The 113,939-nt window shown below is 62.2% G+C and carries 105 protein-coding genes, 1 pseudogene and 1 riboswitch (2 of these 107 only partly in view); of the genes and pseudogenes, 35 read left to right on the top strand and 71 right to left on the bottom strand.

What is annotated here, in order from left to right; genetic code table 11:
* From modC to OCK01_RS12170, 4 genes are all read right to left on the bottom strand, one after another.
* Positions 1 to 698 carry the 5' portion of a molybdenum ABC transporter ATP-binding protein gene (gene modC / locus OCK01_RS12185; protein WP_263824138.1) on the bottom strand. The gene continues 382 nt to the left of window position 1, outside the view, so the window shows 698 of its 1,080 coding nt (coding positions 1–698); the start codon lies at positions 696 to 698; its stop codon lies off the left edge, out of view.
* Positions 695 to 1,387 carry a molybdate ABC transporter permease subunit gene (gene modB / locus OCK01_RS12180; protein ID WP_263824137.1) on the bottom strand — a complete coding sequence of 231 codons (693 nt, stop codon included), beginning with the start codon at positions 1,385 to 1,387 and terminating at the stop codon, positions 695 to 697. Before modB ends, modC begins: the two co-directional genes overlap by 4 nt.
* Positions 1,388 to 1,394: 7 nt before the next feature.
* Positions 1,395 to 2,180, bottom strand: a complete 786-nt coding sequence (gene modA / locus OCK01_RS12175) for a molybdate ABC transporter substrate-binding protein (protein ID WP_263824136.1) — start codon at positions 2,178 to 2,180, stop codon at positions 1,395 to 1,397.
* Positions 2,181 to 2,276: 96 nt separating this feature from the next.
* A complete protein-coding gene (locus OCK01_RS12170) occupies positions 2,277 to 4,481 on the bottom strand; it encodes a DUF1217 domain-containing protein (RefSeq protein ID WP_263824135.1) in 2,205 nt (734 codons plus the stop codon).
* A gap of 298 nt (positions 4,482 to 4,779) precedes the next feature.
* Between OCK01_RS12170 and OCK01_RS12165 the strand changes: the two genes are divergently transcribed.
* Positions 4,780 to 5,346 carry a DUF6101 family protein gene (locus OCK01_RS12165; protein WP_263824134.1) on the top strand — a complete coding sequence of 189 codons (567 nt, stop codon included), beginning with the start codon at positions 4,780 to 4,782 and terminating at the stop codon, positions 5,344 to 5,346.
* Between the two features lie 50 nt (positions 5,347 to 5,396).
* On the opposite strand, the gene OCK01_RS12160 is transcribed toward OCK01_RS12165, so the two are convergent.
* From OCK01_RS12160 to OCK01_RS12150, 3 genes are all read right to left on the bottom strand, one after another.
* Positions 5,397 to 8,564, bottom strand: a complete 3,168-nt coding sequence (locus tag OCK01_RS12160; RefSeq protein WP_263824133.1) for a calcium-binding protein — start codon at positions 8,562 to 8,564, stop codon at positions 5,397 to 5,399.
* A 146-nt stretch (positions 8,565 to 8,710) separates the two neighbouring features.
* Entirely contained in the window at positions 8,711 to 9,664 is a 954-nt protein-coding gene (gene ubiA / locus OCK01_RS12155) for a 4-hydroxybenzoate octaprenyltransferase (RefSeq protein WP_263824132.1), read from the bottom strand.
* A gap of 51 nt (positions 9,665 to 9,715) precedes the next feature.
* Complete coding sequence (locus tag OCK01_RS12150; protein WP_263824131.1) at positions 9,716 to 10,522, bottom strand: MipA/OmpV family protein; 807 nt, start codon at positions 10,520 to 10,522, stop codon at positions 9,716 to 9,718.
* A gap of 188 nt (positions 10,523 to 10,710) precedes the next feature.
* Between OCK01_RS12150 and purD the strand changes: the two genes are divergently transcribed.
* Positions 10,711 to 11,982, top strand: a complete 1,272-nt coding sequence (gene purD / locus OCK01_RS12145; RefSeq protein WP_263824130.1) for a phosphoribosylamine--glycine ligase — start codon at positions 10,711 to 10,713, stop codon at positions 11,980 to 11,982.
* An 80-nt stretch (positions 11,983 to 12,062) separates the two neighbouring features.
* Positions 12,063 to 12,530 (top strand): plant virulence effector HPE1-like domain-containing protein, encoded by a 468-nt coding sequence (locus OCK01_RS12140; RefSeq protein WP_263824129.1) that lies wholly within the window; start codon positions 12,063 to 12,065, stop codon positions 12,528 to 12,530.
* On the opposite strand, the gene OCK01_RS12135 is transcribed toward OCK01_RS12140, so the two are convergent.
* The 5 genes and pseudogenes from OCK01_RS12135 to OCK01_RS12115 form a co-directional block, all read right to left on the bottom strand.
* Positions 12,531 to 13,019: a DUF523 domain-containing protein gene (locus tag OCK01_RS12135; protein ID WP_263824128.1), complete on the bottom strand. Its 489-nt coding sequence runs from the start codon at positions 13,017 to 13,019 to the stop codon at positions 12,531 to 12,533.
* Positions 13,012 to 13,560, bottom strand: a complete 549-nt coding sequence (gene moaB, locus OCK01_RS12130) for a molybdenum cofactor biosynthesis protein B (protein WP_263824127.1) — start codon at positions 13,558 to 13,560, stop codon at positions 13,012 to 13,014. The genes OCK01_RS12135 and moaB overlap by 8 nt, the downstream gene beginning before the upstream one ends.
* Position 13,561: 1 nt before the next feature.
* Positions 13,562 to 14,434: a 4-(cytidine 5'-diphospho)-2-C-methyl-D-erythritol kinase gene (locus OCK01_RS12125; RefSeq protein WP_263824126.1), complete on the bottom strand. Its 873-nt coding sequence runs from the start codon at positions 14,432 to 14,434 to the stop codon at positions 13,562 to 13,564.
* A 364-nt stretch (positions 14,435 to 14,798) separates the two neighbouring features.
* A pseudogene (locus tag OCK01_RS12120) lies at positions 14,799 to 16,658 on the bottom strand (tetratricopeptide repeat protein); the annotation flags it as partial.
* A 177-nt stretch (positions 16,659 to 16,835) separates the two neighbouring features.
* Positions 16,836 to 17,852 (bottom strand): polyprenyl synthetase family protein, encoded by a 1,017-nt coding sequence (locus OCK01_RS12115; protein ID WP_263824124.1) that lies wholly within the window; start codon positions 17,850 to 17,852, stop codon positions 16,836 to 16,838.
* Between the two features lie 130 nt (positions 17,853 to 17,982).
* Between OCK01_RS12115 and OCK01_RS12110 the strand changes: the two genes are divergently transcribed.
* The 4 genes from OCK01_RS12110 to OCK01_RS12095 all read left to right on the top strand — a co-directional run bounded on the left by OCK01_RS12110 (position 17,983) and on the right by OCK01_RS12095 (position 20,154).
* Positions 17,983 to 18,189 carry a DUF2007 domain-containing protein gene (locus OCK01_RS12110; RefSeq protein WP_210275519.1) on the top strand — a complete coding sequence of 69 codons (207 nt, stop codon included), beginning with the start codon at positions 17,983 to 17,985 and terminating at the stop codon, positions 18,187 to 18,189.
* Positions 18,186 to 19,010, top strand: coding sequence for a tRNA1(Val) (adenine(37)-N6)-methyltransferase (locus tag OCK01_RS12105; RefSeq protein ID WP_263824123.1), 825 nt, complete (start codon positions 18,186 to 18,188; stop codon positions 19,008 to 19,010). The genes OCK01_RS12110 and OCK01_RS12105 overlap by 4 nt, the downstream gene beginning before the upstream one ends.
* A 70-nt stretch (positions 19,011 to 19,080) precedes the next feature.
* The gene (locus tag OCK01_RS12100; RefSeq protein WP_263824122.1) at positions 19,081 to 19,944 is read left to right on the top strand and encodes a S49 family peptidase; all 864 of its coding nucleotides are present in this window, start codon (positions 19,081 to 19,083) and stop codon (positions 19,942 to 19,944) included.
* Positions 19,945 to 19,953: 9 nt separating this feature from the next.
* Complete coding sequence (locus tag OCK01_RS12095) at positions 19,954 to 20,154, top strand: hypothetical protein (RefSeq protein ID WP_182829471.1); 201 nt, start codon at positions 19,954 to 19,956, stop codon at positions 20,152 to 20,154.
* Here OCK01_RS12095 and OCK01_RS12090 read toward each other — a convergent pair.
* Together OCK01_RS12090 and OCK01_RS12085 are read right to left on the bottom strand one after the other, a co-directional pair.
* On the bottom strand, positions 20,151 to 20,471 hold the full coding sequence (locus OCK01_RS12090) for a type II toxin-antitoxin system RelE/ParE family toxin (protein WP_263824121.1): 321 nt from the start codon (positions 20,469 to 20,471) through the stop codon (positions 20,151 to 20,153). The genes OCK01_RS12095 and OCK01_RS12090 overlap by 4 nt on opposite strands.
* Before the next feature lies 1 nt (position 20,472).
* Positions 20,473 to 20,766 (bottom strand): type II toxin-antitoxin system ParD family antitoxin, encoded by a 294-nt coding sequence (locus OCK01_RS12085; RefSeq protein WP_263824120.1) that lies wholly within the window; start codon positions 20,764 to 20,766, stop codon positions 20,473 to 20,475.
* A gap of 122 nt (positions 20,767 to 20,888) precedes the next feature.
* On the opposite strand from OCK01_RS12085, the gene OCK01_RS12080 reads away from it, so the two are divergent.
* From OCK01_RS12080 to OCK01_RS12065, 4 genes are all read left to right on the top strand, one after another.
* A complete protein-coding gene (locus OCK01_RS12080; protein WP_263824119.1) occupies positions 20,889 to 21,272 on the top strand; it encodes a VOC family protein in 384 nt (127 codons plus the stop codon).
* Between the two features lie 95 nt (positions 21,273 to 21,367).
* Positions 21,368 to 22,315 (top strand): glycine--tRNA ligase subunit alpha, encoded by a 948-nt coding sequence (locus OCK01_RS12075; RefSeq protein ID WP_263824118.1) that lies wholly within the window; start codon positions 21,368 to 21,370, stop codon positions 22,313 to 22,315.
* Positions 22,316 to 22,403: 88 nt separating this feature from the next.
* Positions 22,404 to 23,660, top strand: coding sequence for a 3-phosphoshikimate 1-carboxyvinyltransferase (locus OCK01_RS12070; RefSeq protein ID WP_263824117.1), 1,257 nt, complete (start codon positions 22,404 to 22,406; stop codon positions 23,658 to 23,660).
* 83 nt (positions 23,661 to 23,743) lie between these two features.
* Positions 23,744 to 24,409, top strand: coding sequence for a hypothetical protein (locus tag OCK01_RS12065; protein ID WP_263824116.1), 666 nt, complete (start codon positions 23,744 to 23,746; stop codon positions 24,407 to 24,409).
* Here OCK01_RS12065 and OCK01_RS12060 read toward each other — a convergent pair.
* Both OCK01_RS12060 and OCK01_RS12055 read right to left on the bottom strand, forming a co-directional pair.
* Entirely contained in the window at positions 24,406 to 24,807 is a 402-nt protein-coding gene (locus OCK01_RS12060) for a response regulator transcription factor (protein ID WP_263824115.1), read from the bottom strand. The two genes, OCK01_RS12065 and OCK01_RS12060, sit on opposite strands and share 4 nt — an antisense overlap.
* The gene (locus OCK01_RS12055; protein ID WP_263824114.1) at positions 24,804 to 26,855 is read right to left on the bottom strand and encodes a sensor histidine kinase; all 2,052 of its coding nucleotides are present in this window, start codon (positions 26,853 to 26,855) and stop codon (positions 24,804 to 24,806) included. The genes OCK01_RS12060 and OCK01_RS12055 overlap by 4 nt, the downstream gene beginning before the upstream one ends.
* Before the next feature lie 209 nt (positions 26,856 to 27,064).
* On the opposite strand from OCK01_RS12055, the gene glyS reads away from it, so the two are divergent.
* The gene (glyS, locus tag OCK01_RS12050; protein WP_263824113.1) at positions 27,065 to 29,179 is read left to right on the top strand and encodes a glycine--tRNA ligase subunit beta; all 2,115 of its coding nucleotides are present in this window, start codon (positions 27,065 to 27,067) and stop codon (positions 29,177 to 29,179) included.
* 66 nt (positions 29,180 to 29,245) lie between these two features.
* On the opposite strand, the gene OCK01_RS12045 is transcribed toward glyS, so the two are convergent.
* Entirely contained in the window at positions 29,246 to 31,057 is a 1,812-nt protein-coding gene (locus tag OCK01_RS12045; RefSeq protein WP_263824112.1) for a methyl-accepting chemotaxis protein, read from the bottom strand.
* Positions 31,058 to 31,185: 128 nt separating this feature from the next.
* The gene (locus tag OCK01_RS12040) at positions 31,186 to 31,716 is read right to left on the bottom strand and encodes a glycosyl transferase (RefSeq protein ID WP_263824111.1); all 531 of its coding nucleotides are present in this window, start codon (positions 31,714 to 31,716) and stop codon (positions 31,186 to 31,188) included.
* Between the two features lie 120 nt (positions 31,717 to 31,836).
* Here OCK01_RS12040 and OCK01_RS12035 point away from each other — a divergent pair, with 120 nt between their 5' ends.
* The 3 genes from OCK01_RS12035 (at position 31,837) to bluB (ending at position 34,801) form a co-directional block, all read left to right on the top strand.
* Positions 31,837 to 32,994 (top strand): PA0069 family radical SAM protein, encoded by a 1,158-nt coding sequence (locus tag OCK01_RS12035; protein ID WP_182827214.1) that lies wholly within the window; start codon positions 31,837 to 31,839, stop codon positions 32,992 to 32,994.
* A 165-nt stretch (positions 32,995 to 33,159) separates the two neighbouring features.
* Positions 33,160 to 33,804, top strand: a complete 645-nt coding sequence (locus tag OCK01_RS12030) for a ribonuclease HII (RefSeq protein WP_263824110.1) — start codon at positions 33,160 to 33,162, stop codon at positions 33,802 to 33,804.
* A gap of 40 nt (positions 33,805 to 33,844) precedes the next feature.
* Positions 33,845 to 34,021, top strand: a riboswitch (cobalamin riboswitch).
* Between the two features lie 42 nt (positions 34,022 to 34,063).
* Positions 34,064 to 34,801 carry a 5,6-dimethylbenzimidazole synthase gene (bluB, locus tag OCK01_RS12025; protein WP_263824109.1) on the top strand — a complete coding sequence of 246 codons (738 nt, stop codon included), beginning with the start codon at positions 34,064 to 34,066 and terminating at the stop codon, positions 34,799 to 34,801.
* 66 nt (positions 34,802 to 34,867) lie between these two features.
* Here bluB and OCK01_RS12020 read toward each other — a convergent pair whose 3' ends face one another.
* The 10 genes from OCK01_RS12020 to OCK01_RS11975 form a co-directional block, all read right to left on the bottom strand.
* A complete protein-coding gene (locus tag OCK01_RS12020) occupies positions 34,868 to 35,359 on the bottom strand; it encodes a F0F1 ATP synthase subunit B (protein ID WP_263824108.1) in 492 nt (163 codons plus the stop codon).
* A gap of 11 nt (positions 35,360 to 35,370) precedes the next feature.
* Positions 35,371 to 35,973, bottom strand: a complete 603-nt coding sequence (locus OCK01_RS12015) for a F0F1 ATP synthase subunit B (RefSeq protein ID WP_182827216.1) — start codon at positions 35,971 to 35,973, stop codon at positions 35,371 to 35,373.
* Positions 35,974 to 36,055: 82 nt separating this feature from the next.
* The gene (locus tag OCK01_RS12010) at positions 36,056 to 36,280 is read right to left on the bottom strand and encodes a F0F1 ATP synthase subunit C (protein WP_137156613.1); all 225 of its coding nucleotides are present in this window, start codon (positions 36,278 to 36,280) and stop codon (positions 36,056 to 36,058) included.
* An 87-nt stretch (positions 36,281 to 36,367) separates the two neighbouring features.
* Entirely contained in the window at positions 36,368 to 37,126 is a 759-nt protein-coding gene (locus OCK01_RS12005; RefSeq protein ID WP_182827217.1) for a F0F1 ATP synthase subunit A, read from the bottom strand.
* 34 nt (positions 37,127 to 37,160) lie between these two features.
* On the bottom strand, positions 37,161 to 37,523 hold the full coding sequence (locus OCK01_RS12000) for an AtpZ/AtpI family protein (protein WP_263824107.1): 363 nt from the start codon (positions 37,521 to 37,523) through the stop codon (positions 37,161 to 37,163).
* 245 nt (positions 37,524 to 37,768) lie between these two features.
* On the bottom strand, positions 37,769 to 38,938 hold the full coding sequence (locus OCK01_RS11995; RefSeq protein ID WP_263824106.1) for a cell wall hydrolase: 1,170 nt from the start codon (positions 38,936 to 38,938) through the stop codon (positions 37,769 to 37,771).
* Positions 38,939 to 39,113: 175 nt separating this feature from the next.
* The gene (locus tag OCK01_RS11990) at positions 39,114 to 41,024 is read right to left on the bottom strand and encodes a potassium transporter Kup (RefSeq protein ID WP_412179004.1); all 1,911 of its coding nucleotides are present in this window, start codon (positions 41,022 to 41,024) and stop codon (positions 39,114 to 39,116) included.
* 14 nt (positions 41,025 to 41,038) lie between these two features.
* On the bottom strand, positions 41,039 to 42,019 hold the full coding sequence (locus OCK01_RS11985) for a magnesium transporter CorA family protein (protein WP_263824105.1): 981 nt from the start codon (positions 42,017 to 42,019) through the stop codon (positions 41,039 to 41,041).
* Between the two features lie 214 nt (positions 42,020 to 42,233).
* Positions 42,234 to 43,379 (bottom strand): iron-sulfur cluster carrier protein ApbC, encoded by a 1,146-nt coding sequence (gene apbC, locus OCK01_RS11980; protein WP_263824104.1) that lies wholly within the window; start codon positions 43,377 to 43,379, stop codon positions 42,234 to 42,236.
* 624 nt (positions 43,380 to 44,003) lie between these two features.
* Complete coding sequence (locus OCK01_RS11975; protein ID WP_182827221.1) at positions 44,004 to 44,741, bottom strand: helix-turn-helix transcriptional regulator; 738 nt, start codon at positions 44,739 to 44,741, stop codon at positions 44,004 to 44,006.
* A gap of 412 nt (positions 44,742 to 45,153) precedes the next feature.
* Between OCK01_RS11975 and OCK01_RS11970 the strand changes: the two genes are divergently transcribed.
* The 6 genes from OCK01_RS11970 (at position 45,154) to OCK01_RS11945 (ending at position 51,463) form a co-directional block, all read left to right on the top strand.
* Positions 45,154 to 45,918, top strand: a complete 765-nt coding sequence (locus OCK01_RS11970; RefSeq protein ID WP_263824103.1) for an SDR family NAD(P)-dependent oxidoreductase — start codon at positions 45,154 to 45,156, stop codon at positions 45,916 to 45,918.
* Positions 45,918 to 46,835, top strand: coding sequence for a 2-dehydro-3-deoxygalactonokinase (locus OCK01_RS11965; RefSeq protein ID WP_182827222.1), 918 nt, complete (start codon positions 45,918 to 45,920; stop codon positions 46,833 to 46,835). The genes OCK01_RS11970 and OCK01_RS11965 overlap by 1 nt, the downstream gene beginning before the upstream one ends.
* 12 nt (positions 46,836 to 46,847) lie before the next feature.
* Positions 46,848 to 47,480: a 2-dehydro-3-deoxy-6-phosphogalactonate aldolase gene (locus OCK01_RS11960; RefSeq protein WP_263824102.1), complete on the top strand. Its 633-nt coding sequence runs from the start codon at positions 46,848 to 46,850 to the stop codon at positions 47,478 to 47,480.
* Positions 47,481 to 47,482: 2 nt separating this feature from the next.
* Positions 47,483 to 48,376: an SMP-30/gluconolactonase/LRE family protein gene (locus OCK01_RS11955; protein ID WP_263824101.1), complete on the top strand. Its 894-nt coding sequence runs from the start codon at positions 47,483 to 47,485 to the stop codon at positions 48,374 to 48,376.
* A gap of 160 nt (positions 48,377 to 48,536) precedes the next feature.
* Positions 48,537 to 49,868, top strand: a complete 1,332-nt coding sequence (locus tag OCK01_RS11950; protein ID WP_263824100.1) for a vanadium-dependent haloperoxidase — start codon at positions 48,537 to 48,539, stop codon at positions 49,866 to 49,868.
* Positions 49,865 to 51,463, top strand: a complete 1,599-nt coding sequence (locus OCK01_RS11945) for a CRTAC1 family protein (protein ID WP_263824099.1) — start codon at positions 49,865 to 49,867, stop codon at positions 51,461 to 51,463. The genes OCK01_RS11950 and OCK01_RS11945 overlap by 4 nt, the downstream gene beginning before the upstream one ends.
* 15 nt (positions 51,464 to 51,478) lie before the next feature.
* Here OCK01_RS11945 and OCK01_RS26455 read toward each other — a convergent pair whose 3' ends face one another.
* The 5 genes from OCK01_RS26455 to OCK01_RS11915 form a co-directional block, all read right to left on the bottom strand.
* Positions 51,479 to 52,537, bottom strand: coding sequence for a calcium-binding protein (locus tag OCK01_RS26455; RefSeq protein WP_318530239.1), 1,059 nt, complete (start codon positions 52,535 to 52,537; stop codon positions 51,479 to 51,481).
* A gap of 123 nt (positions 52,538 to 52,660) precedes the next feature.
* Positions 52,661 to 53,476 (bottom strand): transglutaminase-like domain-containing protein, encoded by an 816-nt coding sequence (locus OCK01_RS11930; protein ID WP_263824098.1) that lies wholly within the window; start codon positions 53,474 to 53,476, stop codon positions 52,661 to 52,663.
* Between the two features lie 111 nt (positions 53,477 to 53,587).
* A complete protein-coding gene (locus tag OCK01_RS11925) occupies positions 53,588 to 53,728 on the bottom strand; it encodes a hypothetical protein (protein WP_182827227.1) in 141 nt (46 codons plus the stop codon).
* Between the two features lie 21 nt (positions 53,729 to 53,749).
* Positions 53,750 to 54,013: a hypothetical protein gene (locus OCK01_RS11920; RefSeq protein WP_263824097.1), complete on the bottom strand. Its 264-nt coding sequence runs from the start codon at positions 54,011 to 54,013 to the stop codon at positions 53,750 to 53,752.
* A gap of 298 nt (positions 54,014 to 54,311) precedes the next feature.
* Positions 54,312 to 56,264, bottom strand: coding sequence for an acetoacetate--CoA ligase (locus tag OCK01_RS11915; RefSeq protein ID WP_263824096.1), 1,953 nt, complete (start codon positions 56,262 to 56,264; stop codon positions 54,312 to 54,314).
* 172 nt (positions 56,265 to 56,436) lie between these two features.
* On the opposite strand from OCK01_RS11915, the gene OCK01_RS11910 reads away from it, so the two are divergent.
* Entirely contained in the window at positions 56,437 to 56,691 is a 255-nt protein-coding gene (locus OCK01_RS11910) for a hypothetical protein (protein ID WP_263824095.1), read from the top strand.
* 14 nt (positions 56,692 to 56,705) lie between these two features.
* Here the strand turns inward: OCK01_RS11910 and OCK01_RS11905 are convergent, their stop codons facing one another.
* The 5 genes from OCK01_RS11905 to OCK01_RS11885 form a co-directional block, all read right to left on the bottom strand.
* On the bottom strand, positions 56,706 to 57,521 hold the full coding sequence (locus OCK01_RS11905; RefSeq protein ID WP_182827231.1) for an ABC transporter permease: 816 nt from the start codon (positions 57,519 to 57,521) through the stop codon (positions 56,706 to 56,708).
* A 10-nt stretch (positions 57,522 to 57,531) separates the two neighbouring features.
* Positions 57,532 to 58,437 carry an ABC transporter permease subunit gene (locus OCK01_RS11900; protein WP_263824094.1) on the bottom strand — a complete coding sequence of 302 codons (906 nt, stop codon included), beginning with the start codon at positions 58,435 to 58,437 and terminating at the stop codon, positions 57,532 to 57,534.
* Positions 58,438 to 58,448: 11 nt separating this feature from the next.
* Entirely contained in the window at positions 58,449 to 59,609 is a 1,161-nt protein-coding gene (locus tag OCK01_RS11895) for an ABC transporter ATP-binding protein (RefSeq protein WP_263824093.1), read from the bottom strand.
* Positions 59,610 to 59,729: 120 nt separating this feature from the next.
* Positions 59,730 to 60,782 carry a polyamine ABC transporter substrate-binding protein gene (locus tag OCK01_RS11890; RefSeq protein ID WP_263824472.1) on the bottom strand — a complete coding sequence of 351 codons (1,053 nt, stop codon included), beginning with the start codon at positions 60,780 to 60,782 and terminating at the stop codon, positions 59,730 to 59,732.
* 199 nt (positions 60,783 to 60,981) lie between these two features.
* Entirely contained in the window at positions 60,982 to 62,391 is a 1,410-nt protein-coding gene (locus OCK01_RS11885) for a helix-turn-helix domain-containing protein (protein ID WP_263824092.1), read from the bottom strand.
* 219 nt (positions 62,392 to 62,610) lie between these two features.
* On the opposite strand from OCK01_RS11885, the gene aceA reads away from it, so the two are divergent.
* Positions 62,611 to 63,900, top strand: coding sequence for an isocitrate lyase (aceA, locus tag OCK01_RS11880; RefSeq protein ID WP_263824091.1), 1,290 nt, complete (start codon positions 62,611 to 62,613; stop codon positions 63,898 to 63,900).
* 85 nt (positions 63,901 to 63,985) lie between these two features.
* Positions 63,986 to 64,219: a hypothetical protein gene (locus OCK01_RS11875; RefSeq protein WP_263824090.1), complete on the top strand. Its 234-nt coding sequence runs from the start codon at positions 63,986 to 63,988 to the stop codon at positions 64,217 to 64,219.
* 66 nt (positions 64,220 to 64,285) lie between these two features.
* Here the strand turns inward: OCK01_RS11875 and OCK01_RS11870 are convergent, their stop codons facing one another.
* The 3 genes from OCK01_RS11870 to OCK01_RS11860 all read right to left on the bottom strand — a co-directional run bounded on the left by OCK01_RS11870 (position 64,286) and on the right by OCK01_RS11860 (position 69,686).
* Positions 64,286 to 66,814, bottom strand: coding sequence for a methyl-accepting chemotaxis protein (locus OCK01_RS11870; protein ID WP_263824089.1), 2,529 nt, complete (start codon positions 66,812 to 66,814; stop codon positions 64,286 to 64,288).
* Positions 66,815 to 67,074: 260 nt separating this feature from the next.
* Positions 67,075 to 67,947, bottom strand: coding sequence for a LysR family transcriptional regulator (locus OCK01_RS11865; RefSeq protein ID WP_263824088.1), 873 nt, complete (start codon positions 67,945 to 67,947; stop codon positions 67,075 to 67,077).
* 299 nt (positions 67,948 to 68,246) lie between these two features.
* The gene (locus OCK01_RS11860) at positions 68,247 to 69,686 is read right to left on the bottom strand and encodes a glutamine synthetase family protein (protein ID WP_263824087.1); all 1,440 of its coding nucleotides are present in this window, start codon (positions 69,684 to 69,686) and stop codon (positions 68,247 to 68,249) included.
* Positions 69,687 to 69,869: 183 nt separating this feature from the next.
* Here OCK01_RS11860 and OCK01_RS11855 point away from each other — a divergent pair, with 183 nt between their 5' ends.
* The 11 genes from OCK01_RS11855 to OCK01_RS11805 all read left to right on the top strand — a co-directional run bounded on the left by OCK01_RS11855 (position 69,870) and on the right by OCK01_RS11805 (position 87,159).
* Positions 69,870 to 70,010, top strand: a complete 141-nt coding sequence (locus OCK01_RS11855) for a hypothetical protein (protein ID WP_263824086.1) — start codon at positions 69,870 to 69,872, stop codon at positions 70,008 to 70,010.
* Positions 70,011 to 70,309: 299 nt separating this feature from the next.
* On the top strand, positions 70,310 to 72,835 hold the full coding sequence (locus tag OCK01_RS11850) for a methyl-accepting chemotaxis protein (RefSeq protein WP_263824085.1): 2,526 nt from the start codon (positions 70,310 to 70,312) through the stop codon (positions 72,833 to 72,835).
* Positions 72,836 to 72,971: 136 nt separating this feature from the next.
* Positions 72,972 to 74,816: a methyl-accepting chemotaxis protein gene (locus tag OCK01_RS11845; protein ID WP_263824084.1), complete on the top strand. Its 1,845-nt coding sequence runs from the start codon at positions 72,972 to 72,974 to the stop codon at positions 74,814 to 74,816.
* A gap of 249 nt (positions 74,817 to 75,065) precedes the next feature.
* Complete coding sequence (locus tag OCK01_RS11840) at positions 75,066 to 77,591, top strand: methyl-accepting chemotaxis protein (protein WP_263824083.1); 2,526 nt, start codon at positions 75,066 to 75,068, stop codon at positions 77,589 to 77,591.
* Positions 77,592 to 77,751: 160 nt separating this feature from the next.
* Positions 77,752 to 80,313 (top strand): methyl-accepting chemotaxis protein, encoded by a 2,562-nt coding sequence (locus OCK01_RS11835; RefSeq protein ID WP_412179003.1) that lies wholly within the window; start codon positions 77,752 to 77,754, stop codon positions 80,311 to 80,313.
* Positions 80,314 to 80,468: 155 nt separating this feature from the next.
* On the top strand, positions 80,469 to 81,755 hold the full coding sequence (locus OCK01_RS11830; RefSeq protein WP_263824081.1) for an NAD(P)/FAD-dependent oxidoreductase: 1,287 nt from the start codon (positions 80,469 to 80,471) through the stop codon (positions 81,753 to 81,755).
* 128 nt (positions 81,756 to 81,883) lie between these two features.
* Positions 81,884 to 83,353 carry a glucose-6-phosphate dehydrogenase gene (zwf, locus tag OCK01_RS11825; RefSeq protein WP_182827243.1) on the top strand — a complete coding sequence of 490 codons (1,470 nt, stop codon included), beginning with the start codon at positions 81,884 to 81,886 and terminating at the stop codon, positions 83,351 to 83,353.
* A gap of 22 nt (positions 83,354 to 83,375) precedes the next feature.
* Positions 83,376 to 84,074, top strand: coding sequence for a 6-phosphogluconolactonase (gene pgl / locus OCK01_RS11820; protein WP_263824080.1), 699 nt, complete (start codon positions 83,376 to 83,378; stop codon positions 84,072 to 84,074).
* Between the two features lie 56 nt (positions 84,075 to 84,130).
* Complete coding sequence (gene edd / locus OCK01_RS11815) at positions 84,131 to 85,948, top strand: phosphogluconate dehydratase (protein WP_263824079.1); 1,818 nt, start codon at positions 84,131 to 84,133, stop codon at positions 85,946 to 85,948.
* 174 nt (positions 85,949 to 86,122) lie between these two features.
* Positions 86,123 to 86,623 carry a GNAT family N-acetyltransferase gene (locus tag OCK01_RS11810; protein ID WP_263824078.1) on the top strand — a complete coding sequence of 167 codons (501 nt, stop codon included), beginning with the start codon at positions 86,123 to 86,125 and terminating at the stop codon, positions 86,621 to 86,623.
* A 20-nt stretch (positions 86,624 to 86,643) separates the two neighbouring features.
* Positions 86,644 to 87,159 (top strand): GNAT family N-acetyltransferase, encoded by a 516-nt coding sequence (locus tag OCK01_RS11805; protein WP_263824077.1) that lies wholly within the window; start codon positions 86,644 to 86,646, stop codon positions 87,157 to 87,159.
* Positions 87,160 to 87,180: 21 nt separating this feature from the next.
* Here OCK01_RS11805 and OCK01_RS11800 read toward each other — a convergent pair whose 3' ends face one another.
* The 30 genes from OCK01_RS11800 to OCK01_RS11655 all read right to left on the bottom strand — a co-directional run.
* Positions 87,181 to 88,080 (bottom strand): bifunctional methylenetetrahydrofolate dehydrogenase/methenyltetrahydrofolate cyclohydrolase, encoded by a 900-nt coding sequence (locus tag OCK01_RS11800; protein ID WP_263824076.1) that lies wholly within the window; start codon positions 88,078 to 88,080, stop codon positions 87,181 to 87,183.
* 130 nt (positions 88,081 to 88,210) lie between these two features.
* The gene (locus OCK01_RS11795; RefSeq protein ID WP_263824075.1) at positions 88,211 to 88,813 is read right to left on the bottom strand and encodes a hypothetical protein; all 603 of its coding nucleotides are present in this window, start codon (positions 88,811 to 88,813) and stop codon (positions 88,211 to 88,213) included.
* Between the two features lie 73 nt (positions 88,814 to 88,886).
* A complete protein-coding gene (locus tag OCK01_RS11790; RefSeq protein WP_182827249.1) occupies positions 88,887 to 89,732 on the bottom strand; it encodes a WecB/TagA/CpsF family glycosyltransferase in 846 nt (281 codons plus the stop codon).
* Between the two features lie 455 nt (positions 89,733 to 90,187).
* Positions 90,188 to 90,724: a hypothetical protein gene (locus OCK01_RS11785; protein WP_182827250.1), complete on the bottom strand. Its 537-nt coding sequence runs from the start codon at positions 90,722 to 90,724 to the stop codon at positions 90,188 to 90,190.
* A 6-nt stretch (positions 90,725 to 90,730) separates the two neighbouring features.
* A complete protein-coding gene (locus OCK01_RS11780) occupies positions 90,731 to 91,111 on the bottom strand; it encodes a hypothetical protein (protein ID WP_182827251.1) in 381 nt (126 codons plus the stop codon).
* Between the two features lie 37 nt (positions 91,112 to 91,148).
* Positions 91,149 to 91,697, bottom strand: coding sequence for a rod-binding protein (locus OCK01_RS11775; RefSeq protein WP_182827252.1), 549 nt, complete (start codon positions 91,695 to 91,697; stop codon positions 91,149 to 91,151).
* A 94-nt stretch (positions 91,698 to 91,791) separates the two neighbouring features.
* Positions 91,792 to 92,196: a hypothetical protein gene (locus OCK01_RS11770; protein WP_182827253.1), complete on the bottom strand. Its 405-nt coding sequence runs from the start codon at positions 92,194 to 92,196 to the stop codon at positions 91,792 to 91,794.
* A 3-nt stretch (positions 92,197 to 92,199) separates the two neighbouring features.
* Entirely contained in the window at positions 92,200 to 92,946 is a 747-nt protein-coding gene (locus OCK01_RS11765) for a flagellar biosynthetic protein FliR (RefSeq protein WP_263824074.1), read from the bottom strand.
* The gene (gene flhA, locus OCK01_RS11760; protein ID WP_263824073.1) at positions 92,943 to 95,033 is read right to left on the bottom strand and encodes a flagellar biosynthesis protein FlhA; all 2,091 of its coding nucleotides are present in this window, start codon (positions 95,031 to 95,033) and stop codon (positions 92,943 to 92,945) included. Before flhA ends, OCK01_RS11765 begins: the two co-directional genes overlap by 4 nt.
* Before the next feature lie 93 nt (positions 95,034 to 95,126).
* A complete protein-coding gene (fliQ, locus tag OCK01_RS11755) occupies positions 95,127 to 95,393 on the bottom strand; it encodes a flagellar biosynthesis protein FliQ (protein ID WP_182827255.1) in 267 nt (88 codons plus the stop codon).
* 24 nt (positions 95,394 to 95,417) lie between these two features.
* Positions 95,418 to 95,948: a flagellar hook assembly protein FlgD gene (flgD, locus tag OCK01_RS11750; RefSeq protein ID WP_182827256.1), complete on the bottom strand. Its 531-nt coding sequence runs from the start codon at positions 95,946 to 95,948 to the stop codon at positions 95,418 to 95,420.
* Positions 95,939 to 96,388: a flagellar biosynthesis repressor FlbT gene (gene flbT / locus OCK01_RS11745; RefSeq protein WP_182827257.1), complete on the bottom strand. Its 450-nt coding sequence runs from the start codon at positions 96,386 to 96,388 to the stop codon at positions 95,939 to 95,941. Before flbT ends, flgD begins: the two co-directional genes overlap by 10 nt.
* Entirely contained in the window at positions 96,385 to 96,732 is a 348-nt protein-coding gene (flaF, locus tag OCK01_RS11740) for a flagellar biosynthesis regulator FlaF (RefSeq protein WP_182827258.1), read from the bottom strand. Before flaF ends, flbT begins: the two co-directional genes overlap by 4 nt.
* A 132-nt stretch (positions 96,733 to 96,864) precedes the next feature.
* On the bottom strand, positions 96,865 to 97,923 hold the full coding sequence (locus OCK01_RS11735; RefSeq protein WP_182827259.1) for a flagellar hook-associated family protein: 1,059 nt from the start codon (positions 97,921 to 97,923) through the stop codon (positions 96,865 to 96,867).
* An 8-nt stretch (positions 97,924 to 97,931) separates the two neighbouring features.
* Entirely contained in the window at positions 97,932 to 99,422 is a 1,491-nt protein-coding gene (gene flgK / locus OCK01_RS11730) for a flagellar hook-associated protein FlgK (protein WP_263824072.1), read from the bottom strand.
* Between the two features lie 25 nt (positions 99,423 to 99,447).
* Positions 99,448 to 100,734 carry a flagellar hook protein FlgE gene (locus tag OCK01_RS11725; protein ID WP_263824071.1) on the bottom strand — a complete coding sequence of 429 codons (1,287 nt, stop codon included), beginning with the start codon at positions 100,732 to 100,734 and terminating at the stop codon, positions 99,448 to 99,450.
* A gap of 115 nt (positions 100,735 to 100,849) precedes the next feature.
* Entirely contained in the window at positions 100,850 to 101,524 is a 675-nt protein-coding gene (gene rem / locus OCK01_RS11720; RefSeq protein WP_182827263.1) for a transcriptional activator Rem, read from the bottom strand.
* Between the two features lie 280 nt (positions 101,525 to 101,804).
* The gene (locus OCK01_RS11715) at positions 101,805 to 102,362 is read right to left on the bottom strand and encodes a transglycosylase SLT domain-containing protein (RefSeq protein WP_263824070.1); all 558 of its coding nucleotides are present in this window, start codon (positions 102,360 to 102,362) and stop codon (positions 101,805 to 101,807) included.
* Positions 102,310 to 103,857: a flagellar hook-length control protein FliK gene (locus OCK01_RS11710; RefSeq protein WP_263824069.1), complete on the bottom strand. Its 1,548-nt coding sequence runs from the start codon at positions 103,855 to 103,857 to the stop codon at positions 102,310 to 102,312. Before OCK01_RS11710 ends, OCK01_RS11715 begins: the two co-directional genes overlap by 53 nt.
* Before the next feature lie 2 nt (positions 103,858 to 103,859).
* On the bottom strand, positions 103,860 to 105,182 hold the full coding sequence (locus OCK01_RS11705) for a chemotaxis protein (protein WP_263824068.1): 1,323 nt from the start codon (positions 105,180 to 105,182) through the stop codon (positions 103,860 to 103,862).
* Between the two features lie 3 nt (positions 105,183 to 105,185).
* Positions 105,186 to 106,619 carry a MotB family protein gene (locus OCK01_RS11700; protein WP_263824067.1) on the bottom strand — a complete coding sequence of 478 codons (1,434 nt, stop codon included), beginning with the start codon at positions 106,617 to 106,619 and terminating at the stop codon, positions 105,186 to 105,188.
* Positions 106,616 to 107,266, bottom strand: a complete 651-nt coding sequence (locus tag OCK01_RS11695; protein ID WP_263824066.1) for a hypothetical protein — start codon at positions 107,264 to 107,266, stop codon at positions 106,616 to 106,618. The genes OCK01_RS11700 and OCK01_RS11695 overlap by 4 nt, the downstream gene beginning before the upstream one ends.
* Positions 107,267 to 107,572: 306 nt before the next feature.
* Complete coding sequence (locus OCK01_RS11690; protein WP_182827269.1) at positions 107,573 to 108,535, bottom strand: flagellin; 963 nt, start codon at positions 108,533 to 108,535, stop codon at positions 107,573 to 107,575.
* 353 nt (positions 108,536 to 108,888) lie between these two features.
* A complete protein-coding gene (locus tag OCK01_RS11685) occupies positions 108,889 to 109,854 on the bottom strand; it encodes a flagellin (protein WP_182827270.1) in 966 nt (321 codons plus the stop codon).
* Between the two features lie 258 nt (positions 109,855 to 110,112).
* Complete coding sequence (locus OCK01_RS11680; RefSeq protein WP_182827271.1) at positions 110,113 to 111,078, bottom strand: flagellin; 966 nt, start codon at positions 111,076 to 111,078, stop codon at positions 110,113 to 110,115.
* Between the two features lie 273 nt (positions 111,079 to 111,351).
* Positions 111,352 to 112,107 (bottom strand): flagellar type III secretion system pore protein FliP, encoded by a 756-nt coding sequence (fliP, locus tag OCK01_RS11675; protein ID WP_182827272.1) that lies wholly within the window; start codon positions 112,105 to 112,107, stop codon positions 111,352 to 111,354.
* Positions 112,104 to 112,610, bottom strand: coding sequence for a flagellar basal body-associated FliL family protein (locus OCK01_RS11670; RefSeq protein WP_263824065.1), 507 nt, complete (start codon positions 112,608 to 112,610; stop codon positions 112,104 to 112,106). Before OCK01_RS11670 ends, fliP begins: the two co-directional genes overlap by 4 nt.
* A gap of 40 nt (positions 112,611 to 112,650) precedes the next feature.
* The gene (gene flgH / locus OCK01_RS11665; RefSeq protein ID WP_182827273.1) at positions 112,651 to 113,361 is read right to left on the bottom strand and encodes a flagellar basal body L-ring protein FlgH; all 711 of its coding nucleotides are present in this window, start codon (positions 113,359 to 113,361) and stop codon (positions 112,651 to 112,653) included.
* Positions 113,358 to 113,897, bottom strand: a complete 540-nt coding sequence (locus OCK01_RS11660; RefSeq protein ID WP_182829309.1) for a MotE family protein — start codon at positions 113,895 to 113,897, stop codon at positions 113,358 to 113,360. Before OCK01_RS11660 ends, flgH begins: the two co-directional genes overlap by 4 nt.
* Positions 113,898 to 113,902: 5 nt before the next feature.
* On the bottom strand, positions 113,903 to 113,939 hold the 3' portion of the coding sequence (locus tag OCK01_RS11655; protein WP_182827274.1) for a flagellar basal body P-ring protein FlgI. 1,079 nt of this gene lie beyond the right edge of the window; 37 of the gene's 1,116 nt are visible here — the last part of the coding sequence; its start codon lies off the right edge, out of view; the stop codon is at positions 113,903 to 113,905.

Below are 113,939 nucleotides of genomic sequence, written 5' to 3'. Positions count from 1 at the left end.
GCCTGCGGCGCGAGCGGCTCCGTCAGACCGCCGACGCCCGCCAGCACATCGGCCGGCCCGCCGACCGCCTTTACCCGTCCCTCATCGAGCAGCACGATGCGGTTCGCCAGCCGCGCCACTTCCTCCACGGAATGGCTGACATAGACGATCGGGATGCCGAACTCGTCGCGGATCCGCTCGATATAGGGCAGGATTTCCGCCTTGCGCGCCCGGTCGAGCGCCGACAGCGGCTCGTCCATCAGGATCAGTTGCGGATTGGAGAGAAGAGCGCGCCCTATGGCGATGCGTTGTTTCTCGCCGCCCGAAAGCGTGGCGGGCCGCTGCGTCAACAATTTCGACACGCCCAGGAGATCGACGACGTCATCCTCCCGCATGCCGCTCGCGCCGCGCGAAAAGAAGCGGCCATAGAGCAGATTCTGCCGGGCGGTGAGATGGGGAAAGAGCAGACTTTCCTGGAAGACATAGCCGATACAGCGGCGATGCGGCGGCGTGAACAGGCCGCGTTGCGCGTCGCTCCAGACGGCGCCGTCGAAGCGGATTATACCTTCATCCGGGCGGGTCAGCCCAGCGAGCATGCGCACCAGCGTCGTCTTGCCCGAGCCCGAGGCGCCGAACAGCGCCGTCAGTCCGCCATCCACAGTGAAGCGGGCGGCGAGATCGAAATCGCCTTGGCGGTGGCGGATATCGACCTCGATCATGACCGCGCTCCGAGCCGCGCCGCGACGTAACGCGAGATGAAGCCGGAGAGAAAGATGGCGAGCATGGAGAGCGCGATGGACAGAAGCGTCAGGCGGAAAGCCTGCGGTTCGCCATCCGGGTCCTGAAGCGCGGTATGGATGGCGGAAGCCAGCGTCTGGGTTTCGCCGGGGATGGCCGAAACGAAGGTGATGGTGGCGCCGAACTCCCCCAGGGAACGGGCGAAGGCGATGACCACGCCGGCGATGACGCCCGGCAGACAGAGCGGCAAAGTCACGGTCAGGAACACCCAGAGGGGCGAGGCGCCGAGGGTCCGGGCCGCCTGCTCCAGGCGTTCGTCGATGGCTTCCATGGAAATGCGGATCGCCTGCACCAGAAGCGGAAAGCCCATGACGGCGGCCGCGAGCGCCGCGCCCGTCCAGCGGAAGGAGAGTACGACGCCGAGGCTCTCCAGCGCGCCGCCGAGCGCGCCCTTTCGCCCGAAGGCGACGAGCAGCAGATAGCCGGTGACCACCGGCGGCAAGACCAAAGGCAGCGACACTAGGCCCGAAAGCAGCGTCTTGCCCCAGAAATCACGACGCGACAGCAGATAGGCGACGGCGATGCCGAGTGGCAGACTGAGCGTGACGGCCAAGGCCGCCACTTTCAGGCTCAATATGATTGCAACCCATTCTTCATCCGAAAACGCCATACCTCGATCATGACCCGGCGAGAAAGGTAAATCCAGCCTGTTTGAAGATCGCTTGCGCCTCCGCGCCATTCAGAAAAGCCAGGAAATCCTGCGCCGACGCATTGGTCGAAGCAGCGACGGGCGCGATCGGGTAAATGATCGGGGCGTGGCTTTCCTCGGGAAAGACGCCGATCACCCTGACGCCCGCTTCCGCCTTGGCGTCGGTCTGATAGACGATGCCGAGCGGCGCCTCGCCGCGAGCGACCAGTTGCAGCGCGGCGCGGACATTGTCGGCGGCTGCGACTTTCGGCTCGACGGTTTTCCACACACCGTAATGTTCGAGCGCCTCGCGACCATATTTGCCGGCCGGCACGCTCTTCGGCTCGCCCATGGCGATGCGACCGTCGCCGAGCGCCTCGGCCAGCGGGAAATCCTGACCGATGGTCAGCGGCTTGGAGAAATCCGGCGCTCCGACCAGGACCAGTCTGTTGCCGAGCAGCTTGACCACCTGCTCCTTCTTCACGAGGCCCTTGTCGACCAGATAGGTCATCCATTTGAGGTCGGCCGACAGAAAAATATCGGCCGGCGCGCCGGCCTCGACCTGCTTGGCGAGCGCTGAACTCGCTGCGAATGAAATTGCGACGTCGACGCCGGTCTTGCCCTCATAGAGACTTGCTGCCTTGTCGAGCGAGCCCTTGAGACTGGCGGCGGCGAAGACCGTCAGGCTCTTCCCTTCCTGGGCCATCGCTGAACCGCTGCAGGCTAAAACTGTCATCACCGCGACAACGACACTGAACAAACCCCGACGCAACATCCCATTCGCCTCCCATTCGTGATATCCAAATGGATATATCGGTGATCATGGCGACGCAATCGGAATCTTTTCGACAGACGCCGCGGGAGAGTGAAATCAGCTGTTCTTGAGCTGTGCGATGGACAGAAGCGTATCGGCGCTGATCGACGACGCGGATCTGCTGAAGAGGCTCACCAGCGGATCGCTGCCGGTGTCGTTCTGAAGGTCATACATGGCCGCAAAGCGGGTGATGAATTTCTGAAGCTCTTCCGGATCCTGAAGTTCTTCGAAATCCATGTATTTCTCGACGAGCGCGCTCTGCTTGTCGATGTCCATCGACGACATTTCCGCCGGCAACTGGTAAGCGGTGCGGAAGACTTCGAGCAGGGCCTTGTCGCCGAGAATGTCGAAGGCGGTGTTGACGCTCGGGAACATGCGTTGGAAATACAGCGCGAGCTGGGCGCCGACGCTGCCTGCCCCCGTCTCGTCTTCCAGGCTCTCCTGGAGATAGAGATATTCCGTGGTCAGGCGGCCATGTTCGTCCTGGACGCCCGGCTCCTTCGGGGCTATGCCGCCCTCCTCGGTGAAATTATACATCGAGGCCATCTCCGCGAAACGGTGATCGGCCTGCTGGTTGGCGAAACTGTCGGGATCCGACAGATCCGACGTCATGACCTGCTTGAGAAAATCCGCACTGACGTCCTTGGGATCGAGCCCGAAGGATTCGAGCATGATCCCGGTCAGGCGGCTGTCCTTGAGGAACTGGTCGCGGCTGGTGATCGACTGCATCGTCTTGGTGTAATAACTGGCTTCCTCGGTGGCTTTCTCTTTCTCGTCCTCATTGCCGAACCGGGTCTTGCGGACGACATAATCCTTGGCGACCTGCTGGAGATTGGCTTGCGACTGCGCCAGGCTCGGCGCGTCCATGTTGCCGTCCTCATCGAAGTTGAAGGCGCCGGCCAACGCTTCGAAACGCTTGTCCTTGTTGGCGGCGGCGAAGCTCGCGGGGTCCGAAAGCTCGCTGGTCAGCGCTTTCTCAATATCCTTCTTGCGCGTCGCGCCATCGAAACCGAAGGCGGCGAGCACGAAATTATAGAGTTTGGCGGTGCCTTCGAGGTCGTCGATGCTTTCCACCGTGCTGATCGTCCGGCGGTAATAGCTGTACAGATCATCGTCGGTCTGCTGCTGCCGGTCGTCGTAGCCGACGAGATAGCCTGCCGACGTCTCTGCACGCTGGGTGGTGGTCTGCGCGCCGCCCGTTCCCTTGATCGTTCCATCCGTATTGAAATTGAAAGCCGCGGCGACCTTTTCATATTTCGCCCCGCCCATGGTCGTGGCGTAATTGGCGGGGTCGGACAGGTCCGATGTCAGAATGTTTTTGAGCGTGCTGCGCAGGGTCACATCCTGAAGGCCATAGGCATTGCGGACGTAATCGAACATACGGCTGTCGTTGACGAGTTCGTCGACCGAGGTGATCGTCCCGATCTTGGCCTCGTAATAGTCCTTGTTGAGCGCGGCCAAGGCCGGCGTCGTGCGGCCCGGCACGGTGCTCGTATAGGCGAACATGGTCTCGGCGGTTTGGTCGGTGGTCTGCGCCGCATCGCCGCCGTCGAGCGCGCCCGCCGCGTTGAAATTGTAGGCGCGCGCCATCGCCTGGTAATTCCGGCGGTCGGGGGTGGTCAGTTGATTGACGAAACTCGCGGGATCGTCGACGTCGCTGGTCAGAACCTTGGTGAGGAAGTCCTTGCTCCAATAAGGAGAATCCACGCCGTAAGCCTTGAGCGCGTAGTCGCGGAGGCGAGAATTGTCGAGCAGGTCATCGACCGTCTTCACGGTGGATATCGTCGCCTTGTAATAGGCGTTGGCGGAGGCGGTCTCTTCGTTGGTCTTGTCGATCTCGTCCTGATAGGCGCCGATGACCCCGTCGATCTGGGTGCTGGTCTGGACGATCGCCGTATCGGTCGTAGAGAATTTGAACGCGGCGGCGAAGTCGCGGTATTTCTGATCGGCCAATTTGTTGGCGAAGGAATTGTCGTCGGTGAGGTCGCTATCGAGCACTTTCTTCATGAAGGCGGTCGCATAGGTCATGTCTTCCAGACCATAGGCCTTCATGGCGTAGGAATAGAGGCGATAGTCGTCGACGAACTCGTCGACGGTTTTCACCTTGCCGATATTCTCTTGGTAATATTGCGCTTCGCGGGCGGTCGCGGCGTCGTTCTTCACCCGGTCGAGACTGGCCTTGTAGTTCCGGTTGACGGTTTCATAGGTGAGGAAAGTGGAGACCATGGAGAGCCCTTCGCGCGCGCCTTCCGATTGTCTCACAGAGTTCTTATCCGAAACTTACCGGCGGCCGCCAGGTCCCTCCGGGACACTGTCGGATCCCGTCGGGGATGCTTGACGACCGGTGGACAGATCTCGAACAATTGCAGCCCGACAGTAAACCCGAATGAAACCAATTCAAGTGGGCAATTGCTAACCATTTGTCGGAACAAAGGTTTTTTAACCAGAGTTTTTAAGTCGGCTCATACGGACGCCGCCTATCCTGACCCCATCAAAGAGGACGCAAAGTCCCAACGCAGAGAAGAGCAGAAGCTCTCAAGCTAAAACAGGGTCAAGAAAAATGCAGAACACCGTCATGCAACCGTCGTGGGCTTCCGATGTCTTGAGGCTCGATCCGGGTCTCTTCCCCCAGCAACTGACCTATGAAGTGGGCGGCACTGACGACAAGGTGTCGGTCACGCTCGACGAACGCGGCGCCGTGATGCGGCGTTTGCTCCCCGGCAGCGGTCTGCCCCTCAGCATCGCTCTTCCTTCCCGCGTCTTCGCAGGCGTTGCGGCCCGCGCCATCGATCACGGAAACGGCGAAGTCACGGTGACGCTGGAGCTTCACCACACAGACCCGAATTGCTGCGTGCCGCTTCTGGTGGCGCATGATCTCTACGACATCGCCGCCGATTGGCGCGCCTGGTCGGAAGCCTATCGCATTCCCATGTTGATGGTGGAAGCCGACGGCGTCGCGCGACAGCTCGACGATCATCTGTTGAACGTCGCCTCCCGGCCCGCCAAGCCGCGTCGTCGCCACTCCTATTTCGCCAGCCGCCGCCCTCGCTTCCTGGTGCGCCGCAAGACCGGCGACTTCGGCGTGAGCATGAAAATCCAGGGCCGGGAAATCTTCGCCCGCGACTGAGCGCATCCCGACAAAAGAATGGCGCCCGACGGCGCCATTCTTGATCACGATCAGAACGAGAAGTTCGACGAGGTCAGATTGATCGATCCGTCGAGCTGGATCTGCATGTCGACGACGCCGTCGCCATTGAGATCGAGTTGGACGAACGTGTCGCCCGACAATTTCTCGTAGCGGATTTCGGCGGTGCCGCCGCCGGTGAAATCGTCGTCGCCCTTGAAGACGAATTCGTCGGCGCGGCTGAACTCGCTGAAATCGAACTTGTCCTCAGCGAGATTGAAGTCGGAGATGAAGTCCAACAAATCGACGCGACCGCTGTCCTTGGTCGAGCTGTAGAGATAGACGTCCGCGCCGCCGCCGCCGGACATGAAATCCGCGCCCGCGCCGCCGGTGATGGTGTCGGCGCCCTCGCCGCCCGAAATCGTGTCGGCGCCGGAGCCTCCGTCGATCACGTCGTTGCCGGCGTCGCCATAAATGGTGTCGACGCCGCCGCCGCCAGTCAGGATGTCCTTGCCGTCGCCGCCATAGAGGTAATCCGCGCCGTCGCCGCCGGACAGCGTATCGTTGCCCAATCCGCCGACGATGCGATCATTGCCCAGCCCGCCGCTGATATCGTCGTTGCCGGCGCCGCCGTCGAGATCGTCGTTGCCCGCGCCGCCGTCGATGTCATCGTTGCCGTCGTCACCATCGATCGAGTCGGCGCCGTCGCCGCCGTTCACGGTGTCGTCGCCGAGACCGCCCGACACGGTGTCATTGCCGGCGCCGCCGTCGATGAGGTCGGAGCCGTCGCCGCCCGTGAGACGATCGTCGCCGTCGCCGCCGTTGATCACGTCATTGCCGGCGTCGCCGTTGATCGTGTCGGAGCCGGCCTCGCCATACAGCTTGTCGTTGCTGTCACCGCCGTAGATCCGGTCGTCGCCGTCGCCGGCTTTGACGAAATCGGCGCCGGCGCCCGCGTCGATGTAATCGTCGCCCGCCCCGGTTTCGACCCGGTCGGCGCCCATGCCCGCGAGAATGGAATCCACGCCCGCGCCGGAGATGATCGTATCGTCGCCGACCCCTGCCGCGATCGTGCTGCCGCCGTCGCCGACATTGATGACGTCGTCGCCCTCGCCGCCATCGACCGTATCGAACCCTGATCCGGCGGTGATCCGGTCGTCGTCGTCGCCGCCGTTGATGGAAGAGCCGCCGTCGCCGACGCTGATGACGTCGGATCCGGCCGCGCCGATGACCGTATCGAAGCCCTTGCCGAGAATGATCGTGTCGGCGCCGTCGCCGCCGTCGACGGAATTATCGCCATTGCCCAGAACGATGCGGTCCTTGCGGTCGCCTCCGACGACCGTGTGGTCGCCGGCTCCCGCGGTGATGCGGTTGGCGCCTGCGCCGGCGTCGAGGAAGGCGTCGCCGGCGCCGATCGTGATGATGTCGTCGCCGGTTCCGCCGAGAATCGTGTGGGATTTGCCGTCGCCGACCGTGATCGTATCATCTCCGGCGCCGCCGGAGATCGATGCGCCGCCGTCGCCGGCTGAAATCGTGTCGTCGCCATCGCCGGCCACGATCGTATCGAAGCCCTTGCCGAGCTTTATCGTGTCGGCTCCTGCGCCGCCGAAGATCGAATTCTCGCCGTCGCCGAGCTCGATCCGGTCGTCACCCTCGCCGCCGGTGACGGTATGGTCGCCCGCGCCGGCGATGATCCGGTTGGAGCCCCTGCCGGCGTCGAGAACGCCGTCGCCGGCGCCGACCTCGATCCGGTCGTCGCCTGCGCCGCCATAAATGCTGTGCAGATCGCCGTCGCCGACGGTAATTTTGTCATCGCCGTCGCCGCCCGCAATCGACGCGTCGCCGGCCCCGGCGTCGATGTCATCGTCACCTTCGCCGCCGATGATCGTGTCGGCCCCCGCTCCGGTGACGATCTTGTCGTCCCCCGCACCGCCATCGATGGAATTCGCGCCGTCGCCCGCCCTGATGACGTCGGCGCCGTCGCCGCCGTCGATCACGTCAGACGCGGCAGCCGTGGTGATGGTATCCGCGCCGGCGCCGCCGAAGATCGTGCTCACGCCTTCGCCGCCGTCGATGACATCATTGCCAGCGCCGCCGTCGATCGAGTCCAAACCGGCTCCGCCGTCGATCGTGTCGTCGCCGGACCCGCCCTTGATGACGTCGTCGCCCTCGCCGCCGTCGATCGAATCCGCGTCCGCGCCGCCGTCGATCGTATCGTCGCCCGCGTCGGCGACGATCACGTCCTTGCCGGAGCCGCCGTCGATCTCATTGTCGCCAGCGCCCGCGGTGATCGCGTCGGCGCCTGCGCCGCCCGTCAATGTGTCGTTGCCCTTGAGACCGATGATCGTGTCATCGCCGCCGCTGCCTTCGAGGATGTTGTCGCCGTCGGTGCCGGTGATCGTATCCGCGCCGGCCGAGCCGACGATGTTTTCGACTTCGGTAATTTCCACCCAGCCGCCATAAGCGCCGAAATTCGACCAACCGTCGAGCTTGACCTCGAAGCCTTTGCCTTCCTGAAGGATCAGCGTATCGGAGCCCTCGCCGCCGGACACGCGGTAGCTGTCGGACACGAAGCGATCATCGCTCTGGGCGGATGTCGTGAAGATCCGGTCATCTCCGCCGCCGAGATTCATCTTGCGGTAAAAGCCGTTCAGGCCGAAGTCCCCGGCGGAGTCGCCGAAATCATGGCTCATGCGCCGTTCGTAATAGAGGCTCTTGAGATAGGTGTATTTGCCGGGGTCGTCTTCCGGGAAGGTCGGCTCCGGCACGGCTTTGTTCGCGAAGGAAGAGACGATTTCGCCGTCCCAGCGCACATAGTCGCCGTCCGATTCATCCTCGGCGTCCTTGTCTTCGACCTCGTCGGTCGTCGTCTCATCGGCATCGTCGCCATTCTGGTCGGAGGCAGCGCTCGAAATGGAGGAGGGATCGACGGCGGCGGTCTCTGCGCCGTCTTCGGACCCAGCGGCCTGCGGCGCGACGTCGACCGTCAGATCGGTGTCGGACATCGAGTTGGACGCGGCGGAGACCAGGCTCGTCAATTCGCTCGAAACCTCTTCTTCGTCTCCCGACGACAGGACGGAGGTCAGAGCCTCGACGTCATAATCGGTCGTTTCCAGCGCATCGAGAAGATCGGCCAGCCAATCGACGCCGTTGGCATCGACCAGATCGGCGAAATAAGGAATATCGAGAAGTTTATTTATGAGCGTTTGAGAATTGGACATGCGCCCCGAAACCCCGGCAAATCACGGAAAAAATTAACCGTTGTTTCCCATAGGGTCGATAGGCTGTCAATTTAACCATACGGGATGACAGAGCTTTTCCAAATATCCCGTCAGTTTCACACAATTATGCAACAGAGCCGAAAGCCTCACGCAAGGGGAAGAGATAGAAACAATCCCGCGAAGACAACAGCCCCGACAATGGAATTGAACTTGAACAGATCAAGGCACTGGCTCGCGTCGTCGATATCGAGAATCAACAATTGCCAGCCGAACAGAACGGCGGCCACGACAAGGCCGAGCCATGCCGGGAAAGACACGGCGGCCGCGCCGAAGGAGAAGGCGAGCAAAACGAGGGTCAGCGCAAAGAAGATCGTCAGCCAGATCTTGGTCGCGTCGCCGAACAGGCGCGCAGTGGACCGCACGCCGACGAGCGCATCGTCTTCCTTGTCCTGATGCGCATAGATCGTGTCGTAACCGATCGTCCAGGCCACCGCCGCCAGATAGAGCCAGACGGCCGCCCAGGACAGACCGCCGAACACGGCCGCCCATCCCATCAGGCCGCCCCAGGAAAAAGCAAGGCCCAGGAAGAATTGCGGCCAGTCGGTAAAACGCTTGGCGAACGGATAGATGGCGACGACGCCGAGCGAGAGAATTCCAAGCAGGATGGAGAAACCGTTGAAGCTCAGCAGCACGATGAGGCCGGCGAAAGCCTGCAGCGCCAGAAAGACCTTGGCGTTGAGACGGCTGACGCGGCCCGACGGCAGAGGTCGAGACCGGGTTCGCGCCACCGCCATGTCGATGTCCTGATCGACAAGATCGTTGTAGGTGCAGCCGGCGCCGCGCATGGCGACGGAGCCGATGAAGAAGAGGATGAGATGACCGATCAACTGCCAGAAGGCCGGACGACCCTCTGACAGCGCGGCGTTGGCTGCGAGCGCCGCCGACCAGAAGCAGGGCCACATCAGAAGCTGCCAGCCGATGGGACGATCCCAGCGCGCCAGCTGCGCAAAGGGCCAGGCCCAGCGCGGCAGAGCGCGGTAAACCCAGTTGTCGGAAGGCGCGTCGGCCACGCGGCCGTTGTCGGAGATCTGGCTGGTCATGACCTAAGCCATGACCATGACATCATGCAGCCGTCAAGCGCGCATTCGGTCTCAGGGCAGCGCAAAGCCGAATTTGTAGCTGGTGGAGATGCCGACCACGAACTGATCCTTGGAGCCGCGATCCTGAACCAGGCTCGAATCGGCGGCGGGGCCGACGAGATGGTTGTACTGGCCGAACACGCCGGCCTCGATGCGGTCCGTCGCCTTCCACACCACTTCCGAGCCGAAGCCGACGGACTTGAAGCCGCCATCGGGATCGTAGGCCGCCAGGCCATGCTTGGCGCTGCGCTTCTTGGTGACCTTGTAATAGGCGTCCATATAATCTTCGGAGGCGATGGACAGGCGCGGACCGGCGGAGACGCGCACCGTGTCGGTCACGTCGGCGAAGGCGTCGAGCGCGAGATCGGCGACCACGCCGTTATGGCTGCGGATGCCGTGGCGGATTTCGGTGCGGAAGCGCATCCAGTCAGTCGGATAGACTTCGCCGAACACGCCGGCTTCCAGGCCGAACTTCACCGCCTTCAACGCCTTGAGGTCATCGGACGTGTCGCGGTCGCGCGGCATGACCAACTTGCCGGTGATGCCGGCGCGGATCATGTCGTTTTCGAACAGCGCGAAAGAGGGATTGTCGTCGCGCGAAGAAAACCGCGGCGCCGTGGCCGACTGGCGGCTCAGCGAGATGATCGGCGAGGCCTGGAGGATATAGCTTTTCGATCCCTCGAAGCGCGGAGCGACGAAGCCCGAGGCTCCGGCCTTCAGATACCAGTCTCCCGACCAGAAATACTGGCCGTCTTCCGCCAGAGCGGACAACGGAAGCGTGGCGAGAACGGCGGCGAGAACTACGGCGCGACGGGACAAGGAAACCTCCTACTGGCGTTCGCCTCATTGAGACAGAGCCTGTTATGCCGGCATTTACGATAAAACCTTCCTAACGGATTTGGTTACCAAATGTCTAACGCTGAGTTGCGCATATCCCGATTAAACCAGGCCTTGACCTTTCCGCCCGCCGGGTTAAACCGCCGGATAGCTGGAAAAGGAGACTGCGCATGAAGGTTCTGCTGATCGGTTCGGGCGGGCGCGAACACGCTTTGGCGTGGAAGCTGGCGCAATCTCCGCTTCTCGACAAACTCTATGCCGCGCCCGGCAATCCCGGCGTCGCCGATCACGCCGAACTGGTCGACCTCGATGTCGACGATCACCAAGCGGTCACCGCCTTCTGCAAGAGCAGCGCGATCGACTTCATCGTGTTCGGGCCGGAAGCGCCGCTGGTGGCAGGCTTGAGCGACATGCTGCGCGCGGAAGGCTTTCTCTGCTTCGGCCCCTCTCAGGCGGCGGCGCAGCTCGAAGGCTCCAAGGGTTTCACCAAGGATATCTGCGCCCGCTTCAGTATTCCGACTGGCGCCTATCAGCGCTTCAACAATGCGCCGAAGGCCAAGGCCTATGTGCGCGCCCAGGGCGCGCCGATCGTCGTCAAGGCCGACGGCCTCGCCGCCGGCAAAGGCGTGACGGTGGCGATGACCGTCGAGGAAGCCTGCGCAGCCATCGACGATTGCTTCGAAGGCGCATTCGGCGCAGCCGGCGCCGAAGTGGTGGTCGAGGCGTTTCTCGACGGCGAGGAAGCGAGCTTCTTTGCGCTGTCGGACGGCAAGACGGCGCTGGCGCTGGCCTCCGCCCAGGACCACAAACGCGTCGGCGACGGCGACGCCGGCCCCAATACCGGCGGCATGGGCGCCTATTCCCCTGCCCCGGTCATGACGCCGGAGCTCGTCGAACGCACGATGAAGGAGATCATCGAGCCGACCATGCGCGGCATGGCGGAGATGGGGCATCCGTTCAGCGGCGTGTTCTTCGCCGGCCTGATGATCACCGACAAGGGTCCGGAGCTGATCGAATACAATGTCCGCTTCGGCGATCCCGAATGCCAGGTGCTGATGATGCGGATGAAATCCGATCTGCTTCCGCTTCTGCTGGCGGCCGCCAAAGGCGAACTCGACAGCGCCCATGTCGAATGGCGCGACGAGACGGCGCTGACGGTCGTGATGGCCTCCAAGGGCTATCCCGGCTCCTATGAAAAGGGCACGGCTATCGAGGCGCTGCCGGAGGATGCGGCGGACCTGCATGTCTTCCACGCCGGCACGGCATTGAAGGACGGGCGTCTCGTGGCCACCGGCGGGCGGGTGCTCAACGTCACAGCGCTGGGCGACAGCGTGTCGGAGGCGCAGGGCAAGGCCTATCGCGCCATCGACGAAGTCCGTTGGGACAACGGATTCTGCCGCCGCGACATCGGCTGGCGCGCCGTCGCGCGCGAGGGAAAGTAACGATCTCTTAACCAGCGTTGCTGACCGGACTTTAAGAGATTTTTCATATGCTCCCGGAAATTGGTTTTCGGGAGCCCGTTATGCGTCTGGCCATCATCGCCGCACTCGCCGCCGTATCCGCTCCGGCTCTCGCCGGGTCGATCGACGTGAAGTCGACGGATCGCACCAATCGCAGCGTCGAGTTCATTCGCTGCGACGTCTGCGACTCCGAAGCCGACGCGGAACAAAAGGCCGAGGCGACCGGACCTGTTCTCAAGCCCGGCGAGCAGAAGATCGAGATCCGCACGGTCAACGGCCAGAAGATGATCTATCGCACCGAAGCGTGGATGGGCGGATCACCCGTGGTGATGGTGAGCAAAGTTCCGGCGAGCCTCGACGCCGCCGTGGCCGATACAGAGCCCGCTCCCGCCGAGACGCCGACCATCGATCGCGACGCCACGACGTCGGCGGTCAGCGCCGGCATGCAGGAAATGCCGCCGGCAATCGGAGAAACCAAGGCCGCGGAGCCGGCCTTCGATCCCGGCGCGCTGCAATTGCGGCTGCCCTGATCAATCCAGCGACAGGCGCGCCGCCAGCCGGTCGATGTCGACCGGCGCAAAGACCTCGACGCCATGGGCCGACAATAACGCTGCGGTGACGCCCCGCCCGGCGTGACGTCCACCCGAAAACCGGCCGTCATAGATGTTGAGCGAACCACAGGACGGACTGCCGTCGATCAGCAGCGCATAACGACAGCGTTCCGCGCGGGCCATGGCGAGGGCTCGGCGCGCCCCCTCCACGAACATCTCCGTCACGTCTGCGCCGTCGATATCGATCACTCTGCCCTCACCCGCGAGCACCGCGTCTCCCGTCGCTTCGTCAGCGATCTCAGCGGGAGGGCGCGGCGTCTGGAATCCGCCCGCCAGTTCCGGACAGAAGGACACGAGACGGCCTTGGCTTCGCCACCGGTCGATCAGCGGATGGGCGAGCGGCTTTCCCTTGCCGTCGTAACGGACCGGCGCGCCGAGAAGGCAGGCGCTGATCAGGATCTTATCCATTGCCGCGCCTGAGATGCTCGTCGAGCCTCGGCATGATCTCCACGAAGTTGCACGGCATATGGCGGTAGTCGAGCTGCAGTTTGAGAATGCCGTCCCAGGCGTCCTTGCAAGCGCCGGGCGAGCCCGGCAGCACGAAAATGAAGGTGGCGTTGGCGACGCCGCCGGTGGCGCGGGACTGGATGGTCGAGGTGCCGATCTTGTCGTAGGAGATGCGGTGGAAGACCTCCGAGAAGCCGTCCATGCGCTTCTCGAACAGCGGCTCCAGCGCCTCCGGCGTCACGTCGCGGCCGGTGAAGCCGGTGCCGCCCGTGGTGATGACCACATCGACGCGCCCATCGAGCGTCCAGGCTTTCACCTGGTCAAAAATCGCCTGCTTGTCGTCGGGGACGATGGAGCGGGCCTCGAGCCGATGTCCAGCCGCCTCGATGCGCGCCGCCAGCGTGTCTCCGGAACGATCGTCGGCGAGACTGCGGGTGTCGGAAACGGTCAGAACGGCGATGCCGACCGGCACGAAAGGCCTGGTGTCGTCGATGCGAGACATGTCAGAATTCTCCCGTGGATGCGCAAGCCTGCCAATACCAGTCTGGTCGCTCCGCCTCAAGCGCGCGGGCCGCGGCCGATAGTCTCTCTCGATCGGGATAGAGCGCAAAACAGGTGGCGCCGGAGCCGGACATCCGGGCGAGAAGCGGTGCTGTTGACGTCAACAGCGCCATGGCCTCTGCAATCTCCGGGGCTAGATGTTCGGCCGGCGGCTGGAGATCGTTGCGGGCAGCCTGGAGCGCGGTGATCCAGTCGGAGAACCCTGCTTCTTCGCCGGGAAGGCTGAGAGTGGGGTTGGTCTTGTTCGTCAAACGCTTGAAGATCGCCGGCGTCGACACCTCCACCAGGGGGTTGACGAGCAGCATATCAAGAGCGGGAAACCGCGCCAGAAGCGTGATGTCCTCGCCGACGCCGCGCGCGACCAGCGGCCGGCTCTCCACGCACATCGGCACATCCGCGCCGAGCGGCAGCCCGAGATCCCGCAGCTCCTCCATGCCGAAACCGAGGCTCCACAGACTGTTCAGGCCGCGCAAGACGGCCGCGGCGTCGGCCGAGCCGCCGCCGATGCCCGAGGCGATCGGCAGGTTCTTTTCGAGATGGATATGGACGGGACCGGCGTCGCGGCCGATGGCGGCCGCCTTCGACCGCAGCGCGTCGCGCGCCCTGAGCGCCAGATTGCCGGGATCATCGGCAGACAAAGCCGGCCCGAAACGGCCGGACAGGCTGAACCGGTCCCGTTCGGCGGACGCGATGGTCAAGCGGTCGCCGGCGCTCGCGAAGACCACCAGCGAATCGAGCAGATGATAACCGTCGGCGCGCTGGCCGGTGACATGCAGCGCGAGGTTGATTTTCGCGGGCGCGAATTCTTCGATCATGACGGGACCTCGGGCGCTTGCGCGCCTCATGCAAAAAGGCCGCCTCTGCGGCGGCCCTCCTCATTCACTTCGCCGCAGGCAGCTTCAACACCTGGCCGGGCTTCAGAGCGCCTGGCCTGCGCTTCAAATCCGGATTGAGATCGAGGATCTCGCGGAAACGATCGCCGTCGCCGAGACGGTCGCGGGCGATGGTCCAGAGGCTGTCGCCGTCGACGACCGTATGCGTGGCTTCAGCGGCCCCTGGCATGGCGGCGGGCTCGGTGACGGCCGGGGTCGCGACCGGTGTCGCGGCAGGCTTTTCTTCCGCCTTGGGCGCGACGGCAGGCTGGGCGGGAACGGGCTCGGCCGACGGCGCGTCGGCGGCAGGAGCCTGTTTGGCCGGCTCGCTCGCCTCGGCTTCGGCAGCCTTCTTTTCGACCGCCGTCACCGATTTGGTCGTTTCCGCGCTGGCCTGGACCGGCGGCAGGCCATCGCGAATCTTCTTTTCGATCTTGGGGATCAAGTCCGCGTCGGGCTTGAGTTCGAGCGCGGTCTTCCACTGGAAAATAGCTTCGAGCTTGCGGCCGACCTGCCAATAGGCGTCGCCGAGATGGTCGTTGATGGTGGCGTCGGAGGCGCGCAGATCGGTCGCTCGCTCGAGTTCCGACACCGCGTCGTCATAACGGCCGAGGCGATAATAGGCCCAACCGAGCGAATCGACAATATAGCCGTCGTCCGGACGCAGATCGACGGCCTTGCGGATCATCTCGAGGCCTTCCTCGAGGTTGATGTTCATATCGACCCAGGAATAGCCGAGATAGTTGAGCACCTGAGGCTGGTCCGGATAGAGCGCGAGCGCTTTGCGGAAATTCGGCTCGGCGATGTCCCACTTCTTCAGACGCTCATAGGCGATGCCGCGCTGGAAGAAAATCGACCAGTCGGTGCGCTTGGGGATGGGGCCGATGACTTCGACCGCCTTGTCGTAATTGGCGGCCATCTCGGCATATTCCTTGTTGTCGGACAACAGGCTGCCATAAGCGAGATAGGCGCGGGTGTCGCGCGGATCGGCGGCGATCGCCGCCTTCAGATGCTCGCGCGCTTCCTCGATCTTGCCGGTGCCGGCCAGATTGAGGCCGAGCTGGAGATCGGCGACGCGGCGAAGAATCGAATTTTCCGGCACTTTGCGATACCATTCGATCGCTTTTTCCGGCTTGTCGTTGGCTTCGGCGAGACCGCCGAGCAGAACGGCGGTGTCGGCATCCTCGGGCGACAGCGCATTCGCCGTCACCAGATAAAAGGTCACGATATCCTGAGCGCTCGCCCGGTCGGGCGCGCTCGACAGCGACTGGTTGAGAGCGCCGCCGACGGAGAACAGCACGGACGCCATGCCCTGGGTGGCGTCGGTGATCGCAAATTCCGGCTTCTCGCCGGCTTCGATCTTCTTGCGGAACGCCTGCAGCGGAATATAGCCGGGCGCAAAGGCTTCGCCGGCGGAAATGGCGTCGAGCGCCTTCTGGCGGTTGCCGGCCCGGGCTTCGAGCGTCGCCAATGCGATCACGCCGCGCATATAGGTATCGCTGGCCGCCGTGCCCTCTTCGCGATTGGCGACGGTTTCCGCGAGTTTCTTGCGCGCGGTCTCGATATCGCCCGAGGCTGCGGCGATCATGCCTGCCGTGTAATTGCGGAACACCGAAAACCATTCCGGGCCTTTGAGGCCATTAGCTGAGGCGATGGCCTCCTTGGTCTTACCCTCGCCGAACTGCCCCCAGGCCACGATCAGCGAATTGATCATGCGGTCGAGCTCGTTTGGGCCTTCGTATTTCAGGAATTTATAGGCCTCGGTATAGTCCTTCTTGCGGATGGCGTCGATGCCGCGGGCGATCTTGGCGATGCGTTCGACAGCCGGATCATCCTTGAGTTTAACCGCCTCGGCGACGCCCTCGTCGAAGTCGCCGTTCATGAACAAGCAGATCATCAGCCGTTCGCGAACTTCGAGGTTGGACGGATCGAATTTCAGCGCCGTGCGATAGAGCTTGATCGCGCTTTCGTAATCATAATCGCCATCGGCGGTGCGTCCGGCGAGAAACGCTCCGGAAAACGTGTCGACGCTCGAAATATCGAACTTGACCTCGGGGGCCGCCGCGTCCGGCTTGGCGGCTTCGACGGCGAGGACCGGCGTCGACAGACTAAGAAGCAGCCCAAGAGCCGTGCCGAACTTCAACCGACCGATGTTCAAGAATGCCATTCGACAGCCTTTCATTGATGCGCTCCGCGCATTCCGCCTTGCGCATGTGGCGACGCCGGCAGCGGCATGCAAGCCGACGACGCAAATCATGAGCGTCCTTAAGACCACAATTCGCCGACCCTCACAAGAGATCCGGATAGGCGCTCCGATTCCGGCGATACACGGCGAAACGGGCTTTTAGTTGACGCGCGCGATGCAAAATTCGATCACGTCGATCAACGCCGATTTGAGCGGCGAAGCCGGCAATGCGGCGATCGCGTCATGCGCCATGGTGCCATAATGATTGGCCCGGGCGATTGTGTCGGACAGCGAGCCGTATTTGGTGATCAGGCCCATGGCGCGTTCGAGATTGTCCTCGGTCGACTCGCCGCCCTCGATGGCGTTTCGCCAGAAGGCGCGCTCGTCTTCCGAGCCGCGACGCCAGGCGAGAATGACCGGCAGCGTGATCTTGCCTTCGCGGAAATCATCGCCGGTGTTCTTGCCGAGCTCGGCCGCCTTGCCGCCGTAATCCAGCGCATCGTCGACGAGCTGGAAGGCGAGACCCAGGTTCATGCCGTAGGAGCGCAGCGCGGCGCGATCGGCCTTGCTGGCGCCGGCAATGATGGGACCAACTTCAGCGGCGGCGGCAAACAGCGCCGCCGTCTTGGCGCGGATGACCTGGAGATAGTCGTCCTCGGTCGTTTCCATATTCTTGGCGACCGACAATTGCAGCACTTCGCCTTCGGCGATGACGGTGGCGGCGGTGGCCAGCACGTCGAGCGCATCGAGAGAACCCACTTCGACCATCATCTTGAAGGCCTGGCCGAGCAGGAAGTCGCCGACCAGCACGCTGGCCTGATTGCCCCAGAGGATTCGGGCCGTCTTGCGGCCGCGGCGCATGTCGCTTTCATCGACGACGTCGTCATGCAGCAGCGTCGCCGTATGCATGAATTCGACGCTCGCCGCGAGCTTGATATGGCCCTCGCCCTTGTAGCCGAACAGATTGGCCGCAGCCAGCGTCAGCATCGGGCGCAGGCGCTTGCCGCCCGAGGAGATAAGATGGTTGGCGACTTCCGGGATCATCTGGACGTCGGAACCAGCCTTCGACAAAATGAGTTGGTTCACGCGCTCCATGTCGCCCCTGGTCAGATCGACCAAAGGCTTGATGGAGGCCTGTTTGTTTTTGCTTTCATCAAGCGGTATGACCACGCCCAAGGAACCGGCTCCTGTTGAATTCTTTGGGCGGACCATAAAAACCAAGGGGCCGAGCGGCAAGAGGCGAATTGCCCCGGCGCCCATGAATTGACGAAATTTGACCCAGAGGGAGCGTGAAGTGATCGAAATCATGCGCAGCAACGACCCGGTGGCCATGTCCTACGCCGTGAGCCTGCTCGAGGACCGCGACATCGTCTGCTTCATTGCGGATCAGGGCATGAGCGTGCTCGAAGGTTCGATCGGCATTCTGCAACGGCGGCTGCTGGTGGAGGACGAGCGCATCGACGAGGCCCGACGGACGCTCCATGACGCCGGACTGGGCGGCGAACTCAGATGAATGTCGGTCTGCCGCAAACGCTGGAACGCGATGACGACAAGCCCGTCGTCGACACGATCGACGCGTTCCATTTCGGACGTTTCTTCCTCGTCCAGCCCAAAGGGCGCGGCCATCGCTCCGGCATGGACGCGATGCTGTTGGCCGCCATGGTGGATGCGGACGGTCCGATCGAACTCGCCGATCTCGGCGCCGGCGCGGGCGCCGCGGGTCTCGGCGTCGCGGCGAGACTTGAACAGGCGCGCGTGACGCTGGTCGAGAAATCCGCCGAGATGATCGCCTATGCGCAGAGGACGCTCGCGCTGCCGGACAATGCCGCCGTCGCGGCCCGGGCCCGGCTGATCGAGGCCGATGTGACTCTCAAGGGCCGCGAACGGGTGGCCGCCGGCCTGCCGGACGACATTTTCGACCATGTGATCATGAACCCGCCCTTCAACCATGCCGGCGACCGGCGCGCGCCGGATGGCCTGAAGGCGGAGGCGCATGTGCTGCAGGACGGGCTGTTCGACGCCTGGATCCGCACCGCCGGCGCCATCCTGAAGCCAGGAGGCCAGATGTCGCTGATCGCCAGGCCGGAATCGATCGCCGAGATCATGGACGCCTGCGGCAAGCGCTTCGGCGGGTTGGAATTCACGATGATCCATCCGCGACAGGGCGAAAGCGCCATCCGGCTGCTGGTGAGCGGCGTCAAGGGTTCGCGGGCGCGGCCAGTGTTTCGCGCGCCGATCTTCATGCATCCCGAGGGGTCGCACAGGTTCCTGCCCGAAGTGGACGACCTCAACAATGGCCGCGCAGCCTATCGCCGGCTGGCGCCGCGCCGCTAGGGCCTTCCAAAGGGGCTCGCGCGCTCCTATATCGGTCTCAACCACCGCACGCCAAGATCAGGAACAATCAATGGGTTTTCTCAGCCGTCTCATTCCCGCCCGCTTCCGCAAGAAAAAGGTCAAGATCCCCGTGGTGCGGTTGTCGGGCGTGATCCAGGCGGGCGGGAGCCAGTTCCGACCGGCACTCAATCTCGCCAATATCGAGGACCTGCTCGAAGAAGCCTTCGAGACCAAGAAGGCGCCGGCCGTGGCCATCGCCATCAATTCGCCCGGCGGATCGCCGGTGCAATCCCGGCAGATCTTCTACAAGATCCGGGCGCTCGCCGAGAAGCACGAGAAAAAGGTGCTGGTGTTCGTCGAGGATGTCGCGGCGTCCGGCGGTTATCTGATCGCGCTCGCCGGCGACGAGATCATCGCCGATCCGACCTCGATCGTCGGCTCCATCGGCGTGATCTCCGGCGGCTTCGGCTTCACGGAACTGATCAAGAAGGTCGGCGTCGAGCGCCGCATCTACACTGCGGGACAGAACAAGTCGGTGCTCGACCCGTTCCTGCCCGAGAAGGAAAGCGACGTCGCGCATCTGAAATCATTGCAGCTCGACGTGCACCGCGTGTTCATCGACATGGTGAAGGAGCGCCGCGCTGGCAAGCTGGCCGAAGACGACACGCTGTTCACCGGGCTGTTCTGGTCCGGCGAGAAGGGTTTGGCGCTCGGTCTCGTCGACGCGCTCGGCGACATGGAAACCGAGCTGCGTTTGCGCTATGGTGACGAGGTCGAGATCGAGCCTGTGGAGGCCTCGCGTGGATTTGTTGCCCGGATGATTTCGGGACGCTCCGCCACGCCGCGGCTGGGCGGAGAGATCGGCGCGGGCGCTGCGGAAGCGGCGATTTCGACGGCGGAGGAACGGCTCTGGTGGAGCCGATACGGACTTTAGGATTTCAAAGTGGGTTTATCGAAGATCGTCTTCGTCGTCGTGATCGGACTTGTAGGCTGGATGGTCTACAAGAAGTTCGTCGCCGACGCCTTGAAGCTCGCCAAGGCCAACGCCGCCAAGCGGCGCGAAGCGGAAACCGGCGCGATCGGCACGCTGGTCAAGGATCCGGTCACCGGCGAGTATCGCCTGCGCAAGGAAGAAGACCGCTAAGGCTCCTCGCGCCCTCGCGCAAGCCTCTGCCAATCCTGCCCCGCATAGGCGACGCAGATGATCTTGACGATGCGCGCGGCGTCATCGACGGTGAAGCAGATGACTGCGCGACGAGAAACCGGAAGAACGCGCAGACCCGGCATGACCTCCGACCGAGGGCTTCCGATATACGGATGAAGCCGCAGCATCGCCAGGGCTTGTTCAATTTGGCCAATCTTATCGTAAGCCGTCTGATATCCGGCGAAATTACCGATGAGATCGACGATCGCGGCGAGATCGAACTTGACGTCTTGGTGGCGGACGATGCGGTAGGTCACATCAGAGGCCTGCCTTAATCTTTTCTCGGGCTTGGCGTCTGAGATCTTGGAACATGGTGTCGGCCTCATCCACTGTAATCCATTGATCGTCCGGCAAGGACGCCCTGCGCCGGATCTCCTCCGCCATGGCTGTCACAGCGTCCGCCTCCCCTTCTGGCTCATCCACTTCCAGCATCAGGTCGCGTATCTGATCCTGCACGAGTTCCGAGATCGAGGCATAGTCGCCCCGGCTCACCAACCGTTCGGCAAACTCCAGCTGTTGCTCGGAAAGCTCGATCGAGATCTTCACATTCATGGCTGCCTCCGACTTTATATGCCGCGATCATAAGCCCCAATGACCTTGCGATCAATCGAAACGGCGTCTTGACAAGATCAGGCGCCATGCGAACATATAGGGAACATTATGAGGAGGACGTCATGCTCGACCATATCGGTTTTCCCGTCTCGGACTATCAACGTTCCCGCGCTTTCTACGATGCGATCATGCCCGCCATCGGCGCGAGCCGGATGATGGAGGTAACGGCTGAGATGACCGGCGGAGCGGCGCATGCCGGCTATGGCGTCGACAAGCCGGATTTCTGGATCAGCAGCGGCGGGCCGGTGACCGGCGTGCTGCATATCGCCTTCCAGGCCAAGGACCGCGCTGCGGTGCGCGCCTTCTATGATGCGGCGATGGCGGCAGGGGCCAGGGACAATGGCGCGCCGGGGCTGAGACCGCATTATCACGAGAATTACTACGGCGCTTTCGTGCTCGATCCCGACGGCCACAATATCGAGGCCGTGTGCCATCGGCCGGAGTGATGGCGGCGGGACGCCGGCGCTTGACGCGGCAAGGGCCTTGACCCTTCCCGCCCGCCATGGCACTCAGCCGCCAGCAATTGCCGAGGGTGTATGTCATGTCCGCGATCCCAGATCATATGAATCCCAAGCGCTCGTTTCAGGCGCTGATCCTGACCCTGCATAACTACTGGGCGGACAAGGGTTGCGCGGTTCTGCAGCCTTACGACATGGAAGTGGGCGCCGGCACGTTCCACCCGGCGACCACGCTGCGCGCGCTAGGCCCCAAGCCGTGGAAAGCCGCCTATGTGCAGCCGTCCCGCCGCCCCTCGGACGGGCGCTATGGCGAAAACCCCAACCGCCTGCAGCATTACTATCAGTATCAGGTGATCCTGAAGCCCAATCCGTCCAACCTGCAGGAGCTCTATCTCGGCTCGCTCGCGGCGATCGGCCTCGATCCGCTGCTGCATGACATCCGCTTCGTCGAAGACGACTGGGAAAGCCCGACGCTCGGCGCCTGGGGTCTCGGCTGGGAATGCTGGTGCGACGGCATGGAAGTCAGCCAGTTCACCTATTTCCAGCAGGTCTGCGGCATAGAATGTTCGCCGGTGGCGGGCGAGCTGACCTACGGTCTCGAACGTCTCGCCATGTATGTGCAGGGCGTCGACAATGTCTACGACCTCAACTTCAACGGCCGCGAGGGCGCCGAGAAGATCTCCTATGGCGATGTCTTCCTGCAGGCCGAGCAGGAATATTCGCGACACAATTTCGAATACGCCAATACCGAGATGCTGCATCGGCATTTCATCGACGCCGAGAAGGAATGCCAGGCTCTGCTGGCCGCCGGCGCGCCTGGCGATCAGGACGCTCAGCGCCTGCACAAATGCGTGCTGCCGGCCTATGACCAGTGCATCAAGGCGAGCCATGTGTTCAACCTGCTCGACGCGCGCGGCGTGATCTCAGTGACGGAGCGCCAGAGCTATATCCTGCGCGTGCGCACGCTGGCCAAGGCCTGCGGCGAAGCCTTCCTGCTGACCGACGCCGGTGGCGTCAACTGGACGGCGTGAGCCGTCCGCCGCCTGATCTATCGCATCCGGCCCTCGCCGTGAGATCGACGGGGCCGGCTCCCACGCACCGCCCGTATCGGATCGCCTGATGACGCTCGAGAAACTCACCATCGTCCCGACCTCCAAGCCGCTTACAGGCCGCGTGAGCCCTCCGGGCTCGAAGTCGATCACCAATCGTGCGCTGCTCGTCGCAGGCCTCGCCAAGGGCGTGAGCCGGCTGACGGGCGCGCTGAAAAGCGACGACACCCGATATATGGCCGAGGCGCTGCGCGCCATGGGCGTCACCGTCGATGAGCCGGACGCCACCACCTTCGTCGTCACCAGCGACGGCGTCTGGAAGGAACCTTCCGCCCCTCTCTTCCTGGGCAATGCCGGCACGGCGACGCGCTTCCTGACGGCGGCGGTCGCTTTGGCAAAGGGCCGTTTCGTGGTGGATGGCGACCAGCATATGCGCAAGCGGCCGATCCTGCCGCTGGTCGAAGCGCTGCGCTCGCTCGGCGTCCAGATCGAGGCGCCGACCGGCTGCCCGCCGGTGACCGTTGACGCGGAAGGACGTTTCGCCACCAATCGCGTCGTGATCGACGCCGGCCTTTCCAGCCAATATGTCTCGGCCCTCCTGATGGCCGCGCCGCTCGCCAGCGAACCTTTTGAGGTCGAACTCGCCGGCGCCGAGATCGGCGCGCGCGGCTATATCGACCTGACGCTGGCCTCAATGCGCGCTTTCGGCGCCGAGGTCGAGCAGACTTCGCCGGCCACCTGGCGCGTGCAGCCCACAGGTTACGTCGCCGCCGATTACCATATCGAGCCCGACGCTTCGGCCGCCACCTATCTCTGGGCGGCGGAAGCGCTCACCAGCGGCAAAATCGACATCGGCGTGGATGCCGGCGCTTTCACCCAGCCGGACGCCAAGGCTTATGAGGTCATCTCCGCCTTCCCGCATATCCCCGCCGTCATCGACGGTTCGCAGATGCAGGACGCGATCCCGACCATCGCCGTGCTCTCCGCCTTCAACGAAACGCCGGTGCGCTTCGTCGGCATCGCCAATCTGCGCGTCAAGGAGTGCGACCGCATTCGCGCGCTGTCATCGGGCCTCAACGCCATCCGTCCGGGACTGGCGACCGAAGAGGGCGACGACCTGATCGTGGCCTCGGACCCGAGCCTGATCGGCCAGCGCCTGCCGGCGGAGATCGACACTTTCGCGGATCACCGCATCGCCATGAGCTTTGCGCTTGCGGGCCTCAAGATCGACGGCGTCACCATTCTCGATCCGCTCTGCGTGGGCAAGACCTATCCGGATTACTGGAAGGCTCTGGGCGCGTTGGGCGTGGAGATCATCGAAGGCTGAAGAGCGTTGAGATTGCCGCTGCGAGGATGTCCGGGATACGTCAGCGCGGATCGGATCCGCTGATTGACAGACCGTCGCGCTGATTGCAACATGATTGGATCGATGCAATCAATCCGGTTTATTTCTCAATGAATTTTTTTGCCTGGATCGCGCGGCGCGGCCCGCAGATCTTTGTCGCCGCCGGCCTTTTTGCGTGTATTTCCTGGCTGCTGAATGCCACTTTCGTATTTTGGCCGAGTTGGTTTTCGGGCAATGGATTGGTCCTGGCGCTTGTTTACGGCCCCGGCCCTGACATACTCGCCTATCTGGGTCTCGGTGTGTCTCTCGCTGTCACCGTTACCTTCTCGGCCTGGATTTACGGCGCAGCAAAGCTCCTGCGACGTCGGAACGTCAACTTCAGCCCCACGCCTTGGGTCGCTTGTCTGAGCATCTACGCGCCGGTACTGAGGTACATCATGCCGACCTTCGCACTCAGCCAGCTAGCCCTACATACACACAGCGCAGACGAGCAGCCGTCGAAAACACTCTATCGGCTGGGTGCAACAACCGGCGCACTTTTCTCCTTACGCATCCTTCTGACGAGCGCAACAGAACCAGGGTTGGAGGCGTCCCTTCCCGCCTCTATTTCCCTCGCCATCGAGTTCGCCGCATTCGTGACGCAGTTCGCCTTCTTCGTGACGGCCATCCTTTTCATGCGGCGCATGCAGCGCCTGCAGCTCGTCATGCTCGCCGAGGGGCCGGTCGCCTAAAACTCCAGCCCCGCCGCGACCCGGTTTTCGATTCGAAGCGCCAACCCCTGGATCTTGGCCATCAGCACGTCGAAATCGATGGGCTTGGTCATGTAGTTGTCGGCGCCGGCGCGCATGCCTTCGAGCATCTTTTCCCGGTCGGCGAGCGCGGTCAGGAAGATGAAAGGCATATTGGAGAATTGCGGGTAATTGATCTGCAATTCCGCCAGAAGCTCGGCGCCGTCCATCTCCGGCATGGTGATGTCGGAGATGACGATATCGGGCCGGTGGCGCAGGATCAGTTCCAGCCCTTCCTTGCCGTTGGAGGCCTGAAGCACGCGCAGGCCTGCGTCTTCCAACTCCTCGGTGATCAATTCGCGGACGTCCATTTCGTCTTCGACGCAGAGAATGGTGATCATGCCGATATCCTTTCTTCTTGCTGGGCCGGGCGGATGGGCGCGCTTGCGCGGTCCGCCTGCGGCTTGGTTGCGGGTCCATGCACGGGCAGGATGAGGGTGAAGGTCGACCCGTCGCCCCGCTCGCTTTCGACCCTGATGTCCCCCTCATGCAGATCGACGATCTGCTTGACGAGGTTGAGCCCTATCCCCGTTCCGGCGATGCCCGTGGAGGTGCGGGCGCGAAAATAGAGCGAGAACATTTTCGGCAGGTCGTCGGGGTCGATGCCGACGCCATGATCGCGGAAGGAGATCACGGCGTAATCGCCTTCGTCCCAGCCGGTGATCTCGATGTCGGGGGCGTGCGGCGAGTATTTCACCGCGTTCGACAGCAGATTTGTGATCGCCTGGCCAATGCCGAGCGGATCGCAGCGGATCTTGTCGGGCAGGAATTGCAGGTCGACATGGAAACGATGGCGCTTGGAGAATTCGCGCTGACGCTCCACCGCCTGTTCGATTAGCGTCTTGATCGAGCAGTCGGCGAGATTGAGCTCGATCTTGCCCGTGGTCATGCGGCCGGCCGACAGGAAGCTCTCCATCAATTCCACCATGCGCGCCACGGAGGCGCGGATCTGGCCGGTTTTTTCGGCGAGGAACTCCTGATTGACCGCACCCCTCTTGCGGATGAGCCGCTGGGCGGCGCCGTCGATGATGGCGAGCGGGGTGCGGAATTCGTGGCTGGTCATCGAGACGAACTGACGCTGCAGCGCATTGATCTGTTTCTCGTGGTTGAGCGCCACTTCGAGCGCATGCGCCTGCGCCTCGATCTCCAGCGTGCGCTCACGGACCTGGTCTTCCAACTGGTCGCGATGGCGGATGAGTTCGATCTCCGCCTGCTTGCGCACGGTGATGTCGGTGTAGCTGAGAATATAGCCGCCGGCCGCGAGCGGCTCGGCCCTGACCGAGAGAACCCGTCCATGGGCGCTGACCCGCTCGAAACTGTGCGGCAGGAACAGCCGGGCGTGGTTGACCCGCTCCAGCACGAGCGCGTCGATGTCGCCGTCGCCATATTCGCCGCGTTCGGCATTGATGCGGATGAGGTTTTCGAAGCTTGCGCCGGGCGGAAAGGCGTCGGGCGACACATCGAGCAGATCATAGAGATGCCGGTTGGCGATCATCAGATCGAGACGATGATCGAAGACGGCGATGCCGCCCGGGAAAGCCTCGAAGGCGGCTTGCAGAATGCCGAGCATCTTGCGCTGTTCTTCGGTCGTGTCGAACACGACTTCGGCGAGGCATTCCCCCTTTTCGCCCCTGAGAGAGATGACCTTGACGGTGACGCGGTACTGGCTGCCGTCGCGGCGGGCGTGGAAGGTCTCGAAGGTCACGAATTTCTCGCGCCCCGAAATCACCGGATTGATCAGAATGCGATATTCGTCGAGCGTCAGATCGGGCTTGAGCGACACCGGCGTCATCCGGATCAACTGGTCTTCGCGGTAACCGGTCTTGATCGTCGCCGTGCCGTTGGCGCGGAAGATCTCCAGCATGTCCGGATCGATGAGGTAGATTTCGTCGGTCGAGATCTCGACGAGATCGGCGAACTGGTGGTCGGCGTCGGCGCGGCGGCGAGACAGAACGATGTCGGCGAGATCGCAGATCAGCAGCCGCAGCACCGCCATCCGCTCCTCGTCCATGCGGCGGCGGCTCTTGCCGAGGAACAGCACCGAGCCGAAAATCGCCCCCGAACTGCGGTCGATCAACGGCAGGAGATAGGATCGCGCCCGATCTTCCGCGCAGAGCGGCTGGGCCTGGCCCGACTGGGGGTCGTATTCCAGGGGAATGGTGCACCAGTCGGCCTGGGTGTGATAAAGCAGCTTATGCCGGCCGCCATAAGGCGTTTCGTTGAAGATGGCGGCGCAGGGCCCGAGATCGAATTCGCGCGTGGCGATGATCTCGTTGAGCACGCCGGAGAGAACCTCGTCGCGGCTCTTGTCGCTCAGCGTCCAGCGCAGCATGGCGCGGGTGGCGACGAGACCCCAGATGGGCATTGCATTCCAGACTGCCTGCGGCATATGGGGATTCCCCCTGAAATGGCTTGGAGGATCAGATTAGGTCATGCCCGCTAATGAAGCTTGCAAGGCTGTGTTAAAACTTTAGCGAGGCCTGGTATTTCGCGCTTTCCGAGCATGCCGCCAAGCGCAATTCAGGCATGACAAGCGCCGCGGAACTTGCTAGGTCCGGCGCGACAACTCCCCATCCGCCCGCGAAAGCGAAAGACACCATGCCCGATCTTCTTCTTGAACTCCGCTCCGAGGAAATTCCCGCCAGCATGCAGCGCAAGGCCGCGGGCGATCTGAAAAAGCTGCTCACGGATGCGCTGGTCGAAGCGGGCCTCACTTATGAAGGCGCGCGGGAATACTGGACGCCGCGCCGGCTGACGCTGGACATTCGCGGGCTCACCGCCCGCTCCGCCGACCAGCATGAGGAGCGCAAGGGACCGAGCACGAAGGCGCCGCAGGCCGCCATCGATGGCTTTCTGCGTTCGGCGGGCCTTTCTTCTATCGATCAGGCTCAGGTGAAATCGGACCCGAAGAAGGGCGATTTCTATGTGGCGACGATCCACAAGCATGGGCGCGCCGCCGAAGAGATCATCACCGAGGTGATGCCCGGCATCATCCGCAATTTCCCCTGGCCGAAGAGCATGCGCTCGGGCGTCGCCTCGGCCAAGCCGGGTTCGCTGCGCTGGGTGCGGCCGCTGCAATCGATCGTCTGCACTTTCGGACCCGAGCATGACGAGCCGGTGGTGATCCCCTTCGAAGTCGACGGCATCACCGCCTCCAACGTGACCTATGGCCACCGCTTCCATGCCCCCGAGGCGATCACCGTCAAGCGCTTTTCGGATTACGTCTCCGCGCTCGAAAAGGCCAAGGTCATTCTCGACGCCGATCGCCGCAAGGAAATCATCCTGGCCGACGCTAAAAACATCACCTTCGCCTCCGGGCTCGATCTCGTCGAGGACGAAGGGCTGCTCGAGGAAGTCTCCGGCCTGGTGGAATATCCGCATGTGCTGATGGGCAGCTTCGAAGAGGATTATCTGAAGATCCCTGCCGAAATCATCCGGCTGACCATCAAGACCAATCAGAAATGTTTCGTCACCCGCCTGCACGGCCAGGAGGCGCTGTCGAACCATTTCATCCTGATCTCCAATATCGAGGCCAAGGACGGCGGCGCCGAGATCATTCACGGCAATGGCAAGGTCGTGCGCGCGCGCCTGTCGGACGCGGCGCATTTCTACAAGCGCGACCAGGGCGACCTGCCCGATCTCGATACGCTGAAGGCTTCGGCGGCGAAATTCGGCCTCGATCTTTCCAAGCCGCTCGACCAGCGCATGGCCAAACTCGACCATCTCAATGTGACCTTCCACGCCAAGCTGGGCAGCCAGGGCGAGCGCGTGACGCGCATCCGCGCGCTGGCGGCCAAGCTCGCTGAGGTCACCGGCGCCGATCCCATTCTCGTTGACCGCGCCGCAGTGCTTGCGAAAGCCGACTTGCGCACCGAAGCGGTGGGCGAATTCCCCGAACTGCAGGGCATCATGGGCCGCAAATATGCGGCGCTGCAGGGCGAGGATGCAGCGGTCGCCACCGCCATCGAGGATCACTACAAGCCGCAAGGCCCCTCAGACCGCGTGCCGACCGACAAGGTGGCTGCGACCGTGGCGCTGGCCGACAAGCTGGATACGCTGATGGGCTTCTGGGCAATCGACGAAAAGCCGACGGGCTCGAAGGACCCCTATGCGCTGCGTCGCGCGGCGCTGGGCGTGATCCGGATTATTCTGGAGAACAATGTTCGCCTCAGACTGTTAAGCGTGGCTTCCGACCGCGACCTCCTCTCCTTCTTCCACGATCGCCTGAAAGTCTATCTCAAGGACGCCGGCCGCCGTCACGACATCGTCGATGCGGTGCTCTCCGAAGACGCCGACGATCTCCTGACCATCGTGCGCCGCACCGAAGCCTTGTCGGCCTTGATCGGCACCGAGGACGGAAAGAACCTGCTGGCGGGAACCAAGCGCGCCACGCAGCTGCTGGCCGCCGAGGAGAAGAAGGGAACGAAGGCCGCCGAACGGATCGATCTCAGCCTGCTGAAACTGCCGGCGGAGACCGCGCTGCATCAGGCGATCGTCAACGCCAGCCAGAGCGCTGCCCAGGCCGTGGCGCGCGAGGATTTCGCCGCCGCCATGGAAGCGCTGTCCAAGCTCCGCGGCCCCGTGGACGCCTTCTTCACCGACGTGCTCGTGAATGACGAGAACCCTGACATCCGCGCCAATCGCCTGGCGCTTCTGGCCGCCATCCGCAGCGCCACTGGCACGGTGGCGGATTTCAGCAAGATCGCCGGGTAAGAGGGCATAGCCGCAAAAACGAAACCGGCCGCTTTCGCGGCCGGTTTCGTATGTGGGCGCCGCGGTTCACGCCGCCTGTTTGTGATGCGCGCCCGCATTGGGGTGGACGCGGAAGGCGCTGATCAGTTTGACCAGCTCTTCGGTGTCGTCTGCCAGCACCTGGGCGGAGGCGGTGGTCTCTTCGGCCATCGCGGCGTTCTGCTGGGTGGCGAGATCCAGCTGGTTGACCGAACTCGCGATGCTTTTCAGCGTCGCATCCTGTTCCTGGGCGCTGTGGGCGATCTTGTCGACGATGGCGTTGGCGGCGGCGATCTGTCCGGAAATACGCTTGAGCGCCTCCCCCGCCTGACCGACGAGATCCACGCCTTCGGCGACCTGGGTCGAGGAACGCGAAATCTGCTCCTTGATCTCCTTGGCCGCGGCGGCGGAGCGCTGGGCGAGCTCGCGCACCTCCTGCGCCACGACCGCGAAGCCCTTGCCGCTTTCGCCGGCGCGGGCCGCCTCGACGCCGGCGTTCAGCGCCAAGAGATTGGTCTGGAAGGCGATCTCGTCGATGACGCCGATGATCTTGGTGATTTCGCTCGAGGATTTTTCGATGCCGCTCATGGCGTCGATGGCGCGGGCGACGATCTGGTCTGAACTGTTGGCGTCGGAACTGACCGTCGAGACGCGATTGGCGGCCTCGCGCGCGCCTTCCGCCGTCTGGCGGACGGTGACCGACAATTCGTCGATCGCCGCGGACGTCTCTTCGAGATTGGCGGCCTGACGCTCGGTGCGGAGCGCAAGCTCGCCGGAGGCGCGACGGATCTCGTCCTTCGACGCCCCGATGTCCGAGCTCTTGCGATTGACCTTCGACATCGCCCCTTCGAGCTTGGACAAGGATCTGTTGAGGTTGAGCCTGAGCGAATCGTATTTGGCGCCGAGATCGCCGCAGCGGACCGTCAGATCGCCGGTCGCCAATTGCTCCATCGTGTCGCCGATCTCATAGATCACCCGCTGCAGCGCCTCGGCCTCCTGATGCTCGCGCTCGACATTGGCCTCACGTTCGGCGGCGAGTTCCTGCTGCTGGCGCGCCTCGCGCTCGGCGAGGTCGTGGCGCTCACGGATCTTGGTCTGCAGCGCCGCCGTCGCCTGCGCCATCATGCCGATTTCGTTGGAGAGGCCGGCGTGAGGCACGGAAATGGCGGTGTTTTCGTCAGCTACTTCGCCGAGGGCCTTTCGAACCTCTTCGAGGGGTTTGGTGATAGACCGCATGATGACATAGGCCAGCGCCGCGCCGAGCGCGAAAATTGCCAGCATGACGCCGACCGCCTTGGCGATCATGGCGTTCACCTGTGCGTCGAGATCGTCGACATAAAGACCGGTGACGACGACCAGCTTCCAGGGCTCGAAGGCGAGCGCATAGGCGCTCTTGCGGAAGAAGGCGTCCTTTGGCTCGCCGGGCTTGGACGCATCGAAATCGGTGCGCCCGCCGCCCGCCTGGCCCAGCTTCAGCAGTTCCTCTCGGTAGAGCTTGCCCTTGGGATCCGGCTTGCCGCGCAGATTCTTGCCGACCTTGTCCTTGTCGTAATGGAAGGCCATGTTGAGATCGTAGTCATAGGCGAAGAAATATCCGTCGGGCGAATATTTCATGCCGTTGACGATCTGATAGGCCTGGGCGCGGGCCTCTTCTTCCGTCAATTCCCCGGCGAGTTGGCGCTCGTGGAACTGCTTGAGAATGGAGACGGCGGACTCCGTCTCGGTCCGCAGCATTTCATAGCGTTCATGATAGACGGCGTCTGCGGCGGCGCGGATCTCGAAGGTCACCGCCACGGCGAACGCCGCCATCAGCGCGAAAACCAGCAGGTAGAGTTTATGCGCAATCTTCAGGTTGATCATCAGGCCCCCTCGGCGTCCCAAACCGCGCGGAAACAGGACGGTCTCCGGCGTTTGTCCCCAAATTTAGGGGATTACGCTTAAGCATCCCCTAACTTTAGCGCGCCGATCACCGAATTCCCGCGCGTCGCTCAACGCTCGGCCTTGGCCCGACCTTTCAGAACCGCGGCCGGAATCAACTCCGTCCGCAATCGGAGCCGCGGCGCATTCCGGGCGAACCGCGCCAAATCGACGCCCGCGTCCAGCGCGGCGAGCAAATCGCGCTTCTGCACCAGAAGACCGTATTCGAATGGCTTGCCTGGTTGCGCGATGCGCCGGAACCAGGGTTGACGATGGCGACGCGAGGCCGAAAACCGGGCCGCCTTTCCGCCGATCGCGGCATATTCCAGCACTTCCTCAACCCAACCATTTTGCGGCCGGGCGCCGGGTTCGAGGAAGAGCAACCACTCGCCTCGCGCGCGACGCACGGTGTCGGAAAGCGTCCAGCTCTGCAGATATTTGCAGCCCGCGGCGTCGGCGAGCCGGGCGGTGCCATCCTGCGACCCCCTGTCGAGCACGATGACTTCGCTGACGACGCCGTCGACCGCGCCCGAAACGAGCACGGAGAGGGTATAGGCGAGCTCTGGCTCGCTGTTCTCGCATTCCAACATCACCGTCAGCATGGCCTAGCTTTACCGAAAGCCGCGCGCGATTGCCAGCCGCATTTTGTTCTTGCATTGTTCTCCTTTTCACGATAGGAAAATTGTCATCAGGCGGTCAGCTGACCGCGCCGGAGAAGCCCAATGATCAATCTGTCCCTTTCGCGGCAGGCTGCCTTCCAGCCTGCCAACACGGCGGAGCTTGCCGATGGACTGCTCAAGGAAAGCGGTGTGAGGATCGACATCGACCGCCGTCGCGGCCGCGGCGCGGGCCTCAATCCGGCGGGCCGTTTCGAGTCGAAGGAGCGCGAGGCGCTGGACGACGGCTGGCAGACGCTCGAAAGCCTGGAGCCGTTCCGCACCGAGGTTCAGGTCGAGAAGCCGCGCAGCATCATCACGCGCAACGACAGCCCCGACGTGCCGTTCGACCGCTCGATCAATCCCTATCGGGGCTGCGAGCATGGCTGCGTCTATTGCTTCGCCCGGCCGAGCCACGACTATATGGGCCTGTCGGCGGGCCTTGATTTCGAGGCCAAACTCTTCGCCAAGCCGGATGCGGCGCGGCTTCTCGAACGGGAGCTGTCGAAGCCCGGCTACAAACCGAAGACGATCGCCATCGGCACCAATACCGACCCCTATCAGCCGATCGAAAAGGAATGGCGCATCATGCGGCAGATCCTCGAAGTCCTGTCGACGGCCAATCATCCGGTCTCGATCGTGACCAAGTCGGCCTTGGTGATGCGCGATATCGACCTGCTGTCGAAGATGGCCGAAAAGGGCTTGGCGAAAGTCGCGCTGTCGGTGACGACGCTCGATCGCAAGCTCGCCCGGCTGATGGAGCCGCGCGCCTCGACCCCGACGCGGCGACTGGAGGCGATCCGGGCCTTGACCGAAGCGGGCGTTCCCACAGCCGTGCTGGCCGCGCCGATGATCCCGGCGCTCAACGATCACGAACTCGAACGCATTCTCGACGCCGCGGCCGCCGCCGGGGCCAGGGAAGCCAATTACATCCTGCTGCGCCTGCCCTTCGAAGTCAGCCCGTTGTTTCGCGATTGGCTGCTGCGCAACTATCCGGATCGCTACCGGCACGTGATGAACCTGGTGCGCTCCATGCGCGGCGGAAAGGACTACGACGCCGAATTCGGCAAACGCATGAAGGGCGCCGGTCCCTATGCCTGGCAACTGCATCGGAGGTTCGAACTCGCCGCCAAGAAGCTCGATCTCAGGCGGCGCGGCATTCAGCTGAACACCGATCTCTTCGTGCCTCCGTCCGGCTATGGGGTGCAACTGAGCCTCCTCTAGTTCTCAGTATCGGATGCTGGGCCCGGCATGTCCCTGAAGCCGGACCCAGCGTCGACCAGCGCCCTCCGTCGAACCGCAACGACGGATGGCGCCCGCAAGCATCCCGGGCCGCCGCCCTCGATCCGGGACTTGCGGGGAATCGGCGGGATATGCCACAAACCCCGCATGACGCGTCCCGCCGATTCCCTACCTTTCTTGTTTGAAGACGTCGCCCCGACTTTCGCGATCGAGGAAGCGTTGATGCGCGACGGCTACGACCGCATCGTCGGCCTCGACGAGGTCGGCCGCGGACCGCTCGCGGGACCCGTGGTCGCTTGCGCGGTTGTGCTCGACCGCGCCCGTATTCCGACCGGCCTGAACGACTCCAAACAACTCTCGCTCTCCGAACGCGAGAGGCTCTATGCGGAGATCCTGGGAAGCGCCGAGGTCGCCATCGCCTCGGTCAGCGCCTTGGGAATCGACCGGACGGACATTCGCAAGGCGAGCCTCGAAGCCATGCGGCGGGCGACCCTTTCTCTGTACAGGCGGCCCGATTTCGCAGTCATCGACGGCCGCGACGTTCCCCCCGGCCTGCCCTGCCCCGGCAAGGCCTTCGTCAAGGGCGATTCCCGCTCGGTCTCGATCGCCGCGGCGTCGATCGTCGCCAAAGTCACCCGCGACCGGATGATGGAGGCGGCGGCGCATTCTCATCCGGGCTACGGCTTCGAGAAGCATGCGGGCTACGCCACCGTCGTGCACCGCCGCGCCATCATCGAACTCGGCCCCTGCCCCCTCCACCGCATGAGCTTTCGCCCGCTGCGGAAGGACTAGTTCTTGTCGCGGGATGGATTGCCGCGGGGACACTATTTCAGCTACATCATTATCGTCCGGCGCCCGCTCGCGCGGGAGAATCGGGAAGCCGGTGCGAAACCGGCGCGCGCCCAGCGCTGTAAGGCGGATGCCGCTTCGAGACGCCACTGGGAGACCGGGAAGGCGAAGCGGCAGATGAAACCGAGCCAGAAGACCGACCGGACGACATAGCCCGACGCGCGAGGACGGCGCAGCGGGCACGCCAGACGCAGGGGGTAACATGCTTGGCGCCGCTCATCGCGACCTCACGGCCGTGGGTCCGTTTTCCGATGCCGACAAAGACGCGGTCTACCGCGCCATCCATACGCGGCGCGACGTCCGCAACGAGTTTCTTGCCGATCCGATCGATACGACGCTGCTCGACCGACTGCTGGCGGCTGCCCATGCCGCCCCTTCGGTGGGGCTGACACAGCCGTGGAATTTCATCCTGATCCGCGAGGAAGCCAATCGCCGCGCCGTCCACCGATTGTTCGAGGAGGCCAACAACGAAGCCGCCGACCGGTTGGAGGGCGACGTCAAGAAGAAGTACCGGGCGCTCAAGCTGGAGGGGATACTCAAAGCCCCGCTCAACATCTGCATCACCTGCGACCGCAAGCGCGGCGGCGAGTTCGTGCTCGGCCGCACGCATCATCCCGACATGGACATCTATTCGACTGTCTGCGCAGTGCAAAATTTCTGGCTGGCCGCACGGGCGGAGGGCATCGGCGTCGGCTGGGTGAGCATCTTCGACCATCGCCGCCTGGCCGCGTTGCTGGGCATACCCGACAGCGTTGAAATCGTCGCCTATCTCTGCGTCGGCCATGTGTCGGAGCTCTACAGAAAGCCGGAACTCGAAACCAAGGGTTGGCGTGACCGGATGCCGCTCGACCGGCTCATCTTTTCGGAACGCTGGCCGGAGGAGTCGCATGTGTTGCGGCTCTATCGCGAAATTGCGATGAAACCGGTACCGCCCGCCTGAAACGCGACAGCGCCCATAAAAAACCCGCCTCGCGGCGGGTTCTTCAATCGAGGCTCCGAGACGCGCTCAGTTGAGCCGGGACTTCACTTCGCCCACCGCGTCGTTGAACAGCGCGTTGGAGAGCGAGGCGTCGGTCTTGCCGGCGATCAACTTTTCCGCAGCGGCGACCGCGAGGTCGACGGCGGCGGAACGAACAGCGGCCACAGCTTCGGCTTCCGCCTGCTTGATCTTCTGTTCGGACATCAGAGTGCGGCGAGCCACGTAATCGGCGGTCTTCTGCTTGGCCTCCTCGGCCAGAGCATCGGCTTCCCGCTTTGCGGCGGCGACGATTTCGGCGGCTTCCGCTTCGGCGGCGGCGCGCTTCTTCTGGTATTCGGCCAACAGGGCCTGCGCTTCGTCGCGCAGTTTTTTGGCCGAATTCAGTTCAGATGCGATCTTCTCCGCGCGCGAATCGAGCGCGCGGGTGACCATGCCGGGAACCTTGAGGTAAATGATCACCCCGAGGAAGATCAGAAGCGCGACTTGCGCCCAGATCTGCGCCCAAAATGTTGCATCCATTACGAGCCTCCTCAGCCTTTCACGGCGTTGACCGCGTCAGCGGCTTCGCCCGAGTTGACGGAAACGCCGGTGAGCCGGTTGACGATCTCCGCTGCGGCGTCCTGCGCCACGGTGGAGACTTCGCCCAGCGCAGTCGCCTTGATGGCGGCAATGCTGGCCTCTGCTTCCGAGATCTTCCTGGCGAGATCGGCTTCGAGCTGCTGGCGCTCGGCGTCCGACTTCACTTTGGCGGCGTCACGAGCTTCGGCTGCGATGCCCTGCGCCTTTGCGCGAGCTGCGGCGAGTTCCTGCTCGTATTTGGCGACTGCGGCGTCGGCTTCGTCCTTCATCCGCCGCGCCTCGGCGAGATCGCCGGCGATGCGGGCTTCACGGGTCTCGATGATCGAACCGATGCGAGGAGTAATCAGCTTCGACACCAGGAAATAGAAGGCGCCGAAGGTAACCGCCAGCCAGAGAAGCTGCGATGGATATTGGGTCGCGTCGAAGGGAGGGAACACATCGGCGTGGCCGGCGTCGTGCGGAACACCGGTTTCGGTGTGCACTTCGGCTTCCGTCGACTGCACTGCCCCTTCCACCGCCGTGGCGGACAGAACATAGGCTGTCGTCACAAACATTCCTTCCTCCAGGGCAAGGATACGGTATCAAAAAACGGGCCACGGCCGAACGCCATGGCCCGATGGTTTTTTGAGACGCCGATCAGCCGAAGAGAGCGAGAAGAGCGACGAGCAGCGAGAAGATGCCCAGAGCTTCCGTCACGGCGAAGCCGAAAATCAGGCGGCCGAACTGGCCGTCGGCTGCAGACGGGTTGCGAAGCGCGCCGGCGAGGTAGTTGCCGAAAATGTTGCCGAGGCCGAGGGCTGCGCCGCCCATTCCGAGGCAAGCGATACCGGCGCCGATGTACTTTGCTGCTTCAGCTTCCATTGTAGAACTCCTTCAGTGTTTTCGTTTGGTGGCTGTTAATCAGGAGCGCCGGTCAGTGTCAACCGACGCCGAACTCTACTCACGACCTTAGTGGCCCGGATGAACCGCGTCGTTGAGATACATGCAGGTCAGAACCGCAAACACATAGGCCTGCAGGAAGGCGACCAGGAATTCGAGACCGGTGAGACCGATGGTCATCAGCAGCGGCAGGATGGCGCCGACGATGCCGATCGGGCCGAGCACGCCGAGCGAGACCACGAAACCGGCGAAGACCTTGAGCGTGATGTGGCCGGCGAGCAGGTTCGCAAAGAGACGAACCGAGAGGCTGACGGGGCGCGACAGGAATGACACGACCTCGATCATGGTCACCAGGGGAACGACGAGCATCGGCACGCCCGACGGGACGAACAGACCGAAGAAGTGGAGGCCGTGCTTGTAGAGACCATAGAGCACCACGACCAGGATCACGAGCAGCGCCAGAGCGAAGGTGACGATGATCTGGCTGCCGACGGTGAAGAAGCCGGGCACCATGCCAAACAGGTTGGACACCAGCACGAACAGGAACAGCGAAAACACGAAGGGGAAGAACTTCATGCCTTCCTTACCCGTCGAGTCCTTCAGCATCTTGGCGACGAATTCATAGGCCAGTTCGGCGATCGACTGCATGCGGCCCGGCACGATGGCGCGCGGGGCGGACGCCCAGACGAAGAACAGCGTCGCAACGACGACTGTCAACACCATGAAGAGAGCGGAATTGGTAAAGTGAAAGCCGGTGCCGCCCACATTCTCCCAGAGCGGGACAATATGGAACTGATGGATCGGATCTACCTTATCGCTGGTCGCCACGTTTGTTCTCTCTCGTTTTCATCACGGCCGCGCCTCAGGGCTTCGGCCTCTTGTCCTTGTTGCGGGCTTCCCCGATCCTGTCCACCGGATGCGGCGCGGTCACCACGCCCACCACTCTGAGGACATTGAGGATGCCCGCGCAAAATCCCAGGAGCAGAAAAATGACCAACCCCCACGGCTTGGTGGGCAGGACCAGATCCAGAAGATAGCCCAGCATCGCGCCGACGATGACGGCCGCAATGAACTCAGAGGAGATTTTCAGCGCCTGCGAATAACCTTTCCGGTCATTGTCGCTGGCCGCTCTCGCTGCCTCCTCGGGGCTGCCTTGCGCGTGTCCCAACTCCTTGTGGAGTTTCTCCATGCGCGCTTCCAGACTGTCCTGGCGGTCGGTTTCCATTCTCGCCTCCTCACGGGCAGGGGCATTAACCCAGCATATCTGCTCGCGCAAGGCTGAAAATTGGCAAGTTCCAAACTGGAGACCCCCGCTCTCAAGCCGCGTGCACCATAGTTTCGACCTTTTTGGGAGTCAAGGCGAGCCCGCGCTCGGCATTCATGTATTTTTAACCTGAAAATTCAGGATGTTACAGACAAGTCAGCGGGTTTTGGAAACTTTGCGCGCAATTGCCGCGGCCCGAAAGCCTATCAGACCCAGCCGCCGCGATAGGTTCTGTAGAATATGTGAAGACCGATGCGGCTGACCCGCTTCATGGTGCGCGCCCAGTTCGGCCTGACATAGACGGCGTGATAATGGGTCGAATCGCCGACTTCCTTGAGGTAGATTTTGCCGGCCGTCACGGCGAGCGCCACTTCCTTGGCGGCCTCCAGGCGCGAACGCGACCAGATGATGTCCGGAATGCGATCACAGGCGAAGGAGAACTGGCAGCGATTGCGCCAGTCCTCGTTCTGATAGACCACGCCGCAGATCGTGTTGGGGAAAGCCGGGTTGCGCACCCGGTTGAGGACCACCTGCGCCACGGCGGCCTGCCCCTTGAGGGGCTCGGTGATGGCTTCGAAATAAATGGCCTCAGCCAGGCATTTCTGTTCCTTCTCGCTGAAGACGGTCGCCGGCAGCACGTTGGCCGCCCAGCCATGCGCTTCCTTTCCGGCGTCCGGAACGAAACGGTCGCCCTGAGGCTTGGCCAGAATGGAATCGAAGGGCGATTGTTCGGCGTAATCGGGTTCCGGATCGGCGTAGGCGGTGGCGAGGCTGTCGCCCTTTTCGTTGGTGATCAGGCTTGCCAGCATGGCGGGGACGCCATGGTCTTGCACGCGCGGCTTCACCTCATGAAAGGCGAGAGCGATCTCGATCTCCTTGCCCTTGATGGTGGGCTTCTGGAACAGCGTTACCCGCTCCTCCGTCAGTTCGGGCGCGAGGAGATGCGCCTGACGGTCGAGAATGCTGCCGGCGGTGAAACCTTGCGGGGGCCTGACGCGTTCAGACGCCAGGACCCTGCCCTTCTTGAGGCTGCGGGTTATGCGCGCCTCATCCGGCGTCTCGGGCTCTTCGCGCTTGTCGGACGACAGGGCGACCTTCTGGCCGCCGGCAAGCACGAGACCGCGATTGGCGGGATCGTAGGCGCGGCGATCGGCGTTCTTGAAGACGATTTCGGCGCTCTGGATCGAGCCGGCGCCGATGGGGGCCATGTAGCTGCGCCAGGATGCGGCGCCGGCCGGAGCGGAAACGAGGCCGGTCACATCGGCCTCCGCCGCAATGGTGGGGAAAAAAAGCAGGCCGGCGAGCGCGAAAACGCTAGGGCCCGCCCAGTCGGACGGAATGCGCGAACGGCGCGCGGCCAAGGAACGCTTCAACACGTGAACGCTACTCCACAGGAACTGGAAATCATTGGCCAGACAATGCGCTATTAACCTTGATGTTTGGTTAATCCCGGGATTTGTGGCCTTTGCGAGGCGCTGGGCTCTCCTCAAACGTAAACGGGCGGCTTCAAGCCGCCCGAAAAATTCCGTGATCCGGAGAGCAACCGATCGCCTAAACGGTCACATGAGCGCCCAATTCCACGACACGATTGGCCGGAAGCCGGAAATAATCCGATGGATCGGTTGCGGCGCTGGCGAGCGCGATGAACAGGCGATCCTGCCAGGAGGGCATGCCGGAATTCGCGTCGGGGATCAGTTTTCGCCGTCCGAGATAGAAGGACGTCGACATGATGTCGAATTTCAAGCCGGTTTTCCTGAGATGGGCGAGCGCCTGGGAGACGTTTTGCGTTTCCTGGAAGCCGAAACTCAGTTCCAGAAGCTGGAAATGTTCGGAAATCCGTTCGATTCGCCCGCGTTCCTCGATCGGTACGCGCGGTCGGTTCTGCGTCTTGATCGTCAGAATAATGTTCTGGCTGTGCAGAACATGATTGTGCTTGAGATTGTGCAGCAGCGCCGCAGGGGTCGAGGTGGGATCCGAAGTGAGGAAGATCGCCGTGCCCGGCACCTCGATCGGCCCATGCTCGCTCTTCTTCTCGAGCGATTTCACGAAGGTGCCGAGAGGAATATGGGTGCGACGCGTTTTCTCGAACAGGATTTTCGTGCCGCGACGCCATGTCCACATGATCACGACGAAGCAACCGGCGATCAGCACCGGCACATATCCCCCGTGATGCAGCTTGGTGAGGTTGGAGCCCAAAAAGATGGACTCGATGCACAGGAGCGGAGCGATGACGACGATCGCTTGCAGGCGCGACCATTTCCAGAAAGACCGCACGAAATTGTAGAGAAGGATGGTCGACACCACCATGTCGCCGGTGACCGCGATGCCATAGGCCACCGCCAGCGATTCCGACGACTTGAACATCAGCACCAGCGCCATGACCCCGAACATGAGGATAGTGTTGACAGCCGGAAGATAGATCTGGCCGGTATTGGTGTCGGAGGTGTGGTAGATCTCCATGCGCGGCAGGAAGCCGAGATGGATGGCCTGACGCGACAGCGAGAAGGCGCCGGTGATGACCGCCTGGCTGGCGATGATGGTGGCCACGGTTGCGAGAATAACGGCGGGAAGACGCAGATATTCCGGAAACATCAGGAAGAACGGATCGGACAGCCCTTCCGGATTTTGGAGCACATAGGCGCCTTGGCCGAGATAATTGAGCGTGAGAGCCGGAAAGATCAGACCGAACCATGCGAGACGGATGGGCGCGCGGCCGAAATGGCCGAGATCGGCGTAAAGCGCTTCGGCGCCGGTGACGGCGAGGAACACCGAACCAAGCACGATGAAGCCGACCAGGCCGCTATTGGCGAGAAACCAGACGCCGTAATAGGGGTTGAAGGCGGCGAGAATGCTGAGATCGTCGAATATGTGGTAGACGCCAATGCCGCCGAGGGTCAGGAACCAGAAGGCGGTGATCGGGCCGAAAAAGGCCGACACCGCGCCTGTGCCGCGCGATTGCACCGCAAACAGCAGGATCAGGATCACCACGGAAATCGGCACCACATAGGGATTGAGCGCCGGCGTTACGAATTTCAGCCCCTCGACGGCCGAGAGAACAGAAAGCGCCGGCGTGATCATGGCGTCGCCCAGAAACAGCGCCGCGCCGACGATGCCGATCAGCAGCAGGACGCTGGCCCGACGTTCGGACACCGCCTTGGTCACGAGAGACAGCAGCGACAGCGTTCCGCCCTCGCCGTCATTGTCCGCCTTCAACAGAAAAACGACATATTTGAGCGTGACGATCACCGTCAGGGCCCAGATGAACAGCGAGATCAGGCCGATGATCTCGATGCGGTCGACGCCGTCATGCGAGACGGGCCGCAGCGATTCGCGGAAGGCGTAGAGCGGCGACGTGCCGATATCGCCGTAGACAACGCCGACTGACCCCAGCGCCAGCGCCAGAAGCTTCTTTTGGGACATGGGGCCCGAGTGGCCGCCCGAATGCAGATGTGTGTCCGACATGGTCAGTTTCAGGCTTAAAGCCAGCCTTTCCAACGAAAGAAGAAGAAGGGGATCACTGCCGAGACGATCATCATGATGATCGCGGCTGGATAGCCCCACGTCCATTCCAGTTCGGGCATGAAACGAAAATTCATGCCATAGATTGAGGCGATCAGGGTCGGCGGCAAAAGCACCACCGATGCGATCGAAAAGATCTTGATGATGGCGTTCTGCTCGACATTGATCAATCCGAGCGACGCGTCGAGCAAGAAGGTGGTGTTCGACGATATGAATGCCGCATGTTCGGACAGCGTCTGCAGATCATGAACGACCGATTTGCACAGCGACCTGGCTTCGGCGTCGCCCTGGATGACCGGCGAGCCGGACAGAAACGTCATCAGCCGCGACAGAGAGGCCATGCTGTCACGCGCCTTGGAGATCAAGCGATGGTGATGACCGATTGCCGACAGAAGATTTTCGAGGAACCTGGGAGGGCGCCGCTTCACCGCCTGCTCGCCGTCGCCGAAAATGGCCAGCAGCAGCGCCTCGCCCTTCATTTCCGCCCGTTCCAGTATCTCCGCGGTCCGGTCGGAAATCGTCTCCATCAGCCTGATCAACACGGCGTGCGGCGCGCAATCGCCATTCGACATGCGACCAAGGGCGGCTGAAAACAGCTTGAAGGATTTCGGCTCGTCATAGCGCACCGTCACCAGATGCCGCTCGGTCAGCACGAAGGCGATGTCCGCCAGCTTCGGCGTCGCCGTATCGGCATGACAAAGCAGAGACGCCGTCATGTAAAGCGCCCCGCCTTCGGCGTAGAGACGGCTCGACGGTTCGATATCGTGCAGGTCCTCCCGCGTCGGAACCTCTATGCCGGTCAGGATCTGGGCGTAATGATCCTCTTCGCGCGTCGGATGAGCGAGATCGAGCCATACGACGTCGGCTGGAAGAGTCTGCAATTGCTGATCCACCGGCAGCACCATCGACTCACCGTTCGAACGGTAAGCAATGATCATGAGCGATAAGCTCCGGACATGGTCATTCCGCGCCCCGATGGCATTGGTCGCAATCGCCCCGCGCGCCTGCGAAATGGTCAAATGTGGTCACGCGGCAAAACCCCGCGTCCGTTCAGCGAGGTTGGTATCGCGCAAAACGCGCCTGTAATCAAGACATAACGAGCCCGCGGCCCCGCCGGGGCCGCACGCGTCCAGTTTCAAGTCAGACTGGATCTCATTCGAATATGATCGAGGGCGCGGCGCGGGCAAGCGGCTCATTGCTGAACAGTCTGGCGGCGATGGCGCCGGCGATCTCGCGATAGACCCGCGCATGCGGCCCATCCGGCTCGGTGACGACGACCGGCGCGCCGGCGTCGGATTTTTCGCGGATGGTCATCGCAAGCGGCACTTCGCCCAGGAAAGGCGCGCCGATCTTTTCCGCCTCCGCGCGCGCGCCGCCATGGCCGAAAATGTCATGCGTTGTTCCACAATTGGGGCAGATGAAATGGCTCATATTCTCGACGAGACCGATCAACGGCACTTCGACCTTCTTGAACATGTTGATCGCCTTGCGGGCGTCGAGAAGGGCGAGATCCTGCGGGGTGGAAACGATCACCGCGCCCGAGAGCGGCGCCTGCTGGGCGAGCGTCAGTTGCACGTCGCCGGTGCCGGGCGGCATGTCGATCACCAGCACGTCGAGGTCGCCCCAGGCGACTTCGCGCAACATCTGCAGAAGCGCGGACTGGATCATCGGTCCGCGCCAGATCATCGCCACGTCCTCGTCGACGAGAAAGCCCATCGACATCGCCTTGAGGCCGTAATTCTCCATCGGCTTGATCAGCCGACCATCGATCTGCTGCGGACGCCCGGACAGACCGAGCAGCCGCGGCACCGACGGACCATAAATATCGGCGTCGAGAATGCCGACCTTGTAGCCCAGCGCCTGCAGGCCGAGCGCGATGTTGACCGATGTCGTGGACTTGCCGACGCCGCCCTTGCCTGAGGCGACCGCTATCATGCTCTTGACGCCTGGAATGCTTTGCTTCGGCGCGGCGCCGCGCGGCGGATGCGGATGCGCGTGGCCCTGCTGAGGCGCGGGCTGCGGTCGTGGCGGCGTCGGCGATCCCGCCTTCTTGTCGGCCGTCAGCGCGGCGAAAGCGCCCTTCATGCCTGGCATCTCCTTGACGACGCGTTCCGCAGCCAGGCGCAACGGCTCGAGATCCTTGGCTTTGTCGGAGGGCACAGTGATGGAGAAATAGGCTTTGCCATCCGAGATGAACACCTCGGACACCATGCCGAGATCGACGATATTGCCCGTCATGTCCGGGCCCCGCACGCTTTTCAGTCGCTCGAGGACATCTTTGCTGGTCACATCGCTCATCACAGGCCCCTTGTCTCGGTTTGGCCTGTAGATAGTGGAACCGCAAGGGCGCGCCAACCCGGCTCGGGAGACAAATTTCCAGTTTGCCCTCCGCGTCACGACCATTGCCGGGATGCAGGTTCGTTGTCTGGCCCGAAACAAGTTCCGCCTTCCATGCCGGCGTCGCGAAATGCGGCGGCATGGAAGGCGGCTTGCCTTCGCGCATCCTTTTTTCGGATGCTTTTTTAAGTCCCCTCCGGACCTGACAATTGGAATGCACGAAGCGTGCCAGACACACAATCCGGTGAAAACCGCCGCGATCCATGAGAATGCCCGGCAGCGAAGCCGGCGCAGCGCTCCTGAAGAAGCAAAATCGGTGAAGGAAGACGAAAAAATAGGCGCCCAAGAAAGAACCCGCCCGGCAGGGCGCGGGCGGGTTTCTCTACATGGCGTCCCAGGACAAGCCCGGGAGGGGTATCGCCATGAAAACAATCGGTCGACATGCGCGTCGGCCGTGGTGACCGCGCGGGGCGCGACCGCGCATATTCATTCTTGGAAACTAAACCGTCGCTTGCGCGGCGTCATCCCCCAAATGGGGTATAAATGCGACGCGGAGATGAAGCGGGCGGACTGCCGAGGGCTAAATCAGGAGATAATGCCCATGCGAAGCGCTTTCGCGACGGCTTGTGTCCGATTGACGGTGTCGAGCTTTTTCGTCGCCCTGTTGAGGTAGTGGTTGACGGTGTGTTCCGACAAATTGAGAATGTTGGAAATTTCCATGCTGGTCTTGCCCGCCGCCGTCCAGGTCAGACAGTCGATCTCGCGCTGCGTCAGGTCTTCGCCGCCTTTGCGATCCTTGCGCGCCAATTGATAGAGGCGATCGAACACGCAGGTGGAAATCATATGGAGCTGCAGCATTTCCTGATTCGCGAAAGGCTCGCGCTCGCCGGAATAGCCGATGGCGCCGCGATCTCCGCCCGCGTCACAGACCGGAAAATAAGCGCCCCGGATCAGGCCGTACTGCTCGAACAGTTCGACCGCCCGATCGGTCTTACCGTCCCGTCGCTGCTGGTTGATGGCGTGGATGTCGTAGGAGAACGGCACCGTCGACGTGCGGATGTGGTTGAGCGCAGGGCTATCCGCCAGCAAGCCGTCGGCATCGTATTTCGCAATCAGTTCCGACGGCCAGCTGGTGATCACCGAGGCCGATTGCAACGCAACCGCCGTGGATGTCGGCACGCGCAGAACGATGAACGCTCTGGCGCCGAACATCTCGGTCGTCTTCTTTAGAAATCGCAGAATATCGAACTGCGTCGACAGTCCGGCTAACTCCGAGATCAGAGCTTGGTGGTTCACCGGTTTGGCTGTCTGTCGATCAAGCATCTATCAGTCTGTCATACCGTTTATCGGCCGGGGCTGAAGCCGCCACGCAAATTCGGAAAGAAACCTTCAGCTCGACGAGCTGACGCATTGCGAAGCATGTCCGCGAAAAACTCGCGCCACGACGGCGATCTCGCAAAACAGCCTGTGCGCCGTCCATGATTCGCTCCGCAATCGTTTACATAGCAGATATCTGCGCCAGCTGACCGAAAAAAGAACAAGTAACGGCATTTTGGCCGCACCGAAAGAGTTTCCACAGGATCGGTCTTAAAGCATAAAAATCCGCGATATTCCTAAAGTGTGATTTTTTCGGGAAGGGGTTTTCCCTCGGTCGCTTCAGGAATATACCACACCGCACAGTCCGGAGCCTGTGAGGGAGCGGCGCTCGGCGCCCAGAACGAAGAGAGGTGGACCCGTGGTCTCGCAATCCGCGCAGTTCGAGGATTTGCGCTCCGCCCGCGTGCTGATCACCGGCGGCGCATCCGGCATCGGCGCTGCGCTGGTCGCCGGCTTCGCGCGGCAGGGAGCGAAAGTCGCCTTCGTCGATATCGACGGCAAGGCGGCGGAAACGACGATAAAGTCCATGGACGCTCCGTACACGCCCCGGTTTCGGCCTGTCGACGTCTCCGACATCGAAGCGACGCGAGCCGCCGTCACCGACTTGATATCGACGCTCGACGGGCTCGACGTGCTGGTCAACAATGTCGGCTGGGACGATCGTCACGATGCGGAGCAGGTGACCGAGGCCTATTGGGACCGCAACATGTCGGTCAATCTGCGCGCCGCCTTCTTCATCTCGCAGACCTGCCTGCCCGCTCTGAAAAAGTCGGGTCGCGGCGCGATCATCAATTTCTCGTCCATCGCCTTTATGATGAACCTGCCGGATCTTCCCGTCTATCTCACGGCGAAATCCGGCATGATCGGCATGACCAAGGCGCTGGCCGGCCAGTTCGGCAAGGACAATGTCCGTGTCAACGCCATCTTGCCCGGCATGGTGCTGACCGAACGGCAGAAAGAACTGTGGATTTCCGACCAGGCCGAAGCCGCGCATCGCGATCGGCAATGCCTGAAATTTTCCCTGACCGCCGAAGACATGGTCGGACCATGCCTCTTTCTGGCGTCAGACAGCGCGCGGGCGATCACCGCGCAATCCTTGATCGTCGATGGAGGCTATTTCTGATGGTGAAACCGCAATTTGCAGCGGTCGACTGGGGCACGTCGAGTTTCCGCCTGTGGCTGATCGGCGAAAACGACGTCGTGATCGGCGAAAGCCGGTCGGGCGAAGGCATGACGACGGCCCGCGAGGCCGGCTTTGCCGAGGTGCTCGGCAAGCATCTCGACCATGTGCAGGCTCCGGCCGACATTCCGGTCATCGTCTGCGGCATGGCGGGCGCCAAGCAGGGCTGGGTGGAAGCGGGCTATCTCGATGCGCCGGCGCGACTGGCCGACATTGCCGAAGGCGCGATCCGAGTCGAGGGACAGGACCGCGACATCCGCATCCTGCCGGGGCTGGCCCAACGCGATCCCAACGCCGCAGACGTGATGCGCGGCGAGGAAACGCAGCTTCTAGGTTGCGCCCAGAGAATCAAGAACAGCGATTGCCTGGTCGCCATGCCCGGCACCCATTCCAAATGGGTGCGCGTGGTCAAGGGCGAAGTGCTGGGTTTCGCCACCTTCATGACAGGCGAACTGTTCCAGGCGATTTCGCAGCATACGATCCTGCAGCACGCCATCAAGGATTCGCCCGGCTTCGACGGCGCCAATCCGGCCTTCGTCAACGCCGTACATGCTGCTTTCAAGGAACCGGAACTGACGACGAACCGTCTCTTCTCGGTGAGAGCGCGCGGCCTGCTGTTCTCGCTCACCAATTTCGAGGCGGAGGCGACGCTGTCGGGCACGATGCTCGGCCTCGAACTCGCCGGCGCGCTGAAATCCGCGCCGAAGGACACGCCCGTGGTGCTGGTCGTCTCCGGCAAGCTGAGAGGTCTCTACGAAGCCGCCTTCCATCGCGTGGGCCTGCAATTTTCGACCGTGGACGCCGACGAGGCGGTGCGGGCCGGTCTGACCCAGGCGGCGCGCAGCCTGTGGTCCTTTTAAGAAAGAAGTGAAATGAGCCGTATTCCCTTTCCGGACATGAAATTTCCGCTGGTCGCCATTCTGCGCGGCCTGACGCCGACCGAGACGCCCGCGGCGATCGAGGCCCTGCTGAACGCCGGCTTCCGCGCCATCGAGATTCCGCTGAATTCGCCGGAGCCCTTCCGCTCGATCGAGATCGCGGCGAAAATGGCCCCCGCGGATGCGCTGATCGGCGCCGGCACCGTGCTGACCGAGGAAGACGTCGACCGTCTCGAAGACGCCGGCGGCCGCCTGTTCGTGAGCCCCAATGTCGACGCGCCCGTGCTCTCCCGCGCCGTATCGAAGGGAATGGTGACGCTTCCGGGCGTCTTCACCCCCACCGAGGCGCTGGCAGCCGCGAAGATCGGCGCGACGGGTCTGAAATTCTTCCCGGCCGGCGTGCTGGGCGCTGTCGGCATCAACGCCATCAAGGCGGTGCTGCCCAAGGATCTGCTGCTTGCGGCGGTCGGCGGGGTCTCCGACGAGAATTTCGGTGAATACGCCAAGATCGGCATCAAGGCCTTCGGCCTCGGCTCCAGCATCTACAAGGAGGGCATGGACGCCGCCGACATCGCCCGCCGCGCAAACACCACGATCGACGCCTATCGCCGCGTTTTCGGAGCCTGATCATGACGGATATTCAAGACTTCACGGGCAGAATCCTGTCGGACACGTCCGCCCTTCTCGGCGAAGGCCCGACCTTCGATCCGACCACCAACACCGCCTACTGGTTCTCGATCCTCGATTGCGAACTTCACGAACTGGCGCGCGACACCAACCAGTTGACCATCCACAAGCTGCCTTTCATGGCGAGCGTGCTGGCGCGCATCGACGACGAACGGCAGCTGATCGTCTCCGAAAACGGCCTTTATATTCGCGAGAAGGCGACGGGCGCATTGTCGCTGGTGACGCCGATCGAAAACGATATGCCGCATATGCGCTCGAACGACGGCCGCACGCATCCATCGGGCGCGCTTTGGTTCGGCACGATGACCAAGACCGGCGAAGGCCGCAAGGGCGCGGGCAAGATCTACCACGTCGCCGGCAGCACGGTGACGACGCTGTTCGAGGGCGTATCGATCCCCAACGGCATCTGCTTCTCGCCGGACGGAACGATCGGCTACTGGGTCGACACGATGGAGAACCGTTACATGCGCGTGGCGCTGGATGCGCTGACCGGCCTGCCGCTGGGCGAGGCCGACGTTTTCTCCGACGAAGCGGGCTTGGATGGCGGCATCGACGGCTCGGTCTGCGACGCCGAAGGCTATGTCTGGAATGCGCGCTGGGGCGTGGGCGAAGTGCGGCGTTACAGCCCCGCCGGCGAGGTCGTGGCGATCTACAAGGTCCCGGCCACGCAGACCACCTGCCCCGCCTTCATCGGCGCGGACGGCGACCGTCTGCTGGTGACCTCCGCCCGCGAAGGCATGTCGGCGGAGGAGCGAGCCGCAGATCCCAAGGCCGGCTTCACCTTCGATCTCGGCGTCAGCGTGAAGGGCGTCTTCGACGCTCCCTTCAAGCTCTGATCACGCATTCGGGGCGCGCCGACACCATCGCGCGCCCTGCCGTCTCGATGAGATTGCACATTCGGCTCTTCCGCCGGCCGCCCCTTGCGAATTGCCTCCCCTCTGTGCTTAATCGTTTGAAACCGTCTTGGGAGAGACGATGACAGGCTCGGGGGAGTTCATGAAAACGATATTGCGCGCGGTCCGATTCTGGATCGCGATTTTTCTCACCACCTTTTTGATCGCCAGCCAAAGCGCAGCCCAGGCCGCCGTCAAAGCGCCGGAAGACGTCGTTCAGGACTGGTACAAACTGATCCTGGAACTGGTCCGCCACACGCCCAATTATTCGCCGCCGGTGGCCAGCCGGTCCTTCGCCTATATCGGCGTAACCCTTTATGAAGTCACCGCGAGCGGCAAGAGCGACATGGTTTCGCTGGCCGGCCAGCTGAACGGGCTGACAGAGACGCCAAAGCGCGAAGCGGGCGCCGTCTATGACGAATCGATCGTGCTCAACGCCGCGATGAATTTCGCCGCCCAGAATTTCTTCGATCGCACGGGGCCGACCGGCCAGCGTGCGCTCGCCAGTCTCGGCAAGAAGATGCACGCCAAAGTGTCTACCGGCGCGCCGGACGATGTGTCGAAGCGCAGCGAGGCCTATGGGCTCGCCGTCGCGCGCCATATCCTCGAATGGTCGAAGAGCGACGGCGGCGCACTGGTGGAAAACATGGGCTTTCCGCGCGAATTCAAGCTGACGCCCGGCCCTGCCCATTGGGTTCCGACCAGCAAGATCGCCCAGCAACAAATGCCGCTGCTGCCGGACTGGGGCAACAATCGCCCCTTCGCCATGCCGTCGGGATCGACCTGCCCACTGCCGCCCGCGATCGCCTATAGCGAAGCGCCCGACAGCGATTTCTACAAGGAAGCCAAGGAAGTCTACAACGCCGTCAACGGCTTGACCGCCGAGCAGCGCATCATCGCGCGCTTCTGGTCCGACGATCCCATGTTGTCGCCGACGCCGCCCGGACACTGGCTGTTCATCGCGCTCGGCATCCTCAAGAAGGAAGACGCCGGAATCGAAAAGACGGTGGACGCGCTGGCGCGTCTGGGCGTGGCGGTGGCGGACGGCTTCATCGGCTGCTGGGACGCGAAGTTCAAGCATGATCTCGTGCGTCCGGTCACCTATATCAAGCGCGTGATCGATCCCAAATGGGAGCCGATCCTGATCACCCCGCCCTTCCCGGAATATCCGAGCGGCCACAGCACGCAATCGGGCGCCGCCGCCGCCGCTTTGACCGCCGTGTTCGGCGACGACTACGCGTTCGACGATCACACCCATGAAGACGACAATCTGCCCGTCCGGCATTTCAAAAGCTTCAGGGCGGCGGCCGAGGAGGCGGCGATTTCGCGTCTTTACGGCGGCATCCATTTCCGCGCCGCCATCATGCGCGGTTTGGAGCAGGGCGAGTGCATCGGCGCCTATGCGGTGAAGCTGAAGACGCGGGTCGGCGCATGAGACGGCTGGCCCTTACCCTTGCGATCGCGAGCGCCCTGACGCCGCTTTCGGCTCACGCGGGAACAGATGTCGCGCAACCTCGCTTCGAGGAGGAAACGGAGACCGCCGGCGTCAACAGCGTCTATTCCGGCGACTGGCAATATATGGTCGGCGGCGGCGCGGCGAGCTTCGACTGCAACAGCGACGGCTTCGAGGATCTCTGGCTCGCCGGCGGCGAAGGCAGCTCCAAGCTTTTCGTCAACTCATCGAAGCGGGGCGGCGACCTTAAATTCGAGGAGACAAAGAGCGGCGCGGAATTCGATGCCACCACCGGCGCATATCCGATCGACATCGATGGCGATGGGATCAAGGATCTCGTCGTGCTCCGGGTCGGGGAAAGCGTGGCGCTCAAGGGGCTGGGCGGCTGTAAATTCGAGCGCCCCAACGAGGCCTGGGGATTTACCGGCGGCGACGCCTGGTGGACTTCCTTCTCCGCCACCTGGGAGCGCGGGCTGAACTGGCCGACGCTGGCGCTCGGCGCCTATGTGGATCGCAACGAGGACACTTATCCCTGGGGCACCTGCACCGACAACTGGCTGCTCCGGCCGGAAGGCGCCGGCAGGCGTTTCGCCAAACCCTTACCGCTGACGCCGAGCTTCTGCCCGTTGTCGATCCTGTTCACCGACTGGAACCGGTCCGGAACTCCTTCGCTTCGCGTTTCCAACGACCGCGAATATTACAAGGGCGGCCAGGAGCAGATGTGGAAGATCCCATCCGGTGAGCCGCCGAAGCTCTTCACGCAGGAGGAAGGCTGGAAATATCTACGCATCTGGGGCATGGGCATCGCGAGTTACGACGTCGATTTCGACGGCTATCCCGAATATTTCCTGACCAGCATGGCGGACAACAAGCTGCAGGCGCTGGCTGCCATCCCGAAAGACGGCAAGCCGAAACCTGGTTACGCCGACATCGCCTTCGCCAAGGGCGCGACCGCGCATCGCCCCTATACCGGCGGCGAGTGGAAGCCCTCGACCGCCTGGCATACGGATTTCCAGGACGTCGACAATGACGGCCGGGTCGACCTGTTCATCGCCAAGGGCAATGTCTCGACCATGCCGGACTTCGCCATCAAGGATCCCAACAATCTGCTCATCCAGCAGCCGGACGGTAAATTCGCGGAGATGGGCGACAAGGCCGGGGTCGACAGCATGAAGACCTCGCGCGGCGCGGCGCTGGCCGACTTTAATCTCGATGGCCTCGTCGATCTCGTCGTCGTCAATCGCTGGGAGAACGCCCAGGTCTGGCGCAACGTCACCAAGGACGCCGGGCGCTTTATAGAGTTGCAGCTACGCCAGGACGGCGCCAATCGAGACGGCATCGGCTCCTGGGTCGAGGTCAAGCTCGGCGACCGCGTGCTCCGCCGCGAAATCACCATCGGCGGAGGACATGCCGGCGGATCGCTCGGCTGGATTCACTTCGGCGTGGGCGGGCTCGACAAGGTCCAGCTGCGGGTGATCTGGCCGGATGGCGAGGCGGAGCCGTGGCGCGACGTGGCGACGAACCGCTTCTACATGGTCATGCGCGGCAAGGCGCCGGAGGCTTGGGAGGGGAAGTAACCCCTCCCCGCCTGCTCACAGGATGAAGTCTGAAAGCTTCAAAGAATCGACATCGACGCGAATGGAGAAGTCGGCGACCCGGTCGCCGTCATCGTCGCCATACAGCACGCCTTTCGACAGACGCAATTCGCCGGCGTCGCCACTGAAGGCTGCGCCGCCGATATAATCGAATTGTTGGCGTCCGCGATATTCGGTATCGGCGTCGATCGAATGCAGGTCGATCAAATCGCCGTCTTTTCTGCTGAAATCGGTGATGGTGTCGCGGTGTTTTGTTTCGGGTCCATCTGCTGAATTGAAGTGGAATATGTCCGCGCCAGCGCCGCCGGTCAGGATATCCGCGCCGGCGAGACCGTCGAGGAAGTCGTTGCCCTTGCCGCCGGACAGCTTGTTGACGGCTTCGCCGCCCCAGAGCGTGTCGTTGTAATGCGAACCGATGGCGTTCTCGATATTGTTGTGATAGCGCTCGCCGGCGGCGGCCCCGCCCGGCTCGATCAGTTTGCCCTCGTAGTAAAGGGTGAAATAGTTCAGTTCGGTGACGACGCCGTCCTTGGCCTTGATGAAACTGATCGTGTCGTTGCCGGAACCGCCATCGAGGCCCGACACGTAAGACTCCTTCATCGGCTTGCCCATGCCGGCGTAGATCAAGTCATTGCCGGAGCCAGCATCCACCGATGTGCCTTTTGTCAAGACATACAGGGTGTCATTGCCACCGCCGCCATTGAGAACGCAATTTCCGAGCGTGCTCTTTCCGAGCGTCGTCGAGCCATAGAGAATGTCGTTGCCGGCGTCGCCGCTCAGCTCGTCGTTGCCATCCCCTCTGTTTTCTCCCGCATAAAGAACGTCATTGCCAGCGCCGCCCGAGAGTTCGTCTTCGCCCGCGTCGCCATGCAGAATATCATCGCCGGCATTGCCTTCCAGCGTGTCGTTGCCGGAGCCGCCGTAAAGACGGTCGGCGCCGCCGCGCCCTTCGAGAGAGTCTTGGCCGGCGTAACCGTAAATCCTGTCTGCGCCTGCCGTCCCGTACAGGATATCCAGACCGTTCGTTCCTTTGATGGTGTTGTATCTTCCAGCCATATCATCACCTTTTAAAAACAAAACAGCGATGATGTCCTGACCGAGGAATATGACCACACAGCGGCGGTCGACACCTTAAATGTGCATTGAGTGTTTTTGCTCTTTTTAGTATATATTGCGCCCTCAAAGCGGAGGCGCATCTACTTCATAAGTCCAGACCCGAAAGCCCTTGAGAAGGTGGGGCCCGAAAGAATTGACCAATGGGATGTCCGCAGCGTCTCGACCGCGGGCGACGACGATGCGGCCGATACGGGGGATATTGTTGCGCGGATCGAACGTCACCCAGCCGCAATCGAGATAGACTTCGATCCAGGCGCTGAAATCCATGGGATCGACCACGGGCACGCCGATGTCGCCGAGATGGCCGTTGATATAGCGGGCCGGAATATTGAGGCATCGGCACAGGGTGAGCGCGAGATGGGCATAGTCGCGGCAGACGCCGACTTTCTCCTCGAAGGCCTCGAAGGCGGTGCGGGTCGACCGGGCCTTCATATAGTCGAAGGCAATATGATTGTGCACGAAATCGCAAATGGCCTGCACGCGCCCCCAGCCGGCGGGAACGGCGCCAAACATATCCCATGCCGCCTGGCTCAGGCGATCGGTCTCGCTGTAGCGGCTGCCCATCAGATAGACGAGGCACTCATCCGGCAGTTCCGCGACCGGAACCTCCCGCGCGTCGAGCCTTGCCTGTTCGGGCAGGCCGCTGTCTCGGATCGTGGCGTCGCCCCAGATCGTCAGGTCTCCGGCCGGGGCCAGCAACCGACGGCACTTATTGCCGAACATGTCCAGATAGGTCGTAATCGGGAGCGCCGGCTGCGTGAAGGTCGTCTCCGGCGCGATCAGGTCGCCGGCGCGGTCCTCGTGGACCGAGAGAAGGCAGACGAGCGGGGTGGGATTCTCGCAATGAATGCTGATTTCATAACCGTAACGGATGAACATGCGATCACTTTCAAAATCAATGGACGGCGAACAGCGCATGGCGACGGCGCAGAAGATGGGCCGCCTCTTAGTCGCGAGAAGCGCTGCAGGCCCAGGCGGCGCCGCGAAGCGTCAGCGCTTTCCCTGCGGCGCCTTTGCGTCGGCGCCGGCCAGCTTCACCTGATTGCCGAACGCGACTTCCTGCTTGGGCGCCGGCTTGTCCTTCTTGGGCTTGCGAATTTCTTTGGAGCTGTGTTTTTGACCTTTGGCCATCGGCGTGGTCCCTCTCTTGAATTACGCCCTGCGGCGGTCTTGTTCCAGCGCTGCGTCGAGCACACCGGCGCTGATTTCCGGGAGGCGGCCAGACGGCCCGCGCATGCCGATCGCCGGGAGATGCATAACCGAGTCCACGCGCCGCCAGACGGCGCCCTCGTCGCCGACACATCGAACTTCATTGTGAATCACGTGATATTCGCCTTCCGGCAGCGCATGCTCGACCCCAGGAAGTTGGAACGAGCCATGAAAGCGAACCGTGGTCGACCTGCTGCGTTTGTTCATATTTTGTTCTTTCCAGCCTTTGGAGACGCAGTCCCCGAGGCGACGCGAAGTGCGGCGACTTGTGGTGATACAACGTCACATGCGGCTCAATGTTTCGGTACGAATAAAATTGCGCCGACGCGGCGCAGTCTCTTGGCATTCACAGATGAGGCGCAACCCAGGAGCCGTGCCTTCCGAGGAGAATCCAAATGCCGGCTCGCATGTGCAAGCGGACGCAAAGATCGACACCCGACTGTACATGGCGCATGGCCGGCAGGCAAGGCGTGACGCGACGAAGCGCCCTATAGGGATCGCAGGTTCAGGTCTTCAACGGCTCGAGACCGGCATAGAGGTCCAGCGCTTCCGGATTGGCGAGCGCCTCCTTGTTCTTGACCGGCCGGCCATGTACGACCTCGCGGACGGCGAGCTCGACGATCTTTCCGGATTTGGTGCGCGGGATGTCGGCGACCTGGATGATCTTGGCCGGCACATGCCGCGGCGAGGCGCCGGTGCGGATCTTGGTCTTGATCTTCTTGTCGAGATCGGCGTCGAGCGTCACGCCCGGCTGGAGGCGGACGAACAGAATGACGCGGACGTCGTCTTCCCAATCCTGACCGATGCAGATCGATTCCGCCACCTCCTCGAGCTGTTCGACCTGATTGTAGATTTCCGCCGTGCCGATGCGCACGCCGCCGGGATTGAGCGTGGCGTCCGAACGGCCGTGAATGATCAGGCCGCCATGCTCGGTCCATTCGGCGAAATCGCCATGGCACCAGACATTGTCGAAACGCTCGAAATAGGCCGCCTTGTATTTGGCGTCGTCTTTGTCGTTCCAGAAACCGACGGGCATGCAGGGGAAAGCCTTGGCGCAGACCAGTTCACCCTTTTCGCCGCGCACCGGCTTTCCTTCGTCATCCCAGACGTCGACGGCGAGACCGAGGCCCGGGCCCTGGATCTCGCCGCGCCAAACCGGCTTCACCGGGTTGCCGAGCACAAAGCAGGAGACGATGTCGGTGCCGCCCGAGATCGAGGCGAGCTGCACGTCGGGCTTTACGGCCTCGTAGATGAAGCTGAAGCCTTCGGGCGACAGCGGCGAGCCGGTGGAGGTGACGGCGCGCAAGCTCTTAAGATCATGCGTCTTGATCGGCTCGATGCCGCTCTTGCGCACGGCGTCGATGTATTTGGCCGATGTGCCGAACACGGCGAAGCGCTCGTCGGCGGCGTAATCCCAGAGAATCTCCCCGCTCGGGGCGAAAGGCGAGCCGTCGAACAGGCAGAGCGTCGCGCCGCTCGCCAGTCCCGAGACCAGCCAGTTCCACATCATCCACCCGCAGGTGGTGAAGTAGAAGAGCCGTTCGCCCGCGTGGAGATCGAGATGAAAACGCTGTTCCTTGAGATGCTGCAGCAGGGTCCCGCCCGCCGAATGGACGATGCATTTCGGCACGCCGGTGGTGCCCGACGAAAACAGGATGTACAGCGGATGACTGAAAGGAAGCGGTGTGAACTCGACCGCCTCGACCGGATAGGGCGCGATGAATTGCGCGAGCGTCCGTCCATCGGCGAGCGAAGCGGCCAGGCCATCGGCATCGCCGGCATAGGGGATGACCAGCACCGGCGCGCCGAGTTCCGGCTCGACGGCCCGGACCTTCGCAGCGACATCCTGAAGCTTGCCGTTATACCAGTAGCCGTCGCAGACGATGAACAGTTTCGGCTCGATCTGGCCGAAGCGGTCGAGCACGCCGCGCTCGCCGAAATCGGGCGAGCAGGACGACCAGATGACGCCCATGGAGGCGGCCGCCAGCATCAGCGCGATGGTCTCCGGCATGTTGGGCATCATAGCCGCGATACGGTCGCCTTTTTCGAGGCCCATGGCCCGGTAGGCCTGTTGAAGGCGCGAGACCATCGCCGCAAGGTCGTCCCAATTCCAGCGATAGGATACCTTGTCCTCGCCGCGAAAGATCAAGGCTGCGTCGGCGCCGGTCTGCGACAGCAGATTCTCGGCGAAATTGAGCGTGGCCTCCGGGAAGAAGCGGGCCTTCATCATGTCGTCGCCGTCGATGAGATCGCGCGCGCCCTTGTCGCCTATCACGCCGCAATAGTCCCATACCGCCGACCAGAATGATCCCCGCTCCGTGATCGACCACTGATGGAAGGCGTCATGATCGGGCAGGTCGACGCCGAACTTTTCCGCGCACCAGCGGCGGAACAACGTCATCTGGCTCTTCTCGATCTGCTCGTCAGACGGCGTCCAGAGCGGCTTGACTTCTCCCATGACTTCTCTCCTCAAACGCCCCTGAAGCGGGGTCCATTTGCGCCGCAATGCAGCATAAGTGCGCAGCGGTGGCAATCCCGCGTCCACAGCTGATCGATGCGCGTGAAGAGGCGAAATAAAGCAGTTTTTTACCAAGCTGCTTTACATTTTCGGCAGTTCTGCGGAGGGCCCCATGCCCCACATGATCATCGGTGTGTTGAAGCTCATTCTGGCGAGCCTGATTCTCGGCGCGGCCATGAATCTTCTCGGCCTGTCCGCCGAGCGGATCCTCGCGGGCTTCGGCATGTCGCCCGCCGACCTCTGGCTGCTCCTGCAACGATGTGTCGTCTGGGCCCTGCCGAATATCGGGCTGGGGGCGGCGGTGATCCTTCCGGTTTGGCTGCTGACCTATCTCTTCCTGCCGCCCCGCAGCGGATATGACGAATAAGGACCCGACCGCCATTACGCCTGGGCGGCTGCGGCGCGTTCGTCTCGCTCGCGTTGCGCTTCCTGACGTTTGGTGGCCAGGGACGCCGCGATCACGCCCAGCGTCACGAAGCCGATCAGAATTGTGCAGGCGGCGTTGATCTCGGGCGTCACGCCGAGCCGCACCTGACTATAGATCTTGATGGGCAGCGTGGTGGCGCCCGGGCCGGTGTTGAAGCTCGCAATCACCAGATCGTCCAGCGACAAGGTGAAGGCCAGCATCCAGCCCGACACCACAGCCGGCAGGATCAGCGGCAGGGTGATCTTGAAGAAGGTCTTGACCGGCGGGCAACCGAGATCGAGCGCCGCTTCCTCGAGGCTTCGGTCGAATGTCAACAGCCGCGACTGAACGACGATCGCCACATAGCACATGGTGAAGGTGGTATGGGCGATGGTGACCGTCCAGAAGCCGCGATCGATGTTGATGGCCACGAACAGCAGCAGCATGGACAGGCCGGTGATCACCTCCGGCATGACGATCGGCGCATAGATCATGCCCGAAAACAGCACCCGGCCGGGAAAGCGGGCGAAACGAGTCATCGTCAGCGCCGCGAGCGTTCCAAGCACCGTGGCGATGGTGGCGGAGAGCACGCCGACGCGGGCCGTGACCCAGGCCGCGTCCATCAGCGCCTGGTTCTGGAACATGGCCACGTACCAGCGCGTGGAAAAGCCGCCCCAGACCGTGACGAGCTTGGAGGCGTTGAAGGAATAGATCACCAGGATCAGAATCGGCACATAGAGGAAGGCGAAACCGATCGTCAGGAAGGTCGTATCGAATTTACCGGGTTTCATGGCTCGATCCTCACGCAGCTTTCTGCTGCTGATTCTGGTAGATCACGATCGGGATCACCAGCATGGCCAGCAGCACCACCGCAACGGCGGACGCCAGCGGCCAATCGCGATTGCCGAAGAATTCCACCCAGAGCGTCTTGCCGATCATCAACGTATCGGCGCCGCCCAGAAGGTCGGGAATGACGAACTCGCCGGTGATCGGGATGAAGCAGATCATCGACCCTGCGATCACGCCGGGAAGCGACAGCGGGAAAGTGATCTTCCAGAAGGCTTTCCAGGGCGGGCAACCGAGATCGCTCGCCGCCTCCAGCAAGGTGCCGTCGAGCTTCTCGAGCGCCGAATAGAGCGGCAGCACCATGAAAGGCAGGTAGGAATAGACAATGCCGATGAACACCGCATATTCGGTGCGGAACAGTTGCACCTGCTGGTCCGGCCCGAGGAGATGCAGAGATTGCAACAGCATGGTCAGGAGCCCCTCGGGCTTGAGAATACCGATCCAGGCATAGACGCGGATGAGAAAAGAGGTCCAGAACGGCAGGATCACCATCATCAACAATGTCGGGCGGATCTTGGCCGAGGACCTGGCCATGGCGAGCGCCATGGGATAGCCGATCAGCAACAAAAGCAGCGTGGAGATGGCTGCGATGCGGAGCGAGGACAGATAGGCCTTGATGTAGAGCGGATCCTCGGTCAGGTAGAGGTAATTCTCGACATCGAGCTGCGACAGGAAATCGCCCAATTGCGAGAAGCCCTCGAACACCGGCGTGTAGGGCGGCATGGCGATGTCGCTGTCCGACAGCGAGATCTTCAGGATGATGAAAAAGGGCGCGAGAAAGAACAGCGCCAGCCAGAGATAGGGGATGACGACCACCAGCCAGCGGCTGGGACGGCTGTGGGAAACGGCGCTCGGCTCCATGATCCCCTCCCCTATCGCGTCAGCACGAGGCCGGCGTCCGCCGACCAGGAAAGCCAGACTTTGTCTTCGAAAGTGATCGGCCGCTCGACATGGCGGGAGACATTGGCCTGTGCGGCGCGCAGCACGCGGCCGTCGGGCGTCTCGACGATGAAGACCGAGAAGTCTCCGAGATAGCCGATATCGATGACTTCGCCGGCGATGCAATTGGGGCGGCCAGTTTCAGCGGGCGGATCCAGCGAAATGCGGACCTTTTCCGGCCGGATGGCGAAGGCGACATTGGCGCCTGAGACCGCCGCGCATTCCTGCTCGACCTCGATCTTCAACTCGCCGGAACTCAGGCTGACCACGCCATGCTGACTGGCCGAACCTGTATTGGCCGAGACAACGCCCTCCATGATGTTGATGTCGCCGATGAAATCCGCGACGTAGCGGCTGTTGGGCGCTTCATAGATTTCGGCCGGGGTCGCCACCTGCACCACGATGCCCTTGTCCATCACCGCAATGCGGTCGGACACGGTCATGGCCTCTTCCTGATCGTGGGTGACGATCAGAAAGGTGAGGCCGAGACTGTGCTGGATGTCCATGAGTTCGAACTGGGTTTCCTCGCGCAGCTTGCGATCGAGCGCGCCGAGCGGCTCGTCGAGCAGCAGCACCTTGGGGCGCTTGGCGAGCGAACGGGCGAGCGCCACCCGCTGGCGCTGGCCGCCCGACAGCTGGCTCGGCTTGCGCTTGGCGAAATCGGTGAGCTTGACCAGCCTCAGCATTTCCTCGACGCGAGCGTCGATCTCGCTTTTGGCCATATTGTCCTGTTCGAGGCCGAAGGCGATGTTCTTGGCGACCGTCATATGCGGAAACAGCGCATAGGACTGAAACATCATATTGGTGGGCCGCTTATAGGGCGGCGTGCCGGATATATCCTTGCCCTGCAGCAGGATGCGGCCTTCGGTCGGCTCTTCGAAGCCGGCGAGCATGCGCATCAGCGTGGTCTTGCCACAGCCGGAGGGGCCGAGCAGCGAGAAGAATTCCTTCTCGTAGATGTCGAGGGTGAGATTGTCGACGGCGACGAAATCGCCGAACCGCTTGGTGACATTCTCGAACCGGATGAACGGCTTTTCGCTCTTATCCATCCATGGGCTGAACTTACGCTTTACGGGCCCCAGTGTCTTCGCCATTTTCCCCTCTGTCCGCTTTCCCGCGCCCGCGGTTGATCCGCATATGCGCGCGCTCATCTGTCGAGCGCCTTAGTCTCGAAAGCGGCGGGGCTACGGCCCCGCCGCAAGCCCCTGGAAGGGTTACTCGCCTGTTTTGATCTGCGTCCAAATCCGGTTCAGCACACGCTGTTCCTTCGGCGCATAAGGCGAAATGGTGAAGAGCTTCGCCAGAGTCTCTTTGGTCGGATAGACGGATGCGTTCTTGAACACGGCCTCGTCGAGCAGCTTCTGCGATTCCAGATTGCCGTTGGCGTATTGGACATAGTTCGACGACTTGGCGATCACGTCGGGGCGCATCATGAAATTGATGAATTCATGCGCTTCCTCGACATGCGGCGCATCGGCCGGAATGGCGAGGTTGTCGAACCACATATAGGTCCCTTCCTTGGGGATCACATAGTCGATCTTGACGCCGTTCTTGGCTTCCTCGGCGCGGCTTTTCGCCTGCAGAACGTCGCCCGACCAGCCGATCGTGATGCACACGTCGCCATTGGCGAGGTCGTCGATATAGGCGGACGCATTGAAAGTGCGCACGAAGGGACGGATCTTCTTGTAGACTTCGCCGCCGGCTTCGAGATCGGCGGTCTTCTTGCTGTCGCCGCCGAGGCCGAGATAGTTCATGGCGATGGCGAAGGTTTCGTCCGACGCGTCGAGAATATTGATGCCGCAGGACTTCAGCTTCTCGGCGTTTTCGGGCTTGAACAGCACATCCCAGCTGTCGATCGGCATGTCGCCCAGCGCGGCCTTCACCTTGTCGACATTATAGCCGATGCCGGTGGTGCCCCACATGTAGTTGACGGCGTATTCGTTGCCGGGATCGTATTTCGCGAGACGTTCGGAGACGACCGGCCACATATTCTTGAGGTTCGGCAGCTTGGACTTGTCGAGCTTCTGGAACACGCCGGCCTTGATCTGGCGGGCGAGGAACGGCCCGGTCGGCACCACTACGTCATAGCCGGAACCGCCGGCCAAGAGCTTGGTCTCCAGCAGATCATTGGAGTCGAAGACGTCGTAGACGACCTTGATCCCGGTCTCCTTGGTGAACTCCTCGAGGACGGAGCTATCGATGTAATCGGACCAGTTGTAGACGTTGACCACCCGATCCGCCGCCTGGACGGACCAGCCGGCAGACATGGCGAAGACAACCCCCGCCGCGAGACCAACCAACTGTTTTTTCATGATAAACTACTCCTGTTTTGTCCGGATCGGTTTTCGATTTATGATGTCCCGGCTTCCCCGCTGTAAACAGATTAGAAAGGATTTTGCAGCGCGACAACTGAAAAATGGAAAGGTTTGAACAAGTTGATGAGCGGGTGTGTTTTCAACACGATGTCTACTGGAAATCGAACACGCTCAATCCCGCCACCATCTCGTCCAGTCCCAGCGGGCGGGTGAGCGGCGGCTCGGCGCGAGCGAGGCAGCCGGCGCGTTCGCAGAGACGACAGCCTGCGCCGATCGGCAGGGGCTCCAACGCTTGGCGGCCATAGACGATCTGGCCGGCATGCGCCGCATCACAGCCGAGCAGCAGGGCCGTGCGTCTGACGCGTTCGCCATAGCCGGCCACCGGTCCCTCCAGCGTGCGCGCCACGGTGAGAAAGCGGCCGCCATCCGGCATTTCGACCATTTCCGACAACACCTGCCCGGGTGAGGCGAAGACCGCATGCACCGAGAGTTTCGGGCAGGCGCCGCCGAAGCGGATATGCGGATAGCCCTCTGCGCCCAACGTGCGCACTCGGTTCCCCGCCGCATCCACCTCCATGAGGAAAAACGGCAGCCCCGCCGATCCCGGTCGCTGAAGCGTCACGAGCCGGCTGGCCGCCTGCTCGAAAGAAGCCTTGAAGCGTGCGGCCAGCAGGCCGATGTCATAGGCGCCGCGCTGCGCCGCCGTCAGCATCGCGCCATAGGGCATCATCAGCGCATGGGCCGCATAACGGCCGAGTTCGAAACGGCCGATGCGACGCGCTTCGGCGGACGACAGAGGCAGCGCCTCGAGCGCAGCGGCAATCTCGATCCGGAGCGCGATCTGGCAGGCCTCCTGCGCCATCTCGCGCAATTGATCATGCGGATAAAGGCGTTCGGAGAGAAACAGGCGCTGCGAATGCCGGTCGTATCGGCGACGAAGATTGGGCATGGCGTGGATCGGCAGCGTGCGCACCACGACGCCATGCTCGGCGCGCAGCCATTCGCGCAGCGCATGGGCCAGGTCCTCGCCCGGATCGAGCCTGGCGTGAAAGGCTTCGGCTGCGGCGTCCACCGCCTCGAAGTAATAGGGCATTGTCGAAAACACCTCGCGCGCCTCGTCCATCGGCAGGCGCGCGGAGGCGAGCGGCGCGTCATGGCCGGCCTGGGCCAGCATGCCGGCGAGATCGGAGAGCCGGGCCGCCTGCTCGCGATAGGCGCGGTAAAGCTTGATCAGTCCCTGAGCGGCGTTGGGCGCGGCGTCGGCGACTTCGACCAGCTCCTCAGAGCCCGGGATTTCACCCTGGAGCAACGGATCGGAAAAGACTTCCCGAAGCTCCCCGACCACGCTTTTCGCCTCGCCGCGCAACTCCTCGACATCGATCTTGTAGACGGAGGCCAGCTTGAGGATCAGTTGCACGGTGAGCGGCCGCTGATTGCGCTCGATGAGATTGAGATAGGACGGCGATATGCCCAGCGCCTGGGCCATCGCCGTCTGCGTGACGCCGAGGCCATTGCGGATGCGCCTTACGCGCGGCCCGGCGAAGATCTTCATCTCCGACATTTGTCACTCCTTTTACAAAAGATCCATTGGTGACGAACATTTACAGACTTTACAGATTTACAGCATGATCTTGTAAATCCCTCAACACTATAACCCGTTCTCAGAGCTGATTTCCATTTATTTTCTGGATTTTTTTGCGCTGCAATGTAAATTCTTCTTATCAACGAGATAGCAAGCAGCTCTCGCAGCATTAACTGCCCAGAATGAATGGAGGAAAATATGACAGACTTTTACAATCTCATCCCGAACGCTCCCAAGAGCCGCTATGACGGCATCGAGCGCAGCTACACGGCTGATGACGTCAAGCGTCTGCGCGGTTCGGTGGAGATCAAATATTCGCTCGCCGAAATGGGCGCCAACCGGCTGTGGCAGTTGATCCACGAAGAGGATTTCGTCAACGCGCTCGGCGCTCTCTCGGGCAACCAGGCCATGCAGATGGTCCGCGCCGGTCTGAAGGCGATCTACTTGTCGGGCTGGCAGGTCGCCGCAGACGCCAACACCGCATCGTCGATGTATCCGGACCAGTCCCTCTACCCGGCCAACGCCGCCCCCGAGCTCGCCAAGCGCATCAACAAGACGCTGCAGCGCGCCGACCAGATCGAGACCCAGGAAGGCAAGGGCCTATCGGTCGACACCTGGTTTGCGCCGATCGTCGCCGACGCCGAAGCCGGTTTCGGCGGCCCGCTGAACGCCTTCGAGATCATGAAAGCCTTCATCGAGGCCGGCGCCGCAGGCGTGCATTATGAAGACCAGCTGGCGTCGGAAAAGAAATGCGGCCATCTCGGCGGCAAGGTCCTGATCCCCACCGCCGCCCATATCCGCAACCTGACCGCGGCGCGGCTCGCCGCCGACGTGATGGGCACGCCGACGCTGATCATCGCCCGCACCGATGCGGAAGCGGCCAAGCTCCTGACCTCCGATATCGACGAGCGCGACCAGCCCTTCGTCGATTACGACGCCGGCCGCACCACCGAAGGCTTCTACCAGGTTCGCAACGGCATCGATCCCTGCATCGCCCGCGCCATTTCCTATGCGCCCTATTGCGACATGATCTGGATGGAAACCTCCAAGCCCGATCTCGAACAGGCGCGCAAATTCGCCGAAGCGGTGCACAAGGTGCATCCGGGCAAGAAGCTCGCCTATAACTGCTCGCCGTCGTTCAACTGGAAGAAGAACCTCGATGACGCGACCATCGCCAAATACCAGAAGGAACTCGGGGCGATGGGCTACAAGTTCCAGTTCATCACGCTCGCCGGCTTCCACCAGCTGAATTACGGCATGTTCGAGCTGGCGCGCGGCTACAAGGATCGGCAGATGGCCGCCTATTCGGAGCTGCAGCAGGCGGAATTCGCCGCCGAGATCAACGGCTACACCGCCACCAAACATCAGCGCGAAGTCGGCACCGGCTATTTCGACGCCGTCTCCATGGCGATCTCGGGCGGCAAGTCATCGACCACCGCGATGAAGGAATCCACCGAACACGACCAGTTCCGCCCTGCGGCGGAGTGATTTCCCTGCGCCTGCCCTTCCGGCGGACGCCGGGAGGGCCTTTTGAACCATCATGAACCCCGAGATAATCAAGAGGAGAAATGCCATGACCGTCCAGACCCGCGTCAAGGAACGCGCCGAAGAACAAGCCATCACCATGACCGCCGAGCAACAGGCCGCGATCCGCATGCTCGCCAATGACCTGCACAGGCTCAACCACACCGTCATGAAGGCGGTCGACGCCGGCGTCTCGGTCGAACTGATCCGCTCGGCGCGGCATCACAACGAGGGCAACTGGGGCGACCTGATGATCCCGGTGATCGTCACGCAAGGCGGGTGACGCAGTCGAGGCGGAGGGATCCCGCGAGCAAGGGGATCCCGTCGCTGTCTTCTGTGAACAGGCGGCTCACGCGGCGCGAAGCCTGCCGCTTTCAGCGCGCTCGAGTTCGAACCGGCCAACGAGCGACATCAGCCGGTCCGCCTCTCCCGACAGGGCGAAGGTCGCTGCCCCGGTTTCTTCGGCCATGGCAGCGTTGCGCTGGGTCAATTGATCGAGCCGTCCAACAGCTTCATTGACCTCGGCGATCGAAGCCGACTGCTCCCGGCTTGACTGGGCGATGCCGCCGATCTGGGCGGAGATGCTGGTGATTGCGTCAGATATTTCCAGAAGCGCGGCCCCCGTGCGGCTGACGAGATCCGCGCCGATTTCGACCTCGCGGGTCGAATTGCCGATGAGATCCGATATCTCCTTGGCGGCCACGGACGAGCGATGGGCCAGTTCGCGCACTTCCTGAGCGACGACGGCGAAGCCACGTCCGGCCTCCCCCGCCCGCGCCGCCTCGATGCCGGCGTTCAGCGCGAGGAGATTGATCTGGAACGCGATCTCGTCGATCACATCGATGATCCTTGCGATCCGTCCCGAGGTCGACTGGATGCGCTGCATGGCGCGCGTGGCGTCGTCCACCACGATGCTGGAATTCTCCGCCGCGCGACGGGCGGATCCGACGGTCAGATCCGCATTCCCCGCCTGTTGGGCCGAGCGTCGCACCGTCGTGTGAATGCCGTCGACGGCGGCGGCGGTTTCCTCCAACGACGCCGCCTGCTGTTCGGTGCGGACCGCCAAAGCCTTGGCGCTCTCCGTCATCTGCACGCCATTCTCCTGGATCTGGACCGAAGCGCCGCGGATCTCGACGAGCGTGTCGCGCAATCCGCCGACGGAGGCGTTGAAATCCAGACGCAACTTATCGAGCTGCCCTGCAAACGGCGTGTCGAGCGAAATCGCCAGCCTGCCGCGCGCCAGCGAATCCAGACCGAAAGCCAAGGCTTCGACCGCTTCGGCGATCTCGGCGTTGCGGCGCTCTCTATCGGCTTCGTGCCGCCGCCGCTCGGCCTCGGTTCTCGACTGTTCTTCGACGCTTCGGCGCTCCAGATCCCGCTTGGTCAGCGCGTTGGATTTGAACACGTCGAGCGCGCGCGCCATGTCGCCGATCTCGTCGCGGCGGTCGCTGCCGACGACCACGGTGTCGAGCGCGCCGTCGGCGACGCGGCGCATGGCGCCGGTGATTCGCGCGATAGGGCCCCGCAGGGTGTAGACCAGAGCGCCGCCGGAGAGAATCGCGATCGCCACGCCCGCCAGACTGGCGACGAGCGACAGCGCATTGGCGGCGCTGCCTTCCTGCTCCGCAGCGGTCTTCTGATTTTCGGCGAAGCCGGCGAGTTGCATCCCGACGGCGTCGATTCCGCGTGTCGCTTCGGCGAACAGTCCGGCCCGCTCGGCGGTCGTGCCGATCAGGGCCGCGCTGTCGCTATCGATCGCGTCGAGCGCGGGCAGAAGCAGCGCCGATTGCTGTTTGGCGAAAGCGAGGTCTCCGGCTGTGCCTTCCAGCGAGAACATCGCTTTGCGGCAGAGCGCGATCTGTTCGGCGAGCGCGTTACGCTTGGTTTCCGATCGATCGAGCATGAAGCTGGAATAAGCGATACGGGCGAGGAACGCGGCGTCGACCACCCTGCGCGCATCCTGCGTAACGAGCTCGGACTTTGCGAGTTGGCCTTCCAGCTCCGCGAATGTCGCCGACACGTCTTTCATGCGCGTCGTCGCAGCCGCGTCGAGCATCGGCGACAGCGTCATGAGGCCGTCGAGCTCGGCCAGCGCCCCGGCAGCGGCATCCGGCGCACGCGGCTCGGCCTCGAGCAGGGCTTTCAGCGTCTTCAAGCGCTTCGAGAAATCTTTCCCCGCCGCCTTGGCGTCTTTAGGCAGCGCCGGCGCCATCAACTTGTGGCGCAGTTTGAGCTCGTCCAGGTTCGCCGCAAGTCCCTTCAGACGGGCGGCGTCGTCGGACGCTTGGAGGAAATCGCGACGCGAGGCGCCCGCCAGGGCGGTTGCTGCGAGGATCTTGTCGGCCTGCCTCAGGCGCTCGCGTGCGTCCTGTTCGGCAGCGCGGATGGTTTTCTCGTAAGCCGTCGCCTCCTGTTGCAACACGGCCTGAGACGACACCACCACGGACATCGCCGCATTCAGCTTGTTCTCCAGAGCCTGCTCGCGCCGATGGACCTGCCATAGCGTGTCCATGCGGGCGCGGATGTCGCTGACCTGTGCGAGGGCGTCGGCGAGATCCGACACGCCTTCGGCTTTTCCATTCAGGCCGATCCGGGCGATGTCGAGGGTCTTTTCCTGTTCGGACAGCCTTGACTGGAGAGTAGCCCGGCTTTGCTCGCTCGTGTCGGAAAGAAATGTAATCATCGCCGCATAGACGTCCTTGAAGCCGCGCAACGATGTCGTCGCGGCGCTGGCGACCGCAATGCGATTTTGCAGGGCCGCCGAGGAGAGAACGCCCACCAGCCCGACCGCGGAGATGCTGAGAACAAAGGGCAGAACCAGCACCACGACCTTGGTGCGGATACTGAAGCGCGATAGAATACGATCGATCCAAATCATGATCCAAATCCCGAATGAGGATCGCCGCCTCCCTTCGCACGACCCCTGAATTTCCACGGGAGATAGCAATGCGGGCCGTGAAGACGCGGTTAATGGAACTTGGACAAACGCAAATATCATGAAATCTTCACAAGCACTGAAAAATCAGCGGCATGACTGGCGTCTGAGCGTGATGGACCGTCACATTACGACACAAAATTTGCACTTTCGAGCCATACCGTTAACCGCCGGATTTGCGTCTCGTCGAGGCGGCCGGCCGTTCAGATCTGAGAGCGCGCGTTTTTTCCGCCGCTGAACAGCTCCGCATGCGCCTTGAGCAATTTGGCCAGACGATCGGCGACCAGGCGAATTTCGCGTCTGGCGCGATCGTCGCTATGCGTCACCAGCCATTGGCGATGGCGCAGCGAGATGATCTCTTCGCCGGCCCGCTCCAGTTGCGGATCGCGGTCGCCGATGAAGCAGGGCAACACGGCCATCCCGGCGCCGGCGCGAATGAGATCGAGAAGCGAACGTGGGCGATTGACGGTCATCGAGATAGCCCCCGGCTTTTCCCGATGCGGCCATTGCAGATAGGCGGAATGCGCTTCCGCCTCCTCCACCGCGATCCAGCGATCATAGTCCACGCCGTTGCGCCGTCGAAAGGGCGCATAGGCGACTTCGCTGATCAAGCGGGCGGCGAGATTGGGTTCCTCGGGCTCGTGGGCGCGCATGCCGATATGATGTTCGCGATGGCTCAACTGCGACCGCTGTTCGCCGATCGACAGGTCGAGCCGGATCGGATCGCGCCGGGTCACGAGAGAGCCGACATTCTCCGACACGAACAGGCCGATCCAGCTGCCGAGCGCAATGCGGATCGTCACCGCGCCCTTGGCCTCACTCTGCCATTGTTCGACGCGGCGAGCGGCGCCCTCCATGACGAGAAGCTCCGAAAACAACGCCTGGCCATCCGACGTCAGCGCATAGCCGGTCGGGCTGCGATGAAAAAGCGACCGACCCAGGCGCTCTTCGAATTGCAGCACACGGCGACCGAGAGTGGCGGCGCTGAGGCCGGTGGCGTGCGCCGCGCCCGTCAATCCGCCATAGCGGGCGACGGTCAGAAAAATCTGATAGGCGTCCCAGGGAATGTCTTTCATTCTTGAAAAACCGATCTCGATTTTGGAGATATATACCTCTCATTTTGAATGACAGTCTGCAAGCGTCGCCAATGAGATTGGCTCCATGAATGGAGGAGAGACGCGATGCACGCGATTCTGACCGCCTTTTTCTACGCCCGCCACTGCGAGATGATGCGAGAGCGCCGCCGGTGGCGGGAGCCTTGCCCGCAACAGGCCCGGCCCTCGCTTCTCGCTCGGCTGCTGCGACGAGGTCATTAAACAAAAAATGCCCGGCGGGATGCGCCGGGCATTTGGGAAGCGATCGTGGATGACGCCGATCAGACGTTCAAGAGCAGATATTCCCGCTCCCACGGGCTGATCACTTGCATGAAGGTCTCGAATTCGCCGCGTTTGACGCCGGCATACATGCCGATGAACTCGTCGCCGAACACGTCGCGCAGAGCAGGCTCCGTCTCGAGCTGCGACACGCCCTCCAGCAAGCCGCGCGGCAGTTCGACGGAGCCTTCGTTGGCCGTGCCGTCGGACGGCGGCGTCGGCTCGAGCCCCTTGACGATGCCGAGATAGCCGGCCGCGAGCGAAGCCGCCAGCGCCAGGTAGGGATTGGCGTCCGAACTCGGCAGACGGTTCTCCACGCGGCGAGCGGCGGCGTCGGACACCGGCACGCGGAAGGCCGTGGTGCGGTTGTCGTTGCCCCAGGCATTGTTGACGGGGGCGGCCATGCCCGGCGTCAGCCGCCGGTAGGAATTCACATAGGGCGCCATCATCACCAGCGTCTTCGGCACATATTGCTGCATGCCGCCGATGAAGTGATAGAATTCCTTGGACGCCGAACCATCCGGATTTGAGAAGATGTTCTTGCCGCTCCTGGCGTCCACCACCGACTGATGGATGTGCATGGCCGAACCCGCCTGGCCCTGCATCGGCTTGGCCATGAAGGTCGCGTAGATGCCATGCCCCAGCGCCGCCTCGCGGATGGTGCGCTTGAACAGGAAGACCTGGTCGGCCAGCTCGATCGGATCGCCGTGACGCAGGTTGATTTCCAGCTGCGCCGGCCCCTCCTCGTGGATCAGCGTATCGATCTCGAGGCCCTGCGCCGCGGAGAAGTGGTAGATATCGTCGATCAACTCGTCGAATTCGTTGATGCCGGCGATCGAATAGCCCTGCCCGCCCTGGATGGAGCGGCCGGACCGGCCCTGCGGCGGCCGGAGCGGGTAATCGGGGTCGTCGTTCTTGGCGACGAGATAGAACTCGATTTCCGGCGCCACCACCGGCTTCCAGCCGCGCTCCTTATAGAGATCAAGCACATGCTTGAGCACGTTGCGCGGCGTATAGCGCACCGCCTTGCCCTCGGTGTCGACGATGTCGCAGATCACCTGGGCCGTGGGATCGGTTTCCCAGGGAACGACCGAAAGCGTCGACAGATCCGGAACCAGCTTGATGTCGCTGTCGCGGGAATCGTAGCGAAACTCCTCCGTCTCGTCCGGATACTCGCCCGATATCGTATGACGGAAAATCGCCGACGGCAGCGCCAGCGACGTGTTGGACGTGAATTTCGACGTCGGCATCATCTTGCCGCGCGGAACGCCGGCGAGATCGGGCGTGATGCATTCGATGTCCTCGATACCACGGGCGCGAAGCCATTCGGCGGCTTCCTTCCAGGTGTCGACGCCGCGCAGGCGAGAGATTTTGGGCGATGGCTTTGGAGGAAGAACGGTCGAGGCTTTTGCAGTCTTTGTATGCGCTTTCCTAGCGGCCATGATACACCGGTTTGAGGTTTATGATGGGGCGATCATAGCGTTTCCCGCGCATTTGGCGAGGGGGCAGCCACTTTTTGGGCAAAGTTTTAACCGAACCTACGGCTGAATCGGTATTTTAATTCTTTCTTGAGAAAGACTGCGGATCGTAGTCTTATCATGGCGGCTCATGAACAGGAGTGAAGAATGGCAGGACATCACCAACGCCGGCGCGCAGTCGCGATCGCCAAGGCGGAGAAGGCCGACACCACCGCCCGGCTGTTCTGGATCGCGACGCTCTCGGCGGGTTTCGCCGCGCTTTACGTGATCTCCCTCTTCCTCGCCTGAACGGCAATACATCGCTTTTCGACGCGCCGCCTTACGCGGCGCGGCTCTCTGGTCTTGCCGTCGAGGCTGCCCCGCAGTCGCTCGAGGGGAGACGACCACAGGTTGGATTGCTCCTGCTTATATAGGTAATCCAAAATTAACAGGAACTGTGGATATTGCCAGGATCGACGATGATGTCGACTGACCGTAAACCACTTTCGCAATGACTGCGACGTGACGGCGCCGGAACCGGCCTGCGCGGAGCTTTATCGCCTGGCATGATCGACGCAACGGTCAGATGCCTTGGCGAGGAGCACCTGATGAACATCGACCGTATTTTGTCCCGGTTCAAGATTCAAACCAAAGTCCTGATCTTCATTCTCCCGTTCGTCGTGAGCATCACGGCTGTCGGTTTGACTGGGCTATACGCCTCGGGTCTGCTCCAGGAGCGCATGGAAATTTCCAACAGCGTGCTTCAGAGCCTGAGCGGTTTCCGCGACGTGTCGGACAAAATGAACAAGTTCCTGGACGAAACGACGCCGGAACTGCGCGATACGGTGAAGAATCAGTTGATCGCCCAGCGGGATCTCTTGAACCAGATGCTGTCGCAGCTGGATGAGAACGCCGAGGGCTGGTCCGATCTTTCAGAAGCGACGAAATCCATCAACGGCGTGATCGATCGCTTCGATGGCCTCTGGGCGCTGCACGAGAAAGAGGAAGCGCTGAAGAAGGCGATCCGCGACGGCGAAAACGTCATCGTCGGCTCGCAGATGAAACTCAACGAGTCGGCCACGGAATTGCAGCGCGCCGTCCGCACCGATGAAAGTGCGGCGAAATCCATGCTGCGCGAAGCGGAGCGCATCACCACGTCGGCGGCGTTCCTCAGCGATCTCGCCAGCAAATATACGCGCCAGAAGAGCCCGGAAGAGAAGCTGAAATTCGTCCAGGGCAACCTGGACGAACTCAAGAAGCGGGCGCGCATCCTGCGCGCCGCGCTCCCGGCCAAGAACAAGGCGGTCTCACAATCGCTGCAGACTGCCGTCGGCGATCTCGCCGCCCTTTCGTCCGCCACGAGCGCCACCGACGATCTCGCCGCCAAGATGAACACGAAACTGTCGAGCTTTAGGCAGATCTCCGTCTATCTCGGTCTCGCCGCGTCGCAGAAGATGAAGGAAGCCACGCTGAAATTCGCCGAACTCGACCAGCCGCTGGTCAAGGCCGAAGGCGTGCTCGGCGACAGCCGCAAGGTCGTCAGCGCCGGCTATTCCATTCAAATCGAACTCGCCCGCTTCATGATCGCCCCCACGGCCGAAAATCTCGCGCGCCTCAAGAAGGAATTCGACATCGTCAAGACCGACATGGTCGCCCTGTCGGGATCGGCGCATGATCTCGACTTCTTCAAGAAGCTCGAAAGCGCGCTTCTGCCCGCCGTCGCCAAGATGGACACGGACAGCAAGGCGCTGGTGTCGGTGACCGACGAGCGCATGGGCCAGTTCACCGCCGCCGCCGCCGATATCGACGCGATCTGGAAGCAGCTGACGGCGTTTGCCGAACTGCAGAAGGAAAGCGCCGGCAAGGAGCGCGACAGCGCCAACTCCATCTCGGTCGGCGCCACCATCACCGGCATCCTCATCGCCATCTTCGCCGGCATCGGCCTGGTCATGACCTTCAAGGGTCCGATCGGCCAGATCACCTCGGCCATGCGCAAGCTCGCCGAGGGCGTGCTCGACACCCGGATCAACGGCGAGGCCCGCATCGACGAAATCGGCGAAATGGCGCGCGCGCTCGGCGTCTTCAAGCAGAACGCCCTGTCCAAGATCGAGATCGAGCAGCGCTCCGACGCCGAACGCGCCGCAGCCGAAGAAGAACGCCGCCGCAACGACGCCGAGAAGCTCGACGTCGACCGCCAGATCGACTTCGCGGTGAATGCGCTCGCCGCCGGGCTGGGCCGTCTCTCCCAGGGCGACATTTCCCAGACGATCGAAACGCCGTTCTTCGGCAAGCTGGAGACGCTGCGCGCCGACTTCAACTCCTCGCTGTCCAAGCTGCAGGACACGATGGCGCGCATTCGCGAAAACACCGAGATGATCCAGCATAACGCCGGCGAAATGAGCGCGGCCGCCGACGATCTCGCCAAGCGCACCGAACAGCAGGCCGCGGCGCTCGAACAGACCGCCGCCGCCGTCGAGGAGATCACGGTCACCGTGAAATCTTCCGCCGAACGCGCCGAAGAGGCCAATCGCATCGTCGGCGAGACCAAGAAGAGCGCCGACGCATCCTCCACCGTCGTCTCCTCCGCCATCGACGCCATGGGCCGCATCGAAGACGCCTCCAACCAGATCGTACAGATCATCGACGTCATCGACGACATCGCCTTCCAGACCAACCTGCTCGCGCTCAACGCCGGCATCGAGGCGGCGCGGGCCGGTGAAGCCGGCAAGGGTTTCGCCGTCGTCGCCCAGGAAGTGCGCGAACTGGCGCAACGTTCGGCCGGCGCCGCCCAGCAGATCAAGGATCTGATCGGCAAGTCGAGCACGGAAGTCTCCTCCGGCTCGCGGCTGGTGCAGCAGACCGGCGAGGTTTTGGCGGAAATCTCGCACAAGATCGTCACCGTGTCGGAGCGGGTCGAGGCCATCGCCATGGCCAGCCGCGACCAGTCCAACGCGCTGGCCGAGGTCAATTCGTCGGTCAATTCGATGGACCAGATGACCCAGCGCAACGCCGCCATGGTGGAGGAGACCAACGCCGCCACCCGCCAGCTCGCCGACGAAGCCGACAATCTCATGGGCCTCGTCCAGCAGTTCCGACTGGCCGGCCAAAGCCATCAGGCAAGACGGGCGGCCTGAGTTCCAACCTGGCGAAAACCCCCAAAAAACGCGGTCAAGCCGCGTTTTTTACGTTTTGCGAGACGAGTAGATTCACCATTTCTAAAACGTAAAATGAGACCCTCGACTTGTTTTCTATCAATTCGAGGCCCGGTCCATGCTTTCCGTCTTTCGTTCCTCCGCCGCAAACCGCCTTGCCGCGATCAATGTGCTGGCCGTGCTGGTGACGGCGGTCGTCATCGCGATGGCGATGATCGTCAGCCTGAGAAGTTTCGTCATGGACGACGCGGTCGCGGATTCCCGTCAGGCGGCCGGCATCTTCAGTCAGTTCTATGAAATGGACCAGCCCGGCGCCGAGACGCTTTCCGAAGGAGGCGCTCCGGTGAGCGTCAGAGTCGATAAGGTGGTCGTCAAGCCCGACTTCGTTCTGGTGGACCGGGTCGCCCTCGCCATCTCCGGCGTCGCGACCATTTTCGAACGGCAGGGCGGCGATTTCGTGCGGGTGTCCACCAATGTGAAGAAGGACGGCAAGCGGGCCGTCGGCACGAAACTCGCAGCCGATCACCCGGCGCAAGCGCCGCTCGCCCGCGGAGAAGCCTATTTCGGTCCCGCCACGCTGTTCGGCAAGAATTTCATGACCGGCTATGTGCCGATGAAAGGCGCCGACGGACAGACGGTCGGCATCCTGTTCATCGGCATCCCAATGGACGTCTATGAAGCCCAGATCGACTACCTCGCCTGGCTGGCCGCGAGCGTCGGCGCCGCTGCGGTGGCGGTGTTCGGCCTGGCCGCATTCCTGACGGCCCGGCGCATCGTCTCGCCGCTCTCGGGTCTTTCCGACGTCATCAATCGCGTCGCGGGCGGGGCGTTGAACGTGAACGTCCCCTATCTCGACCGATCGGATGAATTCGGTAGGATCGCCCGGACCATCGACATCTTCAGGGCCGGCATCGCGCACAAGGCGGAATTGGAAGCCGAGGCTCGGAGTTCGGCCGAGAGACTCAAGGCGTCGCAGGAGCAGGCCAATTTCGAGAAGCGGACAGAGGAAGAGAAACTGAGCCGCGCCGTGGATCTTCTCGCCGGCGCACTCGGCCGTTTCGCCCAGGGAGATCTCGACTGTCGGATCGAGACCGCGTTCGAAGGGCGCATCGAGGCGCTGCGCCGGGACTTCAACGCATCCGTGGACCGCATGGGAGAGACGCTCGGCGGCATCCAGGGCGCCACGCGCAACATTCACGCCAATACGGGGATGATGGCCAATGCGATCGGCGATCTGGCGCGCCGCACCGAGCAGCAGGCCGGTTCTCTCGAAGAGACCGCGGCGGCCGTGCAGGAAATCACCCATAATGTGCAGAGTTCCTCCGCCCGCGTCGAGGAAGCGTCGCGGATCATCGGCAAAGCGCGCGCGACTGCGGACAATTCCGCCTCGATCGTCCAGAACGCCGTCTCGGCGATGGTCCGCATCCGCGACGCGTCCGACAAGATCAGCCAGATCATCAGCGTGATCGATTCCATCGCGTTTCAAACCAACCTGCTGGCGCTGAACGCCGGGGTCGAGGCCGCCCGCGCCGGAGAGGCCGGCAAGGGCTTTGCCGTCGTCGCGCAGGAAGTGCGCGAACTCGCCCAACGCTCCGCAAAGGCCGCCAAGGAGATCGGCGACCTCATCGGCAACGCCACCCAAGAGGTGTCGACGGGGTCGGACTTCGTCGAGCAGACCGGTTCCGCCCTGATCGAAATCTCCAAGCAGATCGTCGACATCGCCGGACATGTCCAGACCATGTCGACGGTCGCCCGGGAGCAATCTTCGTCGCTCCAGGAAATCAACGCCACGGTCACCAGCATGGATCAGATGACCCAGCAGAATGCGGCGATGGTGGAAGAGACGAATGCGGCAACGCGGCAACTGGCCGACGAAGCGGACGGACTGATGCAAATGATCGAAAAGTTCAAACTGATGCGCAGACCGAACATGACCAACGCTCATATTCGAACAGCCGCATAAATCACCAATCTGCTGAAACAAAGAGCAAGGCGCGATTATATCGCGCCTTTTTTTAACTCTACCTAATTTTTATGCGGATGTTGTCATGTGATTTTATTGAAACATCCGGGTATGCCGTTAGCGCAACCTTAATCTCTGGATGCAACTGTCGGGACGAATATCGGCAAACCATCTTCGCCGCGCGCGCAGATGCGAACATCTGTTTCATCGTAATCGACGCAGACCCAAGCAGCTCCAAGGGTTTTTTCAATGAATATCGACGCACTCCTCTCGCGCTTTCGAATCCAGACGAAAGTCCTGATTTTCATTCTCCCTTTCGTCGCCGCGATCTCCGCAGTTGGTCTGACCGGACTTTACGCATCCGGTCTGCTGCAGGCGCGCATGGAGGTCTCCAACCGGGTTCTGCAAAGCCTCAGCGGCTTCCGCGATCTGACGGCGGCGATGAACGCGTTTCTGGATGATGCGTCCGACGAGAGGTATTCGGCGACCGTGAGCACCCTGTCGCAGCAGGACGGCCTTCTCAACGACATGTATGCCCAGATGCGCGATGGCGAGGCCGGCAAGACCGAATTGGCCGAGGTCATCTCGGCCATGGGCAAGGTCGGGCCCCAGATCGAGGCTTTGAAGGCGCTGCACGAGAAGGAAGTCGGCATCGTCAAGACCCTCAACCAGAACATCAGCGACATCGGCTTCGGTAAGCTGGAACTGAACACGTCCGCAAACTCGATCGAGCAACAGGTTTCGCGCGACGACGAGGAGGCGAAGACGATGCTCGACGACGCCTCGCAGATCACCGGAGGCGGAGCGCTCGTCAACGACATCGCCAAAGCCGCGGCCCTGAAGCCGTCGGCGGCTGAGAAGCTCGCCTATGTCGAATCCAGGATGAAGGACCTGAAGGCGCTGAAATACCGGCTCGCCGCGCTGATCGGCGATCCGAATGCGGTCGCCGCCAAGAAGCTCGGCGAAGCGGTCTCAGCCGTCGAAGCCGTGCTGGCGGAGAAGCAGGTGACCGACGAGGCGGCCGCCAAACTGATGACCAAGCTGAACGCCCTTCGCCAGGTGAATGTCTTCATCGGGCTCGCGGCTCAACAGAAAATGAAAAATGCGACCGAGCGTTTCGCCGCGCTCAAGACCGAGATGAAGCGCGCCCAGACCATCGTCCGCGACGGCCGGGCGGCGGTCGAGGCCACGTTCCTGATGGAAACCGAGATCGCCCGCTTCATGACGGCGCCCTCGGAGGCCAATCTGTCGACGCTTTCGCCGATGATCATCCGGCTGCGCACCTCGCTCGCCACGCTGGCCATGAGTGCGAAGGGAACATCGCTCGCCACGAGCCTCGACATGAGCTACGCTCCGGCGATGAAGACGCTCGACGCCAATGCAAAGGCCTTGCTCGACGTGTCCAAGAGCCGCAACGCGGCCTTCACCGCCGCCGCCGCCGATATCGACGCGATCTGGAAACAGCTGACGGCGTTTGCCGAACTGCAGAAGGAAAGCGCCGGCAAGGAGCGCGACAGCGCCAACTCCATCTCGGTCGGCGCCACCATCACCGGCATCCTCATCGCCATCTTCGCCGGCATCGGCCTGGTCATGACCTTCAAGGGTCCGATCGGCCAGATCACTTCGGCGATGCGCAAGCTCGCCGAGGGCGTGCTCGACACCCGGATCAACGGCGAGGCCCGCATCGACGAAATCGGCGAAATGGCCCGCGCGCTCGGCGTCTTCAAGCAGAACGCCCTGTCCAAGATCGAGATCGAGCAACGCTCCGACGCCGAACGCGCCGCAGCCGAAGAAGAACGCCGCCGCAACGACGCCGAGAAGCTCGACGTCGACCGCCAGATCGACTTCGCCGTCAATGCGCTCGCCGCCGGGCTGGGTCGTCTCTCCCAGGGCGACATTTCCCAGACGATCGAAACGCCGTTCTTCGGCAAGCTGGAGACGCTGCGCGCCGACTTCAACTCCTCGCTGTCCAAGCTGCAGGACACGATGGCGCGCATTCGCGAAAACACCGAGATGATCCAGCACAACGCCGGCGAAATGAGCGCGGCCGCCGACGATCTCGCCAAGCGCACCGAACAGCAGGCCGCGGCGCTCGAACAGACCGCCGCCGCCGTCGAGGAGATCACGGTCACCGTGAAATCTTCCGCCGAGCGCGCCGAAGAGGCCAATCGCATCGTCGGCGAGACCAAGAAGAGCGCCGACGCCTCCTCCACCGTCGTCTCCTCCGCCATCGACGCCATGGGCCGCATCGAGGACGCCTCCAACCAGATCGTACAGATCATCGACGTCATCGACGACATCGCCTTCCAGACCAACCTGCTCGCGCTCAACGCCGGCATCGAGGCGGCGCGGGCCGGTGAAGCCGGCAAGGGTTTCGCCGTCGTCGCCCAGGAAGTGCGCGAACTGGCGCAACGTTCGGCCGGCGCCGCCCAGCAGATCAAGGATCTGATCGGCAAGTCGAGCACGGAAGTCTCCTCCGGCTCGCGGCTGGTGCAGCAGACCGGCGAGGTTCTGGCGGAAATCTCGCACAAGATCGTCACCGTGTCGGAGCGGGTCGAGGCCATCGCCATGGCCAGCCGCGACCAGTCCAACGCGCTGGCCGAGGTCAATTCGTCCGTCAATTCGATGGACCAGATGACCCAGCGCAACGCCGCCATGGTGGAGGAGACCAACGCCGCCACCCGCCAGCTCGCCGACGAAGCCGACAATCTCATGGGCCTCGTCCAGCAGTTCCGACTGGCCGGCCAAAGCCATCAGGCAAGACGGGCGGCATAATCGCCTCCGACCGGCGAACGGATCCGATCGCCGGTCGTTTTTCGTCTAAAATAATACGCTCGGTCAGATTTACGGGCAGGATGGCCGCCGGCGTTAGGTCGTCCTTAATTCCCCGATGCAACACTCCCCTGATTACATCACACGACGCAACCCACGCTCGATGAGCGGCCGCGTCGCTGTGGCACAGGAGGGGATTGCCGTGATCGACAGATTTATGTCGCGTTTCAAGATTCAGACCAAAGTCATTGTACTCGTCGCACCGTTCGTTCTCAGCATCTCCGCGGTCGGAGCGACCGGGCTTTACGCCTCCGGCCTGCTGCAAGGCCGCATGGAAATTTCAAACAGCGTGTTGCAGTCGCTGAGCGGCTTCAAGAGCGTGTTCGCCAGCATGAGCGACTTTCTGCGCACGCCGTCCGACGCGACGCATGAAAAGGCGGCTTCCGATGTCGCCGCGCAACTTTCGTTGCTGCAGCAGACGGCGGACGACCTCCGCGTCGAAACCGACGTCACCCTTCTGACCGAGGCGCTCGAACAATCCAAGACGATTTCCAGCAATGTCGAAACGCTGTGGGGGCTGCAATCCAAGCAGAACAGCATCATGGCCAGCGTCGCCAAGGCGCAGGAAACTCTGACCGCGGTTCAAGGCGATATCGGCAAGAAATCCTTCAAACTGATCTCGGAAGCCAAGAAGAAGGAAAAGGCCGAAAAGAAGGGCTTGAACAATGCGGTGGAGATCGACCGGATCGCGACCGCTCTCGACGCCCTGATCGTCGACTACAACAAGGTGCTGGGCGACGCCGACAAATTGGCGGTGCTGAAGAAATACGCGCCGACCCTCGAGACGAGCGCCGCGAAGCTGGCGACCGCCGTGCCGAAAGCCAAGCTTCCCTACGCCAAGAAATACGAAAAGCTGCTCGCGCCCGTACTGGCGCAGATCAAGTCGGGCGACCTGAGCCCCGCCGCCATGACCAAGACCAATGGCGCGATCAACAGCTTCCGCACGCTGGCCACGATGTTCAAGCAGTTCGGCGCCGACCTGATGCGCCAGTCGATTCTCAATCTGGCCGCCGCCGACGCGCAGATCACCAAGGCGGACAGCGTCGCCAACAAGCTGCGCTCCATCGTCAACAACAACAACGAGATCCGCGTCGTCTTCGCCGAGTTGGTCGCAAAGCCCGACCAAGCGGGCGTGAAGAAGGTTCAAGAGTCGCTCTATATGTACAATACCGAGGTGCAGCGTCTGGCGAGCGCGGTCAAGGACGACGCCTTCTTCCAGGGTCTTCCCGAAATCGTCAAGCCGGTGACGACCAGCCTCGACCAGAGCGCCGCCGACCTTGCCGCCAACGCCCGCAGCAAGGAAACCGAATTCGCCGCCGCCGCCCAGCAGATCGACCAGACCTGGAACAAGTTGACGCAATTCGCCGCACTGCAGCGCGACAGCGCCGGCGCCGAGCGCGACCAGGCCAATTCCATTTCGATCGGCGCCATGGCGCTCGGCGTGTTGATCGCCATGGGCGCCGGCGCTGCGCTGGTCATCACCCTCAAAGGTCCGATCCTCGCCATCACCGGCGCCATGCGGCGCCTGGCCGACGGCGCGCTCGACACCGCCATCACCGGCGACCGGCGTCCCGACGAAATCGGCGAGATGGCGCGCGCGCTCTCGGTCTTCAAGAGCAACGCCCAGCAGAAGATCGTCATGCAGGAAGAAGCCGAACGCAATCGCCGCGTCGCCGAAGACGAACGCCTGCGCAACGAGGCGGAAAAGGCCGAGACGGCTCGTCAGGTCAATTTCGCGGTGCGCTCGCTCGCCGAGGGTCTCGGCAATCTCGCCCGCGGCGAACTTCGCTTCACCATCGATACGCCGTTCGGCGGCGAACTCGATGCGCTGCGCCAGGACTTCAACAGTTCGATCGCCGGGCTGCGCAACACGTTGTCGGAAATCCGCAACGCGTCCGACCTGATCCAGGACAACGGCCGGCAGATGGCCGACGCCGCCGACGATCTGGCCAAGCGCACCGAGCAGCAGGCGGCGTCGCTGGAGCAGACCGCGGCCGCCGTCGAAGAAATCACCGCCACCGTCAAGACGACCTCGGGTCGCGCAGGTGAGGCCCAGCGAATCGTGGAGACCGCCAAGAAGAACGCCGAGACTTCTTCCGACGTGGTGCAGAACGCCGTTTCCGCCATGGTGCGAATCCGCGACGCGTCCGACAAGATCAGCCAGATCATCGACGTCATCGACTCCATCGCCTTCCAGACCAATCTGCTGGCGCTCAACGCAGGCGTCGAAGCGGCCCGCGCAGGCGAAGCCGGCAAGGGCTTCGCCGTCGTCGCCCAGGAAGTTCGCGAGCTCGCGCAGCGTTCCGCCAAGGCGGCAAAGGAGATTGGCGATCTGATCGGCAACTCCGCCCAGGAAGTCTCGACCGGCTCGCATTACGTCGAACAGACGGGCGAGGCGCTGATGACCATCGCCAAGCAGATCGTCGAGATTTCGGGACATGTCGACCTGATCGCGACATCGAGCCGCGAGCAGTCGTCGTCGCTGTCGGAAATCAACGCGACCGTGAACGCCATGGACCAGATGACACAGCGCAACGCGGCGATGGTGGAAGAGACCAACGCCGCCACGCGGCAGTTGTCGCAGGAGGCCGATCTGTTGCGCGAACTCGTCGCGCGCTTCCAACTGGACGGCGCGAGAGCCCAAGAGGGCCGCCGGGCGGCCTGACGGGCTCAATTGCCGAGAGACGGGGAAAGCGGGCGCATCGTGGCCCGCTTTCTTTTTTGCGCTTAGAGGCCGCAGGCGCGCGGCTTGCCGCCATACTCCTTTTCACGCTATCAAATGCCGTCCGGCAGGACCGGATGCAGCGACAAAGGTTCATCATGGCATGGCAAAGCCCGATCTCTCCCGGTATCTCCTGGTATGAAGACTCGGTTGGAGATCGACCCGAATACCCTCCCCTCGACGGCTCGGTGAAGACGGACGTCGTCATCATAGGCGGAGGCTTCACGGGGCTGCAGGCTGCCTATAACCTGGCCCGCGCCGGCGTGGATGTCAGGCTCATCGAAGCCCATCGCCTCGGCGACGGCGGATCCGGACGCAATGGCGGCCAACTCGGCACAGGTCAGCGTTGGTGGCCCGAAGAGGTCGAGGCGGAATGGGGCCTCGAACGTTCACGCGCTTTGTTCAATATGGGCGAAACCGCCAAGGCGCATCTGTTCGATTTCGTCGCGCGCGAAAACATCGACATGGATTACCAGCCCGGCCACATGATCGTAGCGCACAAGGCGCGCATGGAGACGGATTTCCGCGCCAATGCGGAGATCGCGGCGGAACGCTACGACTATCCGCATCTGCATTTCATGGACAAGGCCGAGACGGATCGAAGGGTGGGCTCGCGCCGGTTCCATTTCGGCGTCCATGACGCCGGGACCGGCCATGTTCATCCGATGAAACTGCTGGTCGGTCTGGGAAAAGCCGCGGCGCGGGCCGGAGCGACGCTGCATGAAATGACCGGCGCGAGCGCAATCGCCTCCGAAGGCGGCAAGGTGCGGGTCGAGACGCCGCGCGGCGTGATCACCGCCGGCAAGGCGCTGATCGCCACAAACGCCTATATCGGCAATCTCGAACCCGCCACGGCCGCCCATGTGATGCCGATCGGCTCCTTTATCGGCGCGACGCCGCCGCTCGACGATTTTCCCGACGTCATTCCGGGCGGCGAATCGGTATGCGATTCACGCTTCGTCGTGCGCTATTTTCGCAAGTCGAAGGACAACCGGCTGCTGTTCGGCGGGCGCGAAATCTATTCATCCGAAAAGCCAGACGACATCACCACCCATATCCGCCGGCAGATCACCGAGATCTATCCGCAGCTCAAGGACATCAGGCTCACCCACGGCTGGGGCGGATATGTTGGGATCACCCTGCCCCGCCAGCCCTTCGTGCGCGAGGTGATGCCGCATGTGACCTCGATCGGCGGATATTCGGGCCATGGCGTGATGCTGTCAAACTATTGTGGCAAACTCTACGCCGACATGATCTCGGGCGCGGCCACTGATCTCGAGCTCTACCGGTCCCTCGACGTGCCGCCCTTCCCTGGCGGCGCCAAATTCCGCGCGCCGCTCCTGTTCCTGGCGCTCACATGGTTCTCGATGCTCGACCGCCTTTGAGCGCGGTTCGAGACGAGGCGCCCAACCTTCACCCTGGCGCTTTTCGAGAGAAAAGCGCGTCAGGGCACTGGAATTTTTAAATCGATTAGATTATGACAACCACGCCTGATCAAGAGAAGAGAACGCCCATGAGCAGCCAGATCATTCCCGTCGAACCATTCGATTACGTCGTCTTTGGCGGCACGGGCGACCTCGCCGAGCGGAAGCTTCTGCCGGCGCTCTTTCATCGCCAGGAGGCGGGTCAATTCACCGAGCCGACGCGCATCATCGGCGCATCGCGCGGCGATCTCAGCCATGACGATTACCGCAAATTCGCCACCGAATCGCTGAAGAAATTCCTGAAACCCGGCGAATACACCGAAGAGGCCGTGGCGCGCTTCACCGCGCGGCTGTTCTACGTCTCCGTCGACGCCGGTTCGGAAAAGGGCTGGGACAATCTCCGCAAGCTTCTCGACGAGGGCAAGGACCGCGTGCGCGCCTTCTACCTCGCCGTCGGACCGGCCATTTTCGGACCGATTTCCGAGCGCATCCGCGATCACAAGCTGATCACCAAGAACACCCGCATCGTGGTGGAAAAGCCGATCGGCCGAGATCTCGCTTCCGCGCTTGAACTGAACGACACGATCGGCAAGGTCTTCCGCGAAGAGCAGATCTATCGCATCGACCACTATCTCGGCAAAGAGACGGTGCAGAACTTGATGGCGCTGCGCTTCGCCAACGCGCTCTACGAGCCGCTGTGGAACTCCGCCCATATCGACCATGTGCAGATCACCGTGGCGGAATCGGTCGGCCTCGAAAATCGCGCCGGTTATTACGACAAGGCGGGCGCGCTGCGCGACATGGTTCAGAACCATATGCTGCAGCTTCTCTGCCTCGTGGCGATGGAAGCCCCCTCCTCGATGGCGGCGGAAGCGGTGCGCGACGAGAAGCTCAAAGTGCTCCGGGCGCTCAAGCCGATCGACGCCAACAATGCCGACAAATTCACCGTCCGCGGCCAGTATCGCGCCGGCGCTTCGGACAAAGGCGCGGTGCGCGGCTATCTCGAAGAGCTCGAAGGCGGCGTGTCCAACACCGAGACCTATGTGGCGATCAAGGCCGAGATCGGCAACTGGCGCTGGGCGGGCGTGCCCTTCTACCTGCGCACCGGCAAGCGTCTGGCGGCGCGCGTGTCGGAAATCGTCATCACCTTCAAGCCGATCCCGCATTCGATCTTCGATTCGTCGGCCGGCCGGATTTCGGAGAACCAGCTGATCATCCGTCTGCAGCCCGACGAAGGCGTCAAGCAATCGCTGATGATCAAGGATCCGGGTCCGGGCGGCATGCGTCTGCGCGAAGTGTCGCTCGACATGAGCTTCGCCCAGGCCTTCGACGTGCGCAATCCGGACGCCTATGAGCGCCTGTTGCTGGACGTCATCCGGTCGAACCAGACGCTGTTCATGCGCCGCGACGAGGTCGAGGCGGCATGGCGCTGGGTCGACCCGATTCTCAAGGCATGGGATGAAACCGGACAGCCCGTGCAGGGTTACACCGCCGGCACCTGGGGACCGAGCCATTCGATCGCGCTGATCGAACGCGACGGCCGCACCTGGCACGAATGATCGAGAAGACGGGAACCCGCTGATGGCTCATCAAATGCATATATTCGACAATGGCGCGGCGCTGGCCGAAGCCCTTGCCGGACGCGTGGCGGGAGCCCTGTCCGAGGGCGTCGCGACGCGCGGGGCCGCCTCGATCGCCGTCTCCGGCGGCTCGACGCCCAAAGCCTTCTTCAAGGCTCTGTCGACGGCCGATCTCGACTGGTCCAAGGTGACGATCACGCTGGTGGATGAACGCTTCGTGCCCGAAACCAACGAACGCTCGAACCACAAGCTGGTCGCGGACAATCTGATGGTCGGGGCGGCGGCGCGCGCGAGATTCGTGCCCCTCTATCACGCCGTCGCCGATGCCGAAGACGCGGCGATGGTGGCGACCGGCGACGCCGACCGGATCGTCAGGCCGTTCGACGTGGTGATCCTCGGCATGGGCGGCGACGGACATACGGCGTCGTTCTTTCCCGGCGGCAACAATCTCGCACAGGCGCTGAACCCGCGGACGCGCCGCGGCGTCATCACCATGGAAGCCGACGGCGCCGGCGAAACGCGGCTGACCTTCACCTTTTCGGCGCTGCAGGACGCGCGCCTGCTGGCGCTGCATATCGAAGGCGCCGCCAAGAAGCCGGTGATCGACCAGGCGCTCGCAGAAGGCGCGGAAAGCGCGCTGCCGATCGGACGCGTCATTGCGACGGCGGCGTCCGAAACCCAGATCTACTGGGCGCCCTGACGGCGCCCCATCAGGCGGGGTGCGACTTCGCCGACCGAAAGCCGAAAGGAACCATCATGGCAGCCGACAAGAGAATCGCGGCCATCACGGCCCGGATCGTGGAACGTTCGAAGCCCGCGCGCGAGGCCTATCTGGGCCGCATCCGCGCAGCAGCAGCCAGCGGCGTGCATCGCTCGGTGTTGGGTTGCGGCAATCTCGCCCATGGCTTCGCCGTCTGTTCCCCCGCCGAGAAGGAGATGCTGGCCGGAGACCGCGTCGCCAATCTCGGCATCATCACCGCCTATAACGACATGCTCTCGGCGCATCAGCCTTACGAGACCTATCCGGCGCTGATCCGCGAGGCCGCCCGCGAGGCCGGCGGCGTGGCGCAGGTGGCTGGCGGCGTGCCGGCGATGTGCGACGGCGTCACCCAGGGCCAGCCGGGCATGGAACTGTCGCTGTTTTCGCGCGACGTGATCGCCATGGCCGCGGGCATCGGCCTCAGCCACAACATGTTCGACGCGGCGGTGTTTCTCGGCGTCTGCGACAAGATCGTCCCCGGGCTCGCCATCGCGGCCCTGACCTTCGGACATCTGCCGGCGATCTTCATTCCGGCGGGGCCCATGACCACCGGTCTGCCGAACGATGAAAAGGCGCGGGTGCGCCAGCTCTACGCCGAAGGCAAGGTCGGCCGCGCCGAGCTTCTCGAAGCCGAATCCAAGTCCTATCACGGGCCCGGCACTTGCACCTTCTACGGGACCGCCAACTCCAACCAGATGCTGATGGAGATCATGGGCCTGCACACGCCCGGCTCGTCCTTCATCAATCCCGGCACGCCGCTGCGCGACGCGCTGACCAAGGAAGCCGCCAAGCGGGCGCTGGCGATCACCGCGCAGGGCAACGAATTCACACCCGTGGGCGAGATGATCGACGAACGCTCGATCGTCAACGGCGTGATCGGCCTGCACGCCACCGGCGGCTCCACGAACCATACGCTGCATCTCGTGGCCATCGCCCGCGCGGCCGGCATTCACCTGACCTGGCAGGACATCTCGGACCTCTCCGACGTCGTGCCGCTGCTCGCCCGCGTCTATCCGAACGGGCTTGCCGACGTGAACCACTTCCATGCGGCGGGCGGCCTCGGCTTCCTGATCCGCGAGCTGTTGAAGGACGGCCTGTTGCATGACGACGTGAGGACCGTGTTCGGCCACGGCCTTCAGGCCTATACGGTCGAGGCGCGTCTCGGCGACGGCGGCGCGGTGATCCGCATGCCGGTGGCCGAAGAGAGCGGCGACGCCAAGGTGCTCACCACCGTCGACAAGCCGTTCCAGGCGACCGGCGGCCTCAAGATGCTCAAGGGCAATCTCGGCACCGGGGTGATCAAGACCTCGGCCGTCAAGGCGGAACGCCTTGTGATCGAGGCCCCGGCGCGGGTGTTTCAGGATCAGCAAGGCCTCAACGACGCCTTCAAGAACGGCGAACTGACCGGCGACTTCGTCGCCGTCGTGCGTTTCCAGGGACCACAGGCCAATGGCATGCCGGAACTGCACAAGCTGACCACCGTGCTCGGCATTCTGCAGGATCGCGGCCAGAAGGTGGCGCTGCTCACCGACGGCCGCATGTCCGGCGCATCCGGCAAGGTGCCGGCGGCCATCCATGTGACGCCGGAAGCCAAAGCCGGCGGATTGATCGGCAAGATCCGCGACGGCGACATGATCCGCATCGACGCGATCAACGGCGCGATCGAAGCATTGGTCAGCGACGCGGACCTGGCGGCGCGCCCGCAGGCCGAAGCCGACCTTTCCGGCAACGATTACGGCATGGGCCGCGAACTGTTCTCCATCTTCCGGCAGATGGCCGGCCCCGCTGATCACGGCGCGGGCGTTCTGGCCTGACGGCTTCTGGGACGGGCGCGCAGACCGCGCCCTCCCCCTCCCCTTGCAATAGGCTGGGGACCGTGCAGATCCGCTGGCTGCATCATTTTCGAGGGGTCGGTGACGTGTCATCGGCTTCCGTGCTAGAAATCCTTCGCCGGGCCTCATCCTCCGGAAGAATGCAAGGATTTTACGATGACCGCACAAATCTATCTCCGCCGCGCGACCGACGCCGATCTGGCCCGCATCATGGAGATTGAGCGGACGCCGGGATATGAGACGGTGGTCGGCCGGTCCTCCGCCGAATTTCACGCCCGCGCGCTCGTCGATCCCGATTACGCCTATCTGGTCGCCGCCGACAAGGCCGGCGCTATCGGCGGCTTCGCCATCCTGCGCGATCTCGGCAATATCATGGGCAACACCTGCCTCAAGCGCATCGCCGTGGCCGATCCCGGCAAGGGTCTGGGCCGCCGGCTTCTGAGCGGCGTGATCGGCTGGGTTTTCACCGAAACGGCGACGCACCGCTTCTGGCTGGATCACATCATCGGCAATGACCGGGCGCGGCGCGTCTATGAGGCCTGCGGCTTGACCCGCGAAGGCGTCATGCGCGAGGCCTATGCGCTGCCGGACGGCCAGCGGGTCGATCTGGCGTTGATGTCGCTGCTTCGAACGGAATGGGCGGCGAAGTCCGGCTGAAGCGGCGAAAGGACAAGGCCATGTGGAGCCGGCTCGGAGATCTCAGGCGCGCCAACGCCGCCGATATCGATGGGATCATGGACATCGAGCGCCAGCCCGACTACGACCGCCTCGTGGGCCGCTGGACGCGGATCGAGCACGAGCGCAATCTCGCGCGGCCCGGCTACGTCTATCTCGTCCATGACGACGCAGAAGGCCGTCCCGTCGCTTTTTTCGCGCTCAGCGGGCTCGGCAATCACGACGGCGATGCGATGATGAACCGGATGATCCTCCGACATCCCGGCCGGGGGCTCGGTTCGCGGTTGCTGCCGCGGGTGATGCGACTGGTTTTCGAAGGTTTCGGCGCGCGCAAATTCTGGCTGCGGGTCGCGCCATATAACGAGCGCGCCATCCGGCTCTACCGCCACTGTGGTTTTCAGGATGAGAAGCTGCTGCCCAAGGCAGGGCGGCGTCCCGATGGTGAGCAGATCGATCTCCTGTTGATGTCGATCGATTGGGAGGCCTGGGACGAACAGGAAAACGCCGCGACATCCTGAGCGGAGTTCGCGGCGGCTGGATCAGAATTTCGGCGCGGTTTTTCCGAGCTTTCGATGCGCGGCGATCACCGTATTGGCCATCAGCATGGCGATCGTCATCGGGCCCACGCCTTTCGGCACCGGCGTGATCGCGCCAGCCACCGGCTCGCAGGAAGCAAAGTCGCAATCGCCGACCAGTTTGGTCTTGCCCTCGCCCTTTTCAGGCGCAGGCACACGGTTGATGCCAACGTCGATCACGGTGGCGCCGGGCTTGACCCAATCGGCCTTGACCATTTCCGGACGGCCGACGGCGGCGACGAGAATATCGGCCGTGGCGCAGACCCCGGCGAGATCCTTGGTGCGGGAATGGGCGGTTGTGACCGTGGCGTTGCGGGTCAGCAGAAGCTGCGCCATCGGCTTGCCGAACAGATTGGAGCGGCCGATCACCACGGCGTTGAGGCCGGACAAGTCTTCACCGCGCACCGAGCGCACCAGAATAAGCGCGCCGGCGGGGGTGCAGGAGATAAGCCCAGTGTCGATATCGCCGGTCGCGAGCTTGCCTGCATTGACCACGTGCAGTCCGTCGACATCCTTTTCCGGCAGGATCGACTGGATCACCGCTTCGGAATCGAGATGCTTGGGCAGCGGGAGCTGCACGAGAATGCCGTGAATGGACGGATCGCCGTTGAGTTCGTCGACCAGCGCGAGCAGGTCCTTCTGGGTCGTATCGGCGGGCAGCGAGTGCTGGACTGACTTGAAGCCGCATTCCTTGGCCATCTTGCTCTTGGCGCCGACATAGGCCTGGCTGGCGGGATCTTCGCCGACGAGCACGACCGCGAGCCCCGTCTGCACGCCGGTGTCGGCTTGCAACGCCGAAGCGGACGATTTCACCTTATCGATGACGGCCGCCGCCGCTTCGACGCCATTAATGATGTGAGCCAAACTACCCTCCTTCGCCGTGCAGTCCCGTCCTTGCGCGCGATCCTAATCGCGCTCGCCGTTCGGCGATGGTCTCAACGCGCCCCGGACCGGCGCATTGGTGACATGGGCGACAGAGGCGATCAAGACGGGATCAATGGGAATCGCGCTTCGGCGACAGTTGTGAGAGCGTTTGACGCAATTGCTCGACCTCTTTCCAAAGCCGATCGAGATCCATATCGGTGGAGCGTGGCGCGGCGGCGGTTGACCGGACTATCGCGCGCGGCTCGCGTTCCGGTGACCGGGCGGGACCGAGGCGATCGTCGTCATGGCTGCCTGCGCCGCCGCCCGCCATGAATTTTTCCGCGGCGCGCCCCAGCAACTGTACGGCCTCGATGAATTTGAGCAGGTCGTTGTCGGCGTGTTCGACCGGCGGCTGAAACGAGGCCAGCGGCGCGATCGACGGCGGCTCGACCCAATCTCGCGGCGCGAGAGGCGGCGGAGGGGTGGTGCGCTTGGGCTCGGGAGCAATGCCGCGACTGCGGAGAATGGACGAAATCTCATCCCGCAAAGCTCGGCGATCCTGGCCTTCGTGAGGCGCGGCCTGGCGCGCTTCGGCGCTTCGGAGATCCATGAGGCGTCGCTCGAGATCCTCGAGCCGCTCGAAGATCGAAACCCAGTCGCGCCCATCACGGCGCTCGACATGTCGGGCGCGCTCGGCGTCGGATAGATAATCGAGCAGGGAGCGCGCGTGCATTCGCCGTCTCAGTTCGGGTTAAACAATCGTCTTCGACTTTACCCTTTGTACATTCATTTTGGTAAATGAAGCCTTAATCCCGCTTGCCGGGGTTTGTGATCAGCAGGGGCCTGCGCACGCGCTGGGTCGGGGCCTTTGCGGTTTTGCCAGCTGCGAGGCGTCGCGCGGTATGCGCCACGACATGAAACAGAAAGACGGGCCCGCCGATGAAGTAGCGGCCCGCGAGGCGGCGCGGCTCCTGCAGGAAGCGATAGAACCATTCCACCCGCATCTTGCGCACGAATGCCGGCGCGCGAGGCACTTCCCCCGCCACGAAATCGAAAAGAGCGCCGACGCCGAGCACGAGGCGCGCGTGTTCGGGCCTGATATGGCGATCGATCCATTTTTCCTGGCGCGGCGTGCCCATGGCCACCAGGAGAATGTCCAGCTTCATCGCCGCAGCTTCGGCCAGGATTTCGCTGGACTGGTCCTCGTGAAAATAACCGTGATGAATGGGAATGATCTCGTGCCAGGGCGCATGCTGTTCGAAATTGCGGCTGGCGCGCAAGAGGATCTCCGGCCGCGCGCCGATCAAGCCGATCCGCTTGGGCCGCGTCATGTAGGTCAGTAGCGACGGCACGAAATCGGTGCCGTTGAGATTGGCAGGGAAAGACGCCCCATGCGCCAGGATCGATGCGATGTCGACGCCGATGCCGTCGGGCAGCACCAGATGGCGATCCAACGCCTCGCGATATCCATGGTCGCGAAACATGATGTTGGCGTTGTGGGCGTTGATGAAGGAGATCACCGTCTGTCCCACCGGGACCTCGGCCAGCGCGTTCACGAATGTAAAGGCGTCCGCCCAGCCCAGATCGCAGACCGGAAGACCGAGAATCTCCCGATGCGAACTGAACACCGCCATATTCGAAACGATATTCATGCTGCTACTCCTCACGCGGACACAAGCGGCTGGACCCATCAGCCGGCTCAGAAGGTCGCGGTCGGGAAAACAACACCCCGGAAGGCACAGTCATCCGCCCCGTCTTCACTGTCGATGAAGTAACACGGGGCGCTAAAATGGCCTTTAAGTAAATCGATAGAATGCCGCGCGGGCAGCTAACGATGAGTTTACCATCGTATATTATGTATATATATCAATAATTTAGACTGAAGTTGCCTCGATCTCTCGTCGCAGCCATCCAAATAAATATCCGGCGCGCCTATCTCATCGCGGTCAAAATATGTTTCGTTATAGTTCAAAACACGTTTCGAAACAGGACATATTCAATATTTAGACTTATTTTAGTTGATGGCGCAAGGAAATCTTAACGATCATCCCGCGCCAGCAGGCTGCGCGTTGGCTGCGAAGTTAACGGACGCAGCCCCGATTGCGTCTCAATGGCCGCCTTCGGCGGCCTTGCCAGCCGGAATATCCGCCGGCGGCGTTTCGTGAACGATGTTCTGCGTCTTGTCCGCGCGCTGCTGGCGCAGATCTTCCTTGGAGAGATAGTCGATCTGCTCGAAGACGACGTCCACCACGACCTCGGACCCCAGCCGCTTGTTGAGCGCGTTCTTGATGCGCTCGCGGAACGCCTTGACGTCAAGCTCCCTGTTGTCGCCGACACGGATGATCTGATCGCCAACGAGGGCGGTGTAGAGTTCATCCGTCAGCACCGCCGGGATCGGCAGCGTGACTTCGCCCATCTTCGACTTGTCGACGATGTAGGACGTCTTGGTCAGAAAATAGCCTGCCACATCTGCGTTCTTGATCACCGGCAAGGTGACCATTTCGCCATGGACGAGTTCCTGCACCGCCTTTTTCTTTTCGGCCTCGGCGTTGGGATCTTCCGGCTTGGCGAGCTGGATCGACCCGTAGACCGCGCCTAAAGTGACGATGGCGACCCAGACTCCCGTGGCGATGAGTTTGATCATGACGTGTTAGATCTCGCCGTAACGAAACTGTTCCTGGGTGTAGGTGCCGTCGCCATCCTGTTCGCGCGCCGCCGTCTTGAGGATGTCGGTGACGGTGCGCACCGCGTTGAGATGCGCTTCCAGCCGCCGGGCGTTGAGCATCAGCTTCTGCTTGAGGAATTTCATCTGCGTGGACAGGCCGTTCGGCAGTTCGCTCGGCGCGCTGTCCTTGCACAGCATCGTCAATTCATACAGGCAACGGCTCTTATGCGCGTTCGACGCCTTGATGTCGAATTCGACGTCCTTGCCGATCCGCTCGTTCTCATTGTCGATGATCAGCTCCAGCCGGCCGAGCACGGTCTTGATCCGCATTTCCTTGAAATTGTCTTCAGTGAGCGCCGTCGCCATTATGTTCGTTCTCCAATGTCGCTAAGCATGGGGATACTCAGACACGCTTTTTCTTGTCGTCTTCGGCGAAGGAGCCGGGCAGAAATTCGTCCAGCGCCTTCATTTCAAACCGTTGAAGGCTTCGGGACGTCATGCTCTGGCGCTCCGACAGCTCGGCCTTCTCGACCTCGGGAGTCCTTTGCGCCTGGCGGGAAGCGAGCTGCTCGGCGATGCCGACGCCGCGGCCCCGCGAAATCTCGTTGCCCATCTGCTCGGCCATCATGCTTTTCCAGATCTCGCCGGCGGAGCCCTTGCCGTAGACCTCCTCGCTGTCGGGCAGCATGGTCTTGATGAAGTTCTGCAGCACCATGGCTTCGAACTTGCGATAGGGCTCCGGGATGTCCTTGTCCTTGCCGCTCGGACCGCTGCTGGTGCGAATGTGGTCGCGGACGATATTCGAGTCGAACCCGGCATCCGCGCCGTTCAGCTTGCGGGCTTCGGCGACCGCGATGCCGGCCTTGAGCTTCGCCTGGGCGATCTCGACCTGCGCCGGATCGGCGGCGTTGATCACGTCCTGGATGATGTCGGTGGGAGGATTAATCGCCATGGAGAATGAGACGCCGTCATGCTTCAAGAATTTGCTGAAGAACACAATGGCCTTTCAAGCTTGACCGTGGCTTATCGCCATATCAGCGGCGGCGTCAGGGCCGGTCGAAGCCGTCCAGAAGCGTTCTCTGCTCGATGAGATCATAGATCGCGTTGTCGTCGGCCTCGCGGCGTTCGTCGGTCAGCGCCTCCTTGCGGTGCTCGTCGAGCCGGTCGCCCTTGGCGCGTTCCTTGCGCATCCGCCCTTCATGAATCTCCTGCACGGTGGCGAGATGCTGGTCACGGGCCGTGAGCCGGCCGATCTGGCTGGCGTAGAGGCTCGTGAAGACCTGATGCACCGGCGAGAGAGAGCCCAGCGCCTCCACGGTCACATCGAGGCTGCGCTGGATCTCCGCCCGTGCGCGGGTGGTCGAAGCGAGATCGGCCTGCGCCATGTTTTCCAACTGCCGCTGCACCCGGACGAGACGAGCGAGCTTTTCCGACCGCGGGAGTTTCGCCATGCGTCACCTCAAGATCTGGCTGAAGCCGTCGCCGAACAGAGACAGCATGGCCGCAGCGCCAAAATAAAGCAGGATCGTACCGCCGAGCACCATGTATGGCGTGGAGATGAAGAACACCGGCACCACTGGCGCGAGCTTGTTGATGAAGCCGATCGCCATGTTGAACAAGACGTTGAACAGGATGAAAGGGCTCGCCAGCCTCAGCATGATCGCGAAGGTGGTCGACAGCGTGTCCACCAGAGACACGAGCGCCTTCTGGGCTTCGAAGCCCGTCCCGGGCGGCCAGGTCTTGTAGGACTGGGCGATGGCGAGAAACAGCTGGTGATGGAAATCCAGCATGAACAGCACCATCAAGCCGGCGAAGGTGAGCAAATTGGTGAGCTGGCCTTCGCTGGTGTCGTCGAGGATGTCGTTTGCGGGCGGGGTGTTCAAGCCGATCATCATGGTGATGACGGTGCCGAGAAACTGCAGTCCCAGCGCATAGAAGCGGGTGATCAGCCCCAGCACGACGCCCGTGAGCGTTTCCATCGCGATCAGACCGACATAGCTGGCGATGCCGCGACCGATATTGGGATAGATGTCGTTCCACATCAGCGGCAGAAGCGCCAGCGAGACGGTCGCGGCGATGAACAGCCTGATCATCACGGGAACGCGGGCCGTCGAGAAGCCCGGCAGGACCATGATGCAGCCCCCGATGCGGCAGAACACCACAACGAGGGCCAGCACCAGACCTTCGGGATCCTGGATCATGAAATGGTTCCGAGGATCTTGATCTCGATGCCCTTGGCGAGCTCCACATGCGACAGCACCGGCAATGTGGCGAACAGCCGTTCGATGATCATACGCACATAGGAGCGGGTTTCCGGCGAGGTGACCAGAACGAAGGGCAATCCGCGGTCGAGATATTCGCGCACCACCTTGGTGGCCTGTTCCGAGAATTCCTCGAGGTGGCGCGGATCGATGTCGAACTCGATGATCTCGCCCTTGGCGTCGCGCTTGATCGCCTGGTGAAACACCATGTCCCATTTGTTGCCGAGCCGAAGCACGCGCAACACGCCATTGTCCGACAGGTCGCCGCAGATCTGCTGCGCCATGCGCACGCGGACATGTTCAACGATCTGCTCGGTCTTGCGCACATGCGGAGCGAGTTCGGCGACCGCTTCGAGGATGAGATGCAGGTTGCGGATCGAGACGCGCTCGGCCAACAGCAGCTTGAGCACCGCCTGCAGGCCCGAATAGGACATGTGCGTGGTGCAGATTTCGTCGGCCAGCTTCTTATACTCCGGATCGAGCCGGTCGATGAGGATCTTGACGTCCTTGTAGGACAGAAGCTGCGGCAGGTTGTTGCGGATGACCTCCGACAGATGCGTGAGCACGACCGAGACGTTGTCGATCGGATGGAAGCCTTCGCGCTTGAGTTCTTCGGTGAAGGTTTCGACCACGGAGACGGCCGGCATGCCGAAGGCGGGTTCGCGCACATCGTCGCCCGGCACTGTCGGCCGGCGTCCGCCACCGGTGATGACAAGCACTTCGCCGACACGCAGCAGATTCGAGGCCACTGTCGTGCCGTGGATGCGGATATGATAGGACTTGTCGGGAATTCCGAGCTCGTCCGACACCTTGATTTCGGGCACGACGAAGCCGTACTGGCTGGCGAATTTCTTCCGCATCTTGCCGACGCGGAAGGCCAGTTCCTGGTGCGCGCCCAGCAGGCGGGTGGAGACCTGCTTGCCGAGCTGCAGCTCGATCTCCGGCGTCCTGAGCGCGTTCTTGACGGAATCCTTGTCCTGCTCCTTGACCTCGGAGGCTTTCTTCTGCTCCTCGACCATGCGCTTGGCCTGGTTTTCAGCCTCGATGCGGCGCGGGATCACATAGCTGCCGAACGCGAGAATCACGCCGAGAGCGGTGAAGGGAAAGAAGGGAAGCCCCGGCACCAGCGCCAGCGTGAAGACGAGACCCGCCGACATTGCGAGCGCGCGGGGATAGCCCGCCAGCTGATCGACGACCGCTTTGTCGGTGGTGCCCGTCTGGCCGCCGCGCGACACCAGCAAGCCCGCCGCCAAGGAGATGATCAGCGCGGGAATCTGAGACACGAGACCGTCGCCGACCGACAGCTTGACGAAGACGTCGGCGGCTTCGGTGAGCTCCATTCCGTGGCGGAAATAGCCGATGATGATGCCGCCGAAAATGTTGATCGCGGTGATCAGGAGACCCGCGACGGCGTCGCCGCGCACGAATTTCGAGGCGCCGTCCATGGCCCCGAAGAAGGAGCTTTCATCCTCGAGTTCTTTTCTACGCCGGCGCGCTTCGCTTTCGTCGATCATGCCGGCGGACAAGTCCGCGTCGATCGACATCTGCTTGCCGGGGATGGCGTCCAAGGTGAAGCGGGCGCCGACTTCGGCGATGCGGGTCGCGCCCTTGGTGATGACGATGAAGTTCACCACGATCAGGATCAGGAAGACGATCAGACCAATGACGAAATCGCCCGACATCACCAGGCTGGCGAAACCGGCGATGACATGACCCGCCGCCTCGTGGCCTTCATTGCCGTGCGACAGGATCACGCGCGTCGTGGCGATGTTCAGCGACAGGCGCGTCATCGTCGCGATCAGCAGGATCGTCGGAAAAGACGAGAAATCCAGCGGCTTCTGGATCCAGAGAGCCACCATCAGAATCAGCACGGAGAAGGAAATCGAGAAAGCGAGGCCCAGATCGATCAGGAATGCCGGTATCGGCAAAAACAGGATCGACAGGATCGCGATAATACCGATCGCGAAGCCGATATCGCGCCCTTTCGGGGCGACTTTTGGAACTGTAATCGACTGAACATCAGCCATAAATCTTCCGCCTCTTCATGAAGCCGCTATTCCACGAGATAGCGGATAGCAGCGGAAGCTTGCGCGAAGTGTTCGGCGTCCGGCCGTCGGCGGCTAGAAGCCGCTCTGCACGCGCGAGAAGATCATGGTCGTGAAGATGGACATCTGCGATCCGATGAACGGCGCGGACAAAGCCACCGCCGCGAAGACCGCGAGGATTTTCGGCACGAAGGTCAGGGTGATTTCCTGAACCTGCGTCAGGGCCTGCAGCAGCGCCACCACGACGCCGACGATCATTGCGGCGAGAACGGCGGGGCCGGAAGCCACGAGAACCGTCCAGATCGCGGCTTGCACCATATCCAGGGCGTCAGCCTCATTCATAGCCGGTCCTCTTGCGCTGTCGTCTCAGGTTCCGTCCGAACCGTCGTTATTGTTGTCTACACCACCCGTCGAGCTTTCACCATTGTCCCCGGAGGAATCGTTGGTCCCATCGGATGAGGAGCTTGCGGAGAGAATTGTGATGCCCTCCGCGAGCGTCACCTCCTCGCCGGATTTCAAGGTGGCGACGATGCCGTCCGCCTTGATCGCGATGGATTCGACCACGCCGCTGGTTTTTCCGTCGGCGCTCTCGATCGTCTTGCCGATATAGTTGGCGGCTGTGGCGAGCGAATTCTGCGAGATTACGTTTTCGAGCGCGGTGTTCGTCTTGATCTGCTGTTCGACCTGCGAGAACGACGCGAGCTGCGCCATCTGTTCTGTGGCGTCCATCGGATCGGTCGGATCCTGGTTCTCCATCTGCGCGACGAGAAGCTGTAGGAAGTTATTGTAGTCCAGCGTCGCCGCTTTCGCGTCGGCATTTGTCGTCGACGTCGTGTTGGTGGGCGGCGTCGTGCTGGTCGACGTCGCCGAAAGCGCCGTCAGCGCGCTCATTGCCATGGAGCGATCTCCCTGCGGATATTCTCGCGAACCGCCGGCGTCATTTCCTGATTGCTGAGGATCTTCTCCTCGATGGCGTAGAGGCCGCGGATGGCCTTGAGCGCCTCGAAAGGCTTGCCCGAGGTCACGATCGCATCGACGCGCTTCAGCTCCGCCAGGATCTCTTCGTTCTGGAAGCTCGCGAGCAACATCACGATCGACTTCTTGAACATCTGTTTGGACTGTTCGGCGCCTTCGGGATTGATGAGCATCATCTGAACGATGAAGTAGAGCTGCTTGAGCGGCGTCGTCGCGCCTTCGGGCTGCAGCACGTGGTTTTCGAGCAGGAAGGTCACATCGTTGAGGAACTCGATGGCGACTTTGCGATCAACCCTGAGAACAGCCCCATTGATGAAAATCCGCTCTCCGGATTTGAGAGAAATACGCAAAGTGCTCTTCATTTCAGTCCATCCCTGATGATGGTTATGATATCCGCAATACCTTTGAAATTTACGGACTGTCGCATTCTGATCCGGTCAACCTCCTTGAGGATCCAGATCCCTATGGAGATCAGGTCCGCCTTGAGATTTGCGGGCAACTGGTTGTCGGCGAGCCGGAGGTCATCGATGAGAGCCACCCAAACTCGCCGGGTGTAATAGAGCGCCTCGACGGCCTCCCGGGATTCACGGCCCTTATGTTCGGCGGCACGCAAGAGAGTCACGGCGCGATCAAGAACCTGCTTTTCGCGTTCCCGCGAGTCGGCGACATCATCCGCCATAATTTCTGCGTAGGAAAACTGGTACATTCAGCCCCTCATATTCCGGTCATTTTTGAAGCGTATCTGGTTTGCCTGAAGCCAAGCTTACGCTTCCAGAAAAGGTTCGTTTCATAAAGTCCGAGAAACGTCCGGCGCGGCCTATCCAACCGCGCCAACTCCTTACAATGCGTTTACGAGACTCAATTCGTTGATGCGCGCCGTCAGCGAATAGGAGATTTCCATCTGATTGCTCAGCGCGGTGATTCGATTGGACGCCTCATAGACGTCGACGCCTTCGAGATCGTCGAGATTGAGCTTCACGATGTCGATTTGCGCCTGCAATGTTTCGTTCGCCTGCTTCACGCGGTTCTGCGACAGGCCGAGCTGGCTTCTGTCGGCGTCGACGCCGGAGATCGCCTGCCCCATGAACGAAATCGCGGTGTTGCTGACGACGTTGCGCGAGGCGATCGAAAAATCGGAGTTGAGCATCTCGATCGCCATGACGGAGGCCATCGCCATATAGCGGAAGCCGTCGGTGATGGTCGTCGACGAACTCTGGATCACTTCCGTCCGTGAAATGCGCGCCGTCGTCGGCGTGCTCGAAGCGTTGGACCAGTTGGTTTCCCAATCACCGCCGACCGTCAGGAACATCGGCTCGAGTTCGTCGGTGATGAAGGCTTCCATATCCGCCGCCTGGATGCTCCCCACGCCGGGATCTGTCGGGGCGAAGCCGAAATGATTGGTGAAGGCGTCCACGAAGGCCTGACGCGCCGGACTGCCGTCGGCCATGTAGTCCGCCAGCGGCGCCTCGTCGGTGTTGATGCCCGAAAGCACATATTCGCCGTTCACGGAGGTGTTGCCGGCGGAAATCGCCTGTTCCAACACGTCGGTCATCGTCCTCTTGACGGTCATCAGCTGCGAATCGTCGTTGCTGCCCGATAGCGCGACGAGCGTGTTGAGTCCGGTCTGCGCCGAACCCGCGATCGTGTCGAGGGCCGTCTGCGTCGACGAAAGCCGCTGCTCCACGACCGCGTTGGTCTTGAGCAGGTTCTCCATCATGTTCACTTCGGAATGGAGATTGAGACTGCGCGTCGTGGTCGCGCCGAGTTCTTTGCCTACGTTGGAATAGACGCCGCTGACCACTTCCCTCTGGGCGTCGATCAATTCGGCCTGAACCGAATTGATGGTCGAGCGCATGGCGTTCTGAACCGAGATGTTAGAAATGAAGGAGGTCTTCATGATCTATCCTAAACTGCATCGAGCAGGGTCTGAATCATCGTATCGACGGCCGTCACCAGCTTACTCGACGCTTTGTAGCTCTGCTCGAGATCAAGCATCAGCGACATTTCCTCGTCGAGGCTGACGCCGGTCGTGTTGGACAGCGACTCGGTGATCCGGGTCAGCTGCGCGTCCTTGTTTTCCTTGGCCGTGGCGCTCTCGGACACCAGTTGCTCCAGCCAGCCGATCGAAGCGTTGGCGTAGCCCACGATCGAAATGCTGGTGTCGAGATAGGTGTCTTCATGGAAATCCTGGTCCTTCGACATCGACGCGACGAGCCCGTCGAGGATTGCGGAATAGCTCGCGTCGTCATCGGTGTTGCCGAGGTAATCCGGGCTGGCGACCGATTGACCGTCGACATCGTAGCCGCCGTCGCGCAAATCGGTCGGATCCCCGCCCTTGGTCTTCACCAGGGCGTCGTTCACCTTGATCAAGGCGGCGAGACCATTTTCGATGTTGGAGCCGTCCGGTATCGAATCGCCGGCGGTGTAACCGGTCCAGGTGAACAGGCCCGGCATATCGTCCTGGCCGGAGCCGCTCATATCCACCTGAGCGAATGTGGAGATCAGACCGCGCGCGGTTTCATCGAGCTGCGACTGATAGAGTGGGATGATGCTGTCGCGGACCTGCAGCAAAGCGGCGAGGCTGCCCTTGGCGGTGGAGTTGCCGCTTGAGCCCGCATTCATGGCCGCGCCGTCCACGATCAGGGGATTGCCGGTCGTCGACGCTCCATAGGCGGGAACCGGCGTGAAGATGATCTCGCGCGGGCTCGTGTCGAGCAACATGGTGCCGTCCGCAGTATAGAGGACCATGTCGTTGTTTTCGCGCGTGAAGGACCGGACGCCGATGATCTCCGAAATCTGGCGCAGATAGCTGTCGCGCGCGTCGAGTTCGTTGTTGATGTCCATTCCGTTCGCGGTGCCCTGGCGCACCGTGTCGTTGACCGACTTGAACTGGACGAGGAGATTGTTGAGCTTGTCGATCTGATCGTCGATTTCCTGATCGATGACGCCCCGCATGCCCTGGATTTCCTGGGATACGGAGTTCAACGAGGTCACGACGTCCTGCGCGCTGGACACGACGGTCGAGGCGAGCGTCGATTCGTTGGGCTTGGTGGCGTAGGCCTGGAGATCGTCGCGCAGCTTGCTGATATAGGTCGACGGCGCCGTCTCGTAATTGTTGCCGCCCAGAAGCGTGCGAATGTCGGTGAGCTTCTTGTCGATCGTGTCCTGTGCGCTGGATTCCGCCGTGGAGGCCATCGACTGCTTGATCAGGCCGTTGTCGGCGGCGCGCTGGATCTTCAGGACCTGAGCGCCATTGGAATCGAGCGTCAGAATGCCAACCCGGCGCGAATAGTCCGGGTTGGATGCGTTTGCAATGTTGGTGGACAAAGCCGCCGTCTGCAAACCGGTGTTCGAAAAGATCGTTTGCGCGGTGGTGATGGCAGACGATAGCGACATAACGATCTCCTAGGCGACGACGGTGTCAGCGAGCCAGATTCACGAGGGTTTCCAGAAGGTCCGAACCGGCCTGGAACACCTTGGAATTGGCGGTGTAGCTTCGTTGCGAAGCGATCATCGTCGTCAGTTCGTTGGCGAGGTCGACATTGGAGTCCTCCAACGCGCCGGAGATGATGTCCCCGAAGGCCGAGGTTCCGGCGAAACCCATTTGCAGATCGCCGGATTCGGCGCTCGGCGAATAGACGTTGCCGGAGATGACTTCCATGAGATCCGGGCTGGTCACGGTGCCCAGAGCCAGCTTGTAGAGCGCGGTGTTGTCGCCGTTGTCGTATTTGGCGGACACCGTGCCGTCCGAGCCGATCTCGACGCCGGTCACGATCGACGCGCCATTGCCGTTGACGTCGGCTTCGGTGACCGAGAACTTGTAGCCGAGCTGGGTCATGCCGGCGAAGTCGATCTCGAAGGGATTGGGCATGTTGGGCAATTCGTCGCCGGGGATCGTCAGCTTAGACGTCGATCCGCTGTCCAGCGCGCCGGTGTTCGGATCGAAGGTCAGTGTCTCGGTATAAGCGGCAGCCGAATAGGGGAACGAACCTGAATCGGGGTCGGCATTGGCCTTGTTGAAGACCGCGACTTCCCACTCAGTGTCGCTCGTCTTCGTGAAGTAGACGTCGAGAATGACCTCATTGCCGAGGCTGTCGAATGCCGTCAACGAACTCTTGTGCGTGTAGTCGACGTCTTCGACCGCGCCGCTGTCACCGACGGCGACCGGCGAACGCGCAGCATCTTCCACCGGCTGCCCGGCATCGAGATTCGCCGAGAAGATCGCATCCGTAGACGCGTTCGCCTGCATGTCGGTGGAGCTGACATTGATGGCCTGCAGGCCCGCGAAACCATTGGCGACCACCGAAGGCTCGTCCGCGCCATAGTCGTAACCCATCAAGGTATAGCCGCCGGCATTGACGAGGTTGCCTTCCGAATCCGGCTGGAAGGAGCCGGCGCGGGTGAGGAACGTCTGACCGGACGCATCCTGAACAAGGAAATAGCCCTTGCCGTTGATGGCGAGATCGGTGTCGGAGGTGGTGTAGGTCAGCGAGCCCTGCTGCGAGATCGAGTACCGGGTTTCGGTCTCGACGCTGCCCGAATTGTAGCTGCCGTTGGTCTGCGGCATAAGAAGGGACGAGAACTCCGTCGACGCCCCTTTATATCCAGTCGTGCTGGAATTTGCGATGTTGTCGCTGACAGTGCTCAACCGGTTGGCTTGGGCGTTCATGCCCGAAACACCAGTTCTCATCATTCCGTAAAGGCTCATCTCGGATCCTCTTTTCCGTAATATTTACAGACTAGAAGACGTGCCTTGCGTGAACCTTTGCGGGTGATGGGCCAATTCTTTTAATGCGCGCCGCGCAAACGCGACGCGCGCATTTTCACTGCCAGTCGATGCAATAGCCGAGGAAGCGCTTGGAATCGATCGGATCGACGCCGAGCTTCTTGCGCAGTTTCTTGCGCAGTTTGCTGATGTGGCTTTCGACGACGTTCTCTTCGACGTCTTCGTCGAAGATGCCATAGATCGCATTGAAAATCTGCGTCTTGGACACGCGCCGGCCGCGATTGGCCACGAGATATTCCAGGATGCGACGCTCGCGACGCGGCAATGGGAAGACTTCGCCATTGATTTCCGGATCGCGGCCATCGGAGAAGACTCTGATGGCGCCGACGTCGGTATATTTGACGTCGGTCGCTTTGTAGCGCCGACGGATTGCCGCAGCGCGTGCGAGGATCTCTCGCGGGTGTACAGGTTTGCGCACCACGTCATCCACCCCACAATCAAAGAATGCAAGGGTCATCTCCAGAGAGGGAGAATCAGACACAGCAATCACAGGAGCCTGGCTCCGATCCCTGATCGCCTTCGGCAGGCCGAGCGCGAGCTCGGACTGACCGATCAGGAATGCTTCGACTGCGTCGATATCAGAATCCGCAGCCGTATTGACCCACTCCCCGAATTCGTGAGGGTCGAAGCCCGTAGAGGGCACGCCTTCCCGACAAAAAAGTGAGGTATATCCATCTTTTACGAGCGCTCGCTCGTCTACCACTACGATCATCGTCCGCCTCCGAATCAGTGTAGTGAAACAACACCCCATTCGTACGAATCGGAAGACTCCCGAGCAACTAGAGCTAATGACAGGGTCAAATTAACAGTTGATTAAGAAATGTGGGGCGATTTGATCCATATGTAGTATGCGTTTCGAAACGGCACACAAATTTAAATGGGGAAAAGTTAACGTATGGTTAATCGCGTCAATGGGGCGTCTTGACTCCCCAATGTCACCACAAAGAGACCAAAAATTCGCCAGATTCAAATGTACTCGGAAAAGACAACCGTCAGTTGCTACAAAAATCCAGCGCCTTCGGCGTCCAAACGCCATACCCCGTCGCGACGAGGTTCGAAATCACCCTGCAGACATAGCGCTTCTGGGCTGGATTGTTGTTCGGCCCGGCATGATAACGCGCAACGGCCATGGTCCATGTAACATGCTTCGCATGCAGTTGCGCGAGAAATCGTGCGGCGTAATCGACATTTTTCTCCGGGTCGAGCATGGCGTCCAGGGATGAAAATTGATCGCCATGGTAGCGCTGATTGATTTGCATGCATCCGAGATCGATCAGTTCCGCGCCGCGCGCGCGGGCGTCGCGAAAGGCCTCGAGAGCCTCATCCGGCGAGCGGGCGAAAACAGCCTTGCCCTCGATGTTCAACGCCCAGGGCTGAAGTGAGCCTTTGCGACCGGTTTCGGTGAGGCCCACCGAATACAGGATACCCTCCGGCACGCCGTATCGCGCCGCAGCGCGCGAGATTTCCCGTTCGCAAAGTCCCGAACTGGCGCGCGCGTCAGAGGTAGAGACCGTCGCCAGAATCGCCAGAGCCGCCGCCGTCAGGCTCATGCGAGGCGCGTTGTTCACCGATCGCGAGCCGCTCGCTGCGTGGGACAGGACGCCCATCGCCACTTTGCTGACGCTGAGCGTCACCCTGTCCTTCGCGCAGGTTCTGGTTCGAGCCATTCTGTCCCTGATCCTGTTGCTGACTTTCCGTCTTGGGAGACGGGTTGAGTTGGATGCTGACTTGGTCGACCGAGAAACCCTGGTCCCGCAGCGACTGGACGATCGCGGAATGGTCCTTGGCGAGGTGGCGATATCCCTCGATCGTATCGACAGTGACTTCGACGGAGAGATCTTCACCCTTCAGCCTCAGAACTGCCGTCATCGTGCCGAGATGTTCGGGGTTCATCTGTATTTTCAGAGTGTTGACGGTCGTCGCGGTGGTTTGCGCGCTCATATCCGGCGTGGTGGCGTAGGGTGCTAGCGCCCGGCCCGCCTCACCCGCCAGCGCCGCAGTCAGCAGCTTGGCGTTGTCGCCGCCGAAGCCGAGATAGCGACGGGAGTCGAGCACCGTCAGCTGATCAAAACCTGTGAAATCGATATCGTCGCCTGTTCCGCCTCGCTTGACCGTTTCATCGCCGACGGGGTCGGCTGTCATCGGATCGCCTTGCTGAGGCTGGGTGGAAACCTGGGCCAGAGCATCCCTGACGCTGTCGGTTCCGCGCGGACCAACGGCGTCAGAAAGATCGGCCGACTTGGCCGCGATCGACGCGGCTTGTCCCACGTTCGGCGCGAGGGCCGAAACGAGCTCATCGCCGCCTTCGTTTGAGGACTCGACGATCGGCGCCGCATCCTCATCATCTTCCTTCAGGCCTTTCGACAAAGCCGACAGCAGATGATGGGCCGCGCCCTGATGTTCGGTCAGCTGCGCCTCGTCGAGCAACATCGCGATCGGGTCGGTGTCAGGGAGGACAGACGTTTCGGTCTCTTCGGACGGCGCCGCCATCTGTGCCTCGGCCTGAACATCGACGGCGATCGTCGGCTGGTCCTCCGTCGTGTCGGCGCCGCCAGCGCCGACGAGCAGGGCCACGAGACGCGCATCATCCATGTCGAGCGCATGGCCAGGAAGCCTGCCGACCATCGGTCCGGCAGTCGAATGGGAGGCAGTCTCGCCGGTTTGCGCCAAGTGCGGCGGGATAACCTCTCCCGCGCCAGGCAACGACGTCGCGGCGGCATCGGCCGGACCCTCGAGGAGCTCCGCCGGAGAGGTTGCGGCTTGCTGGGTGAGCTTCGGACTGGCCTGGACGACGGCGAACAGGCTGATGATCGAGCGCGCCAACTTGTCGTCGCCTGCTTCCACGCCGCCGTCGCCGATCGCGTCGCCGGCAACGTCATCACCCGTGGTTTCGGAGCCGACGGAGCCGGACGACGCCTCTTCGAGAAAATCGCCGAAACCCAGTCCCTGGCCCTGGGCGCCGCTTTCGTCCTGAGAGCCGCTGGTTTTCAGTCCGCTCGCAGCGCCAGCGCCGCGACCGATGGCAAGTGCCGAAGCATCGATCATGATTATTCGCCTTCCTTCGCCAGGAGCGCATCGATGTCCTTGAGCCGGGCGCGACCGGAAGCGACGAGATTTTCCGCCTGATCCATCCGCGCATCCAGGGCTTGGCCGCGGGGGGCCGTTTCCGATCCCGTCGGCTGTTGCAAATCTGGAGCTGGTTGTGGGTCGGTCGATCCCGTCGTCTCTGCATCGAGCGCCAGTTCGGACATTCTGTCCCGGTATTCCTTGTCGGACATATCTCGATTTGCTTGTGCGAGACTGTCAGCATCCGGAGGAGCCATGACTTCCTCGGCGACGATTTGCGCCGCGTCGCGCAAGAAGCGATCCTTCGGAGACAGATCCTGATCGGCAATGCCGCCCAGACGGGTCAACACGTCCTCGATGCCGTCGCTGGGGATGTCGACGAGACCGCTATAGAGTTTGGCGAGCGCCAGCGGCGACGTCTCGTCCGGTTCAGACAGAGCCTTCGCGCGAGCGGTGGCGAAATCGGTCAGCGGCTTGTCGCCGTTGATCGCCGCGCGGCGGGCGAGCCGCAGATAGATTTCGCGCTGGCGGCGACGTTCCACCAGCGACAGCGCCGCTTCGATTTCCTCCGGCGGCAAGGCCTTGGGATGGTCGATGGCGAGCGCCACGAACACATCGGCGAATTGAGACGCATAGGGTGAATTCATATAGCGACGCGCATAGCGACGCGCGTAAGGCAAGGCGGCCGCGGTGTCGCCCGACCGCGAGGTCATCATCAGGGCGCGGCGCAAGGCCGCTTCCTCGATGATCGTTCCCGGCGCCTCGAGGCGCGCCCAATCGAAATATTTCAGCGCGGTTTCCTTGTCGGTCTCCATCATGGCGTTGGCGCCGATGAGCTGCAGATAAGGGCCGATGGTCGTGAAACGATATTCCGGCACCACTTCCTTCAACTGCTTGACGGCGCCCGCGCCGCGGCCGTTGAGATAGCGGCGCAGGATGCTGGTGACGCGATTGTCGAAATTGCCGCTCACATCGCGCTGGGCGAGAAGATCGAGCGTCGACGGATTGCCGCCGCTCATCGCATAGATCAATGCGGCGTCGACGTTTCGCGTGTCGTCGAAGACAGAGGCGCTCGCCTCCCTGAGACGACGATCGATTTCCCCGAGCAGGAACCTTTGCATGTCCAGCGCCGTAATGTCGCCCGAAATCACCTGGTCCTGGATGTTCTGCAACGAGCGAACGAGCCGGTAGGGTTCGGCGGCGTCCGTGGTGGACGCCTCCTCGGCCCGCGCGCCGGCGCCCAGCGCCAGCAGGCTCACACCGATCGTCAGAAACGCCCTGCGCATATGGACCGAAAACGGCATCCGTCAGCCCTCGGTCGCCTGGACGAGAATCTCGATGCGGCGATTGCCGGCGTCGAGCGGCTTCTCCGGAATTCGCAGGCGCTTGTCCGCAAAACCAGAGATCTGCGATACGCGCGCCTCCTGTACGCCCGCCCTTTTCAAGATGAAATAGGCGCTCTGGGCGCGGTCGGCCGACAGCCGCCAGTTGTCGTAACCGACCGCCTTGAAGGGCCGCGCGTCGGTATGGCCGCGTATCGCGATCTGGCCGGGCCGGCCCTTCAGCAATTTGCCGATCTGATCGATGGCGACGACGGTCTCCTTGGTGGGGATCGACGAGCCGATCTGGAACATCGGAGTCTTGACCTGATCGCTGATGCTGATCAGCAGGCCGCCTTCGGCTGGGGTCACGATCAGGCCTTCGGCGAGATAGCCGACCTTGCCCTTGAGTTCCTGTTTCAGCTGCTTCTCGAGATTCTCCGCCTCCCGGGCGGCGGAAGCGACCTTTTCGCCGGATTGGTCGGCTTTGCCGTTCTTGTCCTTGTCGCTCTTGCCGGTGAGCGCCTGATCGGACTGGCCCTGCTCCTTCTTGTCCGTCTTGCCGGTTTCAGACATGTCGCTCTTGCCCTTGCCGATCTTGTCGGTCGAGCCGTGCTTGTCCATGTCCGAGCCTTCGCCGGCCTTGTCCTTCATGCCGTCGCTGTCGGTCAGTCCCTCGCCGGCCTTGGCTTCGCCGCTCGGCATCTCGCCGCCCTTGCGGTCGCCGCTCAGGGCCTCGCCCGTTTTGGACGAATCGATGTTTTCGGCGTTCTCCACCATGCCGTCGCCAGGCAGGCCCGAGATCTCCGCCGGTTGCTGCGACGGATCGGCGCCCGCCTGTTGGGACACTTCGACCTGCTGCGTCCAGAAATCCGGATCGAACGGATCGCGAAAGGCTTCGCCGCCGTCTGCGCCGGTCGCGGGTCCCGCCGATTGCGCGCCGCCGTCGCCCTTGGCGGAGACATTGGCCTTGTCGTCGGTCTCCTGGGCGATCTCTGTGATCACCGCGTAGGGATTTTCGAAATAGTCGGCTTCGGAATACTGGATCTGTTCGCCGGCTGTGGAGGTTTCGTCCGTGCCTTCGGATTCCGCTTGGCCCGCCGCCTTCTTCTCGCCCTCGCTATCGGACTTGTCTTGAGTGTTCTCGCCCTGGGCCTGCTTGTTCGGCTTCTTCAAGCCCTTTTCCGCCGGCGTCGAATCCGTGAGTTTGATCGGGTTGAAGTAGCTCGCGACGGCCGCCTTGGTCTTTTCGTTGGCGGCATTGACGAGCCACATGATCAGAAAGAACGCCATCATCGCGGTCATGAAGTCGGCATAAGCGATCTTCCAGGCGCCGCCATGAGCGCCCTCGTGACCGCCGCCATGCCGCTTGATGATGATGATCTCGTTTTTGCCGTGGTGGTGGCTTTCGTTCTCGCTCATTCGACGCCCTCAGCCAGGGCCTGCGCCCAGGTTTCCAGACGCGTCACTAGAACGGCGTCCTCGATTTCGACCGTGAGGTCGGCGGATTGGTTTTCGATATATCTCGCTTCGACGGCGTCGGCCTCCATGAGAGGCTTGAGGCGACCGACCAGACGCGCATCGCCGCGCACCGTCACCTGCGCTGCCTCGCGATCCTTCAACGCCTGCTTGATGAGGTCGTGAAGGTCGGTGACGGCCCGATCCGCGAGCGTCGCGCCGAGCATGGGCATGAGGATCTGCAGGGTGCTGTCGGCGACCGCTTGGGCGATTTCGCCCGTCATCTCGTGGAAACGGGTATGGATCATCGCCACCGTTTCCTGTTCGTGGCGCGCCATCAGCTCGGCGATCTCGACGGCGTGTTTGCGACGCTCCTCGGCGAGCGCCTCTTCGTGCGCATGCTCGGCAGCCGCCGCCGCTTGCGCATACCCCTCGTCGAAAGCCGCCTTGCGCTCCGCCTCGAGGTCGACGGTCGGTTCCGGCTCGAAAGAAAACGCCGAAGACGATTCGCCATCGTCGAGCGAAAAGGCGGACGGAAACGCGAGATCGTCGACGGGCGGCGGCGGCGGCGCGCTGAAATCTTTGAGATATTTGGTCAGGATTGCACTCATTGCAGACCGCCGTTTCTGGAGACATACGGGCGCGGGCCCTCTATGGGAAAGCCTATCGGGAGAAACTTGCGCGAAAATGAATGCGTTGGGCCGCGCCAGGGCAATAGCGCGGCCCAACTCGTCCTACCGTGGCGATGACCGGCGCCGCAGCAGTATCTGGAGAAGATCAAGGAGAGAACGTCCTGACGCCGTCGTCGAGCAGAGGCGGCGAAGGCCCTTTCGCCGATCGCGGACGCCGACGTTCTTCGCTCCGAAACGTTCGCCCTCAGCGGCCGGGCGCGACGCCCGGCCGCGTGGGCCTCAACGTTACTTGAACAGCGAGAGGATGTTTTCGGCGTTGGTGTTGGCGATCGACAGCGACTGGATGCCGAGCTGCTGCTGGGTCTGCAGCGCCTTGAGCCGCGTCGATTCTTCGTTCATGTCGGCGTCGACGAGGCGACCGATGCCCTTGTCGATCACGTCCATGAGGGTCGCGACGAAGTCGTCCTGCATATCGATGCGGGAGGAAATCGAACCCAGAGTGGCGGCGGAGTCGGTCAGGTTGCTCAGCATCTTGTCGACGGCCGAGATCATCCCGTCGAGCTGGAAATTCGTCGTCGAGGTCGACAGCGTCACTTCCGTGCCGGTGGCGACGGTCGCCGCGCCGGTATTGATGAGGAAGTAGCTGGCGGTCGTGGTGGTGGTGCCGGTTTTCACCGTCGCCACCGTGGCCTTGGTGAGAATGCCGTTGTTGGCGTCGGTGGCGTCAATCAGCGTGGAGGTGGCGGTGTCGAAATCGAGCGTCTCGATGGACACGGTGCCGCTCGAAGCGCGATTGAACGAGGACACGAGTTCGACGGTCGTCGGCGGCACGCCGGTGTCGTTATAGAGCCAGTTTTCCCCGGAGAACGAGGCCGACTCGGCGATGGATTCGAGCTGGTTCTTGAGTTCGCGAAGTTCTTCGTTGATCTTGTTGCGATCGACGCCGGGCTCACGCGCCGCGACGAGCTTGGCCTTGATTTCGGTCACGACATCGATTGCCGAACCGAGACCCGTGTAAGCGGTGTCGGTCTTGGCGGCGCCCAGACCCAACGCATCCTGCACGGTCGACAGGGCCTTGTTGTCCGAGCGCATGGTGGTGGCGATCGACCAATAGGCTGCGTTGTCGGACGCGGTCTCGACCCGGTAGCCCGAGGAGATGCGCTGCTGCGTGGTTTCCATGTTGTTGTTGATGTCGCGGAGGGTCTGCAGCGCAGCCATCGCTGCGGCATTGGTCATGATGCTCGTCATAGGTTTGCCCTAGAATATCGTTTTCGGGAAACATCCGGTCACGCTACCGGCAAAGACAGGAGAGCATCATGCTTGCGACCACGTTTTGCCCTGGCGGTCGCTCCGTCAGTTATGAACATTATGTAAATGAGCATGGTTAATCAAGCGTTAACCGCCATTAGGATTTTTTAACGTCGATGAAGGAAAGCTTAAGGCAAGTTTCGCGGCGGCGAAATCTCTGCGGCGTCATGGCGTAAAACGCCGACGCGCCCGACCGGATCAGGCGGACCGCAGCTTCAAAGAGAACCGCAAACGCAGAAAAGCCGCGACCGGATTTTCCGGCCGCGGCAGATATTCGTCGTCTCTCGTCAGTCTTAGTTGCGGAACAGCGAGAGGATGTTTTCGGAGTTGGAGTTGGCGATGGACAGAGCCTGAATGCCGAGCTGCTGCTGCGTCTGCAACGCCTTGAGCTTGGTGGACTCTTCGTTCATGTCGGCATCGACCAGGCGACCCACGCCCTTGTCGATCACGTCCATGAGGTCGGCGACGAACTCGTTCTGCATGTCGATGCGCATGTTCGTCGAACCGATGACGGCTGCGGCTTCGGTCATCTGGGTCAGCATGTCGTCGACGACCGAGATCATGTTGTCGATCTGGTAATCGGCCGTGCTGTTGGTCAGTTCGACCACGGAGCCGTTCTGCGTGTTGCCGCTATCGATGGCGATCAGATAGTAGGCGCCGGTCGACGTGGTGGTGCCGGTCGGATAGCTGGTGAAATTGGCCGCGGTCAGGATGCCCAGGGTCGGATCGACATTGTCGATGAGCGTGGAATCGGCGGTATCGAAGGTGATCAGTTCGACGGAAACGCCGCCGGTGGAGTCGCGAACGAAGGAACCGACCATGTCGACGGTCGAGTTTACGGTCGTGTCGTTGTTGTAGAGCCAGTTCTGCCCCGAGAAGGAGGCGGACTGGGAGATCGACACCAGCTGGTTCTTCAGTTCGGAGAGTTCCGAATTGATCTTTTCCTTGTCGACGCCCGGCTCGCGCGCGGCGACCAGCTTGGCCTTGATTTCGGTGACGACGTCGATGGCGGAATTGAGACCTGTGTAGGCCGTGTCGGATTTCGCCGCTGCGAAGCCGAGGGCGTCCTGAACAGTCGAGAGCGCCTTGTTGTCCGACTTCATGGTGGTCGCGATCGACCAGTAAGCAGCATTATCCGACGCATCCTGGACGCGATAACCGGAAGACACCCTGCCCTGCGTTTCTTCCATGCCTGCGTTGATCGACCGAAGAGTGTCGAGAGCCGCCATAGCCTGGATATTGGTGACGATGCTAGTCATGGTTGTTTTGCCCCTCATACTACGGGAAAAATTTAAAGGGACATTCCGGGATTGCGTCCGGTAACGAGAGGCCGCGTCATGCGTGTTAACCCTCAATCAGGGTTAACCTGTCGTTTCGATGAAGGTAGATAAACACGCCCATGGTTAAAGAACCCTTTCCCGCTCGTGAAATTAACCAAAAACCTTCACCACGTTTTTTCGGACGCAAAAAAGCCGCCGGTTTCCCGGCGGCTCTCGAACTCAGTTTTGGTTGTACTGTTAGCGGAAGAGCTGGAGGATGCTGTCGGAGTTGGAGTTCGCGATCGACAGCGACTGGATGGCCAGCTGCTGCTGCGTCTGCAACGCCTTGAGCTTGGTGGACTCTTCGTTCATGTCGGCATCGACCAGCTTGCCAACGCCCGAGTCGATCGTGTCCATGAGGTCGGCGACGAACTCGTCCTGCATGTCGATGCGGGAGTTGGTGGCGCCGAGGGTCGCAGCTGCGTCGATCATCTGATCGAGCATGTCGTCGACGACGGAGATCATGTTGTCGATCTGGTAGTCGGCCGTCGAAGACGACAGGGTGATTTCGGTGCCGCCCTGGGTAACCGAGCTGTCGTCGGTCGCGATCAGGAAGTAGGAGCCGGTCGCCGTGGTCGTGCCCGTCGCATAGGACGTGAAGTTGGCGGCCGTCAGAATGCCGTTGGCCGTGGTCTTGTTGTCGATCAGGGTCGATTCGCCGGTGTCGTAGCTGATCAGGCCGACGGAGACGCTGCCCGACGAGTCGCGAACGAACGAGCCGACCATGTCGACGGTCGCGTTGGCGGTCGAGTCGTTGTTGTACAGCCAGTTTTCGCCCGAGAAGGAAGCCGATTCGGAGATCGACGACAGCTGGGACTTGAGCTCGGTCAGTTCCGAGTTGATCTTGTCTTTGTCGACGCCCGGTTCGCGGGCGGCCACGAGCTTGGCCTTGATCTCGTTGACGACTTCGATCGACGCATTCAGACCGGTGTAAGCGGTGTCGGTCTTGGCGGCGGCGAGACCGAGCGCGTCCTGAACGGTGCTCATGGCGGTCTTGTCGGAACGCATGGTGGTCGCGATCGACCAATAGGCGGCGTTGTCCTTCGCGGTGTCGACGCTATAGCCGGTGGACACAGCGTTCTGTGTATCTTCCATGCTGCTGTTGATGGAGCGCAGCGTGTTGAGTGCCGCCATGGCGGACGTGTTGGTGACGATAGAACTCATTTGAGTGTCCCTTTTTAACGAGTTACAGGATTAGGGACATGCCGGGCTCGATTTCCTTACCGGTCACGATGTTCGGCCTCATGCCATTCGAAGCGTCTCCCTCAAGACCTTCGATCACCGTGTATGAGGGGAGTATCGGGGCCCAGTACTTTCGAAAACCTTAAACGAGACATTTCCGCCGACGCCGCCGCGAAGTATGGTTAACAAACGGAAAACGGGGCGCTTTCGCGCCCCGTTGTTTATTTTTTGATCATTTCGCTCGTAAATCTTGCGTCAGTTGAAAGACCTGACCAGGCTTCCCACCAGCAGGTTCCAGCCGTCGATCAGCACGAAGAAAAGGATCTTGAACGGCAGTGAGATCGAGGTCGGCGGAAGCATCATCATGCCCATCGCCATGGTGATGGTGGCCACGATCAGGTCGATCACGAGAAAGGGAAGAACGATCAGGAAGCCGATCTCGAACCCGCGGCGAATTTCGGAAATCATGAAGGCCGGCACCAGCACGCGGAGGTCCGGAGCCCCTGCGGTGGCGGCGGTCTGTCCCTTCTCCGTCGCGATATCGGCGAAGAGCTTGAGATCCTTGTCGCGGGTGTTGGCGGCCATGAAGTCCCGGAATGGCACGGAGATCCGGCGCAGGGCCTCCGTTTCGTCGATCTGCTCGGCCAGAAGCGGCTGAACGCCGTCCCGCCAGGACCGCTCCAGCGTCGGCGACATGACGAAGAATGTCATGAACAGCGCCAGGCTGGTGAGAATCATGTTGGACGGCGTGGTCGCCAGGCCCATGCCGGAGCGCAGAATCGAAAAGGCGATGATGAAGCGCGGAAAGCTCGTCACCATCACCAGAATTCCGGGCGCGATCGACAGGACCGTCAACAGCCCGAAGACGCGAATGATCCAGCTGGCCGCCGAGCCGCTGACCGGCGTGTTGAAAATGTCGGGCGCCGCCGTCTGCGCAAGCGCCGCGCCGCCGGCGGCGATCGCGATCGTCGCGGCCAAAGCGATGACGACTGTTTTCCTGAGGGCGGTCATTCGATCACAAAGGTCCTGAACATGATTTTCTCGACCTTTCCTTCCGACAGGAGATCAGCCCTCTCCTCCAGATCTTCCTTGAGATACTGGAACCCGCGCGGACCCTCGATCTGCTGCAGCGTCACGGTGCGCAGATAGCGGGCGATATCCTGGTTGATCGTTTCGGCGATCTTCACATCCGGCTTGTCCTTGAACAACAAGGCGACCTCGAGCCGTATCCATCGGTCGGCCGGAAAAGCGAGATTGGTGGTGATCGCCTCGAGCTGCACCACGCCGTTTTCCTCGGTCGAAATCGCAGGCAGGCCCTCGCCTTCCTTTTTTTCGCCTTCGGCCTTCTTTTCCGCCACTGGCGGTTTCGGCGCGTTCACCGTCGGGGCGAGCATGCCGCCGAGAAACCATCCGGCGCCGGCGGCGATCACGGTGACGACCACCACCGGAACGATGGTCATCACCAGGCCCGACTTCTTTTTCTCGACCGGAGGTTCTTCCGCAATATCGACCATTTCGTCTCCTCAGACCCGGCGCGCGACAGATTTCGAACCGTCAGAACACGCCGAAGATATCGACGGCCTGCTGGCCGACGGGCGGGTTCTGGATTTCCGACAGACGACCGCGGCCGCCATAGGAAATGCGGGCTTCGGCGATCTTGTCGTAGGACAGCTTGTTGTCGGCGTTGACGTCCTGCGGACGCACGATGCCGGCGAGATTGAGCACGCGGATTTCCTGGTTGACCCGCACTTCCTGCGAACCGCTGATCAGCAGATTGCCGTTGTCCAGCACCCCGGTCACGACCACGGCGAGTTGCAGCGACAGCTTTTCCTTGCGCTCGATGGAGCCGTCGCCGGTCGAAGACGAGGAAGAACTGTTGCTCATTTCCCCATTGACATCGACGTCGGCAATGAGGCCCGTGTTTTTGACATTATAGTCCTTGGACCATGAGCTGTCGCGGCTGCGGTCGGTCTTGTTGTCGAAGGTCGCCGAATCGTCGATTTCGATGGTCACCGTCAGGATATCGCCGACCTTGAGGGCGCGCGCGTCCTTGAACAGCGCCGCCTTCGAATCGCTCCACAGGGAATAGCCCGTCGCGATTTGAGCCGGTTGCTTGGGGTATTGTCCCATTTCGTTGTTCTTGGTGAATTGCAGGCCGGTGCCGATAGGACTCATGGCAGGCGCCCTGTTGAGCTCCTTGACCGACTTTGCGTTGCATCCCGCGACGACGACGAGGCCCGCCAACAAAAAGAGTTTATAATTCATGACGGGTCTCTCGAAGTGCTGCGATTGCCGGCTGCGGATATGATCGATGCGACCATAGCCGCCTGCTTGGCTTCCATCTCGGTCAGGATCAGGCTCGACTGGCGCGGGCTGAGCTTCATGATGATCGCCGACGACAGGTTCGGGTCCATGAGTTCGAGCTGCTGGGCCGCAGCGTCCGCGGCCATTTTCTTATAGATTTCGACGAGACCGGCCTCGGCCTGTTTGGAGAAGGCGTCACGCTTCTTCATCCATTCCTCATACTCCGCCTTTCGCGTTTCGAGGATCGTGATGCGGTCGTCGACCTGCGCCTGGAGCTTTTCGAGCTCGATCTTCTGAAGGGCGAAGCGCTGGTCCCGCGCGGCGTCGGCGATATTGGCGCAAAAGGCGCGGATCTCTTCGCGCGCCGTCTTGACCGCCGGCTTCGGCGCGGATTTTTCGTGGTTCTCTTCCGCCGACATCGCCGCCATGGGCCCGATGCCCAGGCAGAGGCCGATCACCACGCAGGTTTTCGCGATCGTCTTGGACAGTCCCGTCATTCCGGTCATTGCAACACCAACTCCGCCTGCAGCGCGCCCGCC

This window comes from Rhizobium sp. TRM95796 (assembly GCF_025779995.1).
Taxonomy (GTDB): domain Bacteria; phylum Pseudomonadota; class Alphaproteobacteria; order Rhizobiales; family Rhizobiaceae; genus Rhizobium_E.
Note: the sequence above shows the minus strand (reverse complement) of the source record. Positions and strands in the feature narration are given on the sequence as shown.

What these genes read in the sequence shown, in the direction of transcription:
- modB (WP_263824137.1), bottom strand. Translation starts at nt 1,387, where the DNA reads ATGGCGTTTTCGGATGAAGAATGGGTTGCAATCATATTGAGCCTGAAA.
- modA (WP_263824136.1), bottom strand. Translation starts at nt 2,180, where the DNA reads ATGTTGCGTCGGGGTTTGTTCAGTGTCGTTGTCGCGGTGATGACAGTT.
- OCK01_RS12165 (WP_263824134.1), top strand. Translation starts at nt 4,780, where the DNA reads ATGCAGAACACCGTCATGCAACCGTCGTGGGCTTCCGATGTCTTGAGG.
- OCK01_RS12160 (WP_263824133.1), bottom strand. Translation starts at nt 8,564, where the DNA reads ATGTCCAATTCTCAAACGCTCATAAATAAACTTCTCGATATTCCTTAT.
- ubiA (WP_263824132.1), bottom strand. Translation starts at nt 9,664, where the DNA reads ATGACCAGCCAGATCTCCGACAACGGCCGCGTGGCCGACGCGCCTTCC.
- purD (WP_263824130.1), top strand. Translation starts at nt 10,711, where the DNA reads ATGAAGGTTCTGCTGATCGGTTCGGGCGGGCGCGAACACGCTTTGGCG.
- OCK01_RS12140 (WP_263824129.1), top strand. Translation starts at nt 12,063, where the DNA reads ATGCGTCTGGCCATCATCGCCGCACTCGCCGCCGTATCCGCTCCGGCT.
- OCK01_RS12135 (WP_263824128.1), bottom strand. Translation starts at nt 13,019, where the DNA reads ATGGATAAGATCCTGATCAGCGCCTGCCTTCTCGGCGCGCCGGTCCGT.
- moaB (WP_263824127.1), bottom strand. Translation starts at nt 13,560, where the DNA reads ATGTCTCGCATCGACGACACCAGGCCTTTCGTGCCGGTCGGCATCGCC.
- OCK01_RS12125 (WP_263824126.1), bottom strand. Translation starts at nt 14,434, where the DNA reads ATGATCGAAGAATTCGCGCCCGCGAAAATCAACCTCGCGCTGCATGTC.
- OCK01_RS12110 (WP_210275519.1), top strand. Translation starts at nt 17,983, where the DNA reads ATGCGCAGCAACGACCCGGTGGCCATGTCCTACGCCGTGAGCCTGCTC.
- OCK01_RS12105 (WP_263824123.1), top strand. Translation starts at nt 18,186, where the DNA reads ATGAATGTCGGTCTGCCGCAAACGCTGGAACGCGATGACGACAAGCCC.
- OCK01_RS12100 (WP_263824122.1), top strand. Translation starts at nt 19,081, where the DNA reads ATGGGTTTTCTCAGCCGTCTCATTCCCGCCCGCTTCCGCAAGAAAAAG.
- OCK01_RS12085 (WP_263824120.1), bottom strand. Translation starts at nt 20,766, where the DNA reads ATGAATGTGAAGATCTCGATCGAGCTTTCCGAGCAACAGCTGGAGTTT.
- OCK01_RS12080 (WP_263824119.1), top strand. Translation starts at nt 20,889, where the DNA reads ATGCTCGACCATATCGGTTTTCCCGTCTCGGACTATCAACGTTCCCGC.
- OCK01_RS12075 (WP_263824118.1), top strand. Translation starts at nt 21,368, where the DNA reads ATGTCCGCGATCCCAGATCATATGAATCCCAAGCGCTCGTTTCAGGCG.
- OCK01_RS12070 (WP_263824117.1), top strand. Translation starts at nt 22,404, where the DNA reads ATGACGCTCGAGAAACTCACCATCGTCCCGACCTCCAAGCCGCTTACA.
- OCK01_RS12060 (WP_263824115.1), bottom strand. Translation starts at nt 24,807, where the DNA reads ATGATCACCATTCTCTGCGTCGAAGACGAAATGGACGTCCGCGAATTG.
- OCK01_RS12055 (WP_263824114.1), bottom strand. Translation starts at nt 26,855, where the DNA reads ATGCCGCAGGCAGTCTGGAATGCAATGCCCATCTGGGGTCTCGTCGCC.
- glyS (WP_263824113.1), top strand. Translation starts at nt 27,065, where the DNA reads ATGCCCGATCTTCTTCTTGAACTCCGCTCCGAGGAAATTCCCGCCAGC.
- OCK01_RS12045 (WP_263824112.1), bottom strand. Translation starts at nt 31,057, where the DNA reads ATGATCAACCTGAAGATTGCGCATAAACTCTACCTGCTGGTTTTCGCG.
- OCK01_RS12040 (WP_263824111.1), bottom strand. Translation starts at nt 31,716, where the DNA reads ATGCTGACGGTGATGTTGGAATGCGAGAACAGCGAGCCAGAGCTCGCC.
- OCK01_RS12035 (WP_182827214.1), top strand. Translation starts at nt 31,837, where the DNA reads ATGATCAATCTGTCCCTTTCGCGGCAGGCTGCCTTCCAGCCTGCCAAC.
- OCK01_RS12030 (WP_263824110.1), top strand. Translation starts at nt 33,160, where the DNA reads ATGACGCGTCCCGCCGATTCCCTACCTTTCTTGTTTGAAGACGTCGCC.
- bluB (WP_263824109.1), top strand. Translation starts at nt 34,064, where the DNA reads ATGCTTGGCGCCGCTCATCGCGACCTCACGGCCGTGGGTCCGTTTTCC.
- OCK01_RS12020 (WP_263824108.1), bottom strand. Translation starts at nt 35,359, where the DNA reads ATGGATGCAACATTTTGGGCGCAGATCTGGGCGCAAGTCGCGCTTCTG.
- OCK01_RS12015 (WP_182827216.1), bottom strand. Translation starts at nt 35,973, where the DNA reads ATGTTTGTGACGACAGCCTATGTTCTGTCCGCCACGGCGGTGGAAGGG.
- OCK01_RS12010 (WP_137156613.1), bottom strand. Translation starts at nt 36,280, where the DNA reads ATGGAAGCTGAAGCAGCAAAGTACATCGGCGCCGGTATCGCTTGCCTC.
- OCK01_RS12000 (WP_263824107.1), bottom strand. Translation starts at nt 37,523, where the DNA reads ATGGAAACCGACCGCCAGGACAGTCTGGAAGCGCGCATGGAGAAACTC.
- OCK01_RS11990 (WP_412179004.1), bottom strand. Translation starts at nt 41,024, where the DNA reads ATGTCGGACACACATCTGCATTCGGGCGGCCACTCGGGCCCCATGTCC.
- OCK01_RS11985 (WP_263824105.1), bottom strand. Translation starts at nt 42,019, where the DNA reads ATGATCATTGCTTACCGTTCGAACGGTGAGTCGATGGTGCTGCCGGTG.
- apbC (WP_263824104.1), bottom strand. Translation starts at nt 43,379, where the DNA reads ATGAGCGATGTGACCAGCAAAGATGTCCTCGAGCGACTGAAAAGCGTG.
- OCK01_RS11975 (WP_182827221.1), bottom strand. Translation starts at nt 44,741, where the DNA reads ATGCTTGATCGACAGACAGCCAAACCGGTGAACCACCAAGCTCTGATC.
- OCK01_RS11965 (WP_182827222.1), top strand. Translation starts at nt 45,918, where the DNA reads ATGGTGAAACCGCAATTTGCAGCGGTCGACTGGGGCACGTCGAGTTTC.
- OCK01_RS11960 (WP_263824102.1), top strand. Translation starts at nt 46,848, where the DNA reads ATGAGCCGTATTCCCTTTCCGGACATGAAATTTCCGCTGGTCGCCATT.
- OCK01_RS11955 (WP_263824101.1), top strand. Translation starts at nt 47,483, where the DNA reads ATGACGGATATTCAAGACTTCACGGGCAGAATCCTGTCGGACACGTCC.
- OCK01_RS11950 (WP_263824100.1), top strand. Translation starts at nt 48,537, where the DNA reads ATGAAAACGATATTGCGCGCGGTCCGATTCTGGATCGCGATTTTTCTC.
- OCK01_RS11945 (WP_263824099.1), top strand. Translation starts at nt 49,865, where the DNA reads ATGAGACGGCTGGCCCTTACCCTTGCGATCGCGAGCGCCCTGACGCCG.
- OCK01_RS26455 (WP_318530239.1), bottom strand. Translation starts at nt 52,537, where the DNA reads ATGGCTGGAAGATACAACACCATCAAAGGAACGAACGGTCTGGATATC.
- OCK01_RS11930 (WP_263824098.1), bottom strand. Translation starts at nt 53,476, where the DNA reads ATGTTCATCCGTTACGGTTATGAAATCAGCATTCATTGCGAGAATCCC.
- OCK01_RS11925 (WP_182827227.1), bottom strand. Translation starts at nt 53,728, where the DNA reads ATGGCCAAAGGTCAAAAACACAGCTCCAAAGAAATTCGCAAGCCCAAG.
- OCK01_RS11920 (WP_263824097.1), bottom strand. Translation starts at nt 54,013, where the DNA reads ATGAACAAACGCAGCAGGTCGACCACGGTTCGCTTTCATGGCTCGTTC.
- OCK01_RS11915 (WP_263824096.1), bottom strand. Translation starts at nt 56,264, where the DNA reads ATGGGAGAAGTCAAGCCGCTCTGGACGCCGTCTGACGAGCAGATCGAG.
- OCK01_RS11910 (WP_263824095.1), top strand. Translation starts at nt 56,437, where the DNA reads ATGCCCCACATGATCATCGGTGTGTTGAAGCTCATTCTGGCGAGCCTG.
- OCK01_RS11905 (WP_182827231.1), bottom strand. Translation starts at nt 57,521, where the DNA reads ATGAAACCCGGTAAATTCGATACGACCTTCCTGACGATCGGTTTCGCC.
- OCK01_RS11900 (WP_263824094.1), bottom strand. Translation starts at nt 58,437, where the DNA reads ATGGAGCCGAGCGCCGTTTCCCACAGCCGTCCCAGCCGCTGGCTGGTG.
- OCK01_RS11895 (WP_263824093.1), bottom strand. Translation starts at nt 59,609, where the DNA reads ATGGCGAAGACACTGGGGCCCGTAAAGCGTAAGTTCAGCCCATGGATG.
- OCK01_RS11890 (WP_263824472.1), bottom strand. Translation starts at nt 60,782, where the DNA reads ATGTCTGCCGGCTGGTCCGTCCAGGCGGCGGATCGGGTGGTCAACGTC.
- OCK01_RS11885 (WP_263824092.1), bottom strand. Translation starts at nt 62,391, where the DNA reads ATGTCGGAGATGAAGATCTTCGCCGGGCCGCGCGTAAGGCGCATCCGC.
- aceA (WP_263824091.1), top strand. Translation starts at nt 62,611, where the DNA reads ATGACAGACTTTTACAATCTCATCCCGAACGCTCCCAAGAGCCGCTAT.
- OCK01_RS11875 (WP_263824090.1), top strand. Translation starts at nt 63,986, where the DNA reads ATGACCGTCCAGACCCGCGTCAAGGAACGCGCCGAAGAACAAGCCATC.
- OCK01_RS11870 (WP_263824089.1), bottom strand. Translation starts at nt 66,814, where the DNA reads ATGATTTGGATCGATCGTATTCTATCGCGCTTCAGTATCCGCACCAAG.
- OCK01_RS11865 (WP_263824088.1), bottom strand. Translation starts at nt 67,947, where the DNA reads ATGAAAGACATTCCCTGGGACGCCTATCAGATTTTTCTGACCGTCGCC.
- OCK01_RS11860 (WP_263824087.1), bottom strand. Translation starts at nt 69,686, where the DNA reads ATGGCCGCTAGGAAAGCGCATACAAAGACTGCAAAAGCCTCGACCGTT.
- OCK01_RS11855 (WP_263824086.1), top strand. Translation starts at nt 69,870, where the DNA reads ATGGCAGGACATCACCAACGCCGGCGCGCAGTCGCGATCGCCAAGGCG.
- OCK01_RS11850 (WP_263824085.1), top strand. Translation starts at nt 70,310, where the DNA reads ATGAACATCGACCGTATTTTGTCCCGGTTCAAGATTCAAACCAAAGTC.
- OCK01_RS11845 (WP_263824084.1), top strand. Translation starts at nt 72,972, where the DNA reads ATGCTTTCCGTCTTTCGTTCCTCCGCCGCAAACCGCCTTGCCGCGATC.
- OCK01_RS11840 (WP_263824083.1), top strand. Translation starts at nt 75,066, where the DNA reads ATGAATATCGACGCACTCCTCTCGCGCTTTCGAATCCAGACGAAAGTC.
- OCK01_RS11835 (WP_412179003.1), top strand. Translation starts at nt 77,752, where the DNA reads ATGAGCGGCCGCGTCGCTGTGGCACAGGAGGGGATTGCCGTGATCGAC.
- OCK01_RS11830 (WP_263824081.1), top strand. Translation starts at nt 80,469, where the DNA reads ATGGCATGGCAAAGCCCGATCTCTCCCGGTATCTCCTGGTATGAAGAC.
- zwf (WP_182827243.1), top strand. Translation starts at nt 81,884, where the DNA reads ATGAGCAGCCAGATCATTCCCGTCGAACCATTCGATTACGTCGTCTTT.
- pgl (WP_263824080.1), top strand. Translation starts at nt 83,376, where the DNA reads ATGGCTCATCAAATGCATATATTCGACAATGGCGCGGCGCTGGCCGAA.
- edd (WP_263824079.1), top strand. Translation starts at nt 84,131, where the DNA reads ATGGCAGCCGACAAGAGAATCGCGGCCATCACGGCCCGGATCGTGGAA.
- OCK01_RS11810 (WP_263824078.1), top strand. Translation starts at nt 86,123, where the DNA reads ATGACCGCACAAATCTATCTCCGCCGCGCGACCGACGCCGATCTGGCC.
- OCK01_RS11805 (WP_263824077.1), top strand. Translation starts at nt 86,644, where the DNA reads ATGTGGAGCCGGCTCGGAGATCTCAGGCGCGCCAACGCCGCCGATATC.
- OCK01_RS11795 (WP_263824075.1), bottom strand. Translation starts at nt 88,813, where the DNA reads ATGCACGCGCGCTCCCTGCTCGATTATCTATCCGACGCCGAGCGCGCC.
- OCK01_RS11790 (WP_182827249.1), bottom strand. Translation starts at nt 89,732, where the DNA reads ATGAATATCGTTTCGAATATGGCGGTGTTCAGTTCGCATCGGGAGATT.
- OCK01_RS11785 (WP_182827250.1), bottom strand. Translation starts at nt 90,724, where the DNA reads ATGATCAAACTCATCGCCACGGGAGTCTGGGTCGCCATCGTCACTTTA.
- OCK01_RS11780 (WP_182827251.1), bottom strand. Translation starts at nt 91,111, where the DNA reads ATGGCGACGGCGCTCACTGAAGACAATTTCAAGGAAATGCGGATCAAG.
- OCK01_RS11775 (WP_182827252.1), bottom strand. Translation starts at nt 91,697, where the DNA reads ATGGCGATTAATCCTCCCACCGACATCATCCAGGACGTGATCAACGCC.
- OCK01_RS11770 (WP_182827253.1), bottom strand. Translation starts at nt 92,196, where the DNA reads ATGGCGAAACTCCCGCGGTCGGAAAAGCTCGCTCGTCTCGTCCGGGTG.
- OCK01_RS11765 (WP_263824074.1), bottom strand. Translation starts at nt 92,946, where the DNA reads ATGATCCAGGATCCCGAAGGTCTGGTGCTGGCCCTCGTTGTGGTGTTC.
- flhA (WP_263824073.1), bottom strand. Translation starts at nt 95,033, where the DNA reads ATGGCTGATGTTCAGTCGATTACAGTTCCAAAAGTCGCCCCGAAAGGG.
- fliQ (WP_182827255.1), bottom strand. Translation starts at nt 95,393, where the DNA reads ATGAATGAGGCTGACGCCCTGGATATGGTGCAAGCCGCGATCTGGACG.
- flgD (WP_182827256.1), bottom strand. Translation starts at nt 95,948, where the DNA reads ATGGCAATGAGCGCGCTGACGGCGCTTTCGGCGACGTCGACCAGCACG.
- flbT (WP_182827257.1), bottom strand. Translation starts at nt 96,388, where the DNA reads ATGAAGAGCACTTTGCGTATTTCTCTCAAATCCGGAGAGCGGATTTTC.
- flaF (WP_182827258.1), bottom strand. Translation starts at nt 96,732, where the DNA reads ATGTACCAGTTTTCCTACGCAGAAATTATGGCGGATGATGTCGCCGAC.
- OCK01_RS11735 (WP_182827259.1), bottom strand. Translation starts at nt 97,923, where the DNA reads ATGAAGACCTCCTTCATTTCTAACATCTCGGTTCAGAACGCCATGCGC.
- flgK (WP_263824072.1), bottom strand. Translation starts at nt 99,422, where the DNA reads ATGTCGCTATCGTCTGCCATCACCACCGCGCAAACGATCTTTTCGAAC.
- OCK01_RS11725 (WP_263824071.1), bottom strand. Translation starts at nt 100,734, where the DNA reads ATGAGCCTTTACGGAATGATGAGAACTGGTGTTTCGGGCATGAACGCC.
- rem (WP_182827263.1), bottom strand. Translation starts at nt 101,524, where the DNA reads ATGATCGTAGTGGTAGACGAGCGAGCGCTCGTAAAAGATGGATATACC.
- OCK01_RS11715 (WP_263824070.1), bottom strand. Translation starts at nt 102,362, where the DNA reads ATGAGCCTGACGGCGGCGGCTCTGGCGATTCTGGCGACGGTCTCTACC.
- OCK01_RS11710 (WP_263824069.1), bottom strand. Translation starts at nt 103,857, where the DNA reads ATGATCGATGCTTCGGCACTTGCCATCGGTCGCGGCGCTGGCGCTGCG.
- OCK01_RS11705 (WP_263824068.1), bottom strand. Translation starts at nt 105,182, where the DNA reads ATGCCGTTTTCGGTCCATATGCGCAGGGCGTTTCTGACGATCGGTGTG.
- OCK01_RS11700 (WP_263824067.1), bottom strand. Translation starts at nt 106,619, where the DNA reads ATGAGCGAGAACGAAAGCCACCACCACGGCAAAAACGAGATCATCATC.
- OCK01_RS11695 (WP_263824066.1), bottom strand. Translation starts at nt 107,266, where the DNA reads ATGAGTGCAATCCTGACCAAATATCTCAAAGATTTCAGCGCGCCGCCG.
- OCK01_RS11690 (WP_182827269.1), bottom strand. Translation starts at nt 108,535, where the DNA reads ATGACGAGCATCATGACCAATGCCGCAGCGATGGCTGCGCTGCAGACC.
- OCK01_RS11685 (WP_182827270.1), bottom strand. Translation starts at nt 109,854, where the DNA reads ATGACTAGCATCGTCACCAATATCCAGGCTATGGCGGCTCTCGACACT.
- OCK01_RS11680 (WP_182827271.1), bottom strand. Translation starts at nt 111,078, where the DNA reads ATGAGTTCTATCGTCACCAACACGTCCGCCATGGCGGCACTCAACACG.
- fliP (WP_182827272.1), bottom strand. Translation starts at nt 112,107, where the DNA reads ATGACCGCCCTCAGGAAAACAGTCGTCATCGCTTTGGCCGCGACGATC.
- OCK01_RS11670 (WP_263824065.1), bottom strand. Translation starts at nt 112,610, where the DNA reads ATGGTCGATATTGCGGAAGAACCTCCGGTCGAGAAAAAGAAGTCGGGC.
- flgH (WP_182827273.1), bottom strand. Translation starts at nt 113,361, where the DNA reads ATGAATTATAAACTCTTTTTGTTGGCGGGCCTCGTCGTCGTCGCGGGA.
- OCK01_RS11660 (WP_182829309.1), bottom strand. Translation starts at nt 113,897, where the DNA reads ATGACGGGACTGTCCAAGACGATCGCGAAAACCTGCGTGGTGATCGGC.